The 113,593-nt window shown below is 56.7% G+C and carries 109 protein-coding genes, 1 pseudogene and 2 riboswitches (1 of these 112 cut by a window edge); of the genes and pseudogenes, 44 read left to right on the top strand and 66 right to left on the bottom strand.

Annotated features, from left to right (window positions below; translation table 11 throughout):
- Positions 1–46, bottom strand: the 5' portion of a protein-coding gene (mraZ, locus tag NG653_RS07825; protein ID WP_252741138.1) for a division/cell wall cluster transcriptional repressor MraZ. Its footprint begins 419 nt before the window's first position; only the first 46 of its 465 coding nucleotides appear in the window; its start codon is at positions 44–46; its stop codon lies beyond the left edge, outside the window.
- 271 nt (positions 47–317) lie between these two features.
- Between mraZ and NG653_RS07820 the strand changes: the two genes are divergently transcribed.
- Positions 318–1,082, top strand: coding sequence for an alpha/beta fold hydrolase (locus NG653_RS07820; protein WP_252741137.1), 765 nt, complete (start codon positions 318–320; stop codon positions 1,080–1,082).
- A gap of 48 nt (positions 1,083–1,130) precedes the next feature.
- The gene (gene yihA, locus NG653_RS07815; protein WP_252741136.1) at positions 1,131–1,745 is read left to right on the top strand and encodes a ribosome biogenesis GTP-binding protein YihA/YsxC; all 615 of its coding nucleotides are present in this window, start codon (positions 1,131–1,133) and stop codon (positions 1,743–1,745) included.
- Between the two features lie 73 nt (positions 1,746–1,818).
- On the opposite strand, the gene NG653_RS07810 is transcribed toward yihA, so the two are convergent.
- Positions 1,819–2,202, bottom strand: coding sequence for a hypothetical protein (locus NG653_RS07810; protein WP_252741135.1), 384 nt, complete (start codon positions 2,200–2,202; stop codon positions 1,819–1,821).
- Between the two features lie 323 nt (positions 2,203–2,525).
- On the opposite strand from NG653_RS07810, the gene NG653_RS07805 reads away from it, so the two are divergent.
- From NG653_RS07805 to glgP, 3 genes are all read left to right on the top strand, one after another.
- Positions 2,526–3,239 carry a pirin family protein gene (locus NG653_RS07805; RefSeq protein WP_252741134.1) on the top strand — a complete coding sequence of 238 codons (714 nt, stop codon included), beginning with the start codon at positions 2,526–2,528 and terminating at the stop codon, positions 3,237–3,239.
- 96 nt (positions 3,240–3,335) lie between these two features.
- Positions 3,336–4,121 (top strand): universal stress protein, encoded by a 786-nt coding sequence (locus NG653_RS07800; RefSeq protein ID WP_252741133.1) that lies wholly within the window; start codon positions 3,336–3,338, stop codon positions 4,119–4,121.
- 112 nt (positions 4,122–4,233) lie between these two features.
- Positions 4,234–5,880, top strand: coding sequence for an alpha-glucan family phosphorylase (gene glgP, locus NG653_RS07795; protein ID WP_252741132.1), 1,647 nt, complete (start codon positions 4,234–4,236; stop codon positions 5,878–5,880).
- Here glgP and NG653_RS07790 read toward each other — a convergent pair.
- The 3 genes from NG653_RS07790 to gldB are packed head-to-tail and all read right to left on the bottom strand — an operon-like array spanning position 5,877 to position 8,563.
- On the bottom strand, positions 5,877–7,199 hold the full coding sequence (locus NG653_RS07790; RefSeq protein WP_252741131.1) for an ATP-dependent 6-phosphofructokinase: 1,323 nt from the start codon (positions 7,197–7,199) through the stop codon (positions 5,877–5,879). The two genes, glgP and NG653_RS07790, sit on opposite strands and share 4 nt — an antisense overlap.
- A 43-nt stretch (positions 7,200–7,242) precedes the next feature.
- Positions 7,243–7,587, bottom strand: a complete 345-nt coding sequence (gldC, locus tag NG653_RS07785; RefSeq protein ID WP_252741130.1) for a gliding motility protein GldC — start codon at positions 7,585–7,587, stop codon at positions 7,243–7,245.
- Between the two features lies 1 nt (position 7,588).
- On the bottom strand, positions 7,589–8,563 hold the full coding sequence (gene gldB / locus NG653_RS07780; protein ID WP_252741129.1) for a gliding motility lipoprotein GldB: 975 nt from the start codon (positions 8,561–8,563) through the stop codon (positions 7,589–7,591).
- 90 nt (positions 8,564–8,653) lie between these two features.
- Here gldB and nadE point away from each other — a divergent pair, with 90 nt between their 5' ends.
- Both nadE and NG653_RS07770 read left to right on the top strand, forming a co-directional pair.
- The gene (gene nadE, locus NG653_RS07775) at positions 8,654–9,457 is read left to right on the top strand and encodes an NAD(+) synthase (RefSeq protein ID WP_252741128.1); all 804 of its coding nucleotides are present in this window, start codon (positions 8,654–8,656) and stop codon (positions 9,455–9,457) included.
- Between the two features lie 148 nt (positions 9,458–9,605).
- Entirely contained in the window at positions 9,606–10,235 is a 630-nt protein-coding gene (locus tag NG653_RS07770; RefSeq protein ID WP_252741127.1) for a response regulator, read from the top strand.
- 55 nt (positions 10,236–10,290) lie between these two features.
- On the opposite strand, the gene dnaG is transcribed toward NG653_RS07770, so the two are convergent.
- Positions 10,291–12,270, bottom strand: coding sequence for a DNA primase (gene dnaG / locus NG653_RS07765; protein WP_252741126.1), 1,980 nt, complete (start codon positions 12,268–12,270; stop codon positions 10,291–10,293).
- A 122-nt stretch (positions 12,271–12,392) separates the two neighbouring features.
- Here dnaG and NG653_RS07760 point away from each other — a divergent pair, with 122 nt between their 5' ends.
- Complete coding sequence (locus NG653_RS07760) at positions 12,393–12,650, top strand: zinc-ribbon domain-containing protein (protein ID WP_252741125.1); 258 nt, start codon at positions 12,393–12,395, stop codon at positions 12,648–12,650.
- 40 nt (positions 12,651–12,690) lie between these two features.
- On the opposite strand, the gene NG653_RS07755 is transcribed toward NG653_RS07760, so the two are convergent.
- The 4 genes from NG653_RS07755 to NG653_RS07740 all read right to left on the bottom strand — a co-directional run bounded on the left by NG653_RS07755 (position 12,691) and on the right by NG653_RS07740 (position 16,224).
- Positions 12,691–13,779 (bottom strand): porin family protein, encoded by a 1,089-nt coding sequence (locus tag NG653_RS07755; RefSeq protein ID WP_252741124.1) that lies wholly within the window; start codon positions 13,777–13,779, stop codon positions 12,691–12,693.
- Positions 13,780–13,868: 89 nt separating this feature from the next.
- Complete coding sequence (locus tag NG653_RS07750) at positions 13,869–14,606, bottom strand: hypothetical protein (RefSeq protein WP_252741123.1); 738 nt, start codon at positions 14,604–14,606, stop codon at positions 13,869–13,871.
- Positions 14,593–15,162 (bottom strand): RNA polymerase sigma factor, encoded by a 570-nt coding sequence (locus NG653_RS07745; RefSeq protein WP_256470444.1) that lies wholly within the window; start codon positions 15,160–15,162, stop codon positions 14,593–14,595. Before NG653_RS07745 ends, NG653_RS07750 begins: the two co-directional genes overlap by 14 nt.
- Positions 15,163–15,246: 84 nt before the next feature.
- Complete coding sequence (locus NG653_RS07740; RefSeq protein ID WP_252741122.1) at positions 15,247–16,224, bottom strand: polyprenyl synthetase family protein; 978 nt, start codon at positions 16,222–16,224, stop codon at positions 15,247–15,249.
- A 210-nt stretch (positions 16,225–16,434) separates the two neighbouring features.
- Between NG653_RS07740 and NG653_RS07735 the strand changes: the two genes are divergently transcribed.
- Together NG653_RS07735 and NG653_RS07730 are read left to right on the top strand one after the other, a co-directional pair.
- Positions 16,435–17,349 (top strand): cation diffusion facilitator family transporter, encoded by a 915-nt coding sequence (locus NG653_RS07735; RefSeq protein WP_252741121.1) that lies wholly within the window; start codon positions 16,435–16,437, stop codon positions 17,347–17,349.
- 28 nt (positions 17,350–17,377) lie between these two features.
- Complete coding sequence (locus NG653_RS07730) at positions 17,378–17,662, top strand: DUF202 domain-containing protein (protein ID WP_252741120.1); 285 nt, start codon at positions 17,378–17,380, stop codon at positions 17,660–17,662.
- 30 nt (positions 17,663–17,692) lie between these two features.
- Here the strand turns inward: NG653_RS07730 and rlmN are convergent, their stop codons facing one another.
- From rlmN to rsgA, 6 genes are all read right to left on the bottom strand, one after another.
- On the bottom strand, positions 17,693–18,745 hold the full coding sequence (gene rlmN, locus NG653_RS07725) for a dual-specificity RNA methyltransferase RlmN (protein WP_252741119.1): 1,053 nt from the start codon (positions 18,743–18,745) through the stop codon (positions 17,693–17,695).
- Positions 18,746–18,795: 50 nt separating this feature from the next.
- A complete protein-coding gene (gene queA, locus NG653_RS07720) occupies positions 18,796–19,845 on the bottom strand; it encodes a tRNA preQ1(34) S-adenosylmethionine ribosyltransferase-isomerase QueA (protein ID WP_252741118.1) in 1,050 nt (349 codons plus the stop codon).
- 186 nt (positions 19,846–20,031) lie between these two features.
- Positions 20,032–21,261, bottom strand: coding sequence for a 3-phosphoshikimate 1-carboxyvinyltransferase (locus NG653_RS07715; RefSeq protein ID WP_252741117.1), 1,230 nt, complete (start codon positions 21,259–21,261; stop codon positions 20,032–20,034).
- 36 nt (positions 21,262–21,297) lie between these two features.
- Positions 21,298–21,624: a nucleotide pyrophosphohydrolase gene (locus NG653_RS07710; protein WP_252741116.1), complete on the bottom strand. Its 327-nt coding sequence runs from the start codon at positions 21,622–21,624 to the stop codon at positions 21,298–21,300.
- A gap of 54 nt (positions 21,625–21,678) precedes the next feature.
- On the bottom strand, positions 21,679–22,131 hold the full coding sequence (gene dtd / locus NG653_RS07705; RefSeq protein ID WP_252741115.1) for a D-aminoacyl-tRNA deacylase: 453 nt from the start codon (positions 22,129–22,131) through the stop codon (positions 21,679–21,681).
- Positions 22,128–23,078, bottom strand: a complete 951-nt coding sequence (rsgA, locus tag NG653_RS07700) for a ribosome small subunit-dependent GTPase A (RefSeq protein WP_252741114.1) — start codon at positions 23,076–23,078, stop codon at positions 22,128–22,130. Before rsgA ends, dtd begins: the two co-directional genes overlap by 4 nt.
- A 68-nt stretch (positions 23,079–23,146) precedes the next feature.
- Between rsgA and NG653_RS07695 the strand changes: the two genes are divergently transcribed.
- On the top strand, positions 23,147–23,602 hold the full coding sequence (locus NG653_RS07695) for a hypothetical protein (RefSeq protein ID WP_252741113.1): 456 nt from the start codon (positions 23,147–23,149) through the stop codon (positions 23,600–23,602).
- A gap of 88 nt (positions 23,603–23,690) precedes the next feature.
- Here NG653_RS07695 and NG653_RS07690 read toward each other — a convergent pair whose 3' ends face one another.
- From NG653_RS07690 to NG653_RS07670, 5 genes are all read right to left on the bottom strand, one after another.
- Positions 23,691–24,365, bottom strand: a complete 675-nt coding sequence (locus NG653_RS07690) for a head GIN domain-containing protein (RefSeq protein ID WP_252741112.1) — start codon at positions 24,363–24,365, stop codon at positions 23,691–23,693.
- Between the two features lie 95 nt (positions 24,366–24,460).
- A complete protein-coding gene (locus tag NG653_RS07685; RefSeq protein ID WP_252741111.1) occupies positions 24,461–25,543 on the bottom strand; it encodes a bifunctional 3-deoxy-7-phosphoheptulonate synthase/chorismate mutase type II in 1,083 nt (360 codons plus the stop codon).
- Between the two features lie 10 nt (positions 25,544–25,553).
- The gene (locus NG653_RS07680; RefSeq protein WP_252741110.1) at positions 25,554–26,414 is read right to left on the bottom strand and encodes a prephenate dehydrogenase; all 861 of its coding nucleotides are present in this window, start codon (positions 26,412–26,414) and stop codon (positions 25,554–25,556) included.
- Entirely contained in the window at positions 26,411–27,601 is a 1,191-nt protein-coding gene (locus NG653_RS07675; RefSeq protein WP_252741109.1) for a pyridoxal phosphate-dependent aminotransferase, read from the bottom strand. Before NG653_RS07675 ends, NG653_RS07680 begins: the two co-directional genes overlap by 4 nt.
- Positions 27,598–28,428, bottom strand: a complete 831-nt coding sequence (locus NG653_RS07670) for a prephenate dehydratase (protein WP_252741108.1) — start codon at positions 28,426–28,428, stop codon at positions 27,598–27,600. Before NG653_RS07670 ends, NG653_RS07675 begins: the two co-directional genes overlap by 4 nt.
- A 99-nt stretch (positions 28,429–28,527) precedes the next feature.
- On the opposite strand from NG653_RS07670, the gene NG653_RS07665 reads away from it, so the two are divergent.
- The 3 genes from NG653_RS07665 to gldA are packed head-to-tail and all read left to right on the top strand — an operon-like array spanning position 28,528 to position 29,754.
- On the top strand, positions 28,528–28,713 hold the full coding sequence (locus tag NG653_RS07665; RefSeq protein ID WP_252741107.1) for a hypothetical protein: 186 nt from the start codon (positions 28,528–28,530) through the stop codon (positions 28,711–28,713).
- Positions 28,710–28,832: a hypothetical protein gene (locus tag NG653_RS14750; RefSeq protein ID WP_256470443.1), complete on the top strand. Its 123-nt coding sequence runs from the start codon at positions 28,710–28,712 to the stop codon at positions 28,830–28,832. Before NG653_RS07665 ends, NG653_RS14750 begins: the two co-directional genes overlap by 4 nt.
- 16 nt (positions 28,833–28,848) lie before the next feature.
- Positions 28,849–29,754 carry a gliding motility-associated ABC transporter ATP-binding subunit GldA gene (gene gldA, locus NG653_RS07660; RefSeq protein ID WP_252741106.1) on the top strand — a complete coding sequence of 302 codons (906 nt, stop codon included), beginning with the start codon at positions 28,849–28,851 and terminating at the stop codon, positions 29,752–29,754.
- On the opposite strand, the gene NG653_RS07655 is transcribed toward gldA, so the two are convergent.
- The 5 genes from NG653_RS07655 to NG653_RS07635 all read right to left on the bottom strand — a co-directional run bounded on the left by NG653_RS07655 (position 29,751) and on the right by NG653_RS07635 (position 33,188).
- Entirely contained in the window at positions 29,751–30,461 is a 711-nt protein-coding gene (locus tag NG653_RS07655) for an SIMPL domain-containing protein (RefSeq protein ID WP_252741105.1), read from the bottom strand. The two genes, gldA and NG653_RS07655, sit on opposite strands and share 4 nt — an antisense overlap.
- 97 nt (positions 30,462–30,558) lie before the next feature.
- Positions 30,559–31,356, bottom strand: coding sequence for an SOS response-associated peptidase (locus NG653_RS07650; protein WP_252741104.1), 798 nt, complete (start codon positions 31,354–31,356; stop codon positions 30,559–30,561).
- A 197-nt stretch (positions 31,357–31,553) separates the two neighbouring features.
- Positions 31,554–32,255: an SIMPL domain-containing protein gene (locus tag NG653_RS07645; RefSeq protein ID WP_252741103.1), complete on the bottom strand. Its 702-nt coding sequence runs from the start codon at positions 32,253–32,255 to the stop codon at positions 31,554–31,556.
- Between the two features lie 158 nt (positions 32,256–32,413).
- Positions 32,414–32,575 (bottom strand): hypothetical protein, encoded by a 162-nt coding sequence (locus NG653_RS07640; protein WP_252741102.1) that lies wholly within the window; start codon positions 32,573–32,575, stop codon positions 32,414–32,416.
- 70 nt (positions 32,576–32,645) lie between these two features.
- Positions 32,646–33,188 (bottom strand): DUF1643 domain-containing protein, encoded by a 543-nt coding sequence (locus NG653_RS07635; RefSeq protein ID WP_252741101.1) that lies wholly within the window; start codon positions 33,186–33,188, stop codon positions 32,646–32,648.
- Positions 33,189–33,373: 185 nt separating this feature from the next.
- On the opposite strand from NG653_RS07635, the gene NG653_RS07630 reads away from it, so the two are divergent.
- Positions 33,374–33,847, top strand: coding sequence for a hypothetical protein (locus NG653_RS07630; protein ID WP_252741100.1), 474 nt, complete (start codon positions 33,374–33,376; stop codon positions 33,845–33,847).
- A gap of 47 nt (positions 33,848–33,894) precedes the next feature.
- Here the strand turns inward: NG653_RS07630 and NG653_RS07625 are convergent, their stop codons facing one another.
- The 18 genes from NG653_RS07625 to metK all read right to left on the bottom strand — a co-directional run bounded on the left by NG653_RS07625 (position 33,895) and on the right by metK (position 56,332).
- On the bottom strand, positions 33,895–34,788 hold the full coding sequence (locus NG653_RS07625) for a hypothetical protein (protein WP_252741099.1): 894 nt from the start codon (positions 34,786–34,788) through the stop codon (positions 33,895–33,897).
- A 12-nt stretch (positions 34,789–34,800) separates the two neighbouring features.
- Complete coding sequence (locus tag NG653_RS07620; RefSeq protein WP_252741098.1) at positions 34,801–35,766, bottom strand: mechanosensitive ion channel family protein; 966 nt, start codon at positions 35,764–35,766, stop codon at positions 34,801–34,803.
- A 154-nt stretch (positions 35,767–35,920) separates the two neighbouring features.
- Positions 35,921–36,712 carry an agmatinase gene (gene speB / locus NG653_RS07615; protein ID WP_252741097.1) on the bottom strand — a complete coding sequence of 264 codons (792 nt, stop codon included), beginning with the start codon at positions 36,710–36,712 and terminating at the stop codon, positions 35,921–35,923.
- Positions 36,713–36,761: 49 nt separating this feature from the next.
- Entirely contained in the window at positions 36,762–38,273 is a 1,512-nt protein-coding gene (locus NG653_RS07610) for a S10 family peptidase (RefSeq protein ID WP_252741096.1), read from the bottom strand.
- 119 nt (positions 38,274–38,392) lie between these two features.
- A complete protein-coding gene (locus NG653_RS07605; RefSeq protein ID WP_252741095.1) occupies positions 38,393–39,499 on the bottom strand; it encodes a serine hydrolase domain-containing protein in 1,107 nt (368 codons plus the stop codon).
- Between the two features lies 1 nt (position 39,500).
- The gene (locus NG653_RS07600) at positions 39,501–40,262 is read right to left on the bottom strand and encodes a head GIN domain-containing protein (RefSeq protein WP_252741094.1); all 762 of its coding nucleotides are present in this window, start codon (positions 40,260–40,262) and stop codon (positions 39,501–39,503) included.
- Between the two features lie 13 nt (positions 40,263–40,275).
- Complete coding sequence (locus tag NG653_RS07595; RefSeq protein ID WP_252741093.1) at positions 40,276–41,373, bottom strand: acyloxyacyl hydrolase; 1,098 nt, start codon at positions 41,371–41,373, stop codon at positions 40,276–40,278.
- Positions 41,374–41,431: 58 nt separating this feature from the next.
- Positions 41,432–42,382: a methylenetetrahydrofolate reductase [NAD(P)H] gene (metF, locus tag NG653_RS07590; protein WP_252741092.1), complete on the bottom strand. Its 951-nt coding sequence runs from the start codon at positions 42,380–42,382 to the stop codon at positions 41,432–41,434.
- Positions 42,383–42,436: 54 nt separating this feature from the next.
- Positions 42,437–45,121 carry a methionine synthase gene (gene metH / locus NG653_RS07585; RefSeq protein WP_252741091.1) on the bottom strand — a complete coding sequence of 895 codons (2,685 nt, stop codon included), beginning with the start codon at positions 45,119–45,121 and terminating at the stop codon, positions 42,437–42,439.
- Positions 45,118–46,161, bottom strand: coding sequence for a homocysteine S-methyltransferase family protein (locus NG653_RS07580; protein WP_252741090.1), 1,044 nt, complete (start codon positions 46,159–46,161; stop codon positions 45,118–45,120). The genes metH and NG653_RS07580 overlap by 4 nt, the downstream gene beginning before the upstream one ends.
- A gap of 94 nt (positions 46,162–46,255) precedes the next feature.
- Positions 46,256–46,396, bottom strand: a riboswitch (SAM riboswitch).
- Between the two features lie 122 nt (positions 46,397–46,518).
- The gene (locus NG653_RS07575; protein WP_252741089.1) at positions 46,519–47,766 is read right to left on the bottom strand and encodes a sulfate adenylyltransferase subunit 1; all 1,248 of its coding nucleotides are present in this window, start codon (positions 47,764–47,766) and stop codon (positions 46,519–46,521) included.
- An 11-nt stretch (positions 47,767–47,777) separates the two neighbouring features.
- Complete coding sequence (gene cysD, locus NG653_RS07570) at positions 47,778–48,668, bottom strand: sulfate adenylyltransferase subunit CysD (RefSeq protein ID WP_252741088.1); 891 nt, start codon at positions 48,666–48,668, stop codon at positions 47,778–47,780.
- A 101-nt stretch (positions 48,669–48,769) separates the two neighbouring features.
- Positions 48,770–49,393, bottom strand: coding sequence for a phosphoadenosine phosphosulfate reductase domain-containing protein (locus NG653_RS07565; protein ID WP_252741087.1), 624 nt, complete (start codon positions 49,391–49,393; stop codon positions 48,770–48,772).
- 21 nt (positions 49,394–49,414) lie between these two features.
- Positions 49,415–49,681 carry a DUF2061 domain-containing protein gene (locus tag NG653_RS07560; RefSeq protein WP_252741086.1) on the bottom strand — a complete coding sequence of 89 codons (267 nt, stop codon included), beginning with the start codon at positions 49,679–49,681 and terminating at the stop codon, positions 49,415–49,417.
- Positions 49,682–49,777: 96 nt separating this feature from the next.
- Positions 49,778–50,185: an RrF2 family transcriptional regulator gene (locus NG653_RS07555; RefSeq protein ID WP_252741085.1), complete on the bottom strand. Its 408-nt coding sequence runs from the start codon at positions 50,183–50,185 to the stop codon at positions 49,778–49,780.
- Between the two features lie 29 nt (positions 50,186–50,214).
- Positions 50,215–51,390: a trans-sulfuration enzyme family protein gene (locus NG653_RS07550; RefSeq protein ID WP_252741084.1), complete on the bottom strand. Its 1,176-nt coding sequence runs from the start codon at positions 51,388–51,390 to the stop codon at positions 50,215–50,217.
- 25 nt (positions 51,391–51,415) lie between these two features.
- Positions 51,416–54,823, bottom strand: a complete 3,408-nt coding sequence (gene thrA / locus NG653_RS07545) for a bifunctional aspartate kinase/homoserine dehydrogenase I (RefSeq protein WP_252741083.1) — start codon at positions 54,821–54,823, stop codon at positions 51,416–51,418.
- Between the two features lie 106 nt (positions 54,824–54,929).
- A riboswitch (SAM riboswitch) is annotated at positions 54,930–55,044 on the bottom strand.
- Positions 55,045–55,075: 31 nt separating this feature from the next.
- On the bottom strand, positions 55,076–56,332 hold the full coding sequence (gene metK / locus NG653_RS07540) for a methionine adenosyltransferase (protein ID WP_252741082.1): 1,257 nt from the start codon (positions 56,330–56,332) through the stop codon (positions 55,076–55,078).
- Positions 56,333–56,712: 380 nt separating this feature from the next.
- On the opposite strand from metK, the gene NG653_RS07535 reads away from it, so the two are divergent.
- Positions 56,713–57,327 carry a deoxynucleoside kinase gene (locus NG653_RS07535; protein ID WP_252741081.1) on the top strand — a complete coding sequence of 205 codons (615 nt, stop codon included), beginning with the start codon at positions 56,713–56,715 and terminating at the stop codon, positions 57,325–57,327.
- A 12-nt stretch (positions 57,328–57,339) separates the two neighbouring features.
- Here NG653_RS07535 and NG653_RS07530 read toward each other — a convergent pair whose 3' ends face one another.
- From NG653_RS07530 to NG653_RS07515, 4 genes and pseudogenes are all read right to left on the bottom strand, one after another.
- On the bottom strand, positions 57,340–58,344 hold the full coding sequence (locus NG653_RS07530; RefSeq protein ID WP_252741080.1) for an App1 family protein phosphatidate phosphatase: 1,005 nt from the start codon (positions 58,342–58,344) through the stop codon (positions 57,340–57,342).
- 99 nt (positions 58,345–58,443) lie between these two features.
- Positions 58,444–60,837 (bottom strand): sodium-translocating pyrophosphatase, encoded by a 2,394-nt coding sequence (locus NG653_RS07525; protein ID WP_252741079.1) that lies wholly within the window; start codon positions 60,835–60,837, stop codon positions 58,444–58,446.
- 131 nt (positions 60,838–60,968) lie between these two features.
- Positions 60,969–63,461: a DUF5686 and carboxypeptidase-like regulatory domain-containing protein gene (locus NG653_RS07520; RefSeq protein ID WP_252741078.1), complete on the bottom strand. Its 2,493-nt coding sequence runs from the start codon at positions 63,459–63,461 to the stop codon at positions 60,969–60,971.
- 155 nt (positions 63,462–63,616) lie between these two features.
- Positions 63,617–64,603, bottom strand: a pseudogene (locus NG653_RS07515) (pyruvate dehydrogenase complex E1 component subunit beta); the annotation flags it as partial.
- Between the two features lie 173 nt (positions 64,604–64,776).
- Here NG653_RS07515 and NG653_RS07510 point away from each other — a divergent pair.
- The 6 genes from NG653_RS07510 (at position 64,777) to NG653_RS07485 (ending at position 70,662) form a co-directional block, all read left to right on the top strand.
- On the top strand, positions 64,777–65,523 hold the full coding sequence (locus tag NG653_RS07510; protein WP_252741076.1) for an electron transfer flavoprotein subunit beta/FixA family protein: 747 nt from the start codon (positions 64,777–64,779) through the stop codon (positions 65,521–65,523).
- Positions 65,524–65,544: 21 nt separating this feature from the next.
- Positions 65,545–66,513: an electron transfer flavoprotein subunit alpha/FixB family protein gene (locus NG653_RS07505; protein WP_252741075.1), complete on the top strand. Its 969-nt coding sequence runs from the start codon at positions 65,545–65,547 to the stop codon at positions 66,511–66,513.
- Positions 66,514–66,599: 86 nt separating this feature from the next.
- A complete protein-coding gene (locus tag NG653_RS07500; protein WP_252741074.1) occupies positions 66,600–67,229 on the top strand; it encodes a bifunctional nuclease family protein in 630 nt (209 codons plus the stop codon).
- Between the two features lie 103 nt (positions 67,230–67,332).
- Entirely contained in the window at positions 67,333–68,691 is a 1,359-nt protein-coding gene (locus NG653_RS07495) for a NupC/NupG family nucleoside CNT transporter (protein ID WP_252741287.1), read from the top strand.
- Between the two features lie 39 nt (positions 68,692–68,730).
- The gene (add, locus tag NG653_RS07490; protein WP_252741073.1) at positions 68,731–69,741 is read left to right on the top strand and encodes an adenosine deaminase; all 1,011 of its coding nucleotides are present in this window, start codon (positions 68,731–68,733) and stop codon (positions 69,739–69,741) included.
- 96 nt (positions 69,742–69,837) lie between these two features.
- Positions 69,838–70,662, top strand: coding sequence for a thymidylate synthase (locus tag NG653_RS07485; RefSeq protein WP_252741072.1), 825 nt, complete (start codon positions 69,838–69,840; stop codon positions 70,660–70,662).
- A 79-nt stretch (positions 70,663–70,741) separates the two neighbouring features.
- Here the strand turns inward: NG653_RS07485 and NG653_RS07480 are convergent, their stop codons facing one another.
- Both NG653_RS07480 and NG653_RS07475 read right to left on the bottom strand, forming a co-directional pair.
- Positions 70,742–71,038 carry an isoamylase early set domain-containing protein gene (locus tag NG653_RS07480; protein WP_252741071.1) on the bottom strand — a complete coding sequence of 99 codons (297 nt, stop codon included), beginning with the start codon at positions 71,036–71,038 and terminating at the stop codon, positions 70,742–70,744.
- A gap of 151 nt (positions 71,039–71,189) precedes the next feature.
- On the bottom strand, positions 71,190–72,284 hold the full coding sequence (locus tag NG653_RS07475; protein WP_252741070.1) for an aminotransferase class V-fold PLP-dependent enzyme: 1,095 nt from the start codon (positions 72,282–72,284) through the stop codon (positions 71,190–71,192).
- 50 nt (positions 72,285–72,334) lie between these two features.
- Here NG653_RS07475 and NG653_RS07470 point away from each other — a divergent pair, with 50 nt between their 5' ends.
- Together NG653_RS07470 and NG653_RS07465 are read left to right on the top strand one after the other, a co-directional pair.
- Positions 72,335–72,739 (top strand): 2TM domain-containing protein, encoded by a 405-nt coding sequence (locus NG653_RS07470; RefSeq protein WP_252741069.1) that lies wholly within the window; start codon positions 72,335–72,337, stop codon positions 72,737–72,739.
- Complete coding sequence (locus NG653_RS07465) at positions 72,736–73,233, top strand: dihydrofolate reductase (protein ID WP_252741068.1); 498 nt, start codon at positions 72,736–72,738, stop codon at positions 73,231–73,233. Before NG653_RS07470 ends, NG653_RS07465 begins: the two co-directional genes overlap by 4 nt.
- On the opposite strand, the gene murI is transcribed toward NG653_RS07465, so the two are convergent.
- From murI to NG653_RS07425, 8 genes are all read right to left on the bottom strand, one after another.
- Positions 73,230–74,018 (bottom strand): glutamate racemase, encoded by a 789-nt coding sequence (murI, locus tag NG653_RS07460; protein ID WP_252741067.1) that lies wholly within the window; start codon positions 74,016–74,018, stop codon positions 73,230–73,232. The two genes, NG653_RS07465 and murI, sit on opposite strands and share 4 nt — an antisense overlap.
- 82 nt (positions 74,019–74,100) lie before the next feature.
- Positions 74,101–74,610: an OmpH/Skp family outer membrane protein gene (locus tag NG653_RS07455; protein WP_252741066.1), complete on the bottom strand. Its 510-nt coding sequence runs from the start codon at positions 74,608–74,610 to the stop codon at positions 74,101–74,103.
- 46 nt (positions 74,611–74,656) lie between these two features.
- Entirely contained in the window at positions 74,657–75,481 is an 825-nt protein-coding gene (locus NG653_RS07450) for an OmpH/Skp family outer membrane protein (RefSeq protein ID WP_252741286.1), read from the bottom strand.
- A 99-nt stretch (positions 75,482–75,580) separates the two neighbouring features.
- Entirely contained in the window at positions 75,581–78,220 is a 2,640-nt protein-coding gene (bamA, locus tag NG653_RS07445; RefSeq protein ID WP_252741065.1) for an outer membrane protein assembly factor BamA, read from the bottom strand.
- The gene (gene uppS, locus NG653_RS07440; protein WP_252741064.1) at positions 78,192–78,932 is read right to left on the bottom strand and encodes an undecaprenyl pyrophosphate synthase; all 741 of its coding nucleotides are present in this window, start codon (positions 78,930–78,932) and stop codon (positions 78,192–78,194) included. The genes bamA and uppS overlap by 29 nt, the downstream gene beginning before the upstream one ends.
- 11 nt (positions 78,933–78,943) lie before the next feature.
- Positions 78,944–79,630, bottom strand: coding sequence for a type IX secretion system protein PorG (porG, locus tag NG653_RS07435; protein ID WP_252741063.1), 687 nt, complete (start codon positions 79,628–79,630; stop codon positions 78,944–78,946).
- Positions 79,631–79,745: 115 nt separating this feature from the next.
- On the bottom strand, positions 79,746–80,621 hold the full coding sequence (locus tag NG653_RS07430) for an NAD kinase (protein ID WP_252741062.1): 876 nt from the start codon (positions 80,619–80,621) through the stop codon (positions 79,746–79,748).
- 3 nt (positions 80,622–80,624) lie between these two features.
- Entirely contained in the window at positions 80,625–81,275 is a 651-nt protein-coding gene (locus tag NG653_RS07425) for a CBS domain-containing protein (RefSeq protein ID WP_370281094.1), read from the bottom strand.
- A gap of 101 nt (positions 81,276–81,376) precedes the next feature.
- Between NG653_RS07425 and NG653_RS07420 the strand changes: the two genes are divergently transcribed.
- From NG653_RS07420 to clpX, 7 genes are all read left to right on the top strand, one after another.
- Positions 81,377–82,090, top strand: coding sequence for a pyridoxine 5'-phosphate synthase (locus tag NG653_RS07420; protein ID WP_252741060.1), 714 nt, complete (start codon positions 81,377–81,379; stop codon positions 82,088–82,090).
- The gene (locus NG653_RS07415; RefSeq protein ID WP_252741059.1) at positions 82,090–82,860 is read left to right on the top strand and encodes an alpha/beta fold hydrolase; all 771 of its coding nucleotides are present in this window, start codon (positions 82,090–82,092) and stop codon (positions 82,858–82,860) included. Before NG653_RS07420 ends, NG653_RS07415 begins: the two co-directional genes overlap by 1 nt.
- A gap of 127 nt (positions 82,861–82,987) precedes the next feature.
- Positions 82,988–84,490, top strand: coding sequence for an SGNH/GDSL hydrolase family protein (locus NG653_RS07410; protein WP_252741058.1), 1,503 nt, complete (start codon positions 82,988–82,990; stop codon positions 84,488–84,490).
- A gap of 82 nt (positions 84,491–84,572) precedes the next feature.
- Entirely contained in the window at positions 84,573–84,920 is a 348-nt protein-coding gene (locus tag NG653_RS07405) for a phage holin family protein (RefSeq protein WP_252741057.1), read from the top strand.
- A gap of 100 nt (positions 84,921–85,020) precedes the next feature.
- On the top strand, positions 85,021–86,343 hold the full coding sequence (gene tig, locus NG653_RS07400; RefSeq protein WP_252741056.1) for a trigger factor: 1,323 nt from the start codon (positions 85,021–85,023) through the stop codon (positions 86,341–86,343).
- Positions 86,344–86,464: 121 nt separating this feature from the next.
- Positions 86,465–87,145, top strand: coding sequence for an ATP-dependent Clp endopeptidase proteolytic subunit ClpP (gene clpP, locus NG653_RS07395; protein WP_256470442.1), 681 nt, complete (start codon positions 86,465–86,467; stop codon positions 87,143–87,145).
- A gap of 76 nt (positions 87,146–87,221) precedes the next feature.
- Entirely contained in the window at positions 87,222–88,457 is a 1,236-nt protein-coding gene (gene clpX / locus NG653_RS07390; protein ID WP_252741055.1) for an ATP-dependent Clp protease ATP-binding subunit ClpX, read from the top strand.
- Here the strand turns inward: clpX and NG653_RS07385 are convergent.
- The gene (locus NG653_RS07385) at positions 88,454–89,008 is read right to left on the bottom strand and encodes a hypothetical protein (RefSeq protein WP_252741054.1); all 555 of its coding nucleotides are present in this window, start codon (positions 89,006–89,008) and stop codon (positions 88,454–88,456) included. The two genes, clpX and NG653_RS07385, sit on opposite strands and share 4 nt — an antisense overlap.
- 194 nt (positions 89,009–89,202) lie before the next feature.
- A complete protein-coding gene (locus tag NG653_RS07380) occupies positions 89,203–90,741 on the bottom strand; it encodes a GH3 auxin-responsive promoter family protein (RefSeq protein ID WP_252741053.1) in 1,539 nt (512 codons plus the stop codon).
- A 74-nt stretch (positions 90,742–90,815) separates the two neighbouring features.
- On the opposite strand from NG653_RS07380, the gene NG653_RS07375 reads away from it, so the two are divergent.
- Positions 90,816–91,616, top strand: coding sequence for a DUF2797 domain-containing protein (locus NG653_RS07375; protein WP_252741052.1), 801 nt, complete (start codon positions 90,816–90,818; stop codon positions 91,614–91,616).
- Here the strand turns inward: NG653_RS07375 and NG653_RS07370 are convergent.
- From NG653_RS07370 to sppA, 3 genes are all read right to left on the bottom strand, one after another.
- Positions 91,603–94,272: an AsmA-like C-terminal region-containing protein gene (locus tag NG653_RS07370; protein WP_252741051.1), complete on the bottom strand. Its 2,670-nt coding sequence runs from the start codon at positions 94,270–94,272 to the stop codon at positions 91,603–91,605. The genes NG653_RS07375 and NG653_RS07370 overlap by 14 nt on opposite strands.
- 105 nt (positions 94,273–94,377) lie before the next feature.
- The gene (locus NG653_RS07365; protein WP_252741050.1) at positions 94,378–95,088 is read right to left on the bottom strand and encodes a queuosine precursor transporter; all 711 of its coding nucleotides are present in this window, start codon (positions 95,086–95,088) and stop codon (positions 94,378–94,380) included.
- 2 nt (positions 95,089–95,090) lie between these two features.
- Complete coding sequence (gene sppA, locus NG653_RS07360; RefSeq protein ID WP_252741049.1) at positions 95,091–96,842, bottom strand: signal peptide peptidase SppA; 1,752 nt, start codon at positions 96,840–96,842, stop codon at positions 95,091–95,093.
- Between the two features lie 143 nt (positions 96,843–96,985).
- Here sppA and folK point away from each other — a divergent pair, with 143 nt between their 5' ends.
- On the top strand, positions 96,986–98,134 hold the full coding sequence (gene folK, locus NG653_RS07355; RefSeq protein ID WP_252741048.1) for a 2-amino-4-hydroxy-6-hydroxymethyldihydropteridine diphosphokinase: 1,149 nt from the start codon (positions 96,986–96,988) through the stop codon (positions 98,132–98,134).
- Between the two features lie 86 nt (positions 98,135–98,220).
- Here folK and NG653_RS07350 read toward each other — a convergent pair whose 3' ends face one another.
- Positions 98,221–98,781, bottom strand: a complete 561-nt coding sequence (locus NG653_RS07350) for an RNA methyltransferase (protein ID WP_252741047.1) — start codon at positions 98,779–98,781, stop codon at positions 98,221–98,223.
- A 137-nt stretch (positions 98,782–98,918) separates the two neighbouring features.
- On the opposite strand from NG653_RS07350, the gene mutS reads away from it, so the two are divergent.
- The 4 genes from mutS to NG653_RS07330 all read left to right on the top strand — a co-directional run bounded on the left by mutS (position 98,919) and on the right by NG653_RS07330 (position 104,966).
- Complete coding sequence (gene mutS, locus NG653_RS07345) at positions 98,919–101,534, top strand: DNA mismatch repair protein MutS (protein ID WP_252741046.1); 2,616 nt, start codon at positions 98,919–98,921, stop codon at positions 101,532–101,534.
- Positions 101,535–101,578: 44 nt separating this feature from the next.
- Positions 101,579–102,466 carry an MBL fold metallo-hydrolase gene (locus NG653_RS07340; protein ID WP_252741045.1) on the top strand — a complete coding sequence of 296 codons (888 nt, stop codon included), beginning with the start codon at positions 101,579–101,581 and terminating at the stop codon, positions 102,464–102,466.
- Positions 102,467–102,530: 64 nt separating this feature from the next.
- The gene (ggt, locus tag NG653_RS07335; protein ID WP_252741044.1) at positions 102,531–104,198 is read left to right on the top strand and encodes a gamma-glutamyltransferase; all 1,668 of its coding nucleotides are present in this window, start codon (positions 102,531–102,533) and stop codon (positions 104,196–104,198) included.
- A 321-nt stretch (positions 104,199–104,519) separates the two neighbouring features.
- A complete protein-coding gene (locus NG653_RS07330; protein WP_252741043.1) occupies positions 104,520–104,966 on the top strand; it encodes a GNAT family N-acetyltransferase in 447 nt (148 codons plus the stop codon).
- A 108-nt stretch (positions 104,967–105,074) separates the two neighbouring features.
- On the opposite strand, the gene trxA is transcribed toward NG653_RS07330, so the two are convergent.
- Positions 105,075–105,437 carry a thioredoxin gene (gene trxA / locus NG653_RS07325; protein ID WP_252741042.1) on the bottom strand — a complete coding sequence of 121 codons (363 nt, stop codon included), beginning with the start codon at positions 105,435–105,437 and terminating at the stop codon, positions 105,075–105,077.
- A 318-nt stretch (positions 105,438–105,755) separates the two neighbouring features.
- On the opposite strand from trxA, the gene NG653_RS07320 reads away from it, so the two are divergent.
- Positions 105,756–105,926, top strand: a complete 171-nt coding sequence (locus tag NG653_RS07320) for a DUF6747 family protein (RefSeq protein WP_252741041.1) — start codon at positions 105,756–105,758, stop codon at positions 105,924–105,926.
- Positions 105,927–106,222: 296 nt separating this feature from the next.
- On the opposite strand, the gene NG653_RS07315 is transcribed toward NG653_RS07320, so the two are convergent.
- Positions 106,223–106,939, bottom strand: a complete 717-nt coding sequence (locus NG653_RS07315) for a hypothetical protein (protein ID WP_252741040.1) — start codon at positions 106,937–106,939, stop codon at positions 106,223–106,225.
- A 433-nt stretch (positions 106,940–107,372) separates the two neighbouring features.
- On the opposite strand from NG653_RS07315, the gene NG653_RS07310 reads away from it, so the two are divergent.
- From NG653_RS07310 to NG653_RS07285, 6 genes are all read left to right on the top strand, one after another.
- On the top strand, positions 107,373–107,798 hold the full coding sequence (locus tag NG653_RS07310; protein WP_252741039.1) for a VOC family protein: 426 nt from the start codon (positions 107,373–107,375) through the stop codon (positions 107,796–107,798).
- Positions 107,799–107,978: 180 nt separating this feature from the next.
- Positions 107,979–108,728: a DUF6090 family protein gene (locus tag NG653_RS07305; protein ID WP_252741038.1), complete on the top strand. Its 750-nt coding sequence runs from the start codon at positions 107,979–107,981 to the stop codon at positions 108,726–108,728.
- Between the two features lie 218 nt (positions 108,729–108,946).
- Positions 108,947–109,819, top strand: a complete 873-nt coding sequence (locus NG653_RS07300; RefSeq protein ID WP_252741037.1) for a M55 family metallopeptidase — start codon at positions 108,947–108,949, stop codon at positions 109,817–109,819.
- Between the two features lie 164 nt (positions 109,820–109,983).
- Positions 109,984–110,562, top strand: a complete 579-nt coding sequence (locus NG653_RS07295; RefSeq protein WP_252741036.1) for a hypothetical protein — start codon at positions 109,984–109,986, stop codon at positions 110,560–110,562.
- A gap of 643 nt (positions 110,563–111,205) precedes the next feature.
- Complete coding sequence (locus tag NG653_RS07290) at positions 111,206–112,009, top strand: bestrophin-like domain (RefSeq protein WP_502206361.1); 804 nt, start codon at positions 111,206–111,208, stop codon at positions 112,007–112,009.
- Positions 112,010–112,214: 205 nt separating this feature from the next.
- Complete coding sequence (locus NG653_RS07285) at positions 112,215–113,150, top strand: transporter (protein WP_252741034.1); 936 nt, start codon at positions 112,215–112,217, stop codon at positions 113,148–113,150.
- Positions 113,151–113,593: the final 443 nt, after the last annotated feature.

The following is a 113,593-nucleotide window of genomic DNA, read 5'->3' as shown; positions in this document are numbered from 1 at the left end:
CCTTGGTATCGGCTTTACAGTCATATGTCCCAATGAAGGAAATCACAGAAAAGGCTGGTTGATTTAATTTATGAACTCAAATATATAGAAATTATTACCACATTTTACCACAAATTACCACATTGTTGATAATTTGCGGGGAATTTAGGACCTTCCATAGCCTTAAGGCGGCATCGCGCGAGGAAGATCCGGCGATATGGCATTCCGGCCCGGCGCGGAAATCAAGGGAAAAAACCCCTTGCCACGGTATATTTCAGGGCCCTTGGTATTGGGGGGAAATACCTATATTTGCGAACTGTAAAGCAGCGACAGGCAGAATGGAAAACCAGATCATTGCGGACGGCGACTACCGTTATATCGAAAAGGGGGAAGGCACCCCAATGATCATTCTGCACGGGTTGATGGGCGGGCTCAGCAACTTCCAGGGAGTCACCGATTATTTCCCCCAAAAGGGCTACAAGGTACTGGTCCCGGAACTTCCCATCTACGACATGCCCCTGCTGAAAACCAACGTGAAGAATTTCGCGAAATACCTCGAACGGTTTATCGAGTACAAGGGCCTGAAGGATGTTATCCTGCTGGGGAATTCTTTGGGGGGCCATATCGGGCTGCTGCACACCAAGCTTTATCCAGAAATGGTCAGGGCCCTGGTCATTACGGGAAGTTCAGGCCTTTATGAAAGTGCCATGGGCGACGGGTACCCCAAAAGGGGCGATTACGAGTTCATCAAGAAAAAGGCCGAAGACGTCTTCTACGACCCCAAAGTGGCCACCAAGGAAATCGTCGATGAAGTATATGCCACGGTGAACGACCGGATGAAACTGGTTAAAACCCTTTCCATTGCCAAAAGCGCCATCCGGCACAACATGTCGAAAGACCTGCCCAAGATGACTACCCCTACCTGCATTATCTGGGGCGAAAACGATACGGTTACCCCGCCGAGGGTAGCCGAGGAATTCCATGAGCTGCTCCCGGATTCGGAGTTATTCTGGATCCCGAAATGTGGCCATGCCCCCATGATGGAGCATCCCCATGATTTTAACACCATCCTGGAATCCTGGTTGATTAAAAGGGGGTTTTAAGCCCCGCATGGAAAGCCCCCGGGCGGGATCCCGGGCAAAACACCTGACATGAAGATCATTTCAGCGGAATTCGTATGCAGTAACACCGAGGTGGGCCGTTGCCCGCAGGAACCCCTTCCGGAATACGCCTTTATCGGCCGTTCCAACGTGGGCAAGTCTTCCCTTATCAACATGCTCACCCAACGAAAAAGCCTGGCCAAGACCTCGGGCCGCCCGGGGAAGACCCAGCTGATCAACCATTTCAGGATCAACGGCGAGTGGTTCCTGGTAGACCTTCCCGGCTATGGGTACGCCCGGACCTCCAAAAAGGACAAGGCCCGCTTTCAAAAGCTCATCGAACACTATTTCACCCAGCGTCAGCATTTGCTCAGCGCCTTTGTGCTCATCGATATCCGCCATGAGCCCCAGCCTATTGACCTGCATTTTATGGAATGGCTGACGGAGCATCAAATCCCGTTTTCCATCGTTTTTACAAAGGCCGATAAATTAAAGCCCGGGGCCCGCCAGCCTGCAGTGGATGCTTACCTGGCGAAAATGGAGGAAGCAGGATGGGTGGCCCATCCCCCCTGCTTTGTTACCTCCGCTTCCAAAGACCTGGGGAAAGAAGAGCTGTTGGGCTACATCCGGCAGGTCAACGAAGCCTACCGGGAATCCCTGAAGTAAGCCAGGGGACCCGGAAGGGAACCTGCGCCCCGACCGGGGTTGGGTTAACATCACCCTGGGGCGAATCAGTTTCCTAGAGCACTTGCTCGAGCCGGGCCAGCAGCGCCTCAAGGGACCCCATCTGGTTGATTTCACGGGGCCCCATAAGGATCGCCCATCGCCCCTGCCGGAATTCCAGCACGGCCGGGAGGGCCATCCCGGGGAACTGCCGGGAAGCCGGCGAAGCTTTAAAGGTTTCCCGGTGGAAAAAATGCAGCGGGCGGTCGCACCTTTCCACAAACCGACTCCACTGCTCCCGGGGCCCGAAGGGGCCATAGGTCAGTTGGCATAGCCTGCACGGATACGTCTTCGGGTCAAGCCATTTATGCAGGGTGTCCCGCACGGCCTGATGCCATCCTTCCCCGGCATTCCAGACAAAAAGGATGGAACCCTCCTGAAACGTGTCTTTGTGATGCATACTCCCGGTTAGTTGCAGCCCAGCGGCGAACCTTACATTCCCCCGGCGGAAACCCCTGAACCCAATTTACATAACCTGTAAGGATTTCGGGGCATATTTTATGTCCTGCCAGGGTATTGCAGCCCTTTGGGATATCTTGTCTTTGGGGAGGGGGGGCGGGACCCCCGCAAAACCCAAACCAGCCTGCCCTCAAGGCCCCCTCCCATCACCCCCCGGCTACCTCAGCCCCGGCCATCCGAAAAAGCACAAGGCTTTAACCTTTCTTTAAAACCCCTGTGTTGGCTGGGTCCGTAAATTGATCCCACAATAAAACAATCTACGCGATGAAAAAAGTAGTCCACAAAGCAGAGAGCCGGGGTTATGCAAACCACGGGTGGCTGGAAAGCCACCACAGTTTCAGTTTCGCCGGCTACTACAACCCGGAGCGGATGCAATTCGGCACCCTGCGTGTGCTGAACGATGACCGCGTGGCCCCTGCAGGCGGCTTTGGAACCCATCCGCACCACGATATGGAGATCATATCCATTCCCCTGAAAGGGGCGCTCGAACACCGCGACAGCCTGGGAAATACAGCAGTCATCAGGGAAGGGGATGTGCAGGTCATGAGTGCGGGCACCGGAGTCCGCCACAGTGAATACAACCATTATCAGGACAGGGAAGTCGCCTTCCTCCAAATCTGGATCATGCCTGATGAAGCGGGGGTGGCCCCCCGGTACGGCCAGGTAAGCATCGACCCGAAAAACATGGAAAACCAATGGCTTGCCGCAATTGGCCCCAGGGGAAAACACGATGGGCTTTGGATCCACCAGAAGGCCTGGCTTCACCTGGGAAGGTTTGAAAAAGGTGAAAAGACCTCCTATTCCCTTAAGGAGCCCGGCAACGGCCTCTACATTTTCGTCCTGGAGGGATCCCTGCGGGCTGCAGGGGAATTGCTGGATCGCAGGGATGCCCTGGGGGTTTGGGAAACCGATGCCGTGGATTTTGAAATGTCGGAGGCCAGTGAGGTCCTCTTGCTGGAAATTCCGATGGAACGGTGATCCTTGCGCCCCCCGGGAACAAAATAATGAGGATTGTCATGATTTAATTCTGAAGGGGGTGGTAGTTTTATCTTTTCACAAACTAAATTCGCATCCATGAACAAGCTCGCTACCTATTGGGTCCCCTTTGACTTTTCTGAAGCCTCCAGGCGCGGCCTGGAGTACGCCATGGATTTTGCCGGCCCGAAAAAAGGGGTCTCCCTGCGGATTTGTTTCATTTCGGAAAAGGAAACGGATGAGGAACTCCAAAAGGCCTTCGACGCCCTGGCCGCCCCTCTGGGTAAAGGCTTCCGGGCCCAGCTCTCCTGGACCCGAATTTCACCCCCTTCCGTAGAAGGCCTGCTGGAAGCGTCACGGGAAGCACAGCCAGATTTGGTGATTGTGGGAACCTCAGGTTCCGCCGATCCCGAAGGCACTACCAAGACCTCAAAATTGGTGCTGGCAGCCCCTTATCCCGTCCTTGTGGTTCCCTCCAATGCGGAACGGGAATTCCGGTTGAAGAAAATTGCCCTGGTCCTTGGGCCACGGGAAATTGACGATGCCAATGACCTGGCCACCCTGTTGGCGGTGGCCCGGAATTACAATGCCCAGGTTACCGTCCTTACCATTGAAAACAAGCCTCAGACGTATGGGTATTCAGAGGAGGAGGAACGCAACGAACACCTGCTGGAATATTATCTGGAATCCTTCTATTCCCACCATGCCTATATCCGAAATGAAGACGTGGTGCAGGGGATCTTCGATTATGTCGACCAGCACGAAATCGACATGATTGCCATCTTTCCGCGCAACCACAGCCGCAGCGAATACACCTCCGAGGGAAGGCTCACCCGAATCCTGGCCCTGCAATCCAGTACGCCCTTGCTGGCCATTGAATCCTGAGCCTGCAGGCGCCTGCTTTTTGACGAAAGAAATTGCGGTTTAAGGTACCCCTTGCCCCATGGCTGGCGAAATATGTGTATTTTCGGCACTTATTTTTCAACGCCGTCAACTTATGCATACTTCCAAATACGCCACCTGGCACCACCCTTACACCCCCGCTGCACAATTCAGCAAGCGGGTCGCCTATTTCAGCATGGAATTCGGGATCGTGCAGGGGCTCAAGATCTACTCGGGCGGGCTGGGCTTCCTGGCCGGGTCCCACCTCAGGTCGGCCCACGACCTGAAACAGAATATGATCGGGGTGGGCATGCTCTGGAAATACGGGTATTACGACCAGCAGCGGGCAGAAGACCAAACCATGCGGGCACAGCGAATCGAAAAGCGCTATAGTTTCCTCGAAGATACCGGCATAGAAGTCAAAGTCACCATCAATGACAATCCGGAGGTCCGGGTCAGGGCCTTTGTCCTTAAACCGGAGGTTTTCGGCACAGTACCCCTGTACCTGCTGACCACGGATGTGGAGGGCAACGATTACCTGTCCAGGACCATCACCGACCAGCTTTACGACGCCAATGAGGAAACCCGGATTTCCCAGAATATCGTACTTGGGATAGGCGGGGCCAAAGTGGTGCAGGCCCTTGGCGGGGCAGACCTCTACCACCTGAATGAAGGGCACGCCCTGCCGGCCTTCTACTACCTCAGGGACCACGGGGTGGAATCCTCCAGAATGGTATTTACCACCCATACCCCGGAGGCCGGAGGGAATGTGGTGCGCAACGGATACCACCTGAACCATCGGGGCTTTTTTGGCCGCCGGCTCGACGGCCCGGAATTGCAGAAGGAACTGATCGGGGAAAACCTCAACTATACGGTATCGGCCCTGCGGCTCTGCAAGAAAGCCAACGCGGTATCCCGCCTTCATGGCCATGTAGCCCGCGACATGTGGCGTCCGTTTGGCCTGGATGGGAAAATTACCCATATCACCAATGCCCAGCACCCGGGCTACTGGTCAGATGCCCCCCTTGAAAAATCCCTGGGCAAAAAAAACATTCGCGGTTTTCAAAAAAGGAAGGCCGAATTGAAGAACGTTCTATTCCAGCGGGTGCTGGACCAAACGGGAAAACTCTTTGACCCCGGGGTGCTCACCCTGGTGTGGGCAAGGCGCTTTGCCGGCTACAAGAGGGCAGATTTGCTGCTCCATGATTTTCAGCGGTTCCGCGAACTCATCACCCGTGCGGACAGGCCCATTCAGATTATATGGGCTGGGAAGCCTTACCCCACCGATTACCAGGCCATCAATACGTTCAACCGGCTGGTTTCCGTGAGCCGGGAGTTCCCTAACCTCGCTGTGCTTACCGGATATGAGATGGAGCTTTCCCGCCAGCTGAAGGCGGGGTCGGATATCTGGCTGAATACCCCCCGGATTACCCGGGAGGCTTCGGGGACCAGCGGCATGACGGCCGCCATGAATGGTTCGCTGAACCTGACGGTCAACGACGGGTGGATCCCTGAATTTGGCCGTCACGGGATAAACGCCTTTGTCCTTCCCGAAGCAGACCCGAACCAACCCCTTCCGGTACAGGATGAGCGCGACAGCCAGCACCTTTACAGGATGCTGGAGGAGGAAGTCATCCCCTGTTATTACGGGGACCCTTCTAAATGGATGGCCATGGCGTTCCAGGCCTGGGAAGACGTCCTGCCGGCTTTTTCGAGCCACCGCATGGCCATGGAATATTACGAGAGCCTATACAAGGGCTAACCCATACGGAAGGGCTGTCCGGTGCTTTGCAGGGCAGCAAACCAGAATTCCCCTTCCAGGTCTATCTTTTTCCTGCGGTTCACCACCGAAGAAATCGGCAGGTATACCAATTGGTTGTGCAACAGCCCCACCACAAAACGGGTTTTTCCCGCCATGGCCCCATGCACGGCCTGATAGGCCAGGCGGTTGCAAAAGATGCTGTCGCTGGCATTGGCCGGGGCCGAGCGGATGATGTAGCTGGGGTCGATATATTTTATGGTAACTTCTGTACCCTGCTGCTTGAAGTGTTCCCCAATCCGGTCCTTTAGGAGGATGCCGATATCGCGGTGTTTGATGTTCCCCGAAGCGTCCTGTACGGCAGAAGCTTCTTCGAATAAATGTTGCCCTGCCCCCTCGGCAACCACTATTACGGCGTGGCGTTTGGCTTTAAGCCGTTTTTCGAGCAGTTTCAAGAACCCCTTTTCCCCCTCCAGCTGGAAAGGGAGCTCCGGGACCAGCACAAAATTCACCACGGGCATCGACATGGCGGCCGAGGCAGCGATAAACCCGCTGTCGCGGCCCATCAATTTCACGATGGCAATACCGTTAAAAGCTCCGGCAGCCTCGTTGTGGGCATCCCTCACAATGGGGGAGGCCACGTCAAAGGACGTTTCAAACCCAAAGGATTTATCGATCAGGTCAATGTCATTGTCTATGGTTTTTGGAATGCCGATCACTGAAATTTTGAGCCCGCGCTTCTCGATTTCCTTCCCGATATCCTCCGCCCCTTTCAGGGTCCCGTCGCCCCCGATGGTAAAAAGCATATCCACCTCAAGGCGCACCAGGGTATCGACCATATCAGAAACTTTCTGGGCACCGCGGGAAGACCCGAGGATGGTCCCCCCAAACTGGTGGATGTCCCTGACCTTTTCAGGGGTGAGGTAACGGTAGGGGTGCGGGTTGTCCGGGGCCAGGCCCTGGTAGCCGTAGGGGATCCCGATAATCTCCTTTACCCCGTAAAAATAGTGCAAGCCCATTACCAGGCTGCGGATCACGTTGTTGATCCCCGGGCAGAGCCCCCCGCACGTCACAATAGCGGCAGTGGTTTCCTCCGGGTTGAAAAAGATATTGCGGCGCGGGCCGGCTTTTTCAACGGCCGGCAGCGACTCCCCTTCGGAGCGGCTGCGGGAATATTCCCCCAGGGAGGTGTTGAAGAGGATCTTCTCGGAGTCATCCACAAAATTGAACAACTGGTCTCCGTCCTCGCTGCTCAGGGGCAAAGGGGAAGGACGGGAAACAGTTCCCAGTTTACGAACTTCAAATGGGTCTTGCTGGGGCATAGTCTGATTTGTTTATACAGGGGGCCTGGGAAACGCAAAACTCTCAGGGCCTCTTTTCCCGAAGGTCTAGCTTTTCCTCGAAATAATCGCAAAAATCCTTCATGGTATCCCTCATCTTTTCGTCCTGGGTGGCCCTGTAATAGGTCTGGGTCATGGCAACCAGGGTTTGGTGGAAAAACACCTTCATCTCGTCTACGGGCATGTCCTTGGTCCAGAGGTCGATCTTCAGCGATTCTTTATTGTTATGGTCCCAGACGGAAAGAAGCATGGCCCTGGCCTCTTCATTTTCCACTCCCCCGTCCTCTGCGGACCAGTGGAGTTTTTCAGGGACCCGGTTTTCATCGAGGGTAACGCGGAGGGTAATTTCGGAGGTATGCAGTTTTGACATTTTATTTCGGTGGTTTGTAATTAGCCCGGCGGAAGAGATCCTCCCCCGGGGTGTTGAGCATTTCATCCAGCCCCACGTCGTTGCGCTCCATAAAAGCCCGCACAATCTGCCACCCCATATACCGGCCAATCCGGCCCGGGGATTCATTGTCCAGTTCCAGTCGGAACTTGCTGAACGGGGCGGGGTCTAGGAACCTGGGGGCCAGTCCCTGGTCGGTGCTGTAGAGGAGCTCCCGCTCCACAAAATAGCGCCAGATCTGTCCTTCATTATCCAGGGCCCATTGCCACTGGTCCGCACGGTACCCGATTTTTACCGAATCCGGGGCCAGGGGCATCAACAGGTCTTTCAGGTAAAGGGCCTTCCCGTAGTACACCATCCGGGAAACAAAACTGCGCTCCCGGGGCAGCGGTACCACCCTGTCCGCAAACTGGTCCGCCACATCGCCCACCAACAGTCGCGGGTCTAACTCCTGGGCGACATAGCGGGAAAAATTGCCATAAAACTCATGATCCGGCCCCAGGTAGCTGTCCAGCCCGATCAGCAGGAGGGTATCGGTAAGGTAAACGCGCTTCCGGTAATCCACGTTATTGGTGAGGGTGATGACCTTCTCCGGTACGCGGCTTTGGGGGAAATAGTACCGGATATGCTTAAAGAGAAGCTCCAACTCCGCCTGGTAGGGATCGAACTCCGGGAAGGCCTTCTTCACCTCTGCCCTGAGTTGCTGTTGCAGGGTATCGGTAAGGAGGTGCAGCCATACACTGTCGGAAAACTGGGCAGGGAAGAGGTAGGGGTAAGCCGCCTTGAGGTCAGGCAACCCCTCCGGGCTGCTCTGGTCAAAGGCCAGATCGAAGCGGTCCACTTCCAGGGAAAGGGGAATGGCGAGGACCTCCGGCTTCACCCCGTTCGCGGCATCGCCGCAGCGGGCCAGTAAGGCAAATGCGGCCAGGGCGGCAAGGAATTTGGCGGCAGGGCGCATAAATCCGTTCAAGGTTTTGGTTGTTTTTGGGGTTTAGGTGCTATTTTTACCAGACAAAGGTATCCATTTTCCACGTCAAACCGAAGCCCGATGCACTCAGAAGAAGTAATTGACCATATCGTAGACTGGCTGCGCGACTATGCCACGAATGCCGGGATGAAAGGCTTTGTGGTGGGGGTTTCCGGGGGGATTGACTCCGCCCTTACCTCTACCCTTTGCGCCCTCACAGGAATGGAGGTGCTTTGCCTGGAAATGCCCATTCACCAGTCGAAAAGCCAGGTTACCCGTGCCGCAAACCATATTTTCTGGCTGAAGGAACGATATGGGAACGTGCGCTCGGAGTGGATCGACCTTACTCCGGTTTTCGACAGCCTGCTCGAGGTCTTCCCCCCGGTAAAACACGAAGAGGACCGGCTCATGTCCCTGGCCAATACCCGGGCCCGGCTGCGAATGACTTCGCTGTATTACTTCGCCGCCCTTCAGAAACTGCTGGTCGCCGGCACGGGAAACAAGGTGGAAGATTTTGGGGTGGGCTTCTTCACCAAATACGGGGATGGGGGTGTGGACCTGAGTCCCATTGCGGACCTGCTCAAAACAGAAGTTTACCAGCTCGCTTCTTCCCTGGGGATCAACCGGGATATCCTCGAGGCGCCCCCCACAGACGGCCTTTGGGGCGATGACCGCACCGATGAAGACCAGATCGGGGCTTCTTACCCGGAACTGGAATGGGCTATGGCCATGGACGAGCAGGGGAAGACCGGGGCGGAATTCACCGGGCGGCAGCGGGAAGTTTTCCGGATCTATAAACGGTTTAATACCGTTAATCGACATAAAATGCAGCCTATCCCGGTCTGCAGTATCCCGGAACACCTAAAAAGGACCTCTCAGCTATAAATGAGGTCATTAGCTCGAAAAAAACAAATCGGCAGGGCTTCGTACCGATTTTTTTTGACATCTTTGTTGACACATTGATTGGATTAACCCTTACATATCACGTAAGTTTTTTAATACGTGTTTGGGTAGACCAAAAAACTAACCAAAGATGATCAAATTACTCATAGCGGACAACCACCCCATTGTCCGGCTTGGGATCAGCTGCCTGTTGCAAGAGCAGGAAGATTTCCAGGTCTTGGGAGAAGTTGCCACCACCTCCGAACTCTTCAAAAAACTGAACAAGGATTTGCCTGACGTGCTGATCCTGGAGATGGATATCCCGGAAATCAACGGGGTAGCCGCCCTCAGAAAGATCAAACAGGAGTATCCGGAAGTTAAAGTGTTGATATACAGTGGACAATCTGAAGATGTCTACGCCCTTAGCACCATTAGGGCCGGGGCCAACGGATACCTGTCCAAGGAAACCCGCCTGGAAAACCTGCCGGAAGCAGTCAGGAAAGTGGGCCACGGGGGCATGTATATCACCAACGAACTGGCCCAGCGGCTGGCCTTCGATGAAGGCACCAAGAAGCCGCGCCGGTTTTTCAGGAAGCTGTCGACCCGGGAGGTGGAAGTCCTCAAGATGCTGGCCAGCGGTAAGCGAAACAAGGAGGTGGCCCAGGGCCTGAACCTGAACGAAAAGACCGTCAGTACCTATAAGGCCAGACTGATGAAAAAACTCAACGTAGACAATATGGTAGACCTGCTCCAGCAGGCCAAGGCCCTGGAATTATACTGAACCCAAACGGCCAAACCGCACCAATCCGCCCCGCCCGGGCGGATTTTTCTTTTGCCTACGACAACACCCGGTTGAGCTTGGTATTCAGCAATTTGTTCAGCTGCAGATAATTGACAATTTCCTCCAGGGTTTCCCGGTTGTCCCCGGCCACCGATGACTCGGTTTCCCGCTGCAGGGCGAGGATTCGCTTTTTGATCAGGAAACACCGGAGGGAAAGGATGGTTTCGCTGACCAGCTGGGCAAGGGAATGCTGTTTTGCCTTGGGGAAGATATCCCTGCGCTCCCAGTTGTGCAACTGGTATTTTTCCTCGTCCATCAGGATCGCAGAGACCTCTTCCACCAGATCCTGGTCCAGTTCGCCGAGCAGGTCCTGTACCCGGAACTCAGCCTCCCCGCTGAGCTTCTCGATCAGGGCATTGTAAATGCGCCGGAAATGCCCGTTGGTCAGCTCAATCTCGTCTTCCTGCAGGTCCAGGAACACTTTTTCGAACACCCGGGCCTGTACCCGCTCCGGTTCCAGCACCAGTTTCCCTTCCTCATTTTCCTTGAGCACCAGGTCTTCGAATTCCTGGATCTCCTTCCCGTAAATCAGCAGCATTTCGATGATCTTCCGCTCCAGCTCGTACTGCATGTCTACCCGCGCTTCTTCCGGGGCGGGGGGCACCACGGCCATCTGGCCTGAAGACCGGGGTTTTTCGGAGGCGTCCCGGGCCTGTTTCCGACCCATCTGGGCCAGGGTGGAAAAAAGGACCCCTTCTGAAATCCCCATCAGGGAGGCGCATTCCTGGATGTATACCTCCCGTTTGATCCGGTCGGGGATACGCGCAATGCTGCTTACGATGTCCCTGATGGTTTCCGCCTTACGGATGGGGTCGCTGGCCGCTTCTTCGGTGAGCAGGGCCGTCTTAAACTGGATAAAATCGCGGGCGTTTTCCTTCAGGTAGGCCTCAATGGCCTCCCGGGAATTCTTCCGGGCAAAACTGTCAGGGTCCTCCCCGGGCGGAAAGGTACATACCCTTACATTCATCCCTTCTTCCAGGATCAGGTCTATTCCCCTCAGGGAGGCCCTGAGGCCAGCCGCATCCCCGTCAAAAAGGACTACGATGTTCTGGGTGAGGCGCCGCACCAGGCGAATCTGGTCCGGGGTCAGGGCGGTGCCGCTGGAGGCCACCACATTTTCAATGCCGCTCTGGTGGAGCTGGATAACATCGGTATACCCTTCCACCAGGTAGCAGGCATCCTCCCTGGCAATGGCCTGTTTGGCGTAATAGATCCCATAGAGGACCTTGCTTTTGTGGTAGATGTCGCTTTCCGGGGAATTCAGGTATTTTGCCTGCTTCTTGTCGTTGCTGAGGGTTCGGCCGCCAAAGCCGAGCACCCGGCCACTCATCGAATGGATGGGGAAAAGCACCCTCCCCTTGAAACGGTCAAAATGTTTTTCCTCCCCCCCATCGCGGTCCGGCTTCTTTACAATGGTGAGCCCCGTTTTCTCGAGGAAATCGAGTTGGTAGCCCTTTTCAAGGGCTGCCCGGGTAAAGGCGTCCCACTGGTCGGGGTTATAGCCCAGGCCAAAATGGCGGATGGTAGCTTCCGAAAAACCCCGCTCCTTGAAATAGGTCAGGCCAATGGCCTTTCCCTTTTCGGTATTCCAAAGGCAATCGGAATAGAACTGGCTGGCGAACTCCGTAACCAGCAACAGGCTCTCCCGCTCGCTGGCCTTTTCCTTTTCCTCGCTGGTCTGTTGGGTTTCCTCGATTTCGATCTGGTACTTTTTGGCCAGGTACCGAATCGCCTCAGGATAGGTAATGTGTTCGTGCTCCATCAGAAAAGCCACCACATTTCCCCCCTTGCCACTGCTGAAGTCTTTCCATATCTGCTTTACAGGGGAAACCATAAAACTCGGGGTGCGCTCGTCGGTAAACGGGCTGAGGCCCTTGAAATTGGAACCGGATTTCTTCAGCTGCACAAAATCGCCGATAACCTCCTCCACCCGGGCGGTTTCGAATACTTTGTCAATGGTGCTCCTGGAAATCAAGGCGGCGTGTTTTAGGAAGGCTTAAAAATAAGAAAAGCCGCCGCCCGGAAAAAGGAAATGGCCGGGGAAATTACCGAAGCCCCTGAATTCCTACCTTTGGGGAAACAGAAACCGATCCCGCCATGTTCATCCTGTTTTTCGGCACCCGTCCCGGGAAGAAAAAAGAAGCCACCCTGCCCGGGGCGGCCTGCCCCTACTGCGGGCAGGCCGGGCAGTTGCGGGCCACCCTCATCCCACAGTTCGTCCACCTTTTCTGGATCCCGGTGTTCCGCCTGCGGCCGACGGCCTATGTGGAATGCGGGCACTGCAAAAAAGCCTATGCGGAGGACGACCTGACCACAGAGATGCGCCGCGGGCTGGACGGCCTCGCCAGCCCATAATAATAGGGGGCAAGCCCCGCTTATGTGGCCCCGGGGCAGGTCAGATATCCAGGCGCAGGCCGAAAGCCAGCATGTTCTGTTCCACTTCGGCATCCTGGAAAATAGGGTTGAGGTCGTACCGGAAGTACAGCAGCACCCCATCGATCCCGATATAGGTGCTGAGCCCGTAGATCAGGTCGCTGGTATTGTACCCACCCTTCAGCTTGTCCTTTTTGCGGTCCCCGTCCTCCCGGTACTTGAGTTTCTGTCGCGCCCCAAGGTTCAGCCCTGCATATCCCCCGAAACCGAACCGGAACTGGTTGTTCAGGGAATACCGGACCCGGTTTTCGGACACCCGCACGCGGGAAGGCCCTATCTCGAAATGCACCGGCACCACGAGGTTGTCCATCCGGAACTTGGATTTGTCAAGGGGTAAGGCGAATTCCTGGAGGGAGGTCTGTCCGTCCTCAGTGACAAAATACTGGTTCCCTTCGGGCTTGAGCCCATTGAACTGGAAGGAAAACCCGTAGTGGAAACGCAGGAAGTTGCTGTTTTCGAACACCCGGGTCCTCCAGGCCCAGCCAATTTCGAAAAAGCGGCTTCCGGCGAGCTTATAGGGGGATTGCTCCAGGGACAGGCCTTCCACGTCCGCGTTGCTGAAGCCAAACGCGATGACCAGGTCTGAATAGGTCCGCCTGTCGTACTGCCAGTGTTTCTCCCAGCCCCAGTACCAGGGATCGCAGTCGATCCCAAAGAGTGCGCAGTCATCCTCCTCATGGCCTTCCCTTCCGGAGGGGCTCTCCTTCCAATTCGCCAGGCTGTCCTGCATGGCGATGCCTTCCCCCCGGTTCCGTTCCAGGAGGGCGATCTCATTGTCCAGGATCGCCTGGCGGTTCTCGATGTTCAGGGCGCGCCGCTCCGCCGCAGCCTCCTTCAGGGCTTTGGCCTCTGCCGCAGTCAGTTCCCCGGCATTTACCCGGGCTTCAATCAGGGTGATTTCCGCTTTGAGGGCCTCCTTTTCCTGTTGGACCACCAGTTCCCGCTGGGCCTTCAGCTCCCGGATCCGCTTTTGATACGCCTCCTGGGCCTGAAGTTGCTGGAAGCTGCAAAAAATGACCAGAAAAATCAGAAATCGTACTAGAGTGTGCATGTGATTTGGTTTTTTAAGATTGATGAATAAACGCTTCCCCACCCGTAGCCATGAAAGGAGCAGGACGGGGGATTTTTGAAACAAAGGGCTCAGGGGTTGTGGTTGGCCACGGCCGTACGCATCCGGTTCATCCCCGATTTAAGCTTCTCAAGAATCTGCTCCCGGAAGGTCTGGTCCAGTTCATCCTCGGCCCGGTAGAGCAGGGTCATGGCATCGATACCTGAAACCGTGTCCCGCCGGCTCTGCCGCACAATGGCTTCCCGGGCCTGCCGCAACAGGGAATCGACCTCGGCGTCTGTGGCCATACCCCGGCCTTCCTCCAAAAAGGTCACCTGAGTCAGCACGGTATCGAGCTGGCGGGCGATCAGCTCTGAAAGCCCGGCCGTATCAGGGACCCCCGGGGAAGGCTCCAGCCCGGCCAGGTCACGGTCCGCCGCCAGGCCTGGCCTGCTTTGTTCCCCGTGGAGAACCCGGGTAAGGGATGGCCCGGCAGGTTTATGGGGCTGGTTTTCCTTATCGGACCGGTCTTGCTGGAGGGGCGGCAGCACCTTCGGCTGAGGCGCGGGGGAAGGCGCCGCGGTAGTGGGGTTTTCCACTACGGGCTCCCCGCCGGGCAGCGGCTCCGGCGCCGTGAGGAACCAGAAGTAACCCATCGCCAGGGCAAGGCCCGCGGCCGCCGCCATTGGCCAAAGCCAGGGACGCCTGTCGCGCTTCAGGGGTTCCGGTCCGAGGCGGGCTTCAATAGCATCCCAGGCCGACTCGCGGGGTTTCACCTCCCGCTCCCGGAGGCGCTTTTGCCATTGTTTTTCAACATCATCTAATGCCATAGTTGTGGTATGAGATTTCTTCCAATTGGTTTTGCAATACTTTGCGTGCCTTGAATAGCTGTGATTTGGAAGTACTTTCCGAAATATCCAGCAGGGTTGCAATCTCGTGGTGCTTGTATCCCTCTACCACGTAAAGGTTAAAGACCAGGCGGTATCCTTCCGGCAGGGCGTCGATCAGGAGTTCCAGCTGTTCCACCTCATAAGGGTCTGCCCCGGCGTCGGGGAGCTCCTGACGGTTTTCCAGGAGGGTTTCGTCATAAACTACAAATTGCCTGCGGCGCAGAAAATCGATGGCTTCCCGAACCATGATCCGCCTGACCCAGCCCTCAAAGCTCCCCTGGAAACGGAAGCCCGGGAGGTTCGCGAAAACCTTTACAAACCCCTCGATCATCACGTCCTCCGCAAAATGCGCATCCCGGACATACCGCTGGCACAAGGCCAGCATCCGGGGGGCCAGGCTGTCGTAGATCGCCTTTTGGGCCCCACGGTCGCCCGAAGCCGCCTTTCGCACCAGGGAATACTCGTCACGGAACAGGGAAATGATTTTCACTTTCATGCGCGCTTCTATCCTTAAAGACGGGGGAAAATAAAAAAAGGTTGCCCGGGATCGCCATTTTTTTTGGCCGGGGCATAAAACCTGTCAGATTTTGCGGTCTACTACATAATTGACCATGAGCTCCAGGGCGTCCCGGTAAGGCGACTGCGGATACTCGCGCAAGAGTTGCAGGGCCCGGTCCCGGAACTCCAGCATGCGGGTTTCCGCGTACTCCAGCCCTCCTGATTCCTTCACATAGCGGATGATCTCCCTGACCCTGCCGCGGTCGGTGTTGTGGTGCTTCACCGAGGAGATCAGCCACCTGCGTTGTTTTTCCGGGGCATGGTTCAGGGCGTGAATCAGGGGAAGGGTCATCTTCTGCTCCCTGATGTCGATACCGGTGGGCTTGCCGATACGCGCCTCCCCATAATCAAAAAGGTCATCCTTGATCTGGAAGGCCATCCCGCAGAGCTCCCCGAATTTTCGAAACGTTTCCACCTCTTCGGAACCAGGCCGTACAGAGGCAGCGCCCAGGCTGCAACAGGCCGCAATGAGCGTGGCCGTTTTCTGTCGGATTATCTCGTAATACACCGCCTCGGTAATATCGAGGCGCCGCGCCTTTTCGATCTGCAGCAGTTCCCCCTCGCTGATCTCCCGCATGGCAGTGGAAATGATCCGAAGCAGGTCAAAATCGCCGTGGTCCACAGAGAGCAACATTCCCCTGGCCAGCAGGAAATCGCCCACCAGCACGGCAATCTTGTTTTTCCATAGGGCGTTGATCGAAAAAAAGCCGCGCCTTTTGTAGCTGTCATCCACCACGTCGTCGTGGACAAGGCTGGCGGTATGGATGAGCTCAATGACAGATGCCCCCCGGTAGGTGCGTTCGTTGACCTCCCCCTGGTTCAGCAGCTTGGCCGTGAGGAACACAAACATCGGGCGCATCTGTTTCCCCTTGCGGTTTACGATATAATAGGTGATGCGGTTCAGCAGGGGCACCTGGGAACGCATGGATTCATGGAACTTCTTCTCGAAGAGTTCCATTTCCCGTTCAATGGGTTCCCGGATCTGCGCGCTGACTTTCAAGGGGTGTTTGCTTTTGCTGCCGATGGCTGGTAAAATTAGCCAAAAAAAGCCGTAAAAACCGATTGATTGGGGGCCAACTGAAAGGGGCACCCGGCGAGCCGGAGAACCACCTGTCCCAGGGGCCTGTTACTTCGCCAAACCCCGGGGGGTTCCCTTCCTTTCCTGTATCTTTGCGTGAATCCCCGGACCCCGGGGGCCAACCCCTGTCGGATGTCACAGGAAACAACCGCCATACGGACCACCTGGTTCAGCCTGCTATCGAATGTTGCGCTGGCCCTGATCAAGGGCCTTGCCGGATTTTTTGGGCATTCCTATGCCCTTATTGCCGATGCCATCGAATCCACGACGGATGTTTTCTCCTCCCTGCTGGTCCTCCTCGGGCTGACCTATGCAAAAAAACCGGCCGATAAAAACCACCCGTACGGGCATGGCAAGATCGAACCGCTGATCACCTTCCTGGTCGTGGCATTCCTGGTGAGCTCGGCCGTGGTGATCGTGTACGAAAGCATCCGCCACATCCAGACCCCCCACAAAACCCCGGAGCCCTGGACGCTTTTCGTGCTGGGTGGCATTATCCTCTGGAAAGAGGCCTCCTACCGGATCGTCCTGAAAAAAAGCCGGGAAACGGGAAGTACGGCCCTTGGGGCCGATGCCTGGCACCACCGCAGTGATGCCATTACCTCCGTGATGGCATTTTTGGGTATTTCCATCGCCCTGGTCTTCGGGGAGGGGTATGAGGCCGCCGACGACTGGGCCGCCATCTGCGCCTCCGGTTTCATTTTATATAACAGCTACCTGATTTTCCGCCCGGCCCTGGGAGAGATAATGGATGAACACCGGTACGACGACCTGGTGGAACACATCCGGGAAGAATCCGTGAAGGTCAGTGGCATTTTGGGAACCGAAAAGTGCTTTGTCCGCAAGGCAGGGCTGAAATACCACGTGGACCTCCACGCGCTTGTGGATGGGCAAATCCCCGTTTACCAGGGGCATGCCCTGGCGCACCGCCTGAAAGACCACCTGAGAAGGGAAATCCCACGGCTTGGCCACGTCCTGGTCCATATCGAACCCGCCAGCCGGGAGGAACGCGAATCCTCCGGGCCGTCAGGTCCGGGGAAACCATAACCCTTTCCAACCCGAATACCGAAAACAGATGCCAAAGAAAAAAGCCAAATTGAACCGTACCGATGCCCTGGCCATAGACCGGACCCGCCTTGCGAACGAACGCACCTTCCTGGCCTATTTCCGCACCTTTGTGGTAATCCTCAGTTCCGGGGTAGCCATCCTGAAAATGGAAATCCTCCAGGAAATCCGCGATCTGGGTTACGTTTTAAGCATCCTGTCGCCGATAATCCTCCTTATCGGACTCTCCCGGTTTATCTATGTGAAGTGGCACCTGAGGAAGTACTATTGGGAGCTGGAGGAAGACGCCGGATAACGGCCCGATTAACCGGTACCAGAAACCGGTTCAGACCCCCGGATCCGCACTCTTATTGGCCAACTGCCCGCAGGCAGCATCGATGTCCTTGCCCCGGGAGCGGCGTACGGTAACGGTAATGCCCGCCCCTTCCAGGGCCCGGACATAGGCCTGTATCGCCCCTTCCGAAGCCTGGCGGAAACCACCGTCATCAATGGGGTTGTATTCAATCAGGTTGACCTTACAGGGTGCTGCTTTGGAAAACTCGAGCAACGCCCTGATGTCTTCGGCCTGGTCATTGATCCCTTCCCAGACCACGTACTCATAGGTCACCCGGCTTTTGGTTGTCTGATACCAGTATGCGATGGCTTCCCGCAATTCCTCCAGGGGCATTTTGGCGTTGAAGGGCATGATGGCCGTACGGGTTTCCGGCACAGCTGAATGCAGGGAAACGGCCAGGTTGCAGCGCAGGTTCTCGTCGGCCAGCCTGCGGATCATCTTGGGAACCCCTGAGGTGGATACCGTAATGCGCCGGGGCGACATCCCCAGGCCTTCCTCCGAGGTTATCATCTCTATGGCCTTTACGACATTGGGATAGTTCATCAAAGGCTCCCCCATCCCCATAAAAACAATATTGCTGAGCGGGCGGCCAAAATACAGTCGGCTCTGCCGATCGATGACCACCACCTGGTCGTAGATCTCATCGGCATTCAGGTTGCGCATCCGCTTCAGGCGGGCTGTGGCGCAAAAGGTGCAGTTCAGGCTGCACCCGACCTGGCTGGAAACACAGGCCGTGGTGCGGCTTTGTACCGGGATCAGCACCGATTCCACCACCAGGCCGTCATGCAGGCGCACGGCATTTTTGATGGTGCCGTCCTGGCTGCGCTGCATCTGGTCGACCGCGATATGGTTTATGGTAAAATGCGCTTCCAGGGTCTGCCGCAGATCGAGGGAAAGGTTGGTCATTTCCTCAAAGGAATGGGCCCCTTTCTTCCACAGCCATTCATAGACCTGGTTGCCGCGGAACACCCGCTCCCCGGCCGCCTCGAAGAAGGCGCGCAGTTCTTCCCTCGACAGGGCACGGATATCTCTCTTTTCAGCCATTTCCATTCAGGCGGTTGTTCTTGGGCCGGCATCCCGGCGCGGTTTGCTGCCTACAGGATCAGCATGGCATCCCCGTAGGAATAAAAGCGGTACTGCTCCAGGATGGCTTCCTTATAGGCCCGCTTCATCAGGTCGTGGCCCATAAAGGCGGAAACCATCATCAGCAGGGTCGATTTGGGCAGGTGGAAATTGGTAATCATGGCATTGGCAATGCTGAACTCATAGGGCGGGAAAATAAATTTGTTGGTCCATCCCTCAAAGGTATTCAGCAAATGCTCCGAGGAAACGGCGCTTTCCAGGCCGCGCATCACGGTGGTACCCACTGCACAGACCCTTTTTTTGTTGCGTTTGGCCCTGTTCACCACTTCGGTGGCGCGCTCATCGATGACGAGTTCCTCGCTGTCCATTTTATGTTTGGAAAGGTCTTCGACCTCCACGGGATTAAACGTGCCCAGTCCCACATGCAGGGTGAGTTCCGAAAACTCCACTCCCTTGATCTCCAGTTTTTTAAGCAGGTGCTTCGAAAAATGAAGCCCGGCCGTCGGGGCGGCCACCGCCCCCTCGTACTTGGCATAGATGGTCTGGTAGCGCTCTTCATCCTCAGGTTCCACTTCCCGCTTGATGTATTTAGGCAGGGGGGTCTGCCCTAGTTCGCGTAGCTTGCGACGGAAGTCCGGATACGATCCGTCATAGAGGAACCTGAGGGTCCGGCCCCTGGAAGTGGTATTGTCGATGACCTCGGCCACCAGGGATTCATCGTCCCCGAAATACAACTTGTTCCCGATGCGGATCTTGCGAGCGGGGTCTACCAGCACGTCCCACAGGCGCTGCTCCTGGTTTAGTTCCCGCAAAAGGAATACCTCAATGCGGGCCCCGGTTTTTTCCTTGTTCCCGTATAACCGTGCCGGGAATACCTTCGTGTTGTTGAGCACCATCACATCCCCCTCATCAAAATACTCGATCAGGTCTTTGAACAACCGGTGTTCGATCTTGCCGGTATCGCGGTGGATGACCATCAGTTTGGATTCATCACGGTGGTCAGCCGGGTATTCGGCAAGCAATTCCTTGGGCAATTCAAAGTTGAAATGTGAAAGTTTCATAACATGCTGGGAGTTTTCAGTTTTGAAGCTGCAAATATACGACCCCATCGAAGGGGATGTCAAGGAAATACCCCATTATCTTCCCCCTGGCCGGGGACAGGGAAGGCCTTTGCTAATGGATGCGGGGGCCAGCGGGAAATGACCGGGCTGTCCTACAGAACCCTGAACCCCTGCCGGGCAGGTGATTCAGGCTTCCCTGACCTGAAACCCAAGTTTTTCGAGGTCTTCCCAGAATCCGGGGTAGGACTTCGAGACCACCCCGGCGTCTTCAACGGAAAGGTCCATCTTCAGGGCAAGCGGGGCGAAGGCCATGGCCATGCGGTGGTCGTTATAGGTGGCCACCACCTGCCCTTCCCTGAAGGCACCCCCGGCCTGCAAGTGCAGGGTCGATCCGGTGACCTGTACCCCGGCCCCCAGTTTGGAGAGTTCGGCCTGAAGGGCCAGCAGCCGGTCGGTTTCCTTGATTTTTAAGGTATGCAGCCCGGTGAGGTCACAGGAAATGCCCAGCCCGAAACAACAGGTCGCAAAGGTTTGCGCCAGGTCCGGGGCTTCAATCAGGTCGAGATCCAGGTGGTCGATCGGGGAGGCTTCCGTCCGCCTCAGCACCAACTGGTCTCCCTGAAAACTGGATTCCACCCCCAGCTTCCGGAAGAGGTGTTGCAGGACACTGTCTCCCTGGAGGGAGTCAGGCCGGTAGGAGCTCAGGGAAACCTCGCTCCCGGGCGCAGAAAGGGCAACAATGCTATAATAATACGATGCCGAACTCCAGTCCGACTCCACGGTGCACACCTGCTTCGGAAGGGTTCCGACGGGGAAGACCCGGATGCGGTTGCCTTCCATTTCACACGCCACCCCCAGGCGCCCGAGCAGGCCCAGGGTCATGCGGATGTAGGGGAGGGAGGTTACCGTCCCCTCCAGGCGGAGGTCAAGCCCCTGCGGGAGGGAAGGGGCGACCAAAAGCAGGGCTGAAATGTACTGGCTGCTCACGTCGGCCGGAAGGGTAACCTGATTGTTTTCCAATCGGCGGCCCCGGATTCGCAACGGAGGAAAGCCCGGGTTTTCGAGATATTCCACCTCAGCCCCCAGGGCCCGCAGCGCATCCACCAGGATCCGTATCGGCCGCTGTTTCATGCGGGCCGACCCGGTCAGGATAACCTCCCGGCCAGGACGGGTCGCAAAATAGGCCGTCAAAAACCGCATGGCCGTGCCTGCGTGGTGGATGTCGATGGTCCCCCCGCCGGCGGCAAGCCCCTGTTGCATGGCACGGGCATCATCGGAATTCGAAAGGTTTTCCAGCCTGATCGAGGGGTAGAGCGCCTGGAGCAAAAGCAGGCGGTTCGATTCGCTCTTGGAACCGGTAATCCTTACCGAACCCTTTATGGTGGGCATTTCAGGGCCTGAAAGCTGTATGGTCAAAACGGGGACATTTATCGTTAACGCCGCATCACACGACTATTTGAGCTTTTTGTTTTCCTGGTGGCGTTGGTGGTCCCGGCGCGCCTTGAGGTCGAGCTTGCGCTCAAAAGCGGCCTGCAAATCGATCCCGGTCTGGTTGGCAAGGCACAGGACCACGAAGACCACGTCGGCGAGTTCCTCGCCCAGGTCCTTTTCCCGGTCCGATTCCTTTTCGCTTTGTTCCCCGTACCTGCGGGCTATAATCCGGGCCACCTCCCCCACCTCCTCGGTGAGCTGGGCCATGTTGGTCAGTTCATTGAAATAGCGGACCCCATGGTCCCTGATCCAGTCGTCGACCGCCCGTTGTGCGTTTTCAATATTCATCAGATACGGATTTTGTCAAAACTACGCAATCGGCCTGCAGGGCGCAAGCTCAGGTTATTCCCGGTTTTTGGTATCGATCCAGATGGTCACCGGGCCATCGTTGAGCAGGGCTACCTTCATATCGGCCCCAAAGATACCGGTTCCCACTTTTTTTCCCAGGAATGCCTCCATTTGCCTTACAAAGGCTTCATACAGGGGAACGGCCGTTTCCGGCCGGGCCGCGCGGATGTACGACGGGCGGTTTCCCTTTTTGGTCTGCGCCAGCAGCGTAAACTGGCTCACCACGATGAGATCCCCCCCTGTGTCCGTCAGCGGGCAGTTCATGACCCCGGAGGCATCCTCGAAAATCCTGAGGTTTCCAATTTTAGGCACCAGCCAGTCTATATCTTCCAGGGTATCGGTTTCGGCGATCCCCAGGAGCACCAGCAACCCGCCCCCAATTTCGGAAACGACCCTGCCCTCCACGGTAACGCTGGCTTCCCGGACCCTTTGTATCACAGCCCTCATGATCCTTCTTTTGGTCCCATCCGGTAGGTGTCGTCATCCCCGGTTACCATCTGCACATACGAACGGTACCGGCTCAAGGCCACCTTGCCTTCTTCCAGTGCCTCTTTCACCGCGCATCCCGGTTCATCGAGGTGGAGGCAATTATGGAACCGGCATCCCGGTTTGAGGGCAAAAAATTCAGGGAAGTAATCGCCGATCTCTTCTTTCTCCATGTCTACCAGGCCAAACCCTTTAATCCCGGGGGTGTCAATGATCCGGGCGCCAAAGGGCAGGTCATACATTTCGGCAAAGGTGGTGGTATGCTGTCCCTGCTTGTGTTGTTCCGAGGTCTCTGAAGTCTTAAGCTCCAGCCCGGGGGCAATCCGGTTGATCAGGGTCGATTTCCCGACCCCGGAATGGCCTGCAAACATGCAGGTCTTGCCCTCCATGAGCTCCACCACCTGCTCCACATTCTTGCCTGTAGTTGCAGAAATGCCGATGCAGGTATACCCGATATCCCGGTACAGGGCCGCCATGTATTTGGTTTCATCCCGCAGGTGCTCGCTAAGGGTATCCACTTTGTTGAACAACAAAATGCAGGGAACCCCATAAGCCTCTGCCGTGGCCAGGAAACGGTCGATAAATTCCGGATAGGTTCGGGGGTTTTCCAGGGTGATCAGCATGAAGACCAGGTCCACATTCGCGGCAATCATATGCACCTGTTTGGAAAGCTTTACCGACTTGCGCACCAGGTAATTGCGCCGGGGGAGGATTTCGTGGATCTGGCCGACGGTTTCATCGCCTTCGCCCAGCACCTGGAAGAGGACCTCGTCCCCTACGGCTACCGGGTTCGTACTCTTGATCCCCTCGATGCGGAACCGGCCCTTGATCCGGCAATCGTAGAACGAACCGTCTTCGGATTTTACCCGGTACCAGCTTCCTGTGGATTTATAGACGGTTCCTTTCATTATTTTTTCAGACGCCCTGCAAAATAACAATATTCCCTTTACATTGCAGGGGTAAAACCATCAACACCATGAAACAAAGCATCCTGAAATCAGCCCTTCTGACCGCCTTTGTACTGCCCGTATTTTTGTGGGACCTCTGTGCGCAACAGTACAAGGTAGTAACCAGTGTGGAATCCATTGTATCAAGCGGGCTGGGGCGCTCGCGAATCGTCAATGCGCAGGAAGAGCGCGACTACCGCGAATTCACTTCCCTGCAAACCGAAGAAGACAATACCCGGAACAAATCGGACCGGGGGGAAATCCGAATCAAGGAATTCGAGGAAACCAAATTGCTGAACTTCTTCAACCTGGGAGGCATCCGCTTCCAGAACATCGCCGCCAATGACGCCGTGATCAGCTCTATGATCAACGACATGGTCTCGGCAGGGTGGGAACTGGTTTTTGTGACCAGCGCCGTGGAGAGCGATGGGGGCAAAGAAGACGGGCAGGGGATCTTCATCACCCGGTATATCTTCCGCAAATAGCGCCCTGGCAGGAATGAAACCCCCCTCACCGCCGCGGGGAATCCCGCGGCGGTGAGGGGGTCCTTTGCCTATGCCTTAGAACAGAGGGTTAATCCCTGAAAATGATGCGCCCCCCGGCCAGGGTTTCCTTGTTGACCCGTGTCGGGTTCCCGTATACCACAACATCGCCCCCGGCGCGGATCTGGATATCCACCTCGTCGCTGGCATAGAGTTCCGCTTCACCCCCTGCGGAGACTTTGATGCTGCTGTACCCGGTCTTGAGGTTCCGGCCTTCAAAAATCCCTCCGGTATTGAGTACGATCACCTGGTTGGTGGCCAGGCCGGAGGCCCGGACAATGCCCCCGGTCACGGCGCGGATCTGGGCATCCCGGACCTTCATGCCCAGTTCGATCTGCGCCCCTTCCTGGGCGCGGAGCTCGATGCGCTCCTGTTCGAGCTGTTCATTGAGGACAATTCGGGCCCCTTCATTGGCATCGATGGTTTTCAGGTCGGTATAATACACTTCGATGAAGGTATCCTCTCCCCGGAATTTCTTTTCCAGGGGCATCCGCAGTTTCAGGACCCCGCCGCGGTTGACAAAGTTGATGTCCCCGGTGTTTTTTCCCTTGATCAGGATTCGGTTTTCGTCGGAGCGGATGAGGTTGACCTCGATGAGGTCGAACACCTTAATCTCATGGAATTCCCCCACTTCCCGGTCAATAGTCCCCTGGGCAAACAGCGTGGGGCCAGCCAGGAAAACAAAAAATGCAAACAGTTTTTTCATGGTTTTTTTCTTTTGCGCTACCCCAAAGAGGAGCGAATCGCCCAATTGTTACAGTAGGGGCGCCATTTTTTTTCTTATTTGCCCGGGAAGGGCCCTCAGGCGTTGATGATTTTTTCCTGGTGGTTGATCGATTCCTGGTGGATGGCTTTGAACATCTTCAGCACGAACTCCTCGCTCAGGCCATGGCCTTCCCCCTCCAGGATCATCTTGCCCAGGATTTCGTTCCAACGGCTGGTCTGGAGCACGGCGACATTGCGTTGCTTTTTCAGCCCCCCAATGGCATCGGCGATTTTCATCCGCCTCCCGAGGATTTCGATCAGCTGGTTGTCGATCACGTCGATCTGGGCCCTGAGGTTGTTGAGTTTATTGTTGTATTCGGCCTCCTGGTCGGTTTCCTTTCGGATCCTCAGGTCCTTCATGATTTGCACCAGCCGCCGGGGGGTCACCTGCTGGGCGGCATCGCTCCAGGCATTGTCGGGGTCGGTGTGGGTCTCGATCATCAGCCCGTCAAAATTCAGGTCGAGGGCCGTCTGGGAGACGTCAAAAATAAGGTCCCTTCGCCCCGAAATATGCGAGGGATCGTTAATCAGCGGCAGGTCGGGGAAGCGGGTCTGCAGCTCAATGGCCAGCTGCCACTCCGGGATGTTCCGGTACTTGGTCTTCTCGTAGGTGGAAAAGCCGCGATGGATGACTCCCAGCCTTTTTATCCCGGCACTGTGGAGGCGCTCCACTGCCCCGAGCCAAAGCGATAGGTCGGGGTTTACCGGGTTTTTCACCAAAACAATCCGGTCCGTCCCCTGCAGGGCATCTGCAATTTCCTGCACGATAAACGGGCTTACCGTGGAACGGGCCCCAATCCAAAGCAGGTCCACGCCGTGTTCCAAAGCCAGTTCAACATGGGCCCGGTTGGCTACCTCCGTGGCCGTCTTGAGCCCTGTCTCCTGCTGAACCTTCTGCAACCACTTGAGGCCTATGGCCCCCACCCCTTCAAAATTGCCCGGCCGGGTGCGTGGCTTCCAGATCCCGGCGCGAAAATAGTTTACATCGGTATCCTTCAGTTCGTGTGCGATTTTCAGCACCTGGTCCTCCGTTTCGGCGCTGCAGGGGCCCGCAATGACCAGGGGGTGCGCCAGGGCCATGTCATCGAGCCAGTTGCGTAATTGTGTCGAATTTTCCATAATTGTCCTTTCAGTTTTTAGGAGTGGGTATCCCACGTAAAATATCTTTGATGCGATTCGTTTGTTCCATTGCCTCGAAAACCCCCTGAAAATCGCCCTGTTCGAGCAGGGTCCTGAACCCCTGAAGGTTGGCGATATATTCGTCGAGGGTTTCCATCACGTTTTCCCGGTTTTGTTCGAAGATGGGCGTCCACATGGCCGGGGAACTTTTCGCCAGTCGGACGGTACTTTCAAAACCACTGCCAGCCAAATCGAAAATGTCGCGTTCATTGCGCTCTTTTTCGATGACCGTTTTGCCCAGCATAAAGGAACTGATGTGGGAAAGGTGCGATACATAGGCAATATGGCGGTCATGGGCCTCCGGGTTCATGTACCGGATCCGCATGCCGAGTTTCTGGAAAACCTCCAGGGCCCGCTCCTGTATCCGGAAAGCGGTAAGCTCCACTTCGCAAATAATATTCGTCTTTCCGTTGAAAAGCCCTTCAACCGCTGCCTGGGGCCCTGTAAACTCCGTACCTGCGATAGGGTGGCAGGCCAAAAAATTCCTCCGCGCCGGGTGCCCGGCCACGGCCTGGCAGATCAGGGACTTGGTGGACCCGGCGTCAAAAACCAGGGTTTCTTCCCCCACTTGCGAAAGGATGCCGGGTAGTTCCCTGGCCAGGCTCCCCACGGGGATGCAAACCAGGACCATGTCGGCTTCCCTAAGGTCCCCCGGCGTTGCCACGCCCCGGACCAGGCCCAGCGAAAGGGCCTGGTCCAGGTGGCCCGGGTCCTGGTCCATGCCAAGGAGCGCTGCTTCGGGATATGCCCGTTGCAGGTCCCTGGCAAAAGAGCCCCCGATAAGGCCGATACCTATTATGACGATTTTCATGGCTGAGGGTGCTTTAAGGTGTCCCGGCCCTCGCGTACCGGTTCCAACCGGCTGATGGCTTCCTTTATTTTATGTTCGGGTACGCAAAGGGAAAAGCGGATGTAGCCTTCCCCCTTCGAACCAAAGATGGTTCCCGGCGCCACGAAGAGGAATTTTTCTCCCAGTAACCAGTCCACAAAGGATTCTGAATCCGGGCTGCCTTCCGGCAGTCGGGCCCAGACAAACATCCCCACCGCCCTGGGGTCATAGGTACACCCCAGGCGGTCGGCCAGCTGGAAGACCCCGGCACGGCGGCGGCGGTAGGTGGCGTCGAGGTGGTCAAACCAGGAAGGCCCGCTCTTCAGGGCGGCTATAGCGCCTTTCTGTATGCCGTAAAACATCCCCGAATCCATATTGCTCTTTACCTTGAGTACGGCCTGCAGCAGGGGCCCGGCCCCAAGCAGCATCCCCACCCGCCAGCCGGCCATGTTGAAGGTCTTGCTCAGGGAATTTAACTCGAGCACGTGCCCATGGGCCCCCGGGGTAGCCAGGATACTGAGGGGCCTGTGGCTGAGTACGAAACTGTACGGGTTGTCATTGACCAGCAGGATGTTGTGCTCCCGGGCAAAGTCCACCAGGGCCCTGAACTGGTCCTCGCTGGCCGTGGCGCCTGTGGGCATATGCGGATAGCTTACCCACATGAGCCTGACCCCTTCGAGCCCCCGGGCCCTTAGGGCATCCAGGTCCGGGAACCAACCCTGGCCTTCGGTCAGGGGGTAGGTCACCGGTTCCCCGCCGACCAGGCGGGTGACTGAGGCATAGGTAGGGTATCCCGGGTCTGGGATCAGGGCCTTGTCCCCGGGGTTTAAAAACGCCATGCTGATGTGCATAATCCCCTCCTTGGAACCCATCAGGGGGAGTACCTCCGTAGCCGCATCGAGGGAAACCCCGAATTTCTGCTGGTAAAACCCCGCAATCGTTTCCCGGAGTTCCGGCAGCCCCTGATAACTCTGGTACTGATGCGCCCCGGCATCCTCCACGGCGCTGATCAGGGTCTGCAGCACCTCAGCAGACGGGGCAAGGTCCGGGCTCCCAATGCCCATGTTGATGATGGGCTTGCCCTCTGCCGCCATTTGGCGGACTTCCCGGAGTTTGCGGGAAAAATAATATTCCGATACCTGTTGCAATCGTTGGGCTTCCGGGATCATAGGCGGGCGTTTTGATATTCCCCCAAAACACGGAAATCTTCCGTCATCAGGGAAAGCAGGGATTTGGCTTTGTCGAAATGGGCGTACTGTTCAAAGGTGACGTCCACAAAAAATGAATACTTCCACGGGGTATCGATAACCGGCAGGGACTGTATTTTAGTGAGGTTCAGGTTGCAATCGCTCATTACATTGAGCACCGTGGCCAGGCTCCCCCTTTTGTGGTCGGTCAGAAACCTTACGGAAGCCTTGTTCACAAGTTCCTTCGGCCATTCCTTATTGGTGGTCTTCACCACGATAAAGCGGGTGGCATTGTTCTTAATGGTCTGTATCTCCCTGGCCAGGATCTGCAGCCCATACAGGTCCGCCGCCATAGCAGGGGCTATGGCGGCGATCCCCTCCAGCTGCCTGTCGCGGATGCTGCGGGCCGTTTCGGCCGTATCGACATCTTCCACCATTTTGATGTGGGGGTGCCCCTTTAAGAATTCCCTGCATTGCAACAGGGCCATCGGATGGCTGCGTACTTCCCGGATATCGGGGAGGTCCTGCCCATGCAGGGCCATCAGGTGGTGGTGGATGTTCAGGTAGTGTTCCCCGATGATGTGCAGGCCGTTCTCGCAAACCAGGGCATAGTTGGGGATAATGGACCCCGCGATGGAATTTTCTATGGCCATGACCCCTTTGTCGGCCTGGCCGTGGAGCAGGGCATCCACCAACCCGTGGAACGACAGGCATTCCTCAAGTTCAATCCCGGGGCCAAAGTATTCCATGGCCACCTGGTGGTGGTTTGAACCCTGTATGCCCTGTATGGCAATCCGTAGTGGTTTCATTTCTTGCAGTGGCCGCAGGGCCAAAAAAAAGTCCCGCTCTAGACGGGACCTGTTGTTGTTTTATAGCTTAAACGTATCCTACAACGGCCCCATACCCCTTTGGTAAAAGAAGTAAAAGTAAAATCCGTTCCAGAAGTACGCCGTCATAATCTTTGCAAACTGGCGGCTAAGGTAGCCATTAATTTTAAATACCCGCTTTGCCTGCGTATTTTTTGGGATTTTCATGGAAACTGCCGCAAATCCTGCAAAAAAAGCAAACAGAAAACCAACTTTGATGCAGAATGATCAATATCAAACCATTGCCGGGGGGCCTCCTGGCTATGGAAACCCACATGGAAAACAAGGCCCTGAGGACTTCCCGTAAAAAGCGGGGAATGTCTGTGGCTTTATGTATTTTTACCTGAAATTTGGCGAGGCCGCATGTCCATCTCTGTTCAACATATCCGCAAAAGTTTTGGGACGCAGCAAGCCCTGGACGATATCAGCTTTTCTGTCCGAAAAGGCGAAATCGTGGGGTTCCTGGGGCCGAACGGCGCCGGCAAGTCCACCCTGATGAAAATACTGACCACATATTACCGGGCCGATTCCGGGTCGGCCTCCGTCAACGGGTACGACGTGGCCAGCCAGCCAAGGGAGGTGCAGCGCAGCCTGGGGTACCTGCCGGAACACAACCCGTTGTACCTGGAATTGTATGTCAGGGAGTACCTGGCGTTCAACGCCTCGGTTTACGGGGTGGGAAAAGCCCGGATCGCCCAGGTCGTGGACCAAACCGGCCTGGCCCCTGAGGCCCACAAAAAAATCGGCCAGCTCTCCAAAGGGTACCGGCAACGGGTGGGCCTGGCAGCGGCGCTCCTCCACGAGCCCGAGGTCCTCATCCTCGATGAACCCACCACCGGGCTGGACCCCAACCAACTTCTCGATATCCGGAAGCTCATCAGGGAAGTTGGCGAACAGAAGACCATCCTGCTCTCGACCCACATCATGAAAGAGGTAGAAGCTGTTTGCGACCGCGTCCTGATCATCGACAAAGGCCATCTGGTGGCCGACCGGACCATGGAGGACCTGCGCAGGGATGAGCGCCAGGTCATTGAAGTGGAATTCGACTACCGCGTGGAGGAAGTACTCCTGGAGCGGCTGCCACATGTGGCCAGCGTCCGCAATACCGGTGGTTTTGTCTACGAAATCCTTTTTTCAACCAGTAAAGACATGCGCGGGGTGGTCTTCGACTTTGCCCACGACAACCAGTTAAAAACCCTGCAGCTCAGCCGGAAGACCAAAAACCTCGAGCTCCTTTTCACCGAACTTACCGGTGCGGGAAAGGGTTAATCCTCCAGTTGAAAGTCAAAGGTGGAAACCACCCGTACCTTTTTGATCTGCGGGGTATTGGCATCCCGGTCCGAAATACTGAAAAGGCCCTGTTGGGCAATGCGGATACCCCCTACCTTGGAATTGGAATCGCGGGCGAACTTTTCGGCCACTTCCCGGGCATTGCGGGTAGCTTCCTCGATCATTTCCGGTTTGAGGGTGTTCAGGCCGGTGAAGATATATTCGATGGGCTGCCACTCGTTTTTGGAACCCATAACGATTCCCTGTGAAAGCAATTCCAGGGATTCCGTGAGCGCCTTCTGCAGTTTTGGGATGTCGCGGGTGCGGACCGTAAATTCGGATTTGGCCAGGTAACGGTTCGGGTTTTGGTACGCCTGGGTATTATAGGGGTTTGCGGTAACATCACTGATGTTTGCAGCCCCGCGGGTAACCTCGTCTTCCCCGAAACCCTGGCGCATAAAGAACTGGTAGACCGCTTCATTCTGGGTTTGGATTTGTCTCCTGAGGACCTGCAGGTCATTCCCCGTAAGGGCGATATTGATGGGCCAAACTGCCAGGTCGGCCTCCACTTCCCTCTCGGAAAGCCCCTTTACGGTAACATAGCGGTCAAACTTCTTGCCGTTTACCTGCAGGTTGCCGATAAAGTAGCCGGCAAGGACCAGGGCTATGGAAAGCAATAGGGCGGGGATCCAGTAGTTGGGTTTCATATGCGGGAGATAATCGTTAGGGTTGATGGGGGCAAAAACACCTTGCCTTACCCGAATATACGAAGAAAACCGATCAGGCAGATGTCCGGGCAGACGGCTATTGCTCCTGAAGGCCACCTTCCTTCGCCCCAAAACCAGGCAACTCCGGATAGGCTACTTCCCGGGCGGTTTCCGGTACATTCCCCTGATATTCCCTTCCGCGCAGGCGGGCAACGGTATGGGCCCGCAGCCCCGCTTCGGGGTAGGGCTGCATCAGGCCCTTTAAGGTTTCCTGGTCCAGGGGGTCCCGCACCGGGCGCAGCCACTGGTCGGCCAGGGCATCGGGAAGGATCAGCGGCATCCGCGGGCCGCTTAATTTGGGGTTGTTGTGGATTTTAGCCATCAGGGGGTTGCCCTCAGTGGTTACAATGCTGAAGGTGGTCCACAGCTCCCCTGTATCCCGGTCGGCCCAGTCGCTGTAGAGGCAGGCAAGGGCCATCGGTTGCCCATCGCTGCGGCGCACCAGAAAGGGATAGGTTTTCCCCCGGTAATGGTGGTGTTCATAAAATCCGTCTAAGTAGAGCAAACACCGGTGGTCCCTGGCCGCGTCCCGGAAGGCCGGCTTCTCAAAAATAGTTTCCGACCGGGCATTCAGGGTCTGGTTCCAGAGCCGTTGCTGTTGTTCCCGGCTGCGCACCCAGTGGGGCACCAGGCCCCATGAAGCCACACAGGGGTAATCGGGGCTGGCATCCGTATAGACCAGCAGGCGGGGGTGGCTAAAGCCTGAGGCATGGTACAGCGGGAGGTCTGTCAGGGGCAGGAGGTGCTCCCTGACCTGCCTGGCGGACTCCTCATCGCCCCGGCGCAGGGCCCTTTTTAACTGGGATTCCAGGCTGGCTTTGATGTCGTAACACATGCTTTTTCGCTTGCTGCGGGGGCCCACCCCCCCTACTCGAAGTTATCCATTAATCCTGCAACCCCCCGGCATTTACCCGTTTTTGTAACAAAATGCCGCCAGAGGCCTTTTTTGGGGCAACCGTAAAGCGCTCACTTTCCCGGGTAAAAATCCTGCAGCTTCGTCAAAACGCCGCCCTGACGCCGGCCGAGGGTTGCCTACTCCAGGAGGAATTTCACCTCCACGCTGGCCTCCACCCGGATTTTTTCAAAATCCACGGGCAGGGGTTCCGGTGCCATTTGCGCATCCCCAAAAGCAGTCATGACCACCCGGCCGCGTTCCTGCATTTTATTGAAGAAATTAAAGCCGCTATCGGAAATGTATACGGCTTTTCCGAGGGGTTGTTCCAGGGCTTCTGCCATCACCCGGGCCTGTGTGCGCCCTTTGCGTACTGCGCGGGCCACCAGGGTATGGCGCAGGGCGTCCATTTCAGAATATTCCGTTTTCACCAAAGTTACGTTGGAAATGCCAATCCCTTCGAGGGCGGCCAGCACCCGGCCGGCTGAGGGGGCATCGTAAACCAGCAGTTGAAAGGCCTTTTGCTTCTCGATCTCCTGCCCGCGGAGGAAGTACTTCCGGAACTCGCTCGACAGGTCAGAGACCTTCAGTTGTTCCTCCAGGTCAATCCCAAGGCTTTTCAGGCGCGACCCCATCCGCTGCTCCAGTTCTTCGAGGGCAACTTTTCCTTTGGAATCGCCCTCCTGCAAAACGATTTGGAGGTAAATGCGATCGGGCGTTACCAGGGTATCGGCCCGGGCAGCCGTTTCCAGATAGGGTTGGTCCAGGAAATTCTTGGACTGGGCCTGCCCGGAGTGGGCCATGGCCAGCAGGGCCAGGGAGGCCAGGATAAACTTTTTCATAGGTGCCACGTGTTTTTGGTTTGCTTGGGGAAGGTCCCCGTCTCGTCCAATCAAAGATGATGCAAAAGTGGAAAATAACCTGAAAAAAAAAAGGAGTCATCCCGGGGAGCACTGATTCATTTCTGCCTTAAGCCGGGAGGAGGGTTGTTCCCCCGTCCCTAGCGGAAGGCATAGTCGGCCTGCTCCACGGGGGCTTCTGCGGCGGGTGCCTGTACGGTGGAAGCCTCCTCCGCCTGGCAAGTGGAATTCCAAAGCAATGCGAGCAGGCAGATGCCCACCAAAACAGTCTTATGTGATATTTCGAGCCGGATGCTGGCCATCGGTATTGGTTTTTATGGTACACGGGCCGGACAGCCCTGTATTTGTAAAGACGCTTTCAGGAGCATTTTGTTACAGGGGCTGCAGCGGATCGCGGTATCCCAAAAACTGGCCATGCCTTGGATACCCCAGGCGGGTTAAGGTGCCTACATGGAACAACGGGTTGCCCGCCTCTCGCAACACGCCAAGCACCTGCTCGCTTAACCCGGCGTAGGGGGCCTTGAGCCCCTTCGGGGGATTCCCCCAGCCTATGATACAGGGGCCACCTGTGGAAGCGAAGCGGGCAATGGCCCTCAGGTTCCCGGGGTCAGACAACCCTTGGGGGATCCTGGCGAGGTTTTCGGAATAGGTTTCGTACCAGGGGATGAGGTTCAGGAAAACCACCCTGCCGGTGTTGCGAAGCCAGGGAATCTGGCGGCGATGGTGGTGGAGATACCTGAGCACCCTGTTAATTGTATGGTCCGAAACCTTTGCATCGGCCCTGCTGGGGTTTTTCTGGATCACCAGCAGGGGATCGCCCCCAGGGCCCTCAAGGGCAATTTCCAGGCTATACCGTTTGCCTTCGTTCTGGTCGATGGCAGCCACCCTGGCAAAATCGGGATAGGAATGGGTCATGGGTGCGTTTTGGCAAAGGTACCGAATCCCGGTCAGCAGGCAGGCGCCTTCGGCCGGGAGCCCCCGGGGTCCGGATGCTGGAAATCCATTTGCGAACATCCCGAACCTTCATATTTAAAAGGGGCTGATCGACGAACGGCACACTTTTTTTTGTATCTTCACAGGAATCTTTTAACCTTAAGACCATGAGAAAACTATTTCTGACATTTCTTGCTGTATGTTCCCTTGGGGCAGTTCAGGCCCAGGGAAATTTTGAGGTAGGGGCCTCCGTGGGTATCCCTATCGCGGATGCCGCGGACATCTCCGATTTCATGATCGGTATTGATGCCTATTACATGTTTAAACAGGAGGATGCCTTCATCAACCTCGGGCCCACTGTTGGTTTCCGCAATTTCTTTGTGGATTTCGGCGACCTGGACAACGGGATGTTCCTCCCGGTTGGGGCAGCCGGCCGGTTGACGCTCTTCGGTACCCTCAGGGGCGGAGCCGATGTGGGTTATGCCATAGGCCTGTCTGACTACCTCGACGGGGGCTTTTATTTCCGTCCGATTATTGGGATAGACATCCTCGACACCCTGGAACTCAACGCCTCCTGGGAGAACATTTGGGATGAGGCCACCTGGGGAAGTATACAGGTCGGGGCCAAGCTGGAATTCTAGGTTCCTGAACCCTGGTTTTGGAAAGGGGGGCCGGTTGCCCCCTTTTTTTATGCCCCCTGCTCCCGCATGCGGGCTTCGAATTTGTTGTGGATCAGCAGCATCAGCCAGCCAAAGAAAATTGCGGCCACAATAAGGATGGTGTTTAACGCCCCTTCAACGGAAAAGGAGAGCCGGATCAGGATGGTGGAAATTACAAAACCGGAATTCCGGATCACCTTGTGAAACTGGTCGGAATAGTAAAAAGAGGCCAGCAGCAAGATCACATCGACGACGATGAGGATGGTAAAAAACTCATCAAAAAAAACACTGTTGATATTTTTGAAGGAGATTCCTGCCGGATCCGTAATGCCCATGGAGGCCAGGCCCCACTGCAGGAACAGGTAAACCGCCGTCCCGAAGAAGACCGGTACCAACAGGGTGGCCACCCCTTTTTTGAGGTTGATAAACCGCTGGATGCCCGACGCGGCATCCCCGCCCGGCGACAGCAACTGCCGGCGCCTGAGGCTCTGCACATAAAAGAGGTAGATCAGGAAAAACAGGATGACGGAAGCCACCAGGTCGTAGGTAAACTGAAGGTCGTCCTGCAGGTCAAACCAGTTAGAAGAAAGCTTCAGGTTGGCCAGGTCTTTGAAGAGCCGACGGATAATAATCAGGGTGATGATCTCGTATTGCTTGCCGATGTAGGTGGTGATGGATTTCGGGAGGTAAAAGATCAACAGGTATACTTCATAGATCAGGATGAAGGAAAACGGGGTATAGATGGCTGCAATCGGGCTGTCGAGCAGATCGCTTTTCGCCGACCATACCCCCAGGTCCACCAGGAGGATCAACCCCAGGTGGCAGATAAAACTCAGGATGGCTATACTGAGGATAACGCGCTCCGTCTGCCGTTTGGTCCGTTCGGAGAGCAGGGCATCAAAGGCCTTTTCCAGGTATCTCATAAACGTTGGGCTTTAGGTTGGGCCGGGCTGTTTCTTTTGTTCATTTCCCTCCTGGCCCCGGGTGTCTGTGCCATTTTTGCCATCCATTTCCAGCACCGGGATCCTGACAATTTCCACCGTGGCGGAAGCCAGTTGTACCTTCCCGCCTGTTTTCTCCACCTCCTGCAGGATCCGCTGGCTGAGGAGGTCTTTGGTTAGCCTCCGCCGCTTGTAGTCCACGATATACCTGAGGTTAAACCGGATCCAGTTGTCGGTTAGGGTAATGGCCAGTGAAGGTTCCACCACGGCATCCTCGGTGTAATAACGGCCCACCACGGATTTCCACTGCTCATGAGACTCCCTCACAAAGGCTGAAAGTTCAGTGGAGGCGACCCCGGTTACAATTTTTTTGGCCAGGTCCACATCGGAGCCATAGCGGATGGGCAGGTCAAATTCGTCCCAGATAAAGGGGAAGTCTCGGGAGTAGTTGTATACCGGCCCCCTGAACACAAAAGCATTGCTGAGTTTTACAATGCGTCCGCTGTAGTTGTCGGAACTCACCCATTCCCCGATTTCCATCATGGTGGTGTACATGCTGTCGATATCGATTACATCGCCCTTAATCTTGTTGATCTCGATCCGGTCCCCAGGCTTGTAGACTTTAACCAGGAAAATGTAAACCGAACCCGCGATGCTCAGGATCAGTTCCTGCAGGGTAATCGTGATACCGGCGGTGAACAGCCCCACAGCCAGGGCGATGTCCTTGATGTTCCCCGTGAAATAGGACACGGTTATCAGCAGGAGCAGCAGGTAACCGAAAACCTCAACCGCCTTCTGCGACTTGTAGCGGGTGTCCGAATCGGTGACCTTCCGGCGGATCAAGCGGCGGAGGTAAACGATCAGCACTACCACCACGACCAGCCATGCCAGGTACTTCAGCAGGGTTTCCGCTGTTGGGTGCTCCCTGAGCCATTCCCAGAAAAAATCCAGTGATTCCATGGGGTGTGCCTTTGAAAGGTACCCTGGGGGGTACCCCGTTAAAATACAAAATTCACGCTAATTCCAGTCCGGAAAAGGTTGGTTTTCCCGAGCCTTCTTCAGGGCGAACAGGGAATGAGAGAAACCGGGTGGCCACAGGCGGACTCCGTTTCCCTCAGCCGTTCCTCCGGGCCATGGCCCCCAGGAGTTCCTTCATCAGCTTGGCCCCGACGAAGGCCGTGGTATCCCCCAGGTCCTGGAGCGGGTTGTATTCCACCAGGTCGGCACCCACAACCTCCCCCCTGAGACCCTGGAGGAGGCTGATTACCTGTCGTGTAGTCATCCCCCCAGGCTCCCTGTGGGAAACCCCGGGGGCAAAGGCCGGGTCAAGGGCATCCATGTCCAGGGAAATGTAGACGGGGTTCGAAAAGGTGAGGGGGCCGAGTTGGTCCAGGGCATGCATCGGATAGCTCTCCACCCCGAATTTCAGGGCCTGGTCGCGCTGGTGGGGGTTCAGGGTGCGAATACCGACCTGCACCAGGCGGTCTGCCAGGCCTTCCTCCATGATCCTGGCGAAGGGGCAGGCATGGGAATACGGATCGCCTTCGTACTGGTCGTACAGGTCAGGATGGGCATCGATATGCAATATATCCAGCCTGGGGTATTTCGACCCCAGGGCCTTAACGATGGGATAGGTAATAGAATGGTCCCCGCCCAGGGTGAAGAGCTTTTGCCCCTCCTGCAGGTGTTGGAGGGTCAGGGCCTCGATCTGCAAGTACTCTTCCACCTGGAAATCGCCCGCATCCCGGGCCACAAGATCCCCCAGGTCGGTGAGGTCCTCGGGAAACCCGTTCATGGAACCCGAATGCAGGGCGGCCCGGATCCCGGCCGGACCCCTGGCCGGCCCCCTTAGAAAAGAAGACTTCGCATCATAGCAAATCCCGCGGATCAGTACGTTGGCATCCATTGGTTTCGTTTATTATTTGGCCCCTGTTTGGGGAAAAAGATCCGTGGCTTCAGGGTTTCGGTTCCGTGGTCAGGAACTCGCGGATATCCCGGGTGAGGCCGAGGAAATCAGGTTGGTGGGTGTACATCATATGCCCTGCCTCATAATAGGTCATCCATATCTTATCGGCTTGTATCCCGTGTCGGGCAAACGTGTACTCCGCATCGAAGAAGGGGCAAACCAGGTCGTAATATCCGTTGGCCACCATAACCCGCATTTCGGGGTTGCGCCTCATGGTCTCAGCAAGTTTTCTGGCCACATTTACCCGGGCGGGTTCCCAGCCCTGCCCCTCGGGCACGGGTTTCCAGTTCCACTTGCCATAGATCTGCGGGTTGGAAACCAGGTATGGACGATCCATGGCCACCTGCAGGGTGGTCCCCAGGTAATGGTTAATGGCCGCTGTGTAGGCACTGCTGATCTGGTAGCTTGCGGGGTCCCCCAGATGGGGGCCGTCGGTAAAGGGGTCGATCTCCGGTCCCAGGAAACGGCCGTCCAGCCGGCCGGGGGCCAATCCCCTGTCCCGAAGGAGTTCCTTCTGGAAACGGGGTACCAGAACCCTGAGGTCAGAGTCCAGGAGGTACTGCCGGTCCAGCCCGGTGAAGCGGGCCATTTCTTCCGCCACGGCTTCCTTTTCCGCCTTCCCGAGGAAGGCCCCCCTGTAGAGGGCGGGGATATACCGGCTATAGGTAAACTCCCGGCATTCCGCCAAAAACTCCTCCAGGGATTTGCCCTGCCCGGCCCGTTTGTGGTACCAGGCTGTGGCTGCCATACTGGGCAAATAGGTAATAAAGGAGGTAATGTTGTCGTGTTCAGAGGTGGAGCCCCCGTAATCCAGGGCCTGGGAGATGAGGATCAGCCCGTTGAGGGCCATATCCTGCCCATCCCCCTCCAGCTCGTGGGCCACCCCAACCGCCCGGGTAGTCCCAAAGCTCTCCCCCGCGATATACTTCGGCGACATCCAGCGGTTGTGGGCGCTCACCCATTCCCTGATAAAGCGGGCAATGGAAGCGGCATCCTGCTTTAACCCCCAGTAATCTTCCACCTTGCCCTTCCCGATAACCTGGCTGTACCCCGTGCCCACCGGGTCGATAAAAACCAGGTCGGTGAGGTCCAGCACCCCCTGGGTATTGGGGACCAGGGGATAGGGTGGCGCCCCGTCATCTTCCCGGGCCCCGGAATCCACCACCACCCGTTGCGGGCCCAGCAACCCCATGTGCAGCCATACCGAAGCAGAGCCCGGCCCACCGTTAAATACGAATGTAACGGGGCGCAGGGCCGCGTTGCCTTGGTCCTTTTCCTGTTTTTGGGTATAGGCCACCGACCAGATGGAAGCCACTGGCTCTCCTGAGGAATCGCGGAGATAGGTCTCCGAAGCGGTAGCCGTATAAACGACCTGTTTTCCCCCATTTTGAATCCGGTGTTCGGTAACAAATCGCCTGGGGTCTGGAATCGGTTTACCTTTCTGGTCTTCCTTCGCCGCGTCCTGGGGCAGGGCGGCAGACAGGATGAAAAAACTGCACAACGACAAAAATGTTCTTTGGAAATTCTTAAATAAAAGGGGGTGCATAGGTTTTTCGCTTTAGGGAAGGTAAGGTAAAACTTTGCGGCAAATTAGCGGGCCTTCCTTCGGACTTCTTTGAGTCAAAAGAGCACCGGCTCCCCTCCCCGGGACAAGGGGGGAAGGCTTTGGTGCAATGCCTCCACCGAGGCATCCAGTACCGGCTGTATTCCGGGAACCGAACAATTGATCAGGGCGCAGACCACCAACCCGCTTTCCGGATATACGTAAAAGTTGCTGTATCCCCCGACGGTGTTGCCGACATGGCCGAAATAGGGCCTCCCCGCAGCATCGCGGCTGACCTGCCACCCCAGCCCGTAGTAAGTAGGCGCGCCCGCGACCTGCTGTGTCGTCAGAAAGGGTTCCAGCACATCCCGGGAGGCGATCCCTCCGTCGAGGTAGGCTTGCCCGAGCCTGCAAATATCGTATACCGTGGACAGGTAGCCCCCACCTGCAAGTTTGTACCGGGTATCCACCGGGGTGGCCGGCCTGAACACTCCTGCCCGGCGGGTATAAAACTGCGCCTGCCCGGGCACTGGGGTCCCCGGGACCTCCATGTGGGTGTGGGCCATGCCAATGGGCCCCAGCACGAGGTCATCCACCAGTTCGTGGAAAGGCCTTCCCCCGGCGCGTTCCATGGCCAGCGACAGCAGGACCGAATCGAAACTGTTGTAGCCATACCCTTCCCCGGGTTTATATTCCAGGGGGTCTTCCACAAAAAGGGGCAGGCTTTCCGCTATGGTGAGGGGCAGGTTCAGGGCGGCTTCCTTGCCCCGGTAGGCCCGAAGCCCTGCCGTGTGGGCAGCCAGTTGCCGCAGGCTTACCCGGCCGTGCCTTTCCGGGAACTCGGGTACCCAGGCCCGAAGGTCTTCGTCAAGGTCCAGGGCACCTTCGGAAACCATTCGGGCCAGGGCCGTAGCCGTGATGGGTTTGGAAATACTGGCCACCCGGAAGACCGTCTTTTCCGGTTCCACCGGCAAGGGCCTGCCGAGGTCGGCCATCCCATACCCCGCCGTGAACCAGTCGGTTCCGCGGTACAGGGCGCGGATGGCCAGCCCGGGGACCTGCCCGTCTTCCGACAGGGCACGCAACAGGGCATTGGCCCGTTCCCGGGGATCCCTTTCCCCGTGGGCGCCCTCCCGGCTCAGGGGACGCAGCCATCGGCGGAGGTGTTGCCAAATCGAAGCCATCTCAGTCCACAAATATCAACCGGCCCCGGAACAGTTCTTCCACCGCTACCTCAGCAGGGCGGTTAAAGCTGAGCACATCCCCGTACCCGCGGATCACCCCGGCAATCCGGTTTAGCGGGTTCACCCGAATCACATTGCTTCCCCGGTGGTCGACCTGTACCGCGCCTGCCTGGAGTCCTTCCGCCTCTACCCTGGCATCGCCCGCGGCAATGGTCACTACGAGGGACCCAGCCCGGCCCCTGAGTTTGAAAAAAGCGATGCCGTTGGCCACGATTTGCACCCGGCCGGCATCCACCTCCAGGTCGAATGAACCATCGGTGGTGGCCGCCTCCGGGTCGTTGAAGCTTTCCGAAATGAGCCGCAAATCGGAAAAAGGCAATGCCCCGTCGCTCTCCACGGGCCAGCCGGTACTGCTCCTGACGGCTTCCAAATCGGGAGTGGTTACGTAAAAGGTGGTTTGTCCGTACGATCGGAAAAGGTTGCATCCATTGCGGTCGCGCAGTTCCAGGACGCCGTCGGCTACCCGGGCGGAAACGTCCGGCCTCAGGTTCTTTCCGGTTTCCAGAACCACTTCCTGCCGCTCCCCGTGGCGAAGCACCAGCCGGATGTTTTCAAAAACGGTAATCCGCGTAAATGCCGGGACGTCCAGGACCTCCCTTACCTGCTCCCCGGAGGCCTGGAAACAATCAGGGCCATCCTCCCCGCACCCCGCCAGCGCAAGGGCGAGGAAAGTCAGGAGCGTAAAGCGCGTGTAGGCTCTCATAGGTTTTTGCATTTCAAAGGCGTATCCCCAGGCCGAATTCTATGGCTTCTGCCTTGGCGCCGTGTGATTTGAGGCTCACCGCCACGAACCACCGGTCGCCAAAGTACCGCTTGATCCCGATCCGGTTGTAGACCCGGCCCTCAAAATCGAAGGGGTAATACAGGTAATACCCCAGTTGGGTTAATACGCTTAATTTATTGATGAACAATTCGTGGCCCAGCATAACCCCTACCCTTTTGAAATCGGTACCGGGGGAGACCTCAAGTTCCGGGAAGGAAGTGGACTGGAAACGGATCAATTCCTTCAGGAAATTCGAAAAAAAGACCTCTGCGCCCACATGAACGGCACTCACCGGGGCCAGCCGTTTGTCGGCGTAGGCCGAGAAAATATAGAACGGGAACTGTCCGGAGCCCACCACATCGCTTTCGTTTACCCCGGTTCGGAAGACCAGGTTCAAACGCACGGGCTCTTTAAAAGGCATTTTCTCCCAGTGCCTGAATTCCTGCCCCGGGTCGGGGTCCAGCTCATAGACCAGCCCTGCAGTCAGCCCCAGGGTGTTGGTGGAGGTGTTCGGGGCGCGCACATTGGCATTCGAATAATGCACCAGCGTGATCCCCGCCTGCAACCCCAACCGGTTCCAGAGGCGCTCCCTGCGGTATTGCAGCATCAGGTAGGTGGAGCTCATCAGGTCACTGCCATAGGCATTATTCCGGAAGTTCACGACAGGGTCGTAGGGGTTGGTGGTATAGGCAATCCCCTGTCCGATACGGAATTGCATCGCCCTGCGGAGGAAATAAAAGTTGTAATGCAGGTAGAGGCCGTAGTTGTCCCCCAGGGTGGCCGTCCCCATATCCTGGTAGATAAAGGAAACTCCCTGGTCGGGGTACCCGAAGCGCTCCTCCCAGGGTTCGGCCCCGAAAGTCCTGCGGTTCAGGGACAGGATGACCCCGGCCGGATGGGCGCGGATCAGGTGGGAAATGTCGGGGTTGTGCAGGAGGACCGATCCGTAGAACGGGCTTACCTCCAGGTTGCGTGAACGCGGGTCCTCCTGCCCTAAAACGGGCAACAGGCTGGCCAGGAACCAGAGGATGGCTGAAAACCCTTTTCTCATGGCCGGTAAAGGTAGGGTTTTTACCGATAGCCCTCCCTGGGCAGGCCGTCCCGAAGGTTTAGAAAACCGCCTCGGCAATGGTTTTGATATTGTCGGATTTTCCCATGGAATAGTAGTGGACCACCGGAACGCCGGCGGCCCTCAACTCCCTTGACTGGGCGATGGCCCATTCGATGCCCACCTGGCGCACTGCCTTGTTGTCGCGGCAGGCTTCCACGGCATCCACCAGGTCATCCGGGAGTTCCGTGCGGAAAACCTGGGGCAGCAATTGCAGGTGTTTTTTGGTCGCTATCGGCTTGATGCCGGGGATGATGGGGACCTGGATGCCCAGGTTCCGGGCCGCCTCCACGAATTCAAAATACCTCCGGTTGTCGAAGAACATCTGGGTCACGATATAGTGGGCCCCCAGGTCCACTTTGTGTTTGAGCCACTTGAGGTCCGCCTTAAGGGAAGGGGCCTCCATATGTTTCTCGGGGTACCCGGCCACCCCGATGCAGAAGTCCGCACACTGGTCGGTCTCCACCACCTCGTGGAGGTAGGTGCCCGCATTCAGGTCCACGATCTGGCGCACCAGTTCGGAGGCATACGTATGCCCGCCCTCGGTGGGGGTAAAGTATTTCTCCTCTTTCATGGCATCGCCCCTAAGGGCCATAACGTTGTCGATCCCCAGGTACTGGCAATCGACCAGGAGGTATTCGGTTTCCTCCCGGGTAAACCCCCCGCATAGCACATGGGGGATGGTATCCACATTGTACTTATGCATGATGGCGGCGCAGATGCCAAGGGTCCCGGGCCGCATGCGGGTCCGCCGTTTGTCGAGCAGGCCGTCGCGGTCGATGTACACGTACTCCTCCCTGGAGGTGGTCACATCTATAAACGGGGGGTTGAATTCCATCAGGGGGTCGATGTTGCGGTAGAGTTCCTCGATGTTCTTCCCCTTGACCGGGGGGATGACCTCGAAAGAAAAGAGGGTCTGCGAGGCGTTGGCGATATGATCGGTAACTTTCATGGTTGTTTTGTGCTGCTGTAATTTCTTTCAGGAATGGTTTGGTAATACCCTTGTTTATCCTTCCTCGGCCAGGTTGGGCCCCAGCCATTTTTCTGCTTCCGGCAGGGGGATCCCCTTGCGGTTCGCATAATCCGCGACCTGGTCCCTGCAGATTTTCCCCAACCCGAAATACCGCGCCTGGGGGTGGGCAAAATAATAGCCGCTGACACTGGCGGCCGGCCACATAGCCAGGCTTTCCGTCAGGGTCACCCCGATGCGCTCCTCCACCTGCAGGAGGTCCCAGATGGTTCGTTTTTCGAGGTGGTCCGGGCAGGCGGGGTAGCCGGGCGCCGGGCGGATTCCCTTATAAGCCTCGCGGATCAGCGCCTCATTGTCGAGGTGTTCGTCGGGTACATACCCCCAGTGGCGCACCCGCACCTCGCGGTGCAGGTATTCCGCAAACGCCTCGGCCAGGCGGTCGGCAAGGGCCTTGACCATAATGCTCCCGTAATCGTCGAGCTGGTCTTCGTACTGCCTGGCCAGCGCATCGGCCCCCAGCCCGGCGGTAACGCAGAAACACCCGATATAGTCCTGCAGGCCCGAGTCAACCGGGGCGATGAAATCTGACAGGGCCAGGTTGGGCACTCCTTCTCGTTTTTGCGACTGCTGCCGCAGGGTCCGGAAGATCACTTCCCCCTGGTCCGGGGACGTCACCACAATGTCGTCTTCCAGGGACCGGGCCGGGAACAGGCCGAACACCGCCCGGGCCTGGAGCAGCCCTTTCCCGGTGATCTCCGCAAGCATCTGGCGCGCATCCCCGTAAAGGGAGCGGGCCTGTTCGCCCACTACCGCGTCGTCCAGGATGTCGGGGTACCGCCCATGCAGGTCCCAGGTCCGGAAAAAGGGCGACCAGTCGATAAAGGGTACGAGCGTCTGCAGGTCCATAGCATCTATTTGCCTGATGCCCAATTCGCGGGGTACCGCAAGGTCGGCTTCCCTCCAGGGCAGGCGCAGCCGGTTCTTGCGGGCCTCCTCCAGGCTGAGGTACGATTTCTGCCGGCCCCGGGCCAGGAACTTGTCGCGGAAAACTGCGTATTCCGCTTTCACGGACCCGGCATACGCCTCGCCCCGCTCCTGCTGCAGCAAATCGCCCACCACCGTCACCGCCCTACTGGCATCGTTCACGTGCACCACGGCGGAATGGTACTGGGGGTCGATCTTTACGGCCGTGTGTGCCTTGCTGGTGGTGGCCCCCCCGATCAGCAGGGGGATGCGGAACCCCTGCCGCTGCATCTCCCGGGCCAGGAACACCATTTCGTCGAGGGAAGGGGTGATAAGCCCGCTGAGGCCAATAATGTCGACCTGCTGCTCGCGGGCTGCCTCCAGGATTTTTTCAGGGGGCACCATCACGCCCAGGTCCACGATCTGATAATTGTTGCAGGCCAATACGACGCTTACGATGTTTTTGCCGATATCGTGGACATCTCCCTTAACCGTGGCCATCAAAACCTTTCCGGCCGGGCGCGCCCCGGGGCCGGAAAGGTTTTCCTCTTCGATAAAGGGGGTCAGGTAGGCCACGGCCCTTTTCATCACCCGGGCCGATTTCACCACCTGGGGCAGGAACATCTTCCCACTCCCGAACAGGTCGCCGACCACATTCATCCCCTCCATGAGGGGCCCCTCGATCACCTCGATGGTACGGCTGGCCCCCCTGCGGGCCTCCTCCACATCCGCTTCGATATACTGGTCAATCCCCTTCACCAGGGCCCTGGTAATGCGCTCCTGCAGGGGGAGTTCCCTCCACGAGTCGTCCACCTGCCGTTTCTTGTGTTCCCCCTGCACGGTTTCGGCAAAGTCCAGCAACCTTTCGGTGGCATCCTCCCGGCGGTCCAGCAGTACGTCTTCGACCCGCTCCAGCAAATCGGCCGGGATATCGTCATATACTTCCAGGAGGGAAGGGTTTACGATCCCCATATTCATCCCGGCCCTGATGGCGTGGTAGAGGAACGCCGAATGCATGGCTTCCCGCACCCCGGTATTTCCACGAAAACTGAAGGAAACATTGCTCACCCCCCCGCTCACGCTGCAATGGGGCAGGTGTTGCCGCACCCAGCGCGTGGCCTCGATAAAGTCCACCGCATTGCGCCGGTGTTCGGGTATGCCCGTGGCCACGGGGAAAATATTGAGGTCAAAAATTAAATCCTCCGGGGGGAAGCTTGCCTGTTCGGTGAGCAGCCGATAGGAACGCGCCGCAATCTCCACCCGCCTTTCATAGGTATCGGCCTGTCCCTTTTCATCAAAAGCCATCACGATCACGGCTGCCCCGTAGCGCCTGATTTGCCGGGCCTGCCACAGGAAGGTTTCCTCCCCTTCCTTCAGGCTGATGGAATTGACCACACACTTCCCCTGTACCACCTGCAAGCCCGCCTCGATGATTTCCCACCGGGAACTATCGATCATAACCGGGATCCGGGCAATGTCTGGTTCGGCCATCAACAGGTTGAGGAAGCGGACCATGGCGTCCACCCCGTCGATAAGCCCGTCATCCATGTTCACGTCCAGGATCTGGGCACCCCCCTCGACCTGCTCCCTGGCGATGTCGAGGGCCTGTTCGAAATCCTGCTCCTTGATCAACCGTAAAAACCTGCGCGAGCCCGCCACGTTGGTGCGCTCCCCCACATTCACAAAATTGCTTTCAGGGGTAATGACCAGGGGTTCCAGGCCCGACAGCTTCAAATACCTCAGCTCTGGTTCCTTCATTCCTTTACCTTTATTTGAACCTGGGAATTTAACCCCGATTGGGGTCGGGGTGAAAGTTCCCTGGGTTTATATTCCTTAACCAGTGCCGCGAGGGCACCAATATGGGCCGGGGTGGTCCCGCAACACCCCCCAACGATATTCACCAGGCCCTTTTCCAGGTATTCCCTTATCTGTGATGCCATCTCCTCAGGCCCCTGGTCGTACGCCCCGAAGGCATTCGGAAGGCCGGCATTCGGGTGGGCCGACACGGCGATTTCCGCCCGGTCCGAAAGCACCTGCAGGTAGGGGGTAAGCTGGCTTGCCCCCAGGGCGCAATTCAGGCCGATCGAAAGCAGGGGGGCATGGGAAACGGAAATCAGGAACGCCTCGGCGGTCTGGCCGGAAAGGGTGCGGCCGGAAGCATCGGTGATGGTCCCACTGATCATTACGGGCACCTTGGTGCCGAGGTGCTCCTGGGCTTCCCCGATGGCGAAGAGGGCCGCTTTGGCATTGAGGGTGTCAAATACCGTCTCTACCAGGAGCAGGTCCACCCCCCCTTCCAGCAAACCTTCGGCCTGTTCCCGGTACGCCTCCTTCAGGGCCTGAAAGGTGATCGCCCGGAACCCCGGGTTGTTGACGTCCGGCGACATGCTTGCGGTTTTGTTGGTCGGACCAATGCTGCCAGCCACGAATCGCGGTTTTTCAGGATTGGCCCGGGTAAACTCGAGGGCGACCTCCTTCGCGATCCGAGCCGATTCCAGGTTTATTTCCCGGGCAAGGGCTTCCATGCCGTAATCGGCCATGGCCACGGAAGTTGCCGAAAAGGTGTTGGTTTCCAGGATGTCTGCCCCGGCCTCGAGGTACTTTCGGTGTACCTCGGCAATAGCCTGCGGTTGGGTGAGCGACAACAGGTCATTGTTGCCCTGCAGGGGTGTAGGCCAGTCCCTGAAGCGATCGCCCCGGAAATCCTCCTCCGTGAAGCGGTAGCGCTGCAGCATGGTGCCCATGGCCCCGTCGAGCACCAGGATGCGTTGTTTGAGCAGGTCTTCTATCTTCGGCATGTCGTATCAATTTTACACCCGCAACTACCATTGTTGCGGAGGTTTGGGGTGACCGGGAAAAGAAAGGGTGAGGCTCCGGGAATACCGGAATGCGACGTTATCTTTCCTTCAGGGGGTATACAGCCCATGGGGCCACCCCTGTAAAGGTTAGAATGTAGCACCTTCTCCGCCCCGAACGGGCAAAGGGTTGCTAAGGCTTCACCGGGTCTAATCCCTCCACCTTTCTCAATAACAGGTCAGATTGGCAATGAACAGGTGCAAAGTAAGGGCACCGCGAGGTCTTACGCAAATAACCCGGAAAGTTTTTCAGGGGGGGGCGATCCGGGGGCCGATGCTATTTGAACGGCATGCCGGGGATCAGGAAATAAACCCAACCGCGGCGGTGTGCCGGGTCAAAGGATCGATAAGGATAAAAAAACCGTTTTCCCTGTGTTCCCGATAGGGGTCCGTGTAGACCTCCCGGGCCAGCTCAAGGCGCACCTCGCCCACTTCGTTGAGGTGCAGGCCCCCATCTGCGGATGTCCCCCCGGAAAAATCCGTGGACAGCCTAGACTCAATGCTCGTGACCCTGGAAAGTACTTTGTGGGCGTGGTGCTGCAGGGTAAACCGGGCCCCTTCCTTAAGGGGTTTGTGGTCCATCCAGCAGAGGGTGGCAGAAAGCTCCCTTTCAGCCCTGGGCGCTTCCCCCAATTTAACGATCATATCGCCCCGGGAGAGCTGCAGGTCATCTTCAAGGGTAAGGGTGACTGAACTTCCGGGTGTTGCCGCTTCCAAAGGCGCATCAAAGAAAAAGATATCCCTGATCTTGGAGCAGTTCCCGGATGGGAGGAGCATAACGGCATCCCCTGCTTTCAGCGTCCCTCCGTATACTTTACCCGCATATCCCCTGAAATCGGGGAAATCCGCGGTCTTCGGCCGAATGACCCACTGCACCGGGAAGCGCACCGGCCCCGTTTCCGTGAACCCGGCCGGATCCAGCGACTCGAGGTGTTCCAGCAGGGTGGGTCCGGTATACCAGGGGAGGCGGCCGGAAGGGTGCACCACATTATCTCCCTGCAGGGCGCTGATCGGCAGGAAAGTGATTCTTTGTTCCGGGAAAGGGCTTTTCCGGGTAAGCTCCTCAAAGGCGGCCTTTATGCCTTCGAAAACTTCCTGGTCAAAATCCACCAGGTCCATTTTATTGATGGCCACAACCACTTCCCGGACCCGCAGCAGGCCATTGATGAAAAAATGCCGGTAGGTCTGCTCCACCACCCCCTTGCGCGCATCGATAAGGATGATGGCGGCCTGGGAGGTGGAAGCCCCGGTGACCATGTTCCGGGTATACTCGACGTGCCCGGGGGTATCCGCAATGATATAACTGGTGGTTTGGGTGGAAAAATAAATATGGGCCACGTCTATGGTGATGCCCTGTTCCCTTTCTGCCACCAGGCCATCAGTGGCCAGGGAGAAATCGAGGTAATCGTACCCCTTCCTTTCGCTGCTCTGGCGAATGGCTTCCAGCTGGTCTTCAGCCAGGGAACCCGTATCGTGGAGCAATCGCCCGATCAGGGTGCTTTTCCCGTCATCGACGCTTCCTGCCGTGGCTATCTTCAGTACTTTCATGATGGTAATGTTTAAAAATATCCCTGCTCCTTGCGCCGCTCCATAGCCGCTTCGGACCGCTTGTCGTCAATCCTGGCCCCGCGTTCCGAAATTCGGGATTGCCGGATCTCCGCGATGACTTCATCGAGCGTTTCCGCGCGTGACAGTACGGCGGCCGTGCAGGTCATATCGCCCACAGTGCGGAAACGGACCCAACGGTTTTCGACGGCTTCCTCCAGGCTCCTGTATACTATGGGGTCTGAGGCGGCCCAAAGCAACCCGTCCCTGACGAAGGTCGGGCGCTGGTGGGCAAAATAGAGGGATGGCAGGGCGATTTTCTCCTGCCGGATATACTTCCATACCTCCAGTTCCGTCCAGTTGCTGATCGGGAACACACGAACATTCTGCCCGTGTTCGATTTCCCCGTTCAGCAGGTCGAAGAGCTCAGGGCGCTGGTTCCGCTGGCCCCATTGCCCGAAGGCATCGCGAACGGAAAAGATGCGTTCCTTGGCCCGGGACTTCTCCTCGTCGCGCCGGGCGCCCCCGATACAGGCATCAAACCGGAATTCCGCTATGGTATCGAGCAGGGTTGTGGTCTGCAGGGCATTCCTGCTGGCGTACTTTCCGGTCTCCTCGACGACCTTCCCCTGGTCAATGGCGTCCTGGACATGGCGCACGATGAGCCGCAGCCCCAGTTCCTCCGCCAACCGGTCCCTGAAAGCCAGGGTCTCCGGGAAATTGTGGCCGGTATCAATATGCAGCAGTGGAAAGGGAATACGCCCCGGGTAGAAGGCTTTTTGGGCCAACCGCACCAGGGTAATGGAATCCTTGCCGCCGGAAAAGAGCAGGACTGGCCTCTCGAACTGGGCCACGACTTCGCGCAGGATATAGATCGCCTCGTGTTCTAGGGGATTCATAGGCATCCTTTGAGGATCGACCTTCGGGGGGTATGGTGTTTGGGTTTGTGGTGTTGCCATCCGATATGGTTAAGTGGTTTTCAGGAGTAAGAACTTCAGGGCCGGGGTTACCGGTGCAAGCCGCATTCACGGTTTTCCAGCGCCTTGGTAGGGTCATGGTACCGCAATTCATTGGGGAGCCCGTGCTGGCGCAGGTACCCGTCAAGTTCGGCGTCGGACCAATGGTAAAAAGGACTTGCCTTCAATACGCCCCCGTGGCCCGGACTCAGGATGTCGAGCGAATCGCGGTGGGCCGTTTGCCCCTTCCTGAGGTTGGTAAACCACACTTCCGGCTGATGCTCATTCATGGCCCGCTCAAAAGGTTCCAGTTTTACCTGCCGGGTGAATTCGGCATGCAGGGGGTCCTCCACAGATGGCATGCCCAGGATGGCCTGGCGCCAGGCAGCCGTTTGCCTGGGGATATAGCAAAAAAGGTTCAGGCCGAGCCGGTGGGTCAGTTCTTCGGCGTGCCTGTAGGTCTGGGGTGTATTGTAACCGGTATCGCACCAGATTACGGGGATATCGGGTTGCACCCTGGTTACCGCGTGGAGGATGGCGGCCTCATAAGGCCTGAAATTGGTGGTGAGCACGGCCTTCTTGCCTTCATGCAGTACCGCAGCGATAATTTCAGCCGGGATTTTCCCGCGCAGCTGGCGGTTACGCCCTGCCAAATGTTCCTTCTTCAATATCATGGTTCTTTTGCAATTTGGTATTTACCTTCCCCAGGGAATGGTATTCCACACCCTTTCATGGAAAAAATAGAGCAGCATTTTGGTAAGCAATTCCACCATGCCGATGGAGAGCGCCACGGCCGGGGTCCCGGTGATGATCCAGGAGATGGCTATCGTATCCAGGGTGCCCACAATCCGCCAGCTGACCGACTTAGCAATACTGCGGTAAGGGCGTTCGGAGGCACGGTCTGCCGCAAAATGGACCGACCCTTTTTTGCCGGGGTTTTGGAAGCTGTAAAGAAAATTCATTTATCCTATAGGTTTAATAGGATTTGCAAACATAAAATTCTTTTTGGGATTCTTCCTAATCAGGGTCTTATTTTTTAGGAGGCCTCCAATAAAGGCTTAAATAAGGTCAGCCAGGGAATTGGAGCGATAGACCTCCAGGGTGCTGTCGCGCACCTGCAACATGAGCTTGTGGACCGAGCAGCTGGCCTCGTCGGGGCAGTCGGCGCAGGGTTCGTAGAAATTCAGGCTTACGCAGGAGACCATGGCAATGGGCCCTTCAAGCACCCGCATCACCGTTTCCATCTGGATTTGAACGGGCTCTTTGATCAGGTAATACCCCCCTCCCTTGCCCTTTCGGGAGCCCAGGAACCCGTTCCGCCTGAGGGTAAGCAGGATGCTTTCCAGGAATTTCTGGGAAATGTTTTCCTCCCGGGCGATCTCGGCGATGGGCACCGGCCCGCGGTCTTTCGTCCTGGCCAGGTAGGTGAGAGCCTTCAGGCCGTATTTTGTTTTCCTCGAAAGCACAGAGCGAAGATAAGGAAATAAGCGAAACGCTAGGGAATAGCCCGCAGGGCCTGGTCCAGGTCTGCCTTAATGTCTTCAGGGTGCTCAAGGCCCACGGAGATCCGCACCATGCCATCGGTAATGCCGCTTTCCAGCCGCTCTTCGACGCTCAGCTTGCTATGCGTGGTAGAGGCCGGGTGGGTAACAATGGTACGGGTATCGCCCAGGTTGGCCGACAGGGAAAGCAAGCCGATGCGGTCAAAGAACGCCCGGCCCCCATCGACGCCCCCGCGCACTTCAAAGGCGACCACGCATCCCCCGGCCTTCATCTGCTTTTTGGCCAGGGCATACTGCGGGTGGCTCGGCAGGAAAGGGTATTTTACCCAGTTGACGGCAGGGTGGCTTTCCAGGAACCGGGCCACCTCCAGGGCATTTTCGCAGTGGCGGTCCACCCGCACGGGAAGGGTTTCCAGGCTTTTGGAGAGCACCCATGCGTTAAAGGGTGAAAGGGCCGGCCCGGTGATGCGCGCAAACCGGTAAATCCGGTCGATCAGGGCCTCCGGCCCTACGGCCAGCCCTGCCAGTACGCGCCCCTGCCCGTCCATGAGCTTGGTCCCCGAATGAATGACCACATCGGCCCCGAACCGGATGGGTTGCTGCAGGTAGGGGGTCGCAAAGCAATTGTCTATAACCAGCAACAGCCCGTGCTTTTTCGCAATCTTCCCAAGGGCCTCCAGGTCCAGCACGTCCACCCCGGGGTTGGTCGGCGATTCTGCGTAGAGGATGCGCGTATTGGGGCGGATCAGGGATTCTATGGATTCCAGGTCATCAAACCGGAAATAGGAATGGGAGATATTCCAGCGGGGCAAAATCTGGGTAAACAGGGTATGGGTAGAGCCGAACACCGAACGGGAAGCCACGATATGGTCGCCGCTATCGAGCAGGGCCGCAAAGGTGGAAAAGACCGCGGCCATGCCCGAGGCAAAGGCAAAGCCCTGTTCGGCCCCCTCCATCAGGCAGACTTTCCGGATCAGTTCATCGGTATTGGGGTTGGAGTAGCGGGAATACAGGGTGCGCTCCTTCTCTTCGGCGAAGGAGGCCCGCATATCCTCGGCGTCCTCGAAGACAAAACTTGAGGTAAGGTACAGGGGGGCTGAATGCTCCTGGAAAGGGCTCCTCGGGATTTGGGTCCGTATGGCCTGGGTTTCGGTGCGATATTTTTCCACTTTATTTCTTTTTTAGGTTAGGCAATTAGTTTAAATCGCCCTTTTCGGCGATGCGGAGGATATCCCCAAAGACCCCCCTGGCGGTAACCGCGGCCCCGGCCCCCGCGCCCTGGATCACCAGGGGGTGTTCCCCGTAGGATTCGGTGTAGATTTCAATGAGGGAATCGGCGCCCCGCACCCGGCCCAGGGGGCTCCCCTCCGGCACGGCCACCAGCTTCACCTCCATGGCACCTTTCTCCTGTTGCAGGTCGCCGGAGAGTTGCCCCACGTACCGAAGCACCTGCCCCCGGGGCAGGGTGCGCAACAGGCGGTCGAAGTGGGCGTCCAGTTCGGGGGTCCGCTCCAGGAAGTCTTGAAGGGACACCCCCTGCAAGGCTTCCGGGATAAGGTTTTCGATACGGATATCCCCGAATTCATTGTGCAGGTCGAGCTCCCGGGCCAGGATCAGCAGTTTCCGGCCCACATCGCTGCCAGAGAGGTCTTCCCTGGGGTCGGGTTCGGTATACCCCGAGGCCATCGCCTCGCCGAGGATTTCGGAGAACGGCCGTTTCCCTTCGGAAAATTCATTAAAGATAAAACTCAGGGACCCGGAGAAGACCCCCCGGATACCAGTGATATTTTCCCCGGAGAGGTGCAGGAGCTTAATGGTATCGATCAGGGGCAACCCTGCCCCCACGTTGGTTTCATAGAGGTATTGCTTTTGGTGTGTGCGCAACCGGTCCCTTAGGGCCCTGTAGCTGGCATAGGGAAGCGTGTTGGCGATCTTGTTGGAAGAAACCAGGTCGAAGCCCCTGGCTACCAGCTCCGGATAATGGGCAGTAAAGGGTTCGCTGGCCGTATTGTCGACCGCAATGAGGTTCTCCAGGTGACGGGAATCCGCAAAGCGGTACAGGTCCCCCAGGGAATATCCTGCAGGCGCAGCTTCCAGGCGTTGCCTCCAGTCCCTTCCGATCCCGGCAGGGTCGAGCAGCATCCGGCTGGAATTGGCCATTGCGACGATGCGGAGCCGGATGCCCTTCCGGGCTTCGATCTGGTCTGCCGAATCGAGGAGCTGGCCCACCAGGGTGCCGCCTACCTTCCCCAGGCCAAACAGGGCCAGGTTGATCTTTTTGCTGATTCCGAAAATCTGCCCGTGTACCACATTGAGGGCCTTGAGCAGGTCCTCTTTTCGGACCACCAGGCTGACGTTTCTCCCGGTTACCGCATTGTTGAAGAGCAATGGCACCACCTGGTTGCGGATCAGGGCGTTATAAGGTTTATGGAAGCTGCTGAGGTCCTGTCCCACCATTGATACCACGGCCACATCGGGGGTAACGAAGATCCTGCTGATGTCGCGCGATTTCAGGTCGTCCGCAAATTCCGCCTCCAGGGAGGCCTGGGCCCTGGCTGCATCCGCCGCCCGCACTACCAGGCCGATCCCGCGTTCGGAAGATCCCTGGGAAACCATCCCCACACTGATGCCATTCTGCCCGAGAGCCCTGAAGATCCGGGCGTCCACCCCCACCCTGCCCAGCAGCCCGCGCCCCTCGAGGTGCACCAGGGCCTGGCGGTCCATGGCGGAAAGCGACCTAACCCCGTCGGGGCTGGCTTCAGCACTGATCAGGGTACCTTCGCTGTCTTCCCGGAAGGTATTGCGGATCCGCAGGGGGATGTTTTTTTCCAACAGGGGGATGATGGTCTTGGCATGGAGGATATTTGCCCCGAAATTCGCCAGTTCGTTGGCTTCCTCGTAGGAAAGCCTGGCAATTCGCCGGGCCTCGGGAACCAGGTCGGGATTCGCCGTATAGATGCCGTCCACATGCGTATAGTTTTCCAGTTCATCCGCATTGAGGAAGTTCGCCAGCAGGGAGGCGGAATAATTGCTCCCGTTGCGGCCCAGGGTGGTGGTTTCCCCAGTCTCCGTGGCCGCGATGAACCCGGTAACCACGGGCACCACCCCCTGTGGCAGTGCCTGGAACCAACGGCTCACGTTTTCCCGGGAAGGCCCCTCCAGGAGCCGGGCGTCGCCGAATTGTGCATCGGTTCGCAACAGTTCGCGGGTGTCCACCCACTGGGCGGGGACACCCCTGTCCGCTAGCAACCGGGCGACCAGGCGCGATGAGATCAACTCCCCGAACGCCCACACCTGGTCGCGCACCCTGGGGCTGTAATCGCCCAGAAGGCGTACCCCTTCCAACAGTTTTCCCAGGCCCTGGAAGGCATCGGAAAGGTCAACCTCGGTGAAGGTGTGCTGCTGATAAGCCACAAAAGCCTGGTACAGGGGGGCGTAATCGTCCCCCCGGGCCGCCTGGTCCAACATGTCCTGCAACTGGTCCGTGGCCTTCTCCCGGGCCGAAAGCACCACCACCAGGCGTTCCCCGGCCCGGTGTTTTTCCTGTATGATGTTCAGGACGCGTTCCAGCCCGTCCCCGTTGGCCAGGGAAGTACCCCCGAATTTCAATACTTTCAGGGGGGCAGCGGTTTCTTCCTGCTGGAAAATGGGCCGGAGCAGGGCGGCCATCTGGTCGTGCTCGATCAAAAAGGCGTCGTGCCCGTGGACCGACCGGATTTCCCCATAGGTGACATTGCTCCGCGCCTGGGCCAGTTGCCTGTAGGTATCCCGGTTTTCGGAGGCCGTGAAAAAAAGGTCGGAATCGACCCCGATGATGTGGATGGTGGTCCCGCTTTGCTCCAGGGCCCGGAAGGCCCCCTCCCCTGACCGGGTAATATCGATGGTGCGGAGCAACTGGTTGGTCAGCTTGTAGGCGGCCAGCTGGAAGCGCTCCTGGAGTTTTTTCCCGTGGTGGTGCAACCAGCTCTCCACGTTAAACACCTGCAACTCCTCGTTGGTGCTCCGCTTGAAACGCTGCTTGAACGATTCCGGGGTGCGGTAGCACAACATGGCATGCATGCGGGCATCGTGCACCGGGTTGCGGGAATTGAGCAGGAACTGCTCCTGGATCTGGCAGTTGGCGATAAGCCAGTCGGTCGATTTCCAATCGGAAGCCACCGGGATGAGGTGATTGGCCAGGCCGGGGTTCAGGGCCGCCATTTCCCAGGCGATGCCCCCGCCCAGGGAACCCCCGATCAGGGCGAACAGCTGGTCCACCCCCAGGGATTCCAGGCCAAGCAGGAAAATCCGGGCGATGTCGGCAGCCACAAAATCTTTGTAATTCCCGATCAAAAAGCCGTCATACCCGTTCCCGGGGATATTGAAGCAGAGCACGGCAAAGCGCCGGGTATCGATGCATTTCCCGGGACCCACCAGCCCGGTCCACCATCCGCCCTCCCCGGCCACATTGGAATTCCCGGTAAGGGCATGGTTGACCATCACCACCGGGGCTGCGTGGAGCGGTTGCCCGAAAAGCTGGTAGGAAAGGGTTATGGGTTGGGTTACCCCGCTCAGGGTGGTAAAGGCCTCCAGGTGGATCTTCCTCAATCCGGTATGTTCCATCGCTTCACATGGTTGCTGCAGGGTTCCCCGGACACCCCGGGGCACCCTGCAAGGGTTGTTGAAATCTGCGTGGAGAAAGGCAGGAAAAGCCGGCGGGCTCCCTGGTGGGTTATCTTTCCCCAGCGGTCCCGCCGGGGTAGAATGTAGCACCTTCTCTGCCCGGGGGCACAGGGTTGCCAAGGCTTCACCGGGTCCAGTCCCTCCGCCTTTCTCGATAACGCATCATTAAAATCCTGAACGTCGCAGGCCTTTTTACAGGTTAAAGGCCTGCTTCACGGCATCTACCGCATCTAATTTCTCCCAGGTAAAGAGTTCCACCCGGGTTTCCACCCTGCCGCTGTAGGGCGATTCGTAAACCTTGTCTTCCCAGCGCGGTTCCCTGCCCATATGCCCGTAAGCGGCCGTTTCCAGGTAGATCGGGTTGCGCAGCTTGAGCCGCTTTTCAATAAAGGCGGGGCGCATATCAAACAATTCCTTCACTTTTTCCGAGATCTGCCCGTCGGAGAGGGGCACCCGGGAAGTACCATGGGTATTGATGGTGACAGAAGTGGGTTCCGCCACCCCAATGGCGTAGCTGACCTGGATCAACACCTCATCGGCCACCCCTGCCGCCACCAGGTTTTTTGCAGCATGCCGCGCGGCATAGGCTGCGCTGCGGTCTACCTTGCTGGGGTCTTTTCCGCTGAAAGCCCCGCCCCCGTGGGCCCCTTTACCCCCATAGGTGTCCACGATGATCTTCCGTCCGGTCAGCCCGGTATCCCCGTGGGGGCCGCCGATGACGAATTTCCCCGTCGGGTTGATGTGGTAGGTGATATCACTTCCAAAGAGGGCCTGAATGCGGGGGGGCAGTGCGGCCTTGACCCTGGGGATGAGGATCCGGATGACGTCTTCCTTGATTTTGGCAAGCATAACCGCATCTTCCGGGTGGAAGGGGTCGTGCTGGGTCGATACCACGATGGAATCGATGCGCAGGGGTTGGTGGTCGTCGGAATACTCCAGGGTCACCTGGGCTTTGGCGTCGGGCCTCAGGTATGGCATATCAGCCGCCTCACGCCTCAGGGCGGCCAGTTCCCTAAGGATACGGTGCGAAAGGTCGAGGGCCAGGGGCATGAAATTATCGGTTTCACGGGTGGCATACCCAAACATCATTCCCTGGTCGCCTGCCCCCTGCAGTTCCTTCTGAATCCGTTCCACCCCTTGCAGGATGTCGGGGGATTGTTCGTGGATCAGCGAAATCACCCCGCAGGAATCCCCGCTGAACCGGTATTCCCCTTTTGTATATCCAATCTGGTTGATGGTTTCCCGGGCAATCTGCTGCAGGTCCACATAGGTATTGCTTTTTACTTCGCCCGCCAGGACGACCTGCCCGGTGGTTACCAGGGTTTCGCAGGCCACCTTGCTTTCAGGGTCAAACGCCAGGAAATGGTCCAAAAGCGCATCGCTGATCTGGTCGGCTATCTTATCGGGGTGTCCTTCACTCACGGACTCTGAGGTAAACAAATAAGGCATTGCTCTACAGGTTGGGAGGACAGCGGACTGAGGGGAAAGAATGCGGAACAGCGCGAAAGGAACCGCCAGGGGGCGGCGCCTACTGCTTTAGCATTTTTTCGATCCGGGAATCCCGGCGTCCGAGGTTGCAATCAGTCAAATCTATCCTCGCGATTGGGGCAAAAATAGGACAAAGGAACTTGCCGGCAAAATCTGAGGGCCAAATACTCCGTCTATCTTCCCCTAAAGGAGTGCAAGTGAACCGGTTTGCCGGAGGCAAATGGAACTTTTGGGAAAGAAACTCAAAAATAGAGATGGGGAAAACCGGCGATTGCCACCGGCATTATTATATTTGTAAGTACCTTTTTTACGGAAACCTCCAAACGACAAAGATTACAAGCATGCACATTGCGGTGGCCGGCAATATCGGCGCAGGAAAAACCACGCTTACCGAGCTTTTGGCCAAACATTACCGGTGGGAGGCGCATTTCGAAGATGTGGTCGACAATCCGTACCTGGATGATTTCTACACCCAGATGGAACGGTGGAGTTTCAACCTCCAGATTTACTTCCTCAATACCCGCTACCGGCAAATATTAAAAATCCGGGAAAGTGGCAGAAATGTCATCCAGGACCGGACCATTTATGAGGACGCCTACATCTTTGCCCCCAACCTGCACGCCATGGGGCTGATGACCAACCGGGATTTCCAGAACTACATCAGCCTTTTTGAGTTGATGGAAAGCCTGGTGCAGCCGCCCGACCTGCTGATCTACCTGCGAAGCTCCATCCCTAACCTGGTGAACCAGATCCACAAACGGGGCCGGGAATACGAAAACTCCATTTCGATCGATTACCTCAGCCGCCTCAATGAGCGGTACGAAGCCTGGGTGCAGAAATACGACACCGGACGCCTGCTGATTATCGACGTGGACCACCTCGACTTCGTGGATAACCCCGAACACCTCGGGGAAGTCATCAACCGCATAGACGCGGAATTCCACGGGCTCTTTTAAGCCCTTTACCTATTACACAAGCCCCAGGCCCCTGGCGTGTTCGAGCACCTCATCGCTGTGGTCTACCAGCAGCACGGGAACCTCGGCTTCCAGCGCAATCAGCCTGCGGACCCTGCGCATCTTCCGGCCATGGCGTACCGACCGCAGGTAAATGGCCAGGATGCGGCCGGGATGCCGGCGGGCCACCTCGAGGTAGATGTCTGCATCGCGTTCCCCGCTGTCGCCGATCAGGATGAAAGGGGTGTCGGGGTAGGTATTCAGGATATTCAGGATTTCGTGTTCCTTGTGGGGGATGTGGCCTTCCACGATCCGGCCCAACAGGGTAGCCATGCTGCGCAACAGGATGGGGCCCTTGGGGAAACCGTTCATCTGGAGGAAGTACTCGAGGTAGCGGTACAAGTTCCAGGGGCTGTGGCTGACATAGAAGACCGGGTTGGCCCCTGTCCCGCTGCGGCCCTTGTGCAACCGGTGGTACAGGGCCGCAGCCCCGTGCAGGGGAATCCTGCGTTCCGCCCGTTTGAAAAGCGTATTGGCAATCACCTGCCACTTGAGGTAGGAAGTGACCCCCGTATGCATAATGGTGTCGTCAATATCGCTGATGACCCCGTAAGCCGCGTTGGCGGGCGGGATCAGGAGGGAGCCCGGGAACCGGTTGTCGCCCAGGATGGGGTGCGCTTCCGCTTCCAGGTCAAAGGACACCTCATAGGGGAGCCAGCCTTCTTCCCCCGCCAGGGGGGCGAGGTTCCCCAGGGTTTGGTTCAGCACGTAATACCCGTGGGAATCCGTTTTAAGCGCCACTTCCCTGCCATCGGGCAGGTGAAGCCGCAGGGGGGTGTGGCGGATTTCATCGGTTTCAAACCGCCTCCAGCTGTTGGCCAGCAATTGCAGGGGACCTTTTTTGGCCAGGTCGATGGTTTCGTCTTCCAGGGCCCGGCCCCGTACATAGAGGTGGTCCGGGGTCCCATAGGTACGAAACGCGACGATCTGAAGGGGGTCTTTCTTTCCAAACCAGGCCATGGGCCTAAGTTACGAATTACCCCCATGCCCGGGGCCGTATAATCAAAAAACCCCGGGCAGGAATGCCCGGGGTTTGTTATATAACAGCTCCTGGAAAGCTTATCCCTTCTCTTTTATTTCCACCTTCCGGACAACCCGGCCGGCCTCTGCATCCGCTTCGGCACGCCTTTCGACTTCGGCCCGGATTTCTTCCAGGGTCCCCGTCAGGGTTTCCTCTTCAATGGTTTCCACGCCATCCTTTGAAGTAGTGGTGGTGATTAACGCAGAAGCGATCTCCCCTTCAGCCTGGTTAAATGTGACGTCGACACTCACCTCTTTTTTCACCTCTTCCTGTACATAGGCGGTAACCGCATCCGAAGACAGGGCGATACTCGGGGCGATCACCAGGGCGACCACGGAGATCAGCTTCAGCAGGATATTCAGGGAAGGCCCGGAAGTATCCTTGAATGGATCCCCTACAGTATCGCCGACCACAGCTGCCTTGTGGGCATCGCTACCCTTGCGGCCCTGCGCCTCGATCATTTTTTTGGCATTGTCCCAGGCGCCTCCGGCGTTGGACTGGAAGATGGCCATCAGCACGCCGGAAGTAGTAACCCCGGCCAACAGGCCCCCCAGCATTTCAGCCCCACCGATAAACCCGATGGCAACGGGCACGGCAATGGCCAACAGCCCGGGGAGTACCATTTCCTTGATGGACGCCTTGGTGGAAATGGCCACGCATTTTTCGTATTCGGCCTTGCCATCAGCCGCATCGAAAATCGCGCGGTCCTCAGCATTCGCCTTTGACATGTCGGAATCGTACTTACGCATAATCCCCAAAGCCGCTTTCAACTCGGGAATGTCCCGGAACTGGCGGCGCACCTCTTCAATCATCGACATGGCGGCGCGGCCTACGGCGTTCATGGCCAGGGCCGAGAACACGAAGGGCAGCATCCCCCCGACCAGCAGGCCGGCCATGATATCCGGACGGGATACGTCGATGGCGACCACGTTTGCGGTTTGCATAAAGGCGGCAAAAAGGGCCAGGGCCGTAAGGGCTGCAGAAGCAATTGCAAACCCTTTCCCGATGGCGGCAGTGGTATTCCCCACGGCATCGAGGGTATCGGTGCGTTCCCGGACTTCTTTGGGGAGTTCAGCCATCTCGGCGATGCCCCCGGCATTGTCGGAAATGGGGCCGTAGGCATCCACGGCCAACTGGATCCCGGTATTGGCAAGCATCCCCACGGCGGCGATGGCAATCCCGTACAACCCGGCATAGTGGTGCGATACCAGGATGGCGGCGGCAATGAGCAAAATGGGCACGGCGGTGGACATCATCCCGACCCCGAGGCCGGCGATGATATTCGTAGCCGATCCGGTCTCAGACTGGCGCACGATGGCCGATACCGGCTTGGTACCGGTACCTGTATAGTATTCGGTGATTTTCCCGACCAGCAGGCCGGCGATAAGGCCCGCAATCGTGGCCAGGAAAACCCCCAGGGAGCTGTATTCCTTGCCTCCCAGCATCCAGGTCTCGGGCAGCATATTGGTGATCAGGAAATACGATACGATCAGGGTCAGGAAGGCTGAGCCAAATTCTCCCAGGTTCAGGGCCTTGTGGGGGGAACCGCCTTCCCTGACGCGGACCAGGAAGGTCCCCAGGATAGACATGACAATCCCGGCCCCGGCCAGGGCGAGGGGAAGATACACGGCACCCAGGCCGTCAAAAGCCCCCTGGAACTCGGGAAGTACCACAAAAGAGGCCCCAAGGACCATGGTTCCGATAATGGAGCCCACATACGATTCAAAGAGGTCGGCGCCCATCCCGGCAACGTCCCCCACATTGTCGCCCACGTTGTCGGCGATTGTGGCAGGGTTCAGGGGGTGGTCTTCGGGGATACCCGCTTCCACCTTACCCACGAGGTCGGCGCCCACATCGGCTGCCTTGGTGTAGATCCCCCCGCCCACACGGGCAAAAAGGGCAATGGAGGAAGCCCCCAGGGAGAACCCTGACAGGACGTTCAGGACCTCTGCGATGGCCCATCCCTGTCCGCTGTAAAAGGTAAACAGGCCGCTCAGGCCCAGTACGCCGAGGCCCACAACGCCCATCCCCATAACGGAACCACCGGCAAAGGCGACTTCGAGGGCTTTTCCCAGGGAGGTACGGGCAGCGTTGGTGGTCCGCACGTTGGCCTTGGTGGCCACGCGCATCCCGATAAATCCGGCCAGGGCGGAACAAACCGCGCCCACCACAAAGGAAAGGGCTACCATCCAGTTAGAGCCGGTCTCGCGCTCCCCTTTTATAGCGAGGAGAATCGCCAGGGCAAATACAAAAACGGCCAGGATCTTATATTCCGCCTTTAAAAAGGACATCGCCCCATCGGCGATATTCTTGGCGATCCGGGCCATCCTGGCATCTCCGACTTCCTGTTTGGCCACCCATGCATTCTTCACAAACACATAAAGCAGGCCAAGCAGTCCGAAGGCCCATAGATAATTCACGATTGGTTCCATTATATCCCTTGTTTAGTGGTTGAAAACGGGGGCAAAAGTAGTAAAAGGCTACGGAATATGAAACACTTTTTTTCCCCTTTGCGTCCGCTCTCGGCCTTCAGGGCCCATAGGGTCTCCCCGGCGCCCGGGGCTTAGAAATGGATGCCGAAGGCCCCGGTGATACTGAAGGCACGGGCGTCCGGATTGTCGAGGTAATTCCCCCGGAAGTTGAAATCGACGCGGAAGATCTTGAAGATGTTCCCGACCCCGAAGGAATACTCCCAGTACACCTGGTCGGTGGGTGCCAGCAGGGGGATGTTGGTCGGGCTGCTCAGCAGCCGGTTGGCATCGGACAATTCCCCCCACACCCCCCTGATGCCGACGATTTCCCTGAGGTTCAGGTCGCGCAGCACGGGGATGCGCGAAAAGAGCCGCCCGTTGAAATTATGCTCCAGGTGGAGGGAGGTGTAGGTGTCGGTCACGAATTCGTAGAAATCGAGGTTGGGGAAGGTGTTGAAAATGGTAAAGAAGGTCTGGTTGCCCGGCACGACGTTAAGCAGGGCCAGGGGGACGGAACCGAAGGTTTTCCCCGCTTCCAGGGAGGTGGTCAGCCGGCCGAAACCCCCCAGCTGCCAGGGCTGGGTATAGGAGAATTGCAGCTTGCGGTAGTCGAAATCGCTTTCGAGGAACCCCTGCAGGCCCAGGGTATAGTTCAGGAACAGGGTGCTGTAATTATCGTTTACGTCGAGGCGGTCGACCCCATAGCCGATAGTCCGCTTGCCAGGGGTGTAGATCAGGGTGGTAATCAGGTCAAATTGCCGAATTTGGGAAGAAATGCCCCCGGGCGCTGACGGATCGAGGTAATCGAGGCTGAAGGCTTCGGGCAGGGCCGACTTCAGGGTACGGTACGACCCCCCGAAGCGGATCCTGAAGTTCGCCATGGGCTCCATCTCGAGGGTGAGGGTACTGAGGTTGATGTTGGTAAGGCGGTCGTTGTTGCCCACTGTGAGGATGGAGCCGGAGGCGATGCTCCGCCCCATGACATCCGTGGTGGCCGTGAGGTTCAGCCCGAGCTGTTCCACATCGCGGCGGTTCCCCCCGGAGAGGATCAGTCGCCTTCCAGGGTCCAGGAGCCATTTGCCTGAAAATCCGTATTTAAATTTCTTGTCGAGGAAGCCATAAGCCATATAGCCTTCGAGCCGCCAGGGGTCGTTCTGCCCGAAATAGGTCCGGGCCCCGCCCCGGAGGCGGATGCCTTCCGCCTCATTGTACCCCCAAACGCTGTAGATGTCGCCGAGGTCTATATCCCATTTGTCAATTTCGATATAGCCCGAGCCCAAAACGCTGGCCAGGTAGTAAAAGGTTTGGAACCTTGGCACTGTTTTCAGGGTGTCCAGCATGGCATATATCCCCTGTTCCTGCCGGTTCAGGGCCTCCAGCCGGTTGGTTTCCCAGAACCCGTCGTCGCGTTGCATCACCTGGGGGTCAATCGGGTTCAGTTCCTGCTGGTAAAATTTACCGGGCTTGGGCACGTCAAACCGGTAATTGTCGTAAACCGTGGTCCGCTTGCCGTACACCCCCCTTGATTTTTCCTTCTTGTTGAGCGCGAAATCCGAAAGCATGTAATCGCGCCGGAGCAGGAATACCGAATCGGAAAGCACCTCGAATTCCTGTTCGATATAGATTTCCTTCACCCAATTGATATTGGCGCTGCGGGTCACCTGCAGGTTGATCTTCTTGATGGCGAACGTGGTATCGTTCACCCAGAAATCGCCCTTAAAGGTCAGCTCGTTCTTCCGCCTGGGGTAATAGATGATGTTGTAGCACCATTTGTTTTCGATAAAGGCGCTGTCGGCCAGGACGTAATTGTAGGTATCGATCCCCGTTCGCGAGAGGGGGCTGGTAAAGCTTTTATCGAAGAATTTCAGGTAGTTGTCATAGATATCGTAGGGGGCATAAAGGTCCTGGACAAAAGCGATGATGGCCTGGTTGTTGCTGAAGCCGGAGTTTTTGTTCCCCAGAACGTCGCGTTTTTCCTGGCCAAGGGCATTGTCGCCGTATACCCGGCTGAATTTTTCATTGATAAAGACGGGGAGGTACGTCTTCCCCGTGATCCGGGAGGTGTCGAGGTCTTCGAAGATAAACTCCATCCCCCGGAAGACCCGGCTGGCCATCAGGGCGCTGTCGATGGTATTCAGGTCGAACTGGATCTTTTCGTACTCGTCATACTGGTACTGCCGGAACAGGCGCAGGCCATTCTGCCGCTTTTTTGCCCAGATCTTCCGGAGGATCTCGATGGCCGGGTTGTCCTTTTTGGATTGCTTCCCCGAGTAGACGATCACCTCGTCGAGCTGCTCCCCTTCCTCCAGTACGATCTCCATGCCGAGGTTTACCCTCCCGGGCAAAACGATTTCCCGCCGGGCATACCCCACAAAAGACACCACCAGGGTATCATACCGCGCCTCAGATTCCAGGTAAAATCGCCCGTCATCGTTGGTGATGGTCCCCTCGCCGGAGTTCTTGAAGAGCACATTGGCAAAAGCGACCGGGTCCCCTTCCGGGTCCAGGACCATCCCGCCCACCTTGGTTTGCGCCATGGCCAGCGATGCCCAACAGAAAACCAGAACGGCCAGGAGTCTCTTCATGAATAAGGTGTTGCCGGGGCCTGACTCCCTCCCGGGGGGCAGGCCGTATACATCCTCAGAAAAAGGCGTGGTAAAAATAGGGTCGAATAGGTTGTGCCTGTTGGGTCTTCCCGGATAAGTCGTCAAAAACGGGGCCGTATTACAACTTTTCCGTTTTATTTATACAGGACTTTTTTCACGGCCTTTACCACATCGTCCCGGTTGGGGAGCCATTCCTCCAGCAAAACCGGGGAAAAAGGGGCCGGGGTATCGGCGGTATTCAATTTGACGACGGGGGCATCCAGGTAATCAAAGGCCTTGCTCTGCACCAGGTAGGTAATCTCGGTAGCCACATTCCCAAAGGGCCAGGCCTCTTCTAGGACCACCAGGCGGTTGGTCTTGCGAACCGAGGCCAGGATGGTTTCCTGGTCCATTGGCCGCACCGTGCGCAGGTCGATGATTTCACAGGATATCCCTTCTTCTGCAAGGGTATCGGCGGCTGCATAGGCCTCTTTGATGATTTTCCCAAAGGAAACGATGGTGACGTCGGTGCCTTCCCGTTTAATATCAGCAACGCCCAGGGGGATGGTGTATTCCCCTTCGGGTACCTCGCCCTTGTCGCCATACATCTGTTCAGATTCCATAAAGATGACGGGGTCGTCATCGCGGATGGAAGATTTCAGGAGGCCCTTGGCATCGTAGGGGTTGGAAGGCACCACGACTTTAAGGCCCGGGCAATTCGCAAACCAGCTTTCAAAGGCCTGGGAGTGGGTAGCAGCCAACTGTCCGGCTGAAGCGGTAGGTCCCCGGAAGACGATGGGGATATTGAACTGCCCGCCCGACATCTGCCGCATCTTGGCCGCGTTGTTGATGATCTGGTCAATGCCCACCAGGGAAAAATTAAAGGTCATAAATTCTATGATGGGCCGGTTTCCGTTCATGGCGGAACCCACGCCCACCCCGGCAAAACCAAGCTCGGAAATGGGGGTATCCACCACCCGCCTTGGGCCAAATTCATCGAGCATTCCCTTTGAAGCCTTGTAGGCCCCGTTATATTCGGCCACTTCTTCCCCCATCAGGTAGATGGATTCATCGCGCCGCATCTCTTCGGACATGGCTTCTGCAATGGCTTCTCTGAATTGTATGGTCCTCATAGGCTCAAGTTCTGGCGCGCAGGGCGCTTGGGGTTAAAATGCCCACAAAAATAGAAAAATCCGTCGCAAATCAGGGGGACCCGTACCCAAAAAATCCGTAAATTTTATTATGCATGCATAGTAATTTAGAAATAAAATAGCTATCTTAGTCCCCAGTAAAAAACGCAAAATCGCTCGCTTCTATGAAGATCCTGGTTTGTATCAGCAATGTGCCCGATACCACTTCCAAAATCAATTTTACCGCCGACCAGACGGCCTTCGATACCACAGGGGTACAATACGTCATCAACCCGAACGACGAGTTCGGCCTTACCCGCGCCATGTGGATGAAAGAAAAGCAGGGGGCCCTGGTACATGTGGCCACCGTTGGGGGCCCCGCTGTGGAACCCACCCTGAGGAAAGCCCTGGCCATTGGTGCCGACGAGGGCATCCGCATCGATGCGGAACCGACCGACGGGCTCTTCGTGGCCCGGCAACTGGCCGAGGTGGTGAAAAACGGGGGCTATGACCTGGTCATTGCCGGAAGGGAGTCCATCGACTATAACGGGGGGATGGTCCCCGGGATGATGGCGGCCATGCTGGAGATGAACTTCGTCAATACCTGCATCTCCCTGGAGGTGGATGGCGACAAAGCTACCGCCATAAGGGAAATCGACGGCGGCAGGGAAACCCTGGAGACCCGTCTGCCCCTGATCATCGGCGGGCAGAAAGGCCTGGTGGAAGAAAGCGACCTGCGGATCCCAAACATGCGGGGGATCATGATGGCGCGCCAAAAGAAGCTTACGGTGGTCCCCGCCCTGGATGCCGCCCATGGTTCCAGGGATCTCCGCTTCGAAAAACCCGCCCCGAGGGGGCCTGTAAAACTGGTAGATGCCGATAACCTCGACGAATTGATCGAGTTGCTCCACAAAGAAGCCAAGGTGATTTAATAAACGCTTAAAAATCAGAAAATGTCAGTACTCGTCTATGCCGAAACCGAAAACGGCACCTTCAGGAAAAATGCCTTTGAGGTCGCAAGTTATGCCAGCCAGCTCGCCGCTTCCCTCGGGGTCGAGGCCGTGGCGGTGGCTATAAACGCAGACCACCCGGAAGCCCTTGGCGCCTATGGCATTGGCAGGGTCTTGCAGGTGAGCGAAGACCGCCTGAAAACCTTCAATGCCCGGGCTACCGCTGCTGTCCTGAAACAGGCGGTTTCCCAGGCCGGGGCCCGTATCGTGGTCACCAGTTCCAGTACCGATGCCAAATACGCCGCTTCCATCCTGGCCGGGCTGTTGAAAGCGGGCTACGTCAACAACGTGGTCAGCCTCCCGGAACCCGGGGAATCCCTGGTGGTCCGGCGCACTGCCTTCAGCAACAAGGCCTTTGCCTACACCGAACTCCTGGGGGATGTATCCATTATCGGGGTCTCCAACAATGCCTTCGGGGTAGTGGAAAACCCTGTAAATGCTGCTGCTGAAGCCTTCGCTCCCGCCCTGGCCGATGCCGACTTCGGGGTAAAGCCCGTTTCGGTGGACAAGGCATCCGACAAGGTGACCATCGCCGATGCAGAGATCGTCGTTTCCGGTGGCCGGGGCCTGAAGGGACCCGAAAACTGGGGCATGATCGAAGAGCTTGCCGGGGTGCTCGGGGCAGCCACCGCCTGCTCCAAACCCGTATCGGACCTGGGGTGGCGGCCGCATAGCGAACACGTCGGGCAAACCGGAAAACCCGTGGCGAGCAACCTCTATATCGCCATTGGGATCTCAGGGGCCATCCAGCACCTGGCAGGCGTAAATGCCTCCAAGACCAAGGTGGTGATCAATACCGACCCGGAAGCCCCCTTCTTCAAGGCGGCCGACTACGGGGTGGTGGGCGATGCCTTCCAGGTAGTGCCTGAGTTGATCGAAAAATTAAAGGAATTTAAGGCTCAAAACGGCTAATTTTTGTTAATTTGTCCCTTTAAGGGGCTGTTAAATGACCGGACATCCCTGTTGTTTAACAGCCCTTCCATGCTTTATACCTTCCTATGAGCCTTGTCAGGTTAAAAATTAAAGGGATTTCCTATAGTCAGACCCAGAACGGGGCGTATGCGCTGATTTTGAATGAAGTGGACGGGGAGCGAAAACTCCCGATCGTTATCGGGGCTTTTGAAGCCCAGTCCATTGCCATCGCCCTGGAAAAGGAGATCAAACCGCCCCGCCCGCTTACCCATGACCTTTTCAAGAATTTTGCGGACCGGTTCGATATTGTCATCAAACAGGTGATCATCCATAAACTCGTTGACGGGGTATTCTATTCCAGCATCATCTGTGAACGCGACAAGATCGAGGAGATCATCGACGCCCGAACCAGCGATGCCATCGCCCTGGCCCTGCGCTTCGATGCGCCCATATTCACCTACAAGGCCATCCTGGACAAAGCGGGTATCTTCCTGAAATTCTCCAAGGACAAGGATAAGGAGGAAGGGGATGACAGCATTATGGTGGACGAAATTTTGCAGGAAGGAGAAGCTGTGGAACTGGACCCCGGGGGGGCTGCCCCCTACAGGGAGATGACCCTTGAAGAGCTGCACAAGGAACTGGAAAAAGCGGTCACCAGCGAGGACTACGAAAAGGCTGCCAAAATCAGGGACGAAATTTCCAAACGAAAAAGCTGAATTGAAAAATCCGCGGGTAAAGGCGCTGATGTGGGCCCTGTGCCTGATGGGGGCCTTCCTCCATCCGGAAACCGCCATGGGTCAGGCGTCACACCCAGCCTCCATGGCCTCTGACCCGGCTGCCGACCAGATCGCCAGCCACCTGATCCCGAACGAGGGGTTTACCCTCGATTCCCTGGCCCGTGGGGCGCTCGGGCTTGCAGTCCTTTTGCTGGTCGCCTTTGCCTTCAGCGCCCGCAGGAGGCAAATCAAGTGGAAAACCGTGGGCATTGGCCTTGGCCTCCAGCTCCTGCTGGCCATCGGGGTACTCAAAGTCCCCGCCGTGCAATGGTTCTTTAATGTCCTGGGGGGGTTCTTCAACAGCATCCTGGAATTCACCATAGCCGGGAGCACCTTCCTTTTCGGAAACCTCATGGACCTTGAAAACACCAACATCGGCTACGTTTTCGCCTTCCAGATTTTGCCTACCATTATTTTTTTCTCGGCCCTGACCTCCGTGCTGTATTACCTGGGCATCATCCAGAAGATCGTCAAAGGGCTGGCCTGGCTGCTCACCCGAAGCCTCGGCATCTCCGGCCCGGAAAGCCTGAGCGTTGCCGGGAACATTTTCCTGGGTCAAACCGAGGCCCCGCTGCTGATCAAGGCCTACCTGGAAAAAATGAACCGGTCGGAGATCCTCCTGGTCATGATCGGGGGCATGGCCACGGTGGCAGGGGGGGTTTTGGCAGCCTACATCGGCTTCCTGGGGGGCAGCGACCCCCAGTTACGGGTCGAATTTGCCCGCCACCTGATTGCGGCCTCGGTGATGGCCGCCCCCGGGGCCATCGTGATTTCCAAAATGCTCTATCCCCAAACGGAAGCCGTGGACCGGGAAATCCGGATCTCAGGGGAAAAAATTGGCAGCAACCTGCTCGACGCCATCGCCAATGGCACCACGGAAGGCCTGAAACTGGCGGTAAACGTGGGGGCCATGCTCCTGGTCTTCGTGGCTTTTATCGCCATGGTGAATGGGATTTTGGGCTGGCTGGGGGACCTGACGACCCTCAACTCCTGGATTGCCGGGAATACCGTATATGAAACCCTTTCCCTGGAAGCCCTCCTGGGCGCACTTTTTGCCCCGCTGATGTGGCTCATCGGGGTGGAGGGCAGCGACATTATGATGATGGGGCAGCTACTGGGGATCAAACTGGCAGCGAGCGAATTCGTCGGCTACATCCAACTGGCCGAACTGAAGGACGCTGCGAGCGCTACCCGGCTGGGTTACCAGAAATCGGTAATTATGGCAACGTATATGCTGTGCGGGTTTGCCAATTTCGCCTCCATCGGCATCCAGATCGGGGGGATTGGTTCCCTGGCCCCGGGCCAGCGGAAAACCCTTTCCGAGTTCGGGCTGAGGGCTGTGCTGGGCGGTACCCTGGCCTCCCTGCTTTCAGCCACCATCGCCGGGATGATCCTGGGGTAGCCCGCGGGCCATCCGGGCTCCAAATGCGAACCCGCTCAAATGACGACTCTAATGGACCTGAATGCCCTGCCCAAAGTCGAACTCCATCTGCACCTGGATTGCTCCCTGAGTTATTCGGTGGCCCGGCGTATCCAACCCGACCTCACGTTTGAGGCGTACCGGGAGTCTTTTATAGCCCCGGCGAAGTGCACCGATCTGGCCGATTATATCTCACGGGCGGTAAAGGGATTCGAACTGATGCAGACCCCGGAACATTTGCGCCTTGTTACCCTCGATCTGTTTGAACAATTGGAAAGGGACCGGGTCATCTACGCCGAGATACGCTTTGCCCCCCTGCTGCATACGGCCCGCGGCCTAACACCGGCCGAAGTGGTGCAGGCCGTTATGGACGCCACCGGGGAAGGAATCCGCACCTCTGGCATCGAGGCGCGCCTTATCCTATGCACGCTCCGGCATTTCGACGAACCACAGAGCCTTGAAACCATCGGCCTGTGCGAAAGGTTCCGCGATACCCTGGTGGCAGGGTTCGATATTGCTGCGGATGAAGCGGGCTTCCCAATCGATGCCCACAAGGCTGCCTTTGCCTATGCCCATAAGGTCGGCATCCCCTGTACCGCCCACGCAGGGGAGGCAAAGGGAGCCGAAAGCATGTGGGAAACCATCCGCCATTTCCGCCCCCGGCGCATTGGCCATGGGGTGCGGTGTATTGAAGACCCGGCCCTGCTGCACTATATTCGCGATCACAACCTCCACCTGGAGGTTTGCCCCACCAGCAATATTCAGGTAAACGTCTTTGATACCCTAGCCAAACACCCGGCCGACTACCTCTACCAAAACGGGATTTCCATGAGCATCAATACCGATACCAGGACTATTTCCGACACGGATCTGACCCGGGAATACGGGCTCCTGGAACAGGCCTTCGGGTGGGATTTAGGGCACTTCAGAAAGTGCAACCTCGAGGCCATTGCCCATGCCTTTGCGCCTGATGAAGTTAAGGATAAGGTCCGAAAGCGGCTCCTGGACGCCTACCCCCTCCCGGCAGGTTGATAAGGCTGTGGATAAAAGCAGGGCGCCCCGTTCCCGGATCCGGGACTGAATCCGTAATTTTATGGACTTTTCAAACCCAGGGAAAAACAGCCCGCCATGAAACAATACCACGACCTTTTAAAGCATGTGCTGCAGCACGGGACCCTGAAATCGGACCGCACCGGAACGGGCACCCTCAGTGTTTTCGGCTATCAGATGCGCTTCAACCTCTCAGAGGGCTTCCCCCTGGTGACTACCAAGAAGATCCACGTAAAATCGGTAATCCACGAATTGCTGTGGTTTCTGAAAGGCGATACCAACATCGGGTACCTGCAGGAGAACGGGGTGCGCATCTGGAATGAATGGGCCGATGCGCAGGGCGACCTGGGCCCGGTCTACGGACACCAGTGGCGCAACTGGAACAGCGAGGGGATCGACCAGATCAGGGAACTCCTGCATACCCTGAAAACCAACCCCGACAGCCGGCGGATGCTGGTGGCTGCGTGGAACCCGTCGGTCCTCCCGGACACTTCAAAATCTTTCGCAGCGAACGTCTCGGAAGGCAAGGCGGCCCTTCCCCCCTGCCATGCCTTTTTCCAGTTCTACGCGGCTGACGGGAAGCTCTCTTGCCAGCTATACCAGCGTAGCGCCGACATATTCCTGGGGGTGCCCTTCAACATTGCCTCCTACGCCCTGCTGACCCTGATGGTGGCACAGGTCAGCGGCCTGCAGCCCGGGGAATTCATCCATACCTTCGGCGATGCCCACATCTACAACAACCATTTGGAACAAATCCACCTGCAGCTCAGCCGGGAACCCAGGCCATTGCCAACCATGACGCTGAACCCCGGGGTCACCGACCTGTTCGCCTTTCGCTTTGAAGACTTTACCCTGGAAAATTACGACCCCCACCCCCACATCAAGGGGAAGGTGGCTGTTTAAGGTCCCTCGTGGTGCATGCCGACAAAAAAAGGGCCCTGCCGGATGGCAGGGCCCTTCTTGCTTTGCAATAGGGGTAAGTTCAGAGTTCCAGAACGGCGTTTTCCGCACCGGCAAAGTCATTCCACTGGTACCGGTCTGCAGCGTCTTCATTGACGTATTCGCCGTCGACCAGGTAACGGAATTCAAAACTCTGCTCGCTGGGCAGGTCGAAGGTGCCTTTGAAGGTACCGTTCTTAAGTTTCTTCAGCATGCTGCCTTTGGGGTTCCAGTTATTGAAATCCCCTACAACTGCCACTTTCTTTGCATCCTCTGCAGGAACCGTAAAGGTTACCTTGCACACAGGCTTGGTTTTCAGGTATTGTTTCTTTATTGCCATGATTTGAGTTGTTTCAAATTTCACGACAAAGCAACGCATAAAAGGGTTAAAAGACAATTAGTTAAAACAGATTTATGAATTTCGTAAAATTGATTTTACAATCTGTTCAACTTTCTAAAAAGCCACCTGCCAAATTAAAGGACCCGCAAGTTCAGGGGGCTTTTTTGATCAGTTCCACCAGTTTATCGAGGTCATTTTCAGAATTATAACAGTGGAAGCTCACCCGGATCCCGCCCCCGCGGGGGGCACAGACCACCCCGTGTTCCTTCAGGTAGCGGTACCGCCCCCCGGGTTCCGGGATGTTGAAAATGGTACTGTGGTCCTGGCGCCCGAGCACCTGCGCATCGAGAAGGGAAAGGGAGGCCAGGGCCTGCTTTACCCGGGCCGACAGGTCGCGGTTATAGCGGTCTACCCGGTCCATCCCGAGTCTTTCCAACTGCTCCAGGGCAAAACCGAGGCTTCCGAAGCAAAGGGTGTCGAGGTGTCCGGGTTCAAGCCTTCGGGCAAAAGGGATGCCCTCTTTGCGGTCCGGGTCGGCCCCTGCCGCATTAAAGCCATGGGAGCGCACAACAATGCGCTCTTCGGCCCGCGGGCTGAACAGGAAAAACCCGTTTCCATTGCCGCCCAGCAGCCATTTGTACCCGCTGGCGCCAAGCACATCGATGCCCGAGGCTTCAAAATCCAGTGCAAATGCCCCGGCATACTGGGTGGCATCGGCAATGATCAGGAGCTCCGGGTACTTTTCCTTCAACCCCCTGAGAAATTCAGGGCGCACCAGGATGCCGTTAAGCCACTGCACCAGGCTCAGCGCCAGCACCTCCACCGGGCCCGCCTCAAGGGCCGTTTCGATCCGGGCTTCCAGGTCGGCGGCCAGGGGTATCCTGGAGATGGGGAAGCCCCGGCTTTCAAAGGGCCAGTTTAGCGAAGGATAGTCCCCTTCAAGCAACAGGACCCGGCTGCTGCTGTCGAGGCCTTCCAGGAGCAGGTTCAGCCCCAGTGAAAAATTCGGGCTCAGGGCTATCCGTCCCGGGTCACACCCGAAAAATCGCCCCAGGCGTTCCCTGGTGTGCTCCAGCAGGGGCAGTGCCGCCATCTTCATCACGCTGCCCCCGATGAGGAATTCGAGGTCGTGGTCCTGCCGCCATTCCTGCAGGTCTTCGTGCATCAGGCCCCAGGCTGCGGTGTTGAGGTAGGTGTATTGCCTCAGGGCTGGGAAACCGGAGCGGAAGCGGGAAAAATCGTCCATTGCGGGGTACGCTTGAATTCTGTTATCTTTGTTTAAAGATACATAAACGCATGCGCTTCCGTCAAAAAAAAGACCCGGTACTAAATCCCGAACAGCACGAGCTGCTGGAATATGCCCAGCTGAGGATCAGGCAGAAAAAGCGTTTGTACCGCCATTTTGTGGTGTTTCTGATCGGGGGTCTTTTCCTGTTGGTGATCAACAAGATCCTGAAAGTCGGGGCCACCCATGACTGGTATCTCTGGGCTATTACCGCCTGGGGGTTTTTCTTTGTCGTCCACCTGGCCCAGGTCTACCTCATCGACCCCTTTATGGGAAAAAAATGGGAGCGGGCGCAGCGGGAGAAACTCCTGAAGAAGCAACAGGAAAAGATTCGGAAACTCGAAGCCGAAATAGCCCGTGACCACCCCCTGCCCCAACCCCCTGAACCACAAAAGAACGAGCCGACCAAAGAATGAACGAAATCATACTGATAGCCGCTGCCGGCGAGGCGAATGAACTGGGGCGGGATGGGGACCTCCCATGGCACCTCCCCGACGATTTTGCCCATTTCAAGAAGGCCACTTCGGGCCATCCCATCATCATGGGGCGGAAAACCTTCGAAACCTTTCCCAAACCCCTTCCCAACCGCTGGCACCTCATCGTGACCCGCGATCGCGACTACGCGGCAGGCCATCCGGGGTGCACGGTGGTGCATTCCCTTGAGGCGGCACTACAGGCTGTAGCCTCCCGGGAAAAAGCCTTTGTCATCGGAGGGGGGGAAATCTACCGGCAGGCCCTCCCCCATGCCACGCAGATCATCCTGACGCGGGTGCATGGCAATTTTGAAGCCGACACCTTCTTTCCGGAACTGGACCCCAAAGCATGGGAACTGGTGCAATCGGAATACCACCCCCGAGACGCGCGCCACGAGGTTGCCTTTACCAAACAGCATTTCCGGCCCCGACCTTAACCCTGCACCGGCAGTGCCCGGGGAGGGTGCCCCAGCCTGGACAACATTTGGTTGGCTACGGCCAGGTTGCCAGAGGTATAGACGGCATGGCGGGCCGGGCCGTCGGCCAGGCGCAGAAGACCGTGCTGTTCCAGTACGGCCCGGGTTTGCCGGGCCACAGCCGGGCCGGGATCCACAATCCTGACCCCCACGGGCAGGATTTCCCTCAGGTGGGGGATGAGCAGGGGGTAATGGGTACACCCCAGGACCAGGTGGTCTATGCCCGCCCTGATCATGGGTTGGAGGAGCTGCTCCAGATGGTCCCGGGTTTCGGGGGCATCGAGTTTCCCGGATTCAATAAGGCGCACCAGCCCGTACCCCTCCTGCTCCATCACCGTGATCCCCGAGGCGAAGTTGCGGGTTGTACTGGCAAAAAGGCTGCTGCTCAGGGTTCCCCGGGTAGCCAGCACCCCCACCCTGCCAGTTTCCGATTGCAGGGCTGCCGGTTTTATGGCCGGCTCAATGCCAATAAAAGGGACGGGGAACTCCTCCCGAAGCTGCGCTATGGCGTTGGTGGTTGCCGTATTGCAGGCCACCACCACCATCTTGCACCCCATCCCCAGCAACCAGCGGGTGTTGCGCCGGCTGAGCTCCAGGATCTCCAGGGGTGCCTTCTCCCCATAGGGGGCATTGGCGCTGTCGGCGAAGTAGCAGGTGTGTTCCCCCGGCAACAAGCGCATGACCTCCTCCCGGACGGTAAGCCCTCCGAGGCCGGAGTCGAAAAAACCAATAGGGGCGTCTTTCATAAAGGTGGGCTGGGTGCAGGCCTAAATTAAAAAAACCGCCCGGATGGCCTGGGGCGGTTTTTCTTTTTTATGGATTCAGGACTTAGAAACCGAGTTCCTTTTTCACATCCGGCAGCAAATCCTTGCCCTTGGCAACGATCACCCCTGATCCGGGGCTGGCATCCATCACATAATCGTATCCCTGGGCGGCAGCCACCTTTTCGATGGCATCTTTGGCTTTCTTGGAAATCGGCTCAAAGAGCTCAGCCTGTTTCTGGGCCAGCTCCTGCTGGGCAGCCTGCTGGGCCTCCCCGATATTCCGCTCGAACCCCTGCAATTCCAGGGCGCGCTTCTGGTTCTCTTCCTGCGACATGGAATTCGCCTCGTTGTTATACTGGGTGAGTTTGTTGCGGTACGCTTCCACAGAACCCTGGATATCGGCCCGGTAGGTTTCCTCAAGCTTCTTCAGTTCCGCCTGGGCCGCGTTCATTTCGGGCATTTGCGAAAGGAGCTCCGACACATCGATGTGAGCTACCTTGCTCTGGGCCTGGACATAGCTCGTAGCAGCGACAAACAATAGTATTGCTACAGCTACCTTTTTCAGTTGTTTCATGATCAGAAATTTGCTAATTGAAGTTATTATTTAATGAATTCTAGAGTTAGTTAATCGTATCCTTTTTCGTTTCCGTTTCTTTCTTCCGGGCGTCCTCCCTGGCCTTATTCCGCGCTTCCCGTTCCTCGAGCAGCTTCTGGCGACGGGCTTCATAAGCCTTGCGCCGCTCTTCCCTGAGCTTCAGGGCCTCTTCCCGCTTTTCTTCTGCGGTTTTGGCGCGTGCCTCTTCAGCCTGCTGCGCCTTCTGTTGCCGTTCAAGCAGGGCCTCAGAAATCACCTCTTCCCCTTCCTCTTCCCCCTCGAAGGCATCCAACTGACTTGTCGGGGATTTGGGCGGGCTGCTCACCCGTCGGGTACGCGCAATCCCGCGGAGGATCAAGTCACTGATATCGTGTCTTTTTTCGGAGTACAACATTACGACATCCGCCGATTTATCGAAAATAAAATCGTACTTTTTGTTGGCCCCTATTTTCTGCACTTCATTAAAAACCTGGTCCTGGATAGGCTGTATAAGCCGTTGCTTCTGAAGCACCAGGTCGCCCCTGGGCCCAAAGCGGTTCTGCTGGTAATCGAGCAGCTCTTTTTCCAGGATGGCAATTTCTTCTTCCCGCTCGGCAATAAGCTGATCGGTCAGCAGCACGCGCTCGGCATCGAGGTCCTGTTTCATCTGGTCGATGCGGCGCTGGCGCTCCTCCATCTCCATTTTCCACTGCACCACCTTGTTGTCGAGTTGCTCAGTGGCCTCGCGATACTCCTCCACGTTTTCCAGGATGTATTCCATATCCACATACCCGATCCGCACGCCCCTTTGGGCGTATCCCATGCCCACCGCGAGGCAGGCACAAAGCAGCAGGTTCCACTTCTTGTTCATCACAGCCTTTCCAGATAAGAGAAAATATCGTGCCAAAATAAGTATTTCTTTTAAAATGAACCACTTAATAGTTCAGCCTGGAAAGAAAACGCGCCACGGTCAGAATTGTTGCCCGATGATAAAGTGGGTTTGCCACCCGCTGGGCCCCGTACCTACCGAAGAAGGCCTGAGGTCCTCATCAAAGCCATAACCAAAGTCAATCCCGAGCAGCCCGAAGGCAGGCATGAAAATGCGCAACCCAACCCCTGCTGATCTCCTTAATTGAAACGGTTCAAACTCCCTAAAATTGTTGAAGGAATTCCCGGCCTCAAGAAAGGTCAGGGCATAAATGGAGGCAGATGGCTTCAGGGTCAGCGGGTACCGAAGCTCGAGGGAATACTTGTTGTAGACCGTGCCCCCTTCCTGTTGCTGGGTAATAGGGTCCACGGGGGTAAGGGAGTTGTTCTCATACCCGCGGAGCTGGATTACCTCCCGACCGTCGAGGGTAAAGTTCCGGCCCAGCCCGTCGCCCCCCAGGAAGAAGCGCTCGAAGGGCACCTTGCCCACATCGCTGTTGTAGGAACCCAAAAACCCGAATTCCACGTTGGTGCGCAGCACCAACTTATCGACCAGGCGGGTATACCAGTCGCCTTTGAATTTGATCTTGTAGTATTCCAGCCAGCGGAAACGCTCCTGGTCCACCGCCTCCAGCTCGTTGCGCTCCGCATCGGTGAGCGGGCGCTCCAGCTGGATGCTGCTCAGTTCCTCGCTGCGCTGCTTCAGGGAGGCAAAGTCCTTATTGCTGAACAGGGAATACGGGGGGGTGAACTTTGCGGTTACCTCAAAGACGCTACCGGTGAGGGGAAATATGAACCCGGGGCCCGCCGAACTCCGGGAGATCCCCAAAGTATAGGCCAGGGCATTCGACTTGCCATTCCCAAAGTTGAAAAGCCCGGTGCGGTAGTTCCGGAAATCGTAGAGCTGGTAGCTCAGGGCGTGCGATATGGTGAAATAATCATCGGGCCACTGCACCCGCTTGGCAAGGCCCGCAGAGATGCCGGAAACCGAAAACTGCTGGTTCTTGTCGACCTGTACCCGACCATTGCGGTCAAATGAGGCCAGGAATTGCTGGGTCCGGGAAAGGGACAGGTTAAACCGCACCGGTTTGCGTCCCCCAAGCCAGGGTTCCGAAAAGTTCAGGCTGTAGACCCGGAAGGTCCGGCTGGCCTGAAGGCGGAGCGCAAAGGTTTGCCCGTCCCCCATGGGCACGGGTTTATAGGCTTCCCCGTTGAAGAGGTTCTGTATGGAAAAGTTGTTGAAAGAGAGGCCAAGGGTGCCTATGAAGCCTCCCCCGCCGTAGCCCCCCTGCAGCTCGATCTGGCTGGCCCCGGATTCCACCAGGTCAAACCGGAGGTCAACGGTGCCCTCGTTCGGGTCGGGGTTCTCGATTTCAGGCTTAATGGCCTCAGGGTCAAAAAAGCCCAGTTGCCCCAGTTCCCTGACCGAGCGGATGATGTCGTCCTTGCTGTACTTCTGACCGGGCCGGGTGCGAATTTCACGGAATATCACATGATCGTTGGTCTTGTCGTTTCCGTACACGTTGACTTTGTTCAGGAAGGTCTCCTTGCCTTCGATAATCCGGATTTCGAAATCGATGGTATCGTTTTCGGCCGATACCTCCACCGGGTTGATCCGCGAAAAGAGGTAGCCGTTGTTCTGGTAGAGGTTGGTAAGGTCTTCCCCGTCGGGCTTGGTATCGTCTGCAATCCGTTTGCGCAGCAGCACCCCATTATAGGTTTCGCCTTCCTTGATGCCGAGCACCTGGGAGAGCTGGCGGTCTGTGTAGACGGAATTCCCGACAAAATCGATCTCCCCGAAGTAGTATTTGTTCCCTTCCTCGACCTTGATCTGTATGTCGATGTTCCGGTCGTTCAGCTTCCGGATGGTGTCGAGCAAAATACGCGCATCGCGATACCCGTTCTCGGCATAGGTGTCCATCAGCGACTTCAGGTCCTCCTGGTAATCGGCTTCGATGTACTTCGATTTTTTCCAGAACCTGCCAAACCTCTTTTCCCGGGTATTTTTCATGGCGCCCCGGAGCCTGGAGGAAGAAATTTTCTCGTTTCCTTCAAAATCGATATTCTTCACTTTCACCCGGTCGCCTTTGTTAACGTTCACCACCATGTTCCGGGCATTGGTTTGGGAGGTATCCACACTGGTGGCAATGGTCACCCTGGTATTGAGGAAGCCCTGCTTCCTGTATTTGTTCTCCAGGTAATTCTTGGTGTTTGAAATGAGGCTCTGGGTGATTTTTTTGCCTTTTTTCAGGTCGGTGTCGTTGATCAGGTCGTCGACCTTCCGCTTTTTCACCCCGTAAAAGGTAACTTTGGAAAGCGTGGGGCGCTCCTCGATGTGGAGTTCAAGGTAAATATCGTCCCCCTCGATCCGGGTGACGTAGAATTCCACGTCGGTAAACAATTCAAGGCTCCAGAGCTTGTTGATCACCTGGCTGATCTGGTCGCCGGGGATAGTGATGGGCTGGCCCTCCCTCAGGCCCGTGTAGGTTTTGACGGTCTGCTCATTGTAGCTCTGAAGGCCGGTAACCTCCAGGCCTGCCAGAATATACACCTTGCCGTTCTCGTAGGAAAAATCCTGAGCGGAGATTTGAAAGCCAAGGAATAAAGCCAGGATCGGAAGCAGGGTACTCAGCGGTAAGAATGCCTTCAAACCACTAGTTAAGTTGTTCGCTCGTTTTTCCAAATCTACGTTCTCTGTTCTGGTAACTTTTGATGGCCTCAATCAGGTGCGCTTCCGTGAAATCGGGCCAAAATACCTTTGTAAAATACAGCTCCGCGTAAGCAATCTGCCAAAGCAAAAAATTGCTGATCCGATATTCCCCACTGGTACGGATTAGCAAGTCTACGTCCGGCAAATCGTGCGTGTAAAGATGATCATTAATAATGGCACCATCAATATTTTCGGGCGAAATTATATTATTTTTAACTTTGGTTGCCAGGGCCCTGAACGCCGACGTAATCTCCTCCCGGGAGCCGTAGCTCAGGGCCAGGGTAAGGGTCATCGCATCGTTTTTTTGGGTCTGCCCGATAACCTCCTGCAGTTCCTCGGCAGCCTTGCCGGGAAGGTTGTGGATGCAGCCGATGGCGTTGAGCCGGATGTTGTTTTTGTGGAGGGTTTTGAGTTCCTTTTTAAGGGAGGCCACCAGCAGCCGCATCAGGGTGTCCACTTCGGTTTTTGGCCTGTTCCAGTTTTCGGTGCTGAAGGCATAGAGGGTCAGGTACCTGATCCCCATCCGGGCGGCGGATTCCACCGTCTGCCGAACGGCCTTTACCCCGTTCTTGTGCCCGAAGACGCGCCTTTTGCCCCGTTCCTTGGCCCAGCGGCCATTCCCGTCCATAATAATGGCCAGGTGCTCCGGGAGGCGCCCCTCTTTTAAAGTTTCCATAGTGTCCATTCGCAAACTCGCTATTCAAAGCAATCCTGGCAGGGTTTTCTTCCGAAGGTGTAGGTTAAAGTCACCCCCGAAAACACATACCAGTCATCGCTAAACACATTTCCCAGGCGAAAGGCTTCGAAATTCGAGCCTTCCGGGTTGCTGGCATCCAGGTTATCCGTGAAGGTATACCGCGCCCCGACTTCCAACCCCAGGATCAGGAACTGGTTCAGCCGCATCTTGGCCCCGGCGGTCATGGGGATCGCAAAGGATCCTTCCCGCTGGCCCACATCGATCAACTGCCCGGCGTCGAAATAATTAAAATCGTACCTGAAGTAGGTGACCCCAGTGTACAGATAGGGCGTGAACGCCGGCCCCAGTTTGTGCAGGTTATACTCCACAAAATTGAATTCCAGCCCGGCAGAGGCTTCCAGGATGGAATTGTCCATCCGGAGTCCCCGCTGTTGCCTGGACCGCATATCGGATTTCGAATCATCTGCGGTAAAGCGGCCATAGATCATATGGGCCCGCCAGGCATACCGCTTGCTTTTGTTCCATTTAAACACGGCCCCGAACGCCGGGCCGGAAGGTGCGATATAATTCATCCTCCCGATATCCCCAATGTTGTTGGCCCCCCCGGCAAACAGCCCCGCTTCGTAGGTCTGTGCCCCGGCCAGGGTAACCATCAGGAGGCAAAACACCGTATAAATGGTCCTCATCGAATCCAAAAGTTTGCAAATATAGGAATTTCACCGCCTCACAGGGCAGTGATCCGCCTGAATTCTATACTCATTGTAAACACCAAATCAGGGAGTTTATTGCCTGTGCGGGGAGTCAATTCCGGCGGTCCTCGCCCCAGAGGAGCTTGTTGCGGATGGTTTTGAGGAAACTCTCCGAGGCAAACTCCAGCATTTTCACGCTAAAGCCTGCCCTGCGCACCCAGATTTCCGTTTCGTTGTCCACCGCCGTGATCCTGGAATCCAGGGACAAAAGGTGCTGGGGTTCCCTCCCGCTCACGCGCAACCGGATCTCCGTATCGTCGGAAATCACCAGGGGACGGGCATTCAGGTTGTGGGGGGCAATGGGGGTGATCACCAGGGAACGGGCTGTGGGCATCATTACCGGGCCGCCGCAGCTGAGGGAATACCCGGTGGAACCGGTTGGGGTGGCCACGATCAGGCCGTCTGCCCAGTACGAGGTGAGGTATTCCCCGTTCAGGAAGGTTTCCACCGTAATCATGGAAGTGGTGTCCTTCCGGCTTACGGTGACCTCGTTCAGGGCAAAGTTCAGGATTTCCCCGCCCGGCGGCCGCCCGTCCAGGGAAGCCGTCACCAGGCTGCGCTCCACCAGCCGGTAATTCCCCGAAACGAATTCGCGCACCATTTGCCGTACCTGTTCCTTCTGACAGGTGGAAAGAAAACCGAGCCGCCCTGTGTTGACGCCAACCACGGGGATCCCCATATCGCGTACATAGGTAATGGCCCTGAGGATGGTGCCGTCGCCCCCAAAACTAACCAGCAGGTCAAAGGACGGGTCGAGCCCCTTTTGCAGGGAAAAGGACGGGAAGCCCCCGAGGTGGGGGTCAAGGGCCCGGGCAAACTCAACCTCCACCGCCACCTGGCAGCGATGCCTGCCCAGCTCGTCGAGCAATTCGGTCACCGGGCCCAGGATATCCTGGGAGAACACCTGGCCGTAGAGGGCTACCTTCATGGTTCAGACATTGAGGTATTTGTCGAGGTAGTCGGATCGTTCCCGGAGCTCCTCGAGGAACTTGTCGTCCACGCTGCCGAAAAGGATGCTGTATCCGTAACGGCGGAAGGTCTGCAGGACCTCGTTGATGTTGGTATCCCCCATCTTCAGGGTAACCTGCACCATTTCATTCTTGATCCGGGTAATGAAGGCCCCCAGCAGGCGGGTATTATTGCCTTCCACGATCTGCGCGATTTCACTGAAACTGTAGTCCCTGATAGGCCTGGCCACCACCAGGATGGCCCCGGCCTCGGTGAAAAAGGGCATCTCCGTGAAAAGGGTAACGATGTCGTTCAGGTCAAAATACCCCATCACCTTCCCCGCCCGGTCGACCACGGGGAGGATATTGGCCTCATTGCGGGTAAACACCTGCAGGAGGTCGAGCCAGGAAGCGTCGGGGGAAGCCCGGAAATCCTCAAGCTGGTAGCGGAACTCCTCTATGGGCCCGGATTCGTGGAAATTCTCCAGGTCAGCCTCCCCCAGCAACCCGAGGAATTTTCCCTGTTCCGTAATGGCCACATGGGAATAGGTGGAATGCCTGAAGAAATGTATGGCTTCCTTGAGGGAGTCCCCCACCTCAAAGACGGGGATGGTCGTGTTGATTTGTTCCTGCATCTGCATAGTTCCGATCGTATGGCAAATTACTAAATTTTAGGCTGCAAAAGGCATACCGAATTCGTATTTTTGTCGGCTGAAGAACCGAAAATACGGCCCCCATGGTGAGATTGAGCGTAAATGTGAACAAGATTGCCACCCTTAGAAATGCCCGGGGAGGGAATGTCCCGAACCTGCTGGAAGTGGTCCGCGACATCGAGTCCTTCGGGGCGCAGGGGATCACCATCCACCCCCGGCCCGACGAGCGGCACATCCGCTACCAGGACGCCCGGGACCTCAAAAAAGTGGTGCAGACCGAATTGAACATCGAGGGCAACCCCATCCCGGAATTCATCGACCTGGTGCTGGAAGTCCTCCCGGACCAGGTCACCCTGGTCCCGGATGCCCCGGATGCCATCACCTCCAACGCCGGCTGGGATACCCGGGCGAACCGGTCATTCCTGCAAGGGGTGATCGCCCGGTTCCGCGAGGCCGGGATCCGCACCTCCATCTTCGTCGACCCCGACCCCGATATGGTTCGGGCCGCCCGGGACACGGGCACCGAGCGGGTGGAACTCTACACAGAGGGCTATGCCAGGGCCTTCCCCTCAAACCCGGGGGAAGCCGTGAAGCCCTATGTGAAAGCCGCCCTGGCGGCGGGGGAGGCAGGCCTGGGGCTAAACGCGGGGCACGACCTCAGCCTGGAAAACATTTCCTTCTTCCGGCAGGAAGTACCCCACTTGCTGGAGGTTTCCATTGGACATGCCCTCATCTGCGAATCGCTGTACCTGGGCCTGGAAAATGTAATTAATATGTATAAAGCCCGGCTGCGCTGATGGAACTATTGCACGCGAACGTCCTGGGCAAAGGGACTCCCCTGATTATCCTGCACGGTTTTTTGGGCATGTCCGACAACTGGAAGACCCTGGGTCAGAAATATGCCGCAGCGGGGTATGAAGTCCACCTGCTGGACCAGCGCAACCACGGGCGGAGCTTCTGGTCGGAGACCTTTACCTATGAGGTGATGGCGGAAGACCTGCGGGCCTACATGGAGGCCTCGGGAATCGGGTCCGCAGTGCTGCTCGGCCATTCCATGGGGGGGAAAACCGCCATGCAGTTTGCCTGCACCTACCCGGAGCGGGTCGACAAGCTCATCGTGGCCGACATCGCCCCCAGGCGGTACCCGCCCCACCACGAGCATATCCTGGAGGCGCTGGAAGCCCTTGCCCTCGACACCCTGGAATCGCGTTCCGCGGCCGATGAGGAACTCGCCAAACACATCGAACACTGGGGCATCCGCCAGTTCCTGCTCAAAAACCTCTACTGGGAGCAGCCCGGGAAGCTCGGCCTGCGCGTAAACCTTCCCGTACTGAAAAACCGCATGGAGGAAATCGGCGCCGTCCTGCCCGAAGGGGCGCGCTATGAAGGCCCGGTGCTCTTCCTGCGGGGCGGGGCCTCCGGGTATATTACCGACGCCGACCTCCCCCTGATCCACGACCACTTCCCCGGGGCGCGCCTGGAAACCATAGAAGGGGCCGGGCACTGGCTGCACGCTGAAAAACCGGATGCCTTCCTCGGGGCCACCCTTGGTTTTATGGATTCCTGAAAGAATGCGGCCATTTATTGTGCACCCTTACTTTTAGATGCGCCCGTATTGCGAGTGTGATAATTTTACATATTTTTGAACGAAGTATTCCCAGAATACCTGCTTCAACTAACTCAAAACGACTCCTATGAAAAAGTACCTGGCCTTGCTGGCCTTTATGGGCCTCTTTGCGGTTTCCTGCAGCGACGACGACAGCATCCCCGACAATGGTGGAAACCCGGAACCCCCCATTGATTTCACCAGTGGCTCCGCCGACTTCTCCACCTACGTTGCCCTGGGGAATTCCCTTACCGCCGGATATTCCGATGCCGCCCTTTTTGTGGACGGGCAGACCAGTTCGTTCCCCAATATGCTTGCTGGCAGTTTTGCCGAGGTCGGGGGCGGGGCGTTCACCACGCCCTTCATGGCCGACAACCTCGGCGGGATGACCCTCGGGGGCGTGCCCATCGCAGGAAACCGGCTTTTCCTGGATTTCTCCTCGGGCTCCCCGACCCCCAGGCCCGTAGACGGGCAGGGCACCACCGAAATCACCAATACCCTGGCCGGGCCCTTTAACAATATGGGGGTCCCGGGGGCGAAAAGCTACCACCTGCTGGCCCCAGGATACGGCAATGTCGCCGGGGTACAGGCCGGCCTGGCCAACCCGTATTTCGCCCGCTTTGCCAGCAGCCCCTCCGCCACCGTACTGGGCGATGCCGTGGCGCAGAACCCGACCTTCTTCACCCTGTGGATCGGCAACAATGACGTGCTGGGGTTCGCCACTTCCGGGGGAAGCGGGGTAGACCAGACCGGCAACCTCGACCCGAGCACCTACGGGGGCAACGACATTACCGACCCCAATGTGTTTGCCAGCGTATACAACCAAATCCTTCAAGCCCTCACCGCCAATGGGGCAGAGGGCGTGGTGGCCAATATCCCCGATGTGACCAGCATCCCCTTTTTCACCACGGTACCCCATAACCCTATACCCCTGGACCCGGCTACGACAGACCTGCTCAACGGGGCATATGCCGCCTACAACGGGGGGCTTGCGCAACTCCAGGCCCTGGGTTTTATCTCGGCTGAAGAACTCGCCCGCCGGACGATTACCTTTTCCGCCGGCCCGGGCAACGCGGTGGTCATCCTCGACGAGGACCTGACCGACCTCACGGCATTTAACCCTGCCCTGATCAATATGCGGCAGGCCACGGCAGACGACCTGCTGGTTTTCACCTCCCAGACCATCATCGGGACCCTGGCCAACCCCAATGACCCCACCAGCATCAACGGGGTCGCGGTACCCCTGGCCGACCGTTGGGTCCTGACCCCTGAAGAACAGGAACTCATTTCCACTGCCACAACTGCGTACAACCAAACCATCGAGGCCCTGGCCCAACAGTACAACCTTGCCTTTTTCGATGCTTTTTCATACCTGGAGAATCTGGCTTCCCAGGGGGTACCCCTGTCAGACGGCAGCGTGGTTACCGCTCAGTATGCCGTTGGTGGAGGGTTTTCCCTTGACGGGGTGCACCTGACCCCGCGCGGGAACGCCCTGGCAGCCAACGAATTCATCAGGGCAATCGAATCCCGGTACGGGGCTGTCCTCCCCAAAATCGACCCCCTGGCGTTCAAAGGGCTGTACATCAACTAATCTGAAAATATTCATGTATCTTTAGGGTATCCCGTAAAAACGGGGTACCCTTTTTTATTGAAACAACCTAAACCTCAACCCTATGAAGTTCATCCTTCGCCTCCTGCTCAGTGCCCTGGCCGTGGTATTGCTGGCCAACATCCTGCCGGGCATCCATGTGGAAACCTACTGGATCGCCGTCCTGGTGGCCCTGGTCCTCAGCCTGCTCAATGGCCTGGTCAAACCGCTGCTGGTGATCCTTACCCTGCCGGTCACCATCCTTACCCTGGGGTTATTTTTACTGGTCATCAATGCCATTATCATCCTGCTGGCCGGTTCCCTGGTGTCGGGGTTCACCGTGGACGGGTTTTGGTGGGCCCTGCTGTTCTCCCTGCTGCTGTCGGTGCTGCAATCCATTTTCTTCGCCATCCTGAAGGACGACTCCAAATAGGAAGTTAAAGATTGACGGACAAGGGGTTGAAAACTTGCCAGGCAAGTTAAAATGCGCTACTTTTGCTTCCCTGTTTTAAAAAGCTTAAGCACGCAAATAGATGAATATCACCAAACAGCAGATCGATGACCTGAATGCCGTCCTGAAGGTGGAAATCACCCGGGAGGATTACCAGGAGAAGGTAGACAGCATCCTGAGGGATTACCGTAAAAACGCGAACATCCCCGGCTTCCGCAAAGGCCAGGTGCCGATGGGCCTGATCAAGAAGCAGTACGGGAAAGCCGTCCTGGTCGACGAGGTAAACAAACTCCTGCAAGACCACCTGAACACCTACCTGGTGGAGGAAAAGCTGGATGTGCTGGGGAACCCCCTGCCCAAGCAGCAGGACAACTTCAACTGGGATGCCGAACAACTGGCCTTCGAATTCGAACTCGGCCTGGCGCCGGACTTCCAGGTATCCCTTAAGGGCAAAAAGGCAATCCCTCACTATAAGATCGTCGCCGACAAAAAGATGATTGACGACCAGGTTGCCCGCATCCGCAAGCAATACGGGAAACTGGTCTCCCGCCCCGAAGTGGGCAAAGAAGATGAAGTGAGCGGGACCTTCCTGAGCGAAGCGCATGAAATCAACCATAAAACCACCCTGGAACTGGCCAAGGTGAAAAGCAAGAAGGCACTGGAGGCCCTGAAGGGGAAAAAACCCGGGGACACAGTGACCCTGAAGACCAAAGGGCTCTTCACGGAGGATTACCTGTTGCCCAGCGCCCTTGGGGTTCCGTTCGACAAGGCAAAGGACCTCGATATCGAAGTGTCCTTTACGGTGGAGGAAATCAATGAGCGCCAGCCTGCCGAGCTGACCCAGGAGCTTTTTGACCGGCTCTTTGGCCCCGACCAGGTGCATTCCGAAAAGGAAATGCGCGAAAAAATCAAGGACGATTCCGAAAAGCAATTCCTGCAGCAGGCAGACCAGAAATTGCTGAACGACGTTACCGAGAGCCTGATCGAATCCACCCGCTTCGACCTGCCGATGGAATTCCTGAAGAAATGGATCCAGAACACGGGGGAAAAGCCCCTTACCGCTGAAGAAGCGCAGGACGAATATGAGCGGTCCGAGAAAGGCCTGCGCTACCAGCTGATCGAAGGCAAGCTCATCAGCGAACACGGGTTGCAGGTGCAGTTCGAGGAATTGAAGGACTTTGCCAAGGGGTTTATCCGGTCGCAGATGGCACAGTACGGACAGACCAACCCCAGTGAGGAGGACCTCGAGGGCATCGCTGCCCGGGTGCTCAGCAACCGGGACGAGGTAAAACGGCTTTCCGAACAACTGATGAGCCAGAAATTGCTGGACCTTTACAAGGAAAAGGCCAACCTGAAGACCCGGGAAGTGACCTACGAACAATTCGTAAAGGAGGTATACGGATAATGCCGGCCGCACCCGTACCGGGGCAGCCTGCATTTGGCATGGACAAAATCAGTATCTTTACGGTGCCGAAAGTTCCTGTTTCGGCACCTTTTTTTTAAACCAAAAGATTTAGCCAAAACGCATGGACTACGCCAAGGAATTCAAAAAATTTGCCATCAAAGACCGGGGGATGAACAGCCTTTACCTCGAGCCCCTGCTGCAGAGCATGTATCCGGTGGGGATGACCCCGAATATCATTGAGGAACGGCAGCTCAACGCCATCGCCATGGACGTGTTTTCACGCCTGATGATGGACCGCATCATCTTTCTTGGGACCCCGGTGAGCGACCAGGTTGCCAATATCATCCAGGCCCAGTTGTTGTTCCTGGCCAGCACGGATTCTTCTAAGGATATCCAGATTTATATCAATTCCCCGGGCGGAAGCGTTTACGCCGGCCTGGGGATTTACGATACCATGCAGTTCATCAAACCCGACGTGGCTACCATCTGCACGGGCATCGCTGCCTCCATGGCTGCCGTGCTGCTCTGTGCAGGGCATAAGGGCAAGCGCAGCGGGCTCAAGCATTCGCGGGTGATGATCCACCAGCCAATGTCCGGGGCCCAGGGGCAGGCCAGCGATATCGAAATCGCCGCCAAGGAAGTCCTGAAGCTGCGCGATGAGCTTTACCAGATTATCGCCTCGCACACCGGGCAGAGCTTTGATAAGATCTACGAAGACAGCGACCGCGACTTCTGGATGAAAGCAGGGGAAGCCCGCGATTACGGGATGATTGACGAAATCCTGGTCCGCGACCCCGAATAGGGAGCCGCCGGGGCGGGATACGCTAAGGCAATTTTTAGCGCATTTGACGTTTTAGGAGTAGAGAACGAAAGGGATTATGGCCAAGGATAATTTGGAATGTTCATTTTGCGGGAGGAAAAAACCGGAAACCAACCTGCTGATCGCAGGGCTGGATGCCCATATCTGTGACCGGTGCATCGAACAGGCACACGGCATTGTGGCCGAAGAATCGAGACAATCCAAAAATGAGGATCTGCTTTCGGAACTCGTCCTGAAAAAACCGATGGAAATCAAGGATTTCCTCGACACCTACATCATTGGGCAGGAGCGCACCAAAAAGGTCCTCTCGGTTGCGGTTTACAACCACTACAAAAGGCTGCTGCAGCCCTCATCCCGGGAAGATGAAATCGAAATCCAGAAGAGCAACATCGTGATGGTGGGCCAGACCGGGACGGGAAAAACCCTTATGGCAAAGACCATCGCCCGCATGCTTAACGTACCCCTGGCCATTGTGGATGCCACCGTGCTGACCGAGGCCGGGTACGTGGGGGAAGATGTGGAAAGCATCCTCACCCGCCTTTTGCAGGCCGCGGACTACAACCTGGAAAAGGCTGAACGGGGAATTGTCTTTATCGATGAAATAGACAAGATCGCCCGCAAGAGCGACAACCCCTCCATCACCCGCGACGTTTCCGGGGAAGGGGTACAACAGGGGCTGCTCAAGCTCCTGGAAGGGACCGTGGTGAACGTACCCCCAAAAGGCGGCCGCAAACACCCCGACCAGAAGTTCATCGAGGTCAATACCGAAAACATCCTCTTTATAGCCGGGGGTGCCTTCGACGGCATCGAACGGATCATTACCAAGCGCCTCAACATGCAGGCCATCGGGTATAGCGCTTCCAGGCTGGAGGATTCCCTCGACAAGGAAAACGTATTACAATATATTATCCCCAAGGACCTGAAGGATTTCGGGCTCATCCCGGAAATCATCGGAAGGCTTCCCGTGCTGACCCATATGGATCCCCTCGACCGCAAGACCCTTAGGGCGATCCTGACGGAGCCCAAAAATGCCATTATCAAGCAATACGAGAAGCTCTTTGCCATGGATGGGATCTCTTTCGAAATCACCGAACAGGCCCTGGAATACATCGTGGACAAGGCCATGGAATACCGGCTGGGCGCCCGCGGGCTGCGGTCGCTTTGCGAAGCCGTTTTTACCGACGCCATGTTCGAGCTGCCGAGTTCCGATATCACGGAATTCAAGGTGAACAAGCCCTATGCCGAGGAAAAGCTCTCTTTTGAGACCATCAAAAAGCTCAAGGCCGTTTCCTAAAGGCTTTGGTATTGTTTGCGCAGGGCTGCGCTGAGCAGGTCCTTGCAGACCTTCTGGATGATTTTTTCGTCGGTATAACATTCCTGCCCGAACCTGGGGATGACTTCCATCTGCACCCCGAGCCGGAGCGCCCAGTCGCGGGAAGGCCTGTTTTCCCCATATTCCCCGAATACCAGGGTTACTTCGCTGTTGGGCGCCTGCTGTTCGCGGTGCAGGCAGAGGGGCGAGACCGCATAGAGCGACTCGGCCTGCAGGCCTTCCAGGGCCGCCCTCCAGGCAATGGAGCCCCCGGCACAAAAAGCCAGGTAATGGCTGGGCACTGTATCCTTTTCCCGGGCCAGGAGGTTCCGGACACCCCGCTCGAGGCCGCCGTTGTCAAATGCCTCGCACACATTGGCTGCGGTGGGCATGTCCACCTCAATATCAGCCAGTTGCTGGGTATCGTAGTAAACAATGTCAAAGTACTGCTGGAGGTAGCCGAGGTAAGAGGTTATCCACAACCCTTTTTTTGATCCCCACAGGTCCGATAAGATAACAAGTCTGTTTGCCATAGGTTTGGAAGGTTTGGTGCAATTTGTAGGTTAACGCCTTCCCAAGTTGGCTCCGCCTGGCAAAAATACCGGTATTTATTGGATCAGCGGAGGCGATTCTTCGTTATAAATACGAATTCGGGCCCTTTTATGGATGTTTTCCCAACATGCCGATGGGGCCCATCCCCGTCCAAAATCTGAAAAAATCCGGCGAACTACCCCGGGATCCCGGGGTTTACCTTCGGGTTGGCGGCCAGGAGTTCCTCCAAAAAATCCCTTTGGTTCGAAAGGCGGGGCACTTTGTGTTGCCCCCCGAGCTTATTCCTCGATTTCAGCCAGTCGTAAAAAAGGTTTTCCCTGGCCACATGAACCCTGAGGGGGTTCAGGGTGATGTTTTTGTACCGCTTGGCATCGTAATCGGAATTCAGCGCCCTGAGGGCATCGTCGAGGCAGGTTGCAAATTCCGCCAGGTCGGCCGGGGGGGTTCGGAATTCGATCAGCCACTCGTGGGCCCCCTTTTCCTGCCCCGACATGAAGACCGGGGCCACGGTATACTCGGCTATGGATGCCCCGGTGCGCAAGCACGACCGCCTCAGGGCTTCCTCCGTATTTTCAATGATGAGCTCTTCCCCGAAGACGTTGATGTGGTGTTTGGTACGCCCGGTGATCCGGATCCGGTACGGGTCGGTACTGGTAAACCGCACGGTGTCGCCGATCTGGTAGCGCCAGAGCCCGGCATTGGTGGTGATCACGATGGCGTAATTCACGCCGGTTTCAACCTCCCACAGGGGGAGGACCTTCTGCCCGGGGGTGCCGAAGGTAGCCATGGGGATGAACTCATAGAAAATCCCATAGTCGAGCATCAGCAACAGGTCTTCGCTGTTATTTTGGTCCTGGATGGCAAAAAATCCTTCCGAGGCGTTATAAATCTCGTAATACTGGAACGAATCCCTGGGCAACAGGCGCCGGTATTGCTCCCGGTAGGGGTTGAAGTTTACCCCCCCGTGGAAGTATACCTCCAGCTGGTCCCAAACCTCAAAGAGGTGTCCCTTCCCGGTTTCCTCCAACACCTTGTTGAGCAGTACGAGCATCCAGGAGGGCACCCCGGCCAGGCTGGTGACGTTCTCCTGTATGCTCTCCTGGATGATGGCATGCAGCTTGGCCTCCCATTCGCTCATCAGCGACACCTTGTTGCTGGGCGTACTGCTGAGCTCGGCCCAGAAGGGCATGTTGTCGATGAGAATGGCCGACAAATCGCCGAAGAAGGTCCCGTTGTCTTCGTATAACTCCTTACTGCCCCCCAGCCGGAGGCTCTTGCCCCGGAAGAGCTGGGCATTGGGGTTGTTGTTCAGGTACAGGCAGAGCAGGTCTTTGCCCGACTTGTAATGGCAGTCTTCCAGCGCCTCGGAACTCACCGGGATAAACTTGCTCCGGGCATTGGTGGTGCCGCTGCTCTTGGCAAACCACTTGATCTCGGTGGGCCAGAACAGGTTCTGCTCCCCCCTGCGGGTCCGCTCGATCAGGGGTTCTATCTCTTCATAGGTCACAATGGGGACCCGGGCGGCAAAAGTTTCGTAGCGGGTGATCTCCTCAAAGCCGTATCGCGTGCCTGTTTCTGTTTCATCGGCAAAATCAAGGAGCTCCTGCAGCACTTCCAACTGCACCTCCGCCGGGTATTTCAGGAACAGCTCGATCTGGTGGTATCGCTTTTTCAGCAGCCAGGAAGCTATGGAATGAAACAGCGGGATAGGCATTTTTGGTATCTTTACGGTCGGCTTGCTGCAGCAGCTAAAGATACTATTTTATCCATTCTTCAAAAAGGGGCCTTATGCAATACGAGGGGGTATTGAGAAAAATGCGGACGGAACTGAACGATCCGGTAGACTATTACCTGGTGCTGCCCGGCGATTTCATCCATATGAACCTCCTGCTCGGGCGCACCCTGGAAATCAGCCTGCTCAAATACCAGTGCCTGGGCTGCGGGGAAGACCGGCCCATCTTCAGACAGGGGTATTGCCGCAGCTGTTTTTTTGAACTGCCCCAGGCCGGCGACTGGATCATGCACCCCGAGCGGAGCAGGGCCCACCTGGGGGAAGAAGACCGCGACCTGGAATACGAGCAGGCCATGCAGCTGCAACCACACGTCGTGTACCTGGCCAACTCCAGCAGCGTAAAGGTGGGGGTGACCCGCAAGGCCCAGGTCCCCACGCGGTGGATCGACCAGGGGGCTCATGAGGCCATTGAAATCGTGGAAACGCCCAACCGGTACCTCGCGGGCATCACCGAAGTCGCCCTCAAGGAACACGTGAGCGACAAGACCCACTGGCGGAAGATGCTGACCAACACCCTGAAAGACGAGGACCTGGTCGCCTGGCGGGAACGGCTGCGCCCCTTTATCCCTGAAGAGGCTGCACCCTACTTCCTCGAAAATGCCCGGGAAACCCAGATCCATTTCCCGGTAACGCAGTACCCGGAAAAGATCTCAAGCCTTAACCTCGGGAAAACCCCCACCTACCGCGGGGTCCTGAAAGGCATCAAGGGGCAGTACCTCATCTTTGCAGACGGCACCGTTTTCAATGTGCGCGGCAGCGAAGGCTATTATGTCAGCCTGTCCCTCAACGGTTCCTAGGCAGGCTGTCTTTAGGCTGGTTGACCGTGTCCTTTCGCCTGCCCAGCAGGTTTTTAAGCAAGGTGCGGGCCTTTTCCCCTGTGTTGGCGGGTGCCGCAACCGCCGTATCGGAAGCCCCGGGCTGCACCACCCCCTTCAGCACCTCCGAAAGGCCGTCAACCCCCGTGCGGGCCTGGCTGGAATCGGCCTTTCCTTTCAGCAGGTCCCCGATAAGCTCCTGTGCCTTTGAAGTGCCTGTGGTTAGCAGCCGCTGTTTCTGAACCTCCACCAACTGGCCGGCAAAAGCCGCCGCGGAAGCCTTCAGGTCGGTTTGCAGGCGGGGCGCGGCAAAGGTGCCCGACAGCCTGACGTTCACGGGTACCGGGGCATCCTCCAGTTCAGGTTGGTTTAGTTCGCTGAGCAGCCGGGTCACTTCACTGCCCAGGTAATGGGCAGGAACCTCGAGGGCCAGCCCATAATCCAGGCTGCGGTCAAACCCGTGGCTACCCTGCACGGTAACGCCGATGTCTTTGTAGTTGAACCGGAAGGGCCTGACCCTGACCTGGCCGTTTTCAAAAGACAGGGAGGTTTTCAGGCCCTTCAGGTCCAGGGCTTTCGGGTCAAAAAAATCGAGGTTGGAGGCCAGGGCCTCCAGCACGGCTGCCTGCCCGCCCGAAACCCCCGCAGCCAGTATCTCGGCCGCCGCTTCCCCGCCCAGGCTCATGAGGTCCGGAGCAAAACCTTCCAGCAACGATCCGCTCAGGCGGATGCGGGAATTGAAGGTCCCCTCCAGGGCGGCAGCCACCGGGGCCAGGGATTGCAGCAACTCGACGGACTCCAGGGCACTTTGGATCCGTGCGCGGGTGATCCCAAGTTCCATGGCGAAAGCAGGGCGTTCGCCCCGGGTATCGAGCAGGCCCTCCAGCGCCAGGAGGCCCTGCATGGCGTTGGAGCGGAAGTTTCGCAGCTCCATCTGGCCGTCGGAGATGTTTAGTTCGCCAGACACCTGGTTCAGCTCCAGGTCGTGGTAGGTGACCTTGCCGGCCGTGGCGCTGAGGCCTACCGCCACGTCCGATGGGATTTTGAAGGGGGCCTCCTCCCCTTCCGCCTCCGCCTCGGGTCCCTGGAAATCAGCTACCCGCAGGTGTTCGGAAACCAGGGTAACCTGCCCGCCGAGCACCCCGCCGGAACCGAGCAGGTAGGGCATATAATCCGTAAACGCCCCCCTGATTACAAAATCGCTCTGCCCGAGCTTGCCCGAAATGGGGTCCAGGGTAGCATTGCGCGGATCGAACCGAATGGCTGCACGCTGCACCTCCAGGGGAGCTGCATAGCCCTCAAGGGGCCATGAAACACCGCTCAGGTCGAGGCTGCCCGAGGTTTGGATGTCCTGATAGCGCTTTTGGCGCACCGCGTCCATCCCAAAAGCAGTACGCAGGTCGGCCTCCAGTATCCCCCGAAGCCCTGGGGTTCCTTCCAGGGGATAGGCCTGGGAGAGGTTCGCCAGGTCGATCCGCCCCTTCAGGGTCCCTGCCACCGCAGCTGCCGGGCCCAGGCGCTCTGCGGTCCCGCTGAGCGAAAAGGAATCCCGGCCTATCGCAAAGCTGGCCGTACGCACTTGCAGGGCAGTTTCGGACGGGTTCCCTGAAGCGTTCTGCAGTACCGCGTCGATTTCCACCTGCTCTACCCACCTGGGCAACCCGGGGTAATGGAAGGCCCCGTTGCGGGCCGCCATGCGAAGCTCAAAGGCGGGGATTCCCATATCGGACCACAGGCCCTTAACGGTACCCCCGAGTTCAAAGGACCCCCGGGTCTCCACCCCTTCCAGGTTCCCGGAATAGGCCGGGGGGACCAGGGCCAGGAGGTTCCTGAAGTCGGTATCCGGGGTCCGGAATTCCAGGTCGAGCCACTGGCCTTCCTCCCGCAGCTGCAACGACCCCTGGAAGACCAGGGGCATCTGGTTCAGCCAGGCGCGGTTCTCCCTGAAGGTATAGGTGTCCGTTTCAAAATCCATCCCGAAAACGGCCTCCAGGCGCAGGGCATTCCGGGTGAGGTAGGAAGTCCCGGCATAGTCCAGGCTCATCAGCCCCTCCGATTCGGTGACCAGGGTGGCGGTTTGGGAAGACAGGTCGCCGGAACCGGAGTGACTGACCTCCTCGAGCAGCAAGGCCATTCCGGTAGCGCTGTCTGCGTAGGAAATCCGGGCCTTTTCAAAAGTGTACTGCTGCAGGTCCAGGGAAAACCCGGAGTCAGAATCTCCTCCTTCGGATTCTTTGGCCACCAGGTAGTTGGGTTGCCCTTCCCCGTCCACTTTCAACCGCAGGTCCATGCCCCGCACGTGCAGTTCCCGTACCGGCATGGGGGTACCCGCCTCCCGGAACAGGGCGCTCAGGTCCATAGTCAGGTCCAGGGAACCCACCTTCAGCAGGGTGTCGCCCCGGAATGGGGCTTCGGTAAGCAGGTAGATGTCTTCGAGCCGGACGCTGGCCCTGGGGAAATTGCGCAGCAGGCTCAGGGAGGCCCTGCTGAAATCAAAAGTACCCCGGATGCTCTGCGCTGCCCGCTCCCTGAGGATGGGTCCGATACGGGCTTCGAGGTACATCCCCAGGCCCAGGGGAAGGAGCAGGAGGGTCCCCAGTACCACCCCGAAAATGATAAGCCATTTCTTTCGTTTCATAGTATGTTCTGCTGGTTGGACCGGGCCAATGGCCCGTTCCCGGTTAGAACGCAAAATCGTTGCCGGAACGTATGGAAAGCCTTGCCTTTTCGACAGCAGGCCCCTTTAAAACCCGAGGGCCAGTTCTTCCCCACGCTTCAGGGAGAAACGCCTGCGGAAAAGGTACACGAAAAGGTACAACAGCGGGGTGTCGAGGAAGGCGATCAGGATCTTGAAAGCGACCCCGCTCACCACCAGGCCGTAAAACATCGGCCAGGGAAGCACCCCGAAAAGGCAGAGCAGCCCCACCACTGTGGTGGTGTCGATGATCTGTGAGGAAAAGGTAGAAAAATTGTTCCGCAGCCAAAGGTACTTTCCCATGGTGACCCGCTTCCAGAAATGGTAGATCGCGATATCCACGTACTGGGCAAACAGGTAGGCCAGCATGGAAGCCAGGACCGCTATGGGCGAAAGGGCAAAGACCTTGCTGAAAAGGGCATCCCCAACGGGGGAGCCCGGGATGGCCGGGACGCGCTCGGCCAGCAGGATGATGCCCATGGAAAAGAATGAGGCGAAAATGCCCGCAGTCACCACCTGGTTGGCCTTTTTGCGGCCATAGATTTCCGAGATCAGGTCGGTGATCAGGAAGGTGAGCGGGTAGGGCAGCACGCCCACCGAAATTTCAAACAGCGGGGCGCCCAGCACCGTGGCGTCGCCGAAGGGTTTCCAGTAGAAAAATTTCTGGAAGATCAGGTTCGAAACTACCAGGGAAGTTATAAACAGGGCGGCGAGATACAGGTAGATTCGGTAAGCCGCCTTCTGGTCGCGGGGGGTCATCTTCAGTGGATTTTCAGGGTAAAGGGCATGCGGGCCTGTACCCCTTCCTGCTGCAGCATGGCCCTGAGCTCCCGCAGGGCCTGCGCCCATTCAGCACCCAATTCAGCCTCCAGGAGGGAACCCGTTTTGGCCTCCGCGCCCCCCAGGTCCTCCATCAGGCGCTCCAGGCCGGTTTTATACCTTGGGAGGGTTCGGATACGGTAATCGTCGACCCCGGCCATTTCGGCGGCCATTTCCAGGGCTTCAGGCATGCCCCCGAGGGCATCGACCAGGCCGTTTTCAAGGGCTTCGGTGCCGCTCCAGACCCGGCCCTGGGCGAGGCTGTCGGCCTGTGCCACGGTAATCCCGCGGCCTGAGGCGACCCGCTCCAAAAAGGTATCATAGGCGCGTTCGATGCCCTGCCGTAAAATTTCGCGGAAATCGTCCCGCATGGGCTCAAAAAAGGAGTAATCCATGGAAAACCGGTGCGTGCCCACCTGTTCGGCATTGATCCCGATTTTGTCCGAAAGGCCACTCATATTGGGGATCGTGGCAAACACCCCGATGGACCCGGTGATGCTGGTGGGTTCCGCCAAAATCCTGTCGCCCCCCACCGCCAGGTAATACCCCCCGGAAGCGGCGATGTCGCTCAGGGAAACCACCACGGGCTTCTCCTTGCGGGTCAGTTGCAATTCCTGCCAGAGGATTTCGGAGGTCAGGGCGCTGCCCCCAGGGGAATTCACCCGGAGGACCACCGCTTTGATGTCTTTGTCTTCGCGAGCCCTGCGCAGGGCGCGGGTCATCAGTTCCTGCCCGATGTATTCAGGCCCGCCCTCCCCATAGAGGATTTCCCCCTGGGCATAGATCACCGCAATTTCATCGGTCCCGGTGTGCAGGCTTCTGCCCCGGGAGTACCGCATGTAGCGTTGCAGGGAGATCCGTTCGGGGTGTTCTTTCGCGGTCCCGCTCTCGCGGACCAGTTTTGCTTCGTAGGCATCCTGATAGGCAATGCCGTCGACCAGGCCGGCCCGAAGGGCCATTTCCGGCTCCCGCGCCCCGAGGGTATCGGCCACCCGGTCGAGGTCGGCCGGGGCCAGGCCACGGCTGGCTGCCATTTCATCGCGCATGGCCGCCCAGAGCGAACGGATCAGGCTGCTGAGCTGTTCCCGGTTTTCGGGGCTCATCTGGTTGGAGAGGAAGGGCTCCACCGCGCTTTTGTACTTCCCGTGCCGTACCACCTCCATCTTAAGGCCGGTTTTTTCCTGGAAATCGGCAAAATAGAGGACTTCTGCCGCCAGGCCCTTGAAGTCGACGGTCCCCACGGGGTTCAGGAAAATACTGTCGGCCACGCTGGCCAGGTAGTAGTCCTTCTGCATAAAAAAGTCCCCATAGGCGTAAACGAATTTCCCGCTTTCCCTGAAATCCTGCAGGGCGTTGCGGATGGCCCGGGTCTGCGCCAGGCCGGCCATCAGGTATGGGGTTTTCAGGCTGATGCCCGTGATGCGGTCGTCTGTTTTGGCCACGGCAATGGCCTTGGTAATGTCATTGAGCCCCATGGTCGGGTCATAGAAGAAGGAAAAGGGGTCTTCGGAATCATATCCTGAATTTTCAGATACCGGATAGGGAAAATCGAGCTCCAGGACGGAATGCTGGCGCACATTCACCTCGCCCGCGCTTTCTGCCAGGCTGGCGAAAATAAGGAGCATGAAAAAAAGGATGCCCAACGCCACCAGCGTCCCCAGGATGGAGGCGAGTAAGTTTCTCAGAAAAGCCATAGCCATTTTTTCTTGTGCCGCAAAGATACGGATTCGCAACCTAAAATAGCATTGCCCGCTTTTTTGGCCATGCCGGTTTCGAAGGGCCGATTCCCCCGGTTTCCCCGACTTCAGTTCAGGAGGTTTTCCGTACTTTGGCAGGGATGAAAACACAAGGCGTCACGGCATACCTCTCTTTGGGGAGCAACCTGGGCAACCGGGCCTTTTTCCTGCAAAAAGCCCTGTTTGAACTGGACCGGCGCGCAGGCAGGGTGGAGCAGGTGAGCCCGGTCTACCGCTCCCGGGCCTGGGGCTTCGAAGGGGGTGATTTCTTAAATGCCTGTGCCGCCGTGTCGACCTCCCTGCCCCCGGAAGCGCTCCTGGAGGTCCTGCTCGAACTCGAACGGGAAGCCGGGCGGGAACGGGTCCCGGGGGCCGGCTATCGCTCGCGCACCCTCGACCTGGACCTGCTGTATTACGGGGACCTGCAACTGCGTACCGAAACCCTGGTGGTACCCCACCCCCGGCTGCAGGAGCGACGCTTTGTTTTGAAACCCCTGGCCGATATTGCCCCCCAGGTGTACCACCCCGCCCTGGGCAGGGACCACCGCAACCTGCTGCAGGAATGCCGCGACGATACCCCCCTGGAAAAAACGCCCCTCCGCCTGTTTGCCAACCGGCAGGAATTTTTTTCAGACCTGGGCTTTGTGGCCGTGGAAGGGAACATCGGGGCGGGAAAAACCACCCTGGCCCGAATGATGGCCGAAGACCTCAATGCCAAGCTCATCCTTGAGCGTTTTGCCGACAACCCCTTCCTCCCGAAATTTTACGAGGACCCGGCCAGGTTTGCCTTTCCCCTGGAACTGTCTTTTTTGGCCGACCGGTACCAGCAATTCATTGAGGATACCCGGCAGCTCGACCTGTTCAAAAGCTTTGTGGTAAGCGACTACGACATCTACAAGAGCCTGATCTTTGCCCGCATCACCCTGGGGGAGGAAGAATTCAAGCTCTACCGAAAGCTGTTTGGGTTCATGTACCAGGAAGTCCGCAAGCCGCGGCTTTATGTGTACCTCTACCAGCGCACCGAGCGCCTGCTCGACCAGATTGCCCGTCGCGGGCGCGATTACGAACGGGGGATCCCCGCCGACTACCTGGAGCAAATCCAAAAAGGGTACTTTGACTTTATGAGGAATTCCCCCGAGCTGAACTCCCTGGTGATCGATGTGGGGGATCTCGATTTCGTGACCAGGCCCGGGGATTACGCTTCGGTGCTCGACCAGATGGTGGCCCATACCCTGCAGCGGAACGGATGAGCCTTTCAAGGGGATTTATTTGGAAAAATCCCGGTATTTTCCTTTCTTGGCTGTCCTTTAGAGAAGGAACTAACTAACTCAGACTACTATTCCCTGTCCCCAGCTGCTCCGGCCGGGGATTTTTTTTGGGTTTTCGTCCAGAAATCCCAGAGCAGCACGCCGGCTGCCACGGAAACGTTCAGGGAATGCTTGGTCCCCGCCTGTGGGATTTCCACCACCCCCTCGCACAGGTCGATGACCTCCTGCGACACCCCCTTTACCTCGTGACCCAGCACAAAGGCATAGGGCTGCCCGGGGCCAGGAGTAAACGCATCGAGGTAAACGGCCCCGCGCGCCTGCTCCACCGCCCAACAGCGATGGGTGTTGCGCAACGAGCGCACGGCTTCAGCCGTACTCCCGAAATACACCCATGCCACGCTTTCGGTAGCGCCAAGGGCGGTCTTTCGGATGTCTTTGTGGGGCGGGGTGGCGGTAATGCCGCAAAGCACCACCTGCTCGATGCGGAAGGCATCGGCGGTGCGGAATACCGACCCCACGTTGTGCAGGCTGCGGATGTTGTCGAGCACCAGTACCACGGGGGTCTTCGGGGCCTTTTTAAAATCGTCCACCCCGAGGCGCTGCAGTTCTTCGTTTTTCAGTTTTTCCATGGGAAGCTGCTTGCCTGCAAAAGTACAAAGAAGCGGGGGAAGGAAGCCGGCGGGAAGTTTTCCCAAAATATCAACAACCATTGGGCAGGGCCCGGGAAACCCGTATTTTCGTTCCATTACCCCTAACCCTACGCGCTGTGGCTGCCCAAGGCAAAAAAGAGACCCCGCTGATGAAGCAATTCAACAGCATCAAGGCCCGTTACCCTGATGCCCTGTTGCTCTTCCGCGTGGGGGATTTCTACGAAACCTTCGGGGAGGACGCCGAGAAAGCCGCCGGCATCCTTGACATCGTCCTGACCCAGCGCAACAACGGGGGCGACCAGACAGCCCTGGCCGGGTTCCCCCACCACGCCCTGAACACCTACCTGCCCCGGCTGGTGCGGGCAGGGCAGCGGGTGGCCATCTGCGACCAGCTGGAAGACCCGAAACAAACCAAGACCATCGTCAAAAGGGGGGTCACCGAACTGGTCACCCCCGGGGTGTCGCTGAGCGACGAACTCCTGCAGGCCAAGGCGAACAACTTCCTGGCCGCCGTGCATTTCGGCCCGGCCCGGATGGGGGTTTCTTTCCTCGACATTTCCACCGGGGAATTTTTCCTGGCCGAAGGGGGTCGGGAAGACATCGACAAATGGCTGCAGAATTTCGCCCCCCGCGAAGTCCTGGTCTCCCGCAAACAGAAATCGGGTTTCGGGGAACTTTTCGGGCCCGCCTACCACTGTTTTTACATGGACGACTGGATTTTCCAGGAAGACTACGCCCGGGAAACCCTTACCACCCATTTCAAAACCAATAGCCTCAAAGGTTTCGGGGTGGCCGGTTTCCCGGCCGGCATCATTGCCGCCGGGGCGGTGCTCCACTATCTGAAGGAAACCCAGCACCGGCAGCTGGGCCATATCGGCGGCCTGAGCCGGCTGGCTTCTGAAGACTACGTGTGGATGGACCGGTTTACCCAGCAGAACCTGGAGCTGTTCCATACCCGGGACGAACGGGGCAAGCCCCTGCTGGAGGTGATCGACCGGACCCTCTCCCCCATGGGCGGCCGCCTGCTTCGCCGCTGGCTGGCCCTCCCGCTGCGGCAGCTGGACCCCATCCGGGAACGTCACCGGGTGGTGGGCACCCTGGCCGGGGATGAACCCCTGCGTGTGCGCGTGCAGGAGCACCTTCGCCGCATGGGCGACCTGGAACGGCTGATCGCCAAGGTGGCCGCCGGGAAGATCACCCCCAGGGAAACCGTGCACCTGAAAAACTCCCTGGCCACCCTCCTCCCCCTGAAAAACCTCATTGCCTCCTCGGAAGAACCGGCCCTGGCGCGCCTGGGGGAGGCCATGGACCCCTGCGATCCGCTGCGGGAGCGCATCCAACAGGTATTGCTGGAGGAAGCCCCTGCCGGCATCGGAAAAGGCGATACCATTGCCCCGGGCTTTTCCGAAGCCCTGGACGAACTCAGGGCACTGGCGCGTTCCGGGAAAGGCTACCTCGACCAGATGCTGGAGCGCGAAGCGGCGCGTACGGGCATCACCTCCCTGAAAATCGCCTCCAACAATGTTTTCGGGTACTACATCGAGGTGCGCAACACCCATAAAGACAAGGTGCCCCCGGAGTGGATCCGCAAACAGACGCTGGTCAATGCCGAACGGTACATCACGGAGGAGTTGAAAGAGTACGAGGCTAAAATCCTGGGGGCCGAGGAGCGCATGCTCGAGCTGGAGCAGCAGCTCTTCGGGCAACTCCTGGCCTGGATGCAGGAATACATCCTCCCCGTGCAGGAGAACGCCCGCATCGTGGCCCGGCTCGATTGCCTGTGCGGCTTCGCCCGCCTGGCCGGGGAATACGGGTACACCGCCCCCCAAATGACCGACGCCACCGACCTGAACATCGTGCAGGGCCGCCACCCGGTCATCGAACAACAACTGTCCCCCGGGGAGGCCTATGTGCCCAACGACCTGTTGCTGAACCGGGAAGACCAGCAGATCATCATGATCACCGGGCCCAATATGAGCGGAAAATCGGCCATCCTCCGGCAGACAGCCCTGATTGTGCTGCTCGCGCAAATCGGGAGCTTTGTACCAGCCGAAGCGGCCACCCTCGGCGTAGTCGACAAAATCTTTACCCGCGTGGGGGCCAGCGACAACATCTCCCTGGGGGAATCGACCTTTATGGTGGAGATGAACGAGGCTGCCTCCATTTTGAACAACCTTTCGGAGCGCAGCCTTATCCTGCTCGATGAAATCGGGCGCGGGACCAGCACCTACGACGGGATTTCCATCGCCTGGGCCATTGCGGAATACCTGCACGAGCACCCCGCCCGGGCCAAAACCCTCTTCGCCACCCACTACCACGAGCTCAACGACATGGCGGCCACCTTCCCCCGCATCAAAAACTTCAACGTTTCGGTGAAGGAAGGGAAAGACAAAGTGCTCTTTTTGCGCAAGCTGGAACCGGGCGGCAGCCACCATAGCTTCGGGATCCATGTGGCCCGCATGGCCGGCATGCCCCAGGCGGTGGTGCAGAAAGCGCAGAAGATGCTGGTGCGCATGGAAAAGGCCCACGGCAGCGGGTCGGCCAAACCGGCCCTGGCCCCGGCCCGGGAAGACCTTCAACTTAGCTTTTTCCAGCTCGACGACCCCCTGCTGGAACAAATCCGGGAAGAAATCCTCCACCTCGATATCGACCGGCTGACCCCGGTGGAGGCGCTGATGAAGCTCAATGAAATCAAAAGGCTGCTGCAAGCCAAAAAGTCGGCCTCGTCGTGAATCGGCCCGGAAGTGACTCCATATCTACCCAAATACTGCATCCCATGAAACGCCTCCTTACCCTGTTGCTTTCCCTGACCTTTTTCGTTGCCCTGGGACAACCCAACTTTGACGCCGTGGAAATCCGCAGCGAAAAAGTGGCCGACCAAATTTACGTGCTCTTCGGGGCCGGAGGGAACATGGCCCTGGCCCTGGGGGACGACACGGCCTACCTGATCGACGACCAGTACGCCCCCCTGAGCGAAAAGATCCGGGCGGCTATCGGGGAACTCACCGACAAACCCCTGAAATTCCTGGTCAACACCCACTGGCACGGCGACCATACAGGGGGGAATGAAAACTTCGGGAAGGCCGGCACGGTGCTGATTGCCCACGAGGCGGTCCGCCGGCGCCTGGGCAGCCCTTCGGAGCGCAACGGGCAGGTGCGGCCGGCATCGCCCCTGGAAGCCCTGCCGGAGATTACCTTTACGGACGAACTTACCCTCCATCTCGACGGGGAGCGCACCCTGCACGTGATGCACGTGGAGGCGGCCCACACCGACGGGGATTCCTACATGTACTTCCCGCAGGACAACGTCTTGCACATGGGCGACAATTTCTCCAACGGGGGGTACCCTTTTATCGACCTGAATTCGGGGGGAAACATCGATGGGCTGGTGCGCAACCTGAACCGGGCCCTCCTGCTGGTCGATGAACAGACCCGTATCATCCCCGGCCACGGCCCCGTGGCCACCCGCGACGACCTGAGCGCCTACCGCGATATGGTGGAGACGCTCCGCGCCCGGGTGCAAACGGCCCGCAGCGGGGGCAAATCGCTGGAGGAAACCCTGGCGATGGGCCTTTCCAAAGAATGGGATGCCCGGTTCGGCACCGGGTTTATCGGCCCGGAAGGGATTATTACCGCTATTTACCGCAGCCTGGGGCAAGAGTAGTGTCCCTGACTGTTAACCTCCTTATCCTTTTACCATGAGAAACTTGTTTTCCTGCATTATAATGATGTCACTTTCCCTTCACGCCCTGGCCCAGGACCGGCTTACCGGGGAGACCTTCACCACCCGTTCCGAAGTGCTGGCCCGAAACGGCATGGCCGCCACCAGCCAGCCCCTGGCCACCCAGGCCGCCCTCGACATTCTGAAGCAAGGGGGCAGCGCCATGGATGCCGCTATTGCCGCCAATGCGGTACTGGGGCTGGTGGAACCCGCCAGTTGCGGCATCGGGGGCGATATCTTCGCCATCGTCTGGGATGCCAAAACCGAAAAGCTCTATGGGTTCAACGGCAGCGGGAGGGCCCCGAAATCCCTTTCGATCGAATATTTTATGGAGCGCGGCATGAAATACGTGCCCTTTTACGGGCCCCTTCCCGTCTCCGTCCCCGGTTGCGTGGACGGCTGGTTCGCCCTGCACGAGAAATTCGGCAGGCTCCCCATGGCAGCGCTGTTGCAGCCGGCCATCGCCTACGGGCGAGAGGGCTTCCCGGTCTCGGAGGTGATCGCCTATGAAATGGCCAGCAACTACGAGGCGGTGAAAGACCAGCCCGGGTTTGCCTCCACCTATATGCCCGGGGGACGGCCCCCGGCCAAAGGGGAGGTCTTCAGAAACCCCGACCTGGCCAACACCTACGAGAAGATCGCCAAAGGGGGGCGGGATGCCTTCTACAAGGGCGATATTGCCCGCACCATCGACCGGTACATGAAACAACACGGGGGGCTGCTTTCCTACCAGGACCTGGCTGCCCATACCTCGAACTGGGTGGACCCCATAAGCGTCAACTACCGGGGGTACGACGTCTGGGAACTGCCCCCCAACGGGCAGGGGACTGCTGCCCTGCAGATGCTGAACATCCTGGAGGGGTACGATATCGCCTCCATGGGCTTTGGGAGCGCGGAGTACCTGCACGTGCTTACGGAGGCCAAAAAGCTGGCTTATGAAGACCGGGCTAAATTCTATGCCGACCCGGAGTTCAACACCATCCCCCTGGCCGAACTCCTTTCGGACGACTATGCCGCCGGCCGGCGCGCCCTGATCGATCCGGAACGGGCAGCTGACAGCTTTCCGGCGGGGGACCTGGAAATCGAAACGGGCAATACCACCTACCTGACGGTGGCCGACAAGGACGGGAACATGGTTTCGCTCATCCAGAGCATCTACTCCGAATTTGCTTCCGGCATGGTGCCCGACGGCCTGGGGTTTGTGCTGCAAAACCGCGGGCAGATGTTCAACGTGCAGGACCCCGGCCACGCCAATGCCCTGCAGCCGGGGAAACGCCCCTTCCACACCATCATCCCGGCCTTTATTACCAAAAACGGCAAACCGTGGGTGAGCTTCGGGCTCATGGGCGGGGCCGTACAGCCCCAGGGCCATGCCCAGGTGGTGGTAAACCTGGTGGATTTCGGGATGAACCTGCAGGAAGCCGGCGACGCCCCCCGCATGCGGCACAGCGGCAGTTCACAGCCCACGGGTTCGGTGATGACCAATGGGGGCACCCTGAACCTCGAAAGCGGCTTCGACTACAAAGCGGTGCGCGAACTACGCAAGAAAGGCCACCGGATTTCCACGGCGGTCGGCATCTTCGGGGGCTACCAGGCCATTGGGGTGGACCTCACCAACCAGGTGTACACCGGGGCTTCCGAATCGCGGAAGGACGGGCAGGCGGCAGGGTACTGAGGCGGCGGAATACAAAACCTGTGGAGCAAGGGCAAAGGCAGGGCATGGCCCGGGCTGGTTAACGCGTCCTTAAGGCCTGGATTTTTAAAACATGCGGGCAGCCATCGGCCAAAAGGCCCAATCCGATCAAAAGCGGTGGTTTCCGAATGCTGCCCTTCGGGTGCGATTCAGGTTCGCTTCCCGTAAAGAACGACCCCTAATTTTAATTGGGGTCAAAAGCGTCCAGGCGTTGGAAAACCACTATATTTATTTTAGCCGGACCCTCTTTCAAATGCTAACATGATCTCCTTTCAACCGTTTGAGCCCGCCCAACAAGAAGAATTGGCAGAATTTGTCCTGCAAATCCAAAATGGAGAATTCGGGCTTGGGTTTACAAGAGAAGGGCAGCCCGATTTGATGGACACCTCCCGGTTTTACCAGGGTGGTGGGTTTTGGACCGCTGTCTGTGAAAACAAAATTGTCGGCTGTGTCGGGCTGCAGAAATTAAACCCGGAATACGGGATTCTGAGGAAACTGTTTGTAGCACGGGCATTTCGAGGCAAAGACCCAAAAATCGCGTTGACCCTTTTTAACGAGCTAAGGGCCCGGGCATCCCGTTTAGGATTGGAAAAAATCCTCCTGGACTCACCGTCCATAGCCAAAGCATCCCACCGGTTTTATGCAAAGCAAGGGTTTGTCGAAATCCCCAGAGAAAACATTCCAAAAGGGTACTCCTACCCTGATAGGGATTCCATGATTTTTGAATTAGACCTCAAAAGGAAGCCCTGAAAGCTATGTTAAACACCCTTTTGCAGCGAGCATTGGGGATGGGCTGTGCCAGTCATAAAAAAAACCGGGCCCCAAGGCCCGGTTTTATGTTCTGACGCGTTTCGGCAGTTACGATACAGATGTCAGCAATTCCTTCTGGATGATTTCTTCCAGCACGTGTTTGGGCAACGCCCCGGCCTGCATCATCGGTTGCTTGTCGAGGGGGATAAACAGGATACTCGGGATACTGCGGATCTGGAACACTGCTGCCAGTTCCTGTTCCACCTGGGTATCGACCTTGTAGATCACGATCTCCGGGTTTTCGTCGCTGAGTTCCTCCAAAATGGGCGCAACCATCTTGCACGGCCCGCACCAGTCGGCATAAAAGTCGATAATGGCGGGTTTGGCCCCTTTATAGTCCCATTCCTTCTGGGTGGTATAATCAAAGATTTCGTCCTTGAATTTCTGCGCGGTAAGTTTTACGGTAGGCATACGGGTTAAATTTTATACAGCAAAGATAGGCAAGTGCCCCGGAGGCGCGAGTAACCCAGGTTACAAAAGCGGGGGAACAGCCGCCGGGTGCCCCTTTTAGGGAAGCGATTGCCTTACCCCTTGCCATTCAACCGGAAAAAAATCCGTTTTAGCCCTCAAGGGCAATTTTACGGGAATCCGTAAAGTGGTTTTATTTTCCGATAACCGTCCGCTGAAATGCATTTTATCTGAAGTTGGAGTGCCGTGATCCAAATTTCAATCCCACATACGAAGCCTGCCTGAACTTAGCCCCAGCAAAAACCCCTAAATCTGTTCTTGATGAAAACAGTTCTACTTATAAAAAACATTTACCAGGAAGCCTTTGTGAACCTGGGCCACTTTATCACCAAAAACTTTTTCAAGGCCTTCGCCTGGTTTAGTTTCATCTTGTTTTGCGTGGTGGTATACGCGTTTGTTTTCCGGGTAGCCACCGGATTTGCTTTTGATTGAGGACCCTTTTACGAGACACTATGAATACGATCAGGACCCTTCAGTTCACAGACCTTCTGTTGGGAATCGGAAGTGCAATGCTGGCTTACATGGGCTATCTGTGCGCGGTCCTGGTTTTTGGGATCTGACTTTAAAACACCATCCTGTGCCATGAACCCCTCTGTGAAGAGGGGTTTTTTTTGTTGGGGGTGAGAGCTAGTGGGGGGGAAGGGGTTGATGTAATACCTTTTAAGGGAAGAAGGGGATACCGTGAAAAAACCTTCCGGTTTTAAATTCAAATGGACCCTTAAAACGCTTTAACCCAAAAGTTCTGTGATTTGATTTTTATCCCTGGGGATTTTATTCCTAATCTCAGTCAATTCTTCGATTTCCGCCTTTTTTACCTTTAAGTCCCTCTCTAATTTTTCTATGTCCTGAACAGATTCTGCTATAGCTCGATCCAATTGTTGATTTTCTCCTTTGGCAGCAGTCCCCCGCATATAGATAAAAACATTACCCGATGAACCCATTTCTCTAAAGTCAACCTGAAACTTGAAAAGCAAATTACAATCTGGATAAATTGCCCTGGCCTTCTTCAACAATTCAAATTTCACCCTATTTACAGCTTGTTCTTGAATGCTGCTTTTTATATAGGCATCATCGATAGCCGATTCAATGGCATACCCTATTGCACCTCCTGCAAAACGATCGCCTGTGGTAGGTGCTCCAAATTTTTCAACAATACCAACATCTACCATTCCCAGAGGCCTGGCATCATACAACTCCGTATTAAAAATTATGATGTTAGAGGCTTCTACTGTAGAAATTTCCTTCTTTAATTTCTTTATCTTCTTTTCCAGATCAGTTGAAATATTGACCATGGTCTTAAGATTGGATGAAAATCTTTGATAAAGACTATCTGAACCCTTAAAATCACTCATTTTCCAAATAGGCCTTTTAAACCCTTCTGGAAGAATTTGATTAAGTTTTTGGGTTTGCTCAACACCTAACTCTTTATCCGAAAATAAGCTCATACTATCTATTGATCTTTAGTGAAGCAAACAATTCCTTAAAAACATCTAACTCCCAAACAATTCAATTACTCCCCAGCTCTGATGATTTTAGATTTCTGATTTCACCCTTTAAAAGAAATCCTACTTTTTATTCCAGACCCTTAAGGTAAAATAGCCTTAAGGACTTTACTTACGGGAATCCGTAGTCGGGGTTAAATTTAATTGATGAAAAACGGCAGTAGGATAGAGAGGGAAAAGTTGTGGGATTTACCGACGAGGCTAATGAAGGTTTATCCTATTGGTGGGACAGCACTCGGATAAAACTACCGGCCTTAGCTTCGGACTTTAAGAATTTCCTGCAAAAGAAAGGGGGCATTTGTTATCTTGGGAGAACAAGTTGGGTAAAGTGCACAGTGCCCTGTACACATCCCTTACCTGTAATGGAGGAACCCGAATGAAACAGCACATCGCGCACATAACGCTGCTAGTCAGGGACTATGACGAGGCTATCGATTTTTACACCAAAAAATTGGATTTCAACCTTATTGAAGACACCAAAATTGATGAAAAGAAACGATGGGTCCTTGTTGCCCCTCCGGGAGCGAAAGAGTGCTGTTTGTTGCTCGCAAAAGCAGCCAACGGGGAACAATTAAACAGCATAGGAAACCAATCCGCAGGAAGGGTTTTTTTATTCCTTTACACAGACGATTTCTGGCGGGATTATAACAAAATGGTCAGCAGGAATGTACATTTTGTGAGGCCTCCGAAGGAAGAGGCATACGGGCGCGTAGCAGTGTTTGAAGATTTGTATGGCAACCTCTGGGACCTGCTGGAACCAGGGGAGAAGAATAAAAATGCGGGTACCTGGGACCCTGGATAAAGTCCGGTATTTGCCCCAAATATACCCGGTTAAATTTCCTGTAAAAAAACCAACCTTTCCGCCCACCTTTCTCTGACCTCCCTCCCCGGAATAAAATCCTTACATTTAGTTCATTGCAACGATCCCTGGACCTGCTGGGCGGAAACTTCCCAGAAGTACCCCTGGCCAACCTCTGAACCCATGCTCAAATTCTTCAGGACTATCCGAAAGCGGTTACTCGCCGAAAACAAATTCAGCAAATATGTGCTGTATGCCCTGGGTGAAATTTTCCTGGTGGTGGTAGGGATTCTCATCGCCCTGGCCATTAACGATCACCAGCAGTACAAAAAGGACCGGGGGGTGGAATCCAGAAACCTGCAGAAATTCTCCAGCGACCTGACCCAGGATTCCCTGTTGCTTCAAAAACTGATTTTACGGGAGCAACACATCATCCAGGATATTGATACCCTCTTTTCCATTTTGCTGGCGAATGATGAAGCGGCGGTGATGAAGGTGTTCGAGAAAAGCGAGTCCGTTGGGGCGAGCAGTGTTTTCAATGCCAACACGGGTACGTTTGATGAAGCGGTTTCCACAGGAACCTTGCAGACCCTGCTCGACGATTCGTTGCGCAGCGACATTTTTGCCTATTACAAAAGGGCCAAAAACAACCTTGAAGACAAAATCACCGATCATTACCAGACCACGCAGATCGTCCCGGAGTTGCTCGATATCGTGGGATCTTCCCGACAGGCGGTGCAATTTGTCATGAACGCTGTGAACCCGCACCTGGAACCCTTAAGCGTAACGGCTTTGCTGGAAAACCCCGACTTTAATAAACTCCTGATCTGGCGGAGAGCCAACAGCAGCATCTTAATTGGGAACTGGGAGTCGTTCCTGTCAGAAAATGCCCGCCTGCATCAAAGGATCAGGGAAGAGCTGGGGGAGGAATAGGGAAGGTCGCGGGGGCATGACCCGGCATGGCCTTCCGCGCAGGGCTGCCTGCCTTTGGGGATATTGATAGTGTGAAAGCATGTTTGCTTTAGCCATGATTGTCTAAATTTATCGCAAGGAATCTTCTGGAAAAAATGTACGGTGACCTTCGCGGGGTGAAACAGGAAATCGAAGCAGCGACCCGTCCGCCTTTCAATCTTTACCTAAAACCAAAGCCCATGAAAAAACTGCTATCCCTCTTGCTTCTCTTCGTCGCCATTTCCAATGCACAGGAAAAGCCCGTTAAACTCTTTATCTCCGTTGACATGGAGGGGATTGGGGGCATTGGCACCTCCCAAATGGTAACCCGCGACGGAAAGGATTATGCCGTGGGCAGGAAGCTGATGACCGATGAAGTAAATGCCGTGGTTGAAGCCATCTACGCCCTGGGGCCTGCAACGGTAGTGGTGAACGACAGCCACGGGGATATGCAGAACCTGTTGCACACCGAGCTCGACCCGCGGGTCGAATATATCCAGAGCAACATCAAGCCGCTGGGGATGGTCCAGGGGCTGGACGATACCTTTGACGGGGTCATACTCCTGGGATACCACGCCATGGCCGGCACGGAAAACGGGTTTTTGGCGCATACCGGTTCAGGGGCGGTAAAGGGATTATGGCTCAACGGGACGGAAGTAGGCGAAGCGGGATTGAATACGTTCTTCGCGGGAGCCCTGGGGGTGCCGGTAATCCTGGGGAGTGGCGATAAAGCCTTTTCGGAGGAGCTTGGAAAGTTAATTACGGTGCGAACCGTAATCACCAAGGAAGCCATTGGTGCCAGTGCTGCCAAACTAAAACATCCGGAGGGGGTTAAAAATGCCCTTCGGGAACAAACCACCGCAGCCCTTAAGGAACTCCATAAAGCGCAGGCCTTTGCGGTAAATAACCCCATAGGGTTTGTGATTAAGGTGGGCTCCCCGGCTCTCGCCGATGTGGCCATGGGCATCCCGGGCATGGAACGCGTGGATGGGTACACCGTATCGTACCAGGCAAAAAACATGGATGAAGCCTATCGGCTGATCCGGATTGTCTACAAATATTTGTCGTGGTAACCCCCAAAGGTTTTTGGGGTGGATATGCCCTGGCGGGTTACATCCTGCCGCCTTTTCCCGGCATCTCAGACAGGGATTAGGGGATTTGCTATCTTAGGGCTAAAACCGGAATTTTGTGCAGAATGCACATTCCGCGCAGGTTGTAGGTAAGCCAATCATGGATCATGAAGAACAATAGCCCTCTTGTATACTTTGTAAAGGAAATCACCATCGTTGTAATCGGGGTATTAATTGCGGTTTCTATAGGCAATTACAAAGAGAAATCAGACAACAGGAAGTACGTAAAAAAGACGTTGCTGGCTATCGAAAATGAAATCAAGTTGAGTCAAAGCGAGATTGACACGGTCCTGGAAAGGCACCTGAGGCTTTATGAAAAACTGGAAAACGAATTTGGTGAAGATGGACCGACCCTGGGTGAATTCCTGTCAAATGCAGGCGGGTTTCAAGTGGCATCCATCAAAAATGTAAGCCTGAGGTTTTTTATTGCCAACAAGGCCGAACTCCTTGATTTTGGACTCATCTCACAGTTATTGGACATTGAGTTAAAGACAACCCTTCTCACCAATAAAATCGAAAGGTTTTCCGATTTCGCCTATGACCACATTAACGATGGAGGCGGTGAGGTAAAAACAAAATTTGCCTTCCTACTGGGGGATGTGATTGATGGGGAACAGACGCTTATGGAGTCGTACTCAAAGTTCCTGGACGAGAATAAAAGTTACTTGACGGGTAAAGCGAAGTAACGCCGAAAGACCAGGGCCAATCTTCAAAATTTACCCATTTTTTTCCCAACGAAAACCGAAAACCACTGTGACGGGAATTGCTCGTTCCTGCGATACTTCGCGAGTCCTGACCGAACGGGGTGAAAAAGTAAATGACCGCCCGCATCCCGGGCGGAAAGTGGGTAAGGTATTTTGTACTAGTCAAGAAGATCCATACCTGTGGCCCGGCTTAGTGGTGCAGGGAACCCCGCGAGACAACCCGGGAAACCCCACCCTGAGCGCTCGATGACAAGGATTATAAAAAATATACAAACCCTTCGATATTGGCCTTAGGCCCGTGCGGATTTTCCGAATTTTGGGCAGGGCAAAACAGTTGTTGGTCAGGAAAAAAGGATCCTTTTTTATGCGATACCGGACCCGCTTTGGCATCGCGAGATGTTCAACGACGGTGAAGCAGTTGGGTGTGGGCATCGCAAAAAGAATAACAATGAAAAGGGAGGGTAAACACTGTATATTTGATATGGTTTTTGATCTGACCGGACAGCGACTGCTTTGAATGCAAAGCGAAGCGGTGCGTGTACTCTGGCAGGAACGGGATTTGAAACCAAAATGAGCGTATTGATACCCTCAAGCATTCGTTTTATTACCTAAGCATCATTTATTTATGATCAACTTTCAGACTACACTTGATTCGCTGCCAATAGGTGCGCTCTTCGGAATCTATTTAATCAGTGCGCTATTTGTGGGCGAGGTTGGATATCGTTTCGGCCACTGGTTACAGAATCGAACTAAAGATGAAAAGGAAGGGCCCACTGCCATGATCGTAGGGTCCCTGTTGGCCTTGATGGGATTTTTGCTTGCCATCACCATGGGGATGGCTGCCGATCGTTTCGACAGGCGCCGCAGCATAGTACTGGAAGAGGCGAACGCTATCGGGACTACCTACCTGCGTGCAGGCTATCTACCGGAACCTGCCTCGCTGGAAGTTCAGGATTTGCTGCGGGAGTATGTCCCCTTGCGCATCATCGCAGGCGATCCGGGGGACATTAGTGAGCGGATAGCCAGGGCTTCCCAAATCCATAAAGAACTCTGGTCCATAGCCGAGGAACTGGCCCGGAATAATCCCGAATCCGAAGTACTGGCCCTCTTCATTGAATCACTCAACCAGACCATCGACCTTCACGAAACGCGAATCGTGGCCGGTATTTATTCACGGGTACCCCATACAATACTCGTGTTGCTAATTGCCGGTTCCCTGCTGACACTGGCGGCGATGGGGTATAATTCGGGCCTTATGCAGCGAAGAAGTTCTGCCACGGCGGTTTTGATGATCATCGTCCTGGGCGCTGTTATCTCCCTGGTGGTCGACATCGACCGTCCGCAGGGTGGTTTTCTCATCGTAGACCAAACTCCACTTATCGACCTGCAGGAGCAGATTGGCCCGCCTGGGCTTTCCAAAACTCCATAGCGGGCGGGCTACCCCCAGGGACGGTTGCAAAATGGAAATCACGTGAAGATATTCGAAAAGGGGATTCCTACCATCCATTTTCAATGGCCCTTGGGTACAATCGGCATACATTGCCGGTATGCTTTGAGAGTTTCTTTCTACTTTTATAAATCTACTTATTTCTATAACTGGTTTAAAAATCCAATAAAGCCATTACGGCAAACGTATGTCCCATTCCTGTAGAAGATCTGCTATTGCAAAAGCAGGTTGCTTTGTTGCCATTTTATTTCTGCTTAATCAAAATACGTTTTCCCAGGATATCGAGCCCCGACGGTGGAGCCCGATCCCCCTGGGCACCCACGTTTTGGGGACCGGTTATTCATTTACCTCAGGAGATGTTTTTTTTGATCCGCTGCTGCAGGCAGAAAATGTTAAAATCAAAGCACACTCTATGGCAGTCTCATTTGCCCAACCCCTAAAGATCGGTGACAGGTTTGGAAGTATTAGCCTGTTGGTCCCCTTTAGCGCTGCAGACTGGAGCGGGTTGTTAAGTGGGGAACCTGCGGAGGTAAACAGGACCGGGTTTGCAGATCCGAGGGTACGGGCTTCGGTGTTGCTGACCGGCCCCCCGGCGGGCAATGCCCTGGAACTGCAACAATACAGGCTGGAAAACCCGACCTACACTACTTTCGGGGTATCCTTAGCCATCACGGTCCCCCTTGGGGAATATTTTGAAGATAAGCTATTAAACCTGGGCAACAACCGGTTTGTATTCAGACCTCAGGTGGGGATGGTGCATTACTGGGGCAGTTGGTCATTTGAACTAACCAGTTCTGTTTTTCTATACACCCGGAATCCTGACTTTTTTAATAATGCCGAGCGGGATCAGCGGCCTACATTTGCCGTACAATCCCATTTGGTAAAACAGCTTCAGGGAGGCGCTTGGCTGTCCCTGAGTACCGGCTATGGTTTGGGAGGGGAATCTCTTATCAACCGGCAGCCGAATGGAGATTTTCGTTCCAATTTTCTCGTTGCGGCTTCTTATAGTTTCCTGATTGCCAAAAGACAAGGATTGAAGCTTGCGTACATCCGATCTGAAACACTGCAGGATATCGGCTCCAGCACGAATAATTACAATTTGTCCTGGTTTATTAGTTTTTAGTCATCCCCCGGGCGAACATGAATGTGATGGTTCTTAACGTACACTAAGAGCGGTGTTTAATGGCTAACGGCTGATAAAAATAAGTCTGGTCCCGCGGGCTACCGCCACCGGGCTTCTTCTCCTGGTCTGGCGACCTCCTATTTGCAAGCGGGCTTTGATTAAGAGGTTAAAGTACCCTGGATGTAAATTCACCCTCCCTTCAGAACTTCGCGAGTCCTGACCGAACGGGGTGAATATGGAAAACACTGCCCGTATTACTTACACCAACACGTACCCGAAAACCGAAAACCGCAGCGACGGGAATTGCTCGTTCCTGCGGAACTTCGCGAGTCCTGACCGAACGGGGTAAAAATGGAAATGACCGCCCGCTCTGACCCCCAATACGTACCAGATAGCTGAAAACCCCGGGGACGGGAGCTATCGCCTGGCAAGCAGGCGATGAG

Origin of the sequence: Robiginitalea marina (genome assembly GCF_024006985.1) — a bacterium.
Classification (GTDB): Bacteria; Bacteroidota; Bacteroidia; order Flavobacteriales; family Flavobacteriaceae; genus Robiginitalea; species Robiginitalea marina.
This window is presented reverse-complemented; position numbering and strand designations above follow the sequence as displayed.

Excerpts from the sequence above, each read along its gene's own strand:
- NG653_RS07340 (WP_252741045.1), top strand. The coding sequence starts at position 101,579 with ATGAAACGCCTCCTTACCCTGTTGCTTTCCCTGACCTTTTTCGTTGCC.
- NG653_RS14750 (WP_256470443.1), top strand. The coding sequence starts at position 28,710 with ATGATCAATATCAAACCATTGCCGGGGGGCCTCCTGGCTATGGAAACC.
- NG653_RS07630 (WP_252741100.1), top strand. The coding sequence starts at position 33,374 with ATGAGAAAACTATTTCTGACATTTCTTGCTGTATGTTCCCTTGGGGCA.
- folK (WP_252741048.1), top strand. The coding sequence starts at position 96,986 with ATGAAAACACAAGGCGTCACGGCATACCTCTCTTTGGGGAGCAACCTG.
- tig (WP_252741056.1), top strand. The coding sequence starts at position 85,021 with ATGAATATCACCAAACAGCAGATCGATGACCTGAATGCCGTCCTGAAG.
- NG653_RS07790 (WP_252741131.1), bottom strand. The coding sequence starts at position 7,199 with ATGCCCCAGCAAGACCCATTTGAAGTTCGTAAACTGGGAACTGTTTCC.
- NG653_RS07690 (WP_252741112.1), bottom strand. The coding sequence starts at position 24,365 with ATGAAAAAACTGTTTGCATTTTTTGTTTTCCTGGCTGGCCCCACGCTG.
- NG653_RS07620 (WP_252741098.1), bottom strand. The coding sequence starts at position 35,766 with ATGGAATCACTGGATTTTTTCTGGGAATGGCTCAGGGAGCACCCAACA.
- NG653_RS07475 (WP_252741070.1), bottom strand. The coding sequence starts at position 72,284 with ATGGACGATTTTTCCCGCTTCCGCTCCGGTTTCCCAGCCCTGAGGCAA.
- NG653_RS07670 (WP_252741108.1), bottom strand. The coding sequence starts at position 28,428 with ATGAAACCACTACGGATTGCCATACAGGGCATACAGGGTTCAAACCAC.
- NG653_RS07635 (WP_252741101.1), bottom strand. The coding sequence starts at position 33,188 with ATGACCCATTCCTATCCCGATTTTGCCAGGGTGGCTGCCATCGACCAG.
- NG653_RS07645 (WP_252741103.1), bottom strand. The coding sequence starts at position 32,255 with ATGAAAAAGTTTATCCTGGCCTCCCTGGCCCTGCTGGCCATGGCCCAC.
- NG653_RS07685 (WP_252741111.1), bottom strand. The coding sequence starts at position 25,543 with ATGGAAAATTCGACACAATTACGCAACTGGCTCGATGACATGGCCCTG.
- NG653_RS07380 (WP_252741053.1), bottom strand. The coding sequence starts at position 90,741 with ATGCCTATCCCGCTGTTTCATTCCATAGCTTCCTGGCTGCTGAAAAAG.
- NG653_RS07710 (WP_252741116.1), bottom strand. The coding sequence starts at position 21,624 with ATGAATATTGAAAACGCACAACGGGCGGTCGACGACTGGATCAGGGAC.
- NG653_RS07295 (WP_252741036.1), top strand. The coding sequence starts at position 109,984 with ATGAAGAACAATAGCCCTCTTGTATACTTTGTAAAGGAAATCACCATC.
- NG653_RS07730 (WP_252741120.1), top strand. The coding sequence starts at position 17,378 with ATGCCAAAGAAAAAAGCCAAATTGAACCGTACCGATGCCCTGGCCATA.
- porG (WP_252741063.1), bottom strand. The coding sequence starts at position 79,630 with ATGAGGACCATTTATACGGTGTTTTGCCTCCTGATGGTTACCCTGGCC.
- NG653_RS07300 (WP_252741037.1), top strand. The coding sequence starts at position 108,947 with ATGAAAAAACTGCTATCCCTCTTGCTTCTCTTCGTCGCCATTTCCAAT.
- NG653_RS07385 (WP_252741054.1), bottom strand. The coding sequence starts at position 89,008 with ATGGCAAACAGACTTGTTATCTTATCGGACCTGTGGGGATCAAAAAAA.
- trxA (WP_252741042.1), bottom strand. The coding sequence starts at position 105,437 with ATGCCTACCGTAAAACTTACCGCGCAGAAATTCAAGGACGAAATCTTT.
- NG653_RS07530 (WP_252741080.1), bottom strand. The coding sequence starts at position 58,344 with ATGGCCTGGTTTGGAAAGAAAGACCCCCTTCAGATCGTCGCGTTTCGT.
- NG653_RS07560 (WP_252741086.1), bottom strand. The coding sequence starts at position 49,681 with ATGAATTTTCTTTACAGCTTCCAAAACCCCGGCAAAAAAGGGTCGGTC.
- NG653_RS07420 (WP_252741060.1), top strand. The coding sequence starts at position 81,377 with ATGGTGAGATTGAGCGTAAATGTGAACAAGATTGCCACCCTTAGAAAT.
- NG653_RS07655 (WP_252741105.1), bottom strand. The coding sequence starts at position 30,461 with ATGAAACCCAACTACTGGATCCCCGCCCTATTGCTTTCCATAGCCCTG.
- NG653_RS07600 (WP_252741094.1), bottom strand. The coding sequence starts at position 40,262 with ATGAGAGCCTACACGCGCTTTACGCTCCTGACTTTCCTCGCCCTTGCG.
- NG653_RS07485 (WP_252741072.1), top strand. The coding sequence starts at position 69,838 with ATGAAACAATACCACGACCTTTTAAAGCATGTGCTGCAGCACGGGACC.
- NG653_RS07805 (WP_252741134.1), top strand. The coding sequence starts at position 2,526 with ATGAAAAAAGTAGTCCACAAAGCAGAGAGCCGGGGTTATGCAAACCAC.
- NG653_RS07680 (WP_252741110.1), bottom strand. The coding sequence starts at position 26,414 with ATGAAAATCGTCATAATAGGTATCGGCCTTATCGGGGGCTCTTTTGCC.
- NG653_RS07625 (WP_252741099.1), bottom strand. The coding sequence starts at position 34,788 with ATGAGATACCTGGAAAAGGCCTTTGATGCCCTGCTCTCCGAACGGACC.
- NG653_RS07580 (WP_252741090.1), bottom strand. The coding sequence starts at position 46,161 with ATGCCGAAGATAGAAGACCTGCTCAAACAACGCATCCTGGTGCTCGAC.
- dtd (WP_252741115.1), bottom strand. The coding sequence starts at position 22,131 with ATGAGGGCTGTGATACAAAGGGTCCGGGAAGCCAGCGTTACCGTGGAG.
- NG653_RS07750 (WP_252741123.1), bottom strand. The coding sequence starts at position 14,606 with ATGGCATTAGATGATGTTGAAAAACAATGGCAAAAGCGCCTCCGGGAG.
- ggt (WP_252741044.1), top strand. The coding sequence starts at position 102,531 with ATGTCACTTTCCCTTCACGCCCTGGCCCAGGACCGGCTTACCGGGGAG.
- NG653_RS07760 (WP_252741125.1), top strand. The coding sequence starts at position 12,393 with ATGTTCATCCTGTTTTTCGGCACCCGTCCCGGGAAGAAAAAAGAAGCC.
- NG653_RS07370 (WP_252741051.1), bottom strand. The coding sequence starts at position 94,272 with ATGAAACGAAAGAAATGGCTTATCATTTTCGGGGTGGTACTGGGGACC.
- cysD (WP_252741088.1), bottom strand. The coding sequence starts at position 48,668 with ATGCCTATGAATCCCCTAGAACACGAGGCGATCTATATCCTGCGCGAA.
- NG653_RS07410 (WP_252741058.1), top strand. The coding sequence starts at position 82,988 with ATGAAAAAGTACCTGGCCTTGCTGGCCTTTATGGGCCTCTTTGCGGTT.
- NG653_RS07745 (WP_256470444.1), bottom strand. The coding sequence starts at position 15,162 with ATGAAAGTGAAAATCATTTCCCTGTTCCGTGACGAGTATTCCCTGGTG.
- NG653_RS07430 (WP_252741062.1), bottom strand. The coding sequence starts at position 80,621 with ATGAAGGTAGCCCTCTACGGCCAGGTGTTCTCCCAGGATATCCTGGGC.
- NG653_RS07415 (WP_252741059.1), top strand. The coding sequence starts at position 82,090 with ATGGAACTATTGCACGCGAACGTCCTGGGCAAAGGGACTCCCCTGATT.
- NG653_RS07525 (WP_252741079.1), bottom strand. The coding sequence starts at position 60,837 with ATGGAACCAATCGTGAATTATCTATGGGCCTTCGGACTGCTTGGCCTG.
- NG653_RS07465 (WP_252741068.1), top strand. The coding sequence starts at position 72,736 with ATGAACGAAATCATACTGATAGCCGCTGCCGGCGAGGCGAATGAACTG.
- NG653_RS07735 (WP_252741121.1), top strand. The coding sequence starts at position 16,435 with ATGTCACAGGAAACAACCGCCATACGGACCACCTGGTTCAGCCTGCTA.
- gldB (WP_252741129.1), bottom strand. The coding sequence starts at position 8,563 with ATGCGCCCTGCCGCCAAATTCCTTGCCGCCCTGGCCGCATTTGCCTTA.
- NG653_RS07800 (WP_252741133.1), top strand. The coding sequence starts at position 3,336 with ATGAACAAGCTCGCTACCTATTGGGTCCCCTTTGACTTTTCTGAAGCC.
- NG653_RS07470 (WP_252741069.1), top strand. The coding sequence starts at position 72,335 with ATGCGCTTCCGTCAAAAAAAAGACCCGGTACTAAATCCCGAACAGCAC.
- NG653_RS07820 (WP_252741137.1), top strand. The coding sequence starts at position 318 with ATGGAAAACCAGATCATTGCGGACGGCGACTACCGTTATATCGAAAAG.
- clpP (WP_256470442.1), top strand. The coding sequence starts at position 86,465 with ATGGACTACGCCAAGGAATTCAAAAAATTTGCCATCAAAGACCGGGGG.
- NG653_RS07305 (WP_252741038.1), top strand. The coding sequence starts at position 107,979 with ATGCTCAAATTCTTCAGGACTATCCGAAAGCGGTTACTCGCCGAAAAC.
- uppS (WP_252741064.1), bottom strand. The coding sequence starts at position 78,932 with ATGGACACTATGGAAACTTTAAAAGAGGGGCGCCTCCCGGAGCACCTG.
- NG653_RS07770 (WP_252741127.1), top strand. The coding sequence starts at position 9,606 with ATGATCAAATTACTCATAGCGGACAACCACCCCATTGTCCGGCTTGGG.
- NG653_RS07405 (WP_252741057.1), top strand. The coding sequence starts at position 84,573 with ATGAAGTTCATCCTTCGCCTCCTGCTCAGTGCCCTGGCCGTGGTATTG.
- NG653_RS07500 (WP_252741074.1), top strand. The coding sequence starts at position 66,600 with ATGAGCCTTGTCAGGTTAAAAATTAAAGGGATTTCCTATAGTCAGACC.
- NG653_RS07375 (WP_252741052.1), top strand. The coding sequence starts at position 90,816 with ATGCAATACGAGGGGGTATTGAGAAAAATGCGGACGGAACTGAACGAT.
- NG653_RS07595 (WP_252741093.1), bottom strand. The coding sequence starts at position 41,373 with ATGAGAAAAGGGTTTTCAGCCATCCTCTGGTTCCTGGCCAGCCTGTTG.
- NG653_RS07350 (WP_252741047.1), bottom strand. The coding sequence starts at position 98,781 with ATGGAAAAACTGAAAAACGAAGAACTGCAGCGCCTCGGGGTGGACGAT.
- NG653_RS07290 (WP_502206361.1), top strand. The coding sequence starts at position 111,206 with ATGATCAACTTTCAGACTACACTTGATTCGCTGCCAATAGGTGCGCTC.
- NG653_RS07315 (WP_252741040.1), bottom strand. The coding sequence starts at position 106,939 with ATGAGCTTATTTTCGGATAAAGAGTTAGGTGTTGAGCAAACCCAAAAA.
- gldA (WP_252741106.1), top strand. The coding sequence starts at position 28,849 with ATGTCCATCTCTGTTCAACATATCCGCAAAAGTTTTGGGACGCAGCAA.
- metK (WP_252741082.1), bottom strand. The coding sequence starts at position 56,332 with ATGCCTTATTTGTTTACCTCAGAGTCCGTGAGTGAAGGACACCCCGAT.
- yihA (WP_252741136.1), top strand. The coding sequence starts at position 1,131 with ATGAAGATCATTTCAGCGGAATTCGTATGCAGTAACACCGAGGTGGGC.
- NG653_RS07675 (WP_252741109.1), bottom strand. The coding sequence starts at position 27,601 with ATGATCCCGGAAGCCCAACGATTGCAACAGGTATCGGAATATTATTTT.
- NG653_RS07480 (WP_252741071.1), bottom strand. The coding sequence starts at position 71,038 with ATGGCAATAAAGAAACAATACCTGAAAACCAAGCCTGTGTGCAAGGTA.
- NG653_RS07320 (WP_252741041.1), top strand. The coding sequence starts at position 105,756 with ATGAAAACAGTTCTACTTATAAAAAACATTTACCAGGAAGCCTTTGTG.
- NG653_RS07535 (WP_252741081.1), top strand. The coding sequence starts at position 56,713 with ATGCACATTGCGGTGGCCGGCAATATCGGCGCAGGAAAAACCACGCTT.
- NG653_RS07365 (WP_252741050.1), bottom strand. The coding sequence starts at position 95,088 with ATGACCCCCCGCGACCAGAAGGCGGCTTACCGAATCTACCTGTATCTC.
- NG653_RS07605 (WP_252741095.1), bottom strand. The coding sequence starts at position 39,499 with ATGGCTTCGATTTGGCAACACCTCCGCCGATGGCTGCGTCCCCTGAGC.
- NG653_RS07425 (WP_370281094.1), bottom strand. The coding sequence starts at position 81,275 with ATGCAGGAACAAATCAACACGACCATCCCCGTCTTTGAGGTGGGGGAC.
- rlmN (WP_252741119.1), bottom strand. The coding sequence starts at position 18,745 with ATGGCTGAAAAGAGAGATATCCGTGCCCTGTCGAGGGAAGAACTGCGC.
- NG653_RS07455 (WP_252741066.1), bottom strand. The coding sequence starts at position 74,610 with ATGAAACAACTGAAAAAGGTAGCTGTAGCAATACTATTGTTTGTCGCT.
- queA (WP_252741118.1), bottom strand. The coding sequence starts at position 19,845 with ATGAAACTTTCACATTTCAACTTTGAATTGCCCAAGGAATTGCTTGCC.
- NG653_RS07565 (WP_252741087.1), bottom strand. The coding sequence starts at position 49,393 with ATGATATTGAAGAAGGAACATTTGGCAGGGCGTAACCGCCAGCTGCGC.
- thrA (WP_252741083.1), bottom strand. The coding sequence starts at position 54,823 with ATGGAACATACCGGATTGAGGAAGATCCACCTGGAGGCCTTTACCACC.
- clpX (WP_252741055.1), top strand. The coding sequence starts at position 87,222 with ATGGCCAAGGATAATTTGGAATGTTCATTTTGCGGGAGGAAAAAACCG.
- NG653_RS07450 (WP_252741286.1), bottom strand. The coding sequence starts at position 75,481 with ATGAACAAGAAGTGGAACCTGCTGCTTTGTGCCTGCCTCGCGGTGGGC.
- NG653_RS07695 (WP_252741113.1), top strand. The coding sequence starts at position 23,147 with ATGAAACAAAGCATCCTGAAATCAGCCCTTCTGACCGCCTTTGTACTG.
- NG653_RS07650 (WP_252741104.1), bottom strand. The coding sequence starts at position 31,356 with ATGTGTTACGACATCAAAGCCAGCCTGGAATCCCAGTTAAAAAGGGCC.
- rsgA (WP_252741114.1), bottom strand. The coding sequence starts at position 23,078 with ATGAAAGGAACCGTCTATAAATCCACAGGAAGCTGGTACCGGGTAAAA.
- NG653_RS07310 (WP_252741039.1), top strand. The coding sequence starts at position 107,373 with ATGAAACAGCACATCGCGCACATAACGCTGCTAGTCAGGGACTATGAC.
- NG653_RS07520 (WP_252741078.1), bottom strand. The coding sequence starts at position 63,461 with ATGAAGAGACTCCTGGCCGTTCTGGTTTTCTGTTGGGCATCGCTGGCC.
- murI (WP_252741067.1), bottom strand. The coding sequence starts at position 74,018 with ATGAAAGACGCCCCTATTGGTTTTTTCGACTCCGGCCTCGGAGGGCTT.
- metF (WP_252741092.1), bottom strand. The coding sequence starts at position 42,382 with ATGAAAGTTACCGATCATATCGCCAACGCCTCGCAGACCCTCTTTTCT.
- glgP (WP_252741132.1), top strand. The coding sequence starts at position 4,234 with ATGCATACTTCCAAATACGCCACCTGGCACCACCCTTACACCCCCGCT.
- NG653_RS07810 (WP_252741135.1), bottom strand. The coding sequence starts at position 2,202 with ATGCATCACAAAGACACGTTTCAGGAGGGTTCCATCCTTTTTGTCTGG.
- sppA (WP_252741049.1), bottom strand. The coding sequence starts at position 96,842 with ATGGCTTTTCTGAGAAACTTACTCGCCTCCATCCTGGGGACGCTGGTG.
- metH (WP_252741091.1), bottom strand. The coding sequence starts at position 45,121 with ATGAAGGAACCAGAGCTGAGGTATTTGAAGCTGTCGGGCCTGGAACCC.
- speB (WP_252741097.1), bottom strand. The coding sequence starts at position 36,712 with ATGGATGCCAACGTACTGATCCGCGGGATTTGCTATGATGCGAAGTCT.
- NG653_RS07640 (WP_252741102.1), bottom strand. The coding sequence starts at position 32,575 with ATGGCCAGCATCCGGCTCGAAATATCACATAAGACTGTTTTGGTGGGC.
- NG653_RS07755 (WP_252741124.1), bottom strand. The coding sequence starts at position 13,779 with ATGCACACTCTAGTACGATTTCTGATTTTTCTGGTCATTTTTTGCAGC.
- NG653_RS07510 (WP_252741076.1), top strand. The coding sequence starts at position 64,777 with ATGAAGATCCTGGTTTGTATCAGCAATGTGCCCGATACCACTTCCAAA.
- add (WP_252741073.1), top strand. The coding sequence starts at position 68,731 with ATGACGACTCTAATGGACCTGAATGCCCTGCCCAAAGTCGAACTCCAT.
- gldC (WP_252741130.1), bottom strand. The coding sequence starts at position 7,587 with ATGTCAAAACTGCATACCTCCGAAATTACCCTCCGCGTTACCCTCGAT.
- NG653_RS07285 (WP_252741034.1), top strand. The coding sequence starts at position 112,215 with ATGTCCCATTCCTGTAGAAGATCTGCTATTGCAAAAGCAGGTTGCTTT.
- NG653_RS07505 (WP_252741075.1), top strand. The coding sequence starts at position 65,545 with ATGTCAGTACTCGTCTATGCCGAAACCGAAAACGGCACCTTCAGGAAA.
- NG653_RS07575 (WP_252741089.1), bottom strand. The coding sequence starts at position 47,766 with ATGAAAGTACTGAAGATAGCCACGGCAGGAAGCGTCGATGACGGGAAA.
- nadE (WP_252741128.1), top strand. The coding sequence starts at position 8,654 with ATGCACTCAGAAGAAGTAATTGACCATATCGTAGACTGGCTGCGCGAC.
- NG653_RS07495 (WP_252741287.1), top strand. The coding sequence starts at position 67,333 with ATGGCCTCTGACCCGGCTGCCGACCAGATCGCCAGCCACCTGATCCCG.